The sequence below is a fragment of the Thalassomonas sp. RHCl1 genome (assembly GCF_947387555.1).
Taxonomy (GTDB): domain Bacteria; phylum Pseudomonadota; class Gammaproteobacteria; order Enterobacterales; family Alteromonadaceae; genus Thalassomonas.
In genome coordinates this window covers 57,672-173,014 of the sequence record NZ_CANDNZ010000006.1, presented here as the reverse complement: position 1 = coordinate 173,014, position 115,343 = coordinate 57,672, and the positions used below count along the sequence as shown (strand labels likewise).

105 protein-coding genes (2 of these 105 cut by a window edge) are annotated in these 115,343 nt (G+C 46.6%); 22 read left to right on the top strand and 83 right to left on the bottom strand.

Annotation, left to right across the window (positions count from 1 at the left end; genetic code table 11):
• From hemC to QL234_RS17815, 6 genes are all read left to right on the top strand, one after another.
• Nucleotides 1–110: the 3' end of a hydroxymethylbilane synthase gene (hemC, locus tag QL234_RS17840; protein WP_281559161.1), read on the top strand. 823 nt of this gene lie to the left of the window's left edge; the window shows 110 of its 933 coding nt (coding positions 824–933); its start codon lies off the left edge, out of view; its stop codon occupies nucleotides 108–110.
• Entirely contained in the window at nucleotides 97–837 is a 741-nt protein-coding gene (locus QL234_RS17835; protein WP_281559160.1) for a uroporphyrinogen-III synthase, read from the top strand. The genes hemC and QL234_RS17835 overlap by 14 nt, the downstream gene beginning before the upstream one ends.
• 21 nt (nucleotides 838–858) lie before the next feature.
• Nucleotides 859–2,145 (top strand): uroporphyrinogen-III C-methyltransferase, encoded by a 1,287-nt coding sequence (locus QL234_RS17830; RefSeq protein ID WP_281559159.1) that lies wholly within the window; start codon nucleotides 859–861, stop codon nucleotides 2,143–2,145.
• Complete coding sequence (locus QL234_RS17825) at nucleotides 2,142–3,359, top strand: heme biosynthesis HemY N-terminal domain-containing protein (RefSeq protein ID WP_281559158.1); 1,218 nt, start codon at nucleotides 2,142–2,144, stop codon at nucleotides 3,357–3,359. Before QL234_RS17830 ends, QL234_RS17825 begins: the two co-directional genes overlap by 4 nt.
• A 183-nt stretch (nucleotides 3,360–3,542) precedes the next feature.
• On the top strand, nucleotides 3,543–4,292 hold the full coding sequence (locus QL234_RS17820; protein WP_281559157.1) for an AraC family transcriptional regulator: 750 nt from the start codon (nucleotides 3,543–3,545) through the stop codon (nucleotides 4,290–4,292).
• A gap of 70 nt (nucleotides 4,293–4,362) precedes the next feature.
• Entirely contained in the window at nucleotides 4,363–5,097 is a 735-nt protein-coding gene (locus tag QL234_RS17815; RefSeq protein ID WP_281559156.1) for a transglutaminase family protein, read from the top strand.
• A gap of 191 nt (nucleotides 5,098–5,288) precedes the next feature.
• On the opposite strand, the gene fre is transcribed toward QL234_RS17815, so the two are convergent.
• The 5 genes from fre to trxA all read right to left on the bottom strand — a co-directional run bounded on the left by fre (nucleotide 5,289) and on the right by trxA (nucleotide 10,269).
• The gene (fre, locus tag QL234_RS17810) at nucleotides 5,289–5,984 is read right to left on the bottom strand and encodes an NAD(P)H-flavin reductase (RefSeq protein WP_281559155.1); all 696 of its coding nucleotides are present in this window, start codon (nucleotides 5,982–5,984) and stop codon (nucleotides 5,289–5,291) included.
• Nucleotides 5,985–6,211: 227 nt separating this feature from the next.
• Nucleotides 6,212–7,678 carry a 4-hydroxy-3-polyprenylbenzoate decarboxylase gene (ubiD, locus tag QL234_RS17805; RefSeq protein ID WP_281559154.1) on the bottom strand — a complete coding sequence of 489 codons (1,467 nt, stop codon included), beginning with the start codon at nucleotides 7,676–7,678 and terminating at the stop codon, nucleotides 6,212–6,214.
• A 204-nt stretch (nucleotides 7,679–7,882) separates the two neighbouring features.
• A complete protein-coding gene (locus QL234_RS17800) occupies nucleotides 7,883–8,110 on the bottom strand; it encodes a hypothetical protein (RefSeq protein WP_281559153.1) in 228 nt (75 codons plus the stop codon).
• A gap of 306 nt (nucleotides 8,111–8,416) precedes the next feature.
• Nucleotides 8,417–9,676, bottom strand: a complete 1,260-nt coding sequence (gene rho / locus QL234_RS17795) for a transcription termination factor Rho (RefSeq protein ID WP_044834386.1) — start codon at nucleotides 9,674–9,676, stop codon at nucleotides 8,417–8,419.
• Nucleotides 9,677–9,942: 266 nt separating this feature from the next.
• Nucleotides 9,943–10,269, bottom strand: a complete 327-nt coding sequence (gene trxA / locus QL234_RS17790) for a thioredoxin TrxA (RefSeq protein ID WP_281559152.1) — start codon at nucleotides 10,267–10,269, stop codon at nucleotides 9,943–9,945.
• Between the two features lie 145 nt (nucleotides 10,270–10,414).
• Here trxA and rhlB point away from each other — a divergent pair, with 145 nt between their 5' ends.
• Nucleotides 10,415–11,671: an ATP-dependent RNA helicase RhlB gene (gene rhlB, locus QL234_RS17785; RefSeq protein ID WP_281559151.1), complete on the top strand. Its 1,257-nt coding sequence runs from the start codon at nucleotides 10,415–10,417 to the stop codon at nucleotides 11,669–11,671.
• Between the two features lie 5 nt (nucleotides 11,672–11,676).
• Nucleotides 11,677–13,182: a guanosine-5'-triphosphate,3'-diphosphate pyrophosphatase gene (locus tag QL234_RS17780; protein ID WP_281559150.1), complete on the top strand. Its 1,506-nt coding sequence runs from the start codon at nucleotides 11,677–11,679 to the stop codon at nucleotides 13,180–13,182.
• A gap of 44 nt (nucleotides 13,183–13,226) precedes the next feature.
• Here the strand turns inward: QL234_RS17780 and hemB are convergent, their stop codons facing one another.
• Genes hemB through tatA form a run of 7 tightly spaced genes read right to left on the bottom strand, consistent with a single transcriptional unit; the run spans nucleotide 13,227 to nucleotide 18,893 of the window.
• Nucleotides 13,227–14,243, bottom strand: a complete 1,017-nt coding sequence (gene hemB, locus QL234_RS17775; protein ID WP_281559149.1) for a porphobilinogen synthase — start codon at nucleotides 14,241–14,243, stop codon at nucleotides 13,227–13,229.
• Complete coding sequence (locus tag QL234_RS17770; RefSeq protein WP_281559148.1) at nucleotides 14,236–16,110, bottom strand: diguanylate cyclase; 1,875 nt, start codon at nucleotides 16,108–16,110, stop codon at nucleotides 14,236–14,238. Before QL234_RS17770 ends, hemB begins: the two co-directional genes overlap by 8 nt.
• Before the next feature lie 4 nt (nucleotides 16,111–16,114).
• The gene (locus QL234_RS17765) at nucleotides 16,115–16,906 is read right to left on the bottom strand and encodes a TatD family hydrolase (protein WP_281559147.1); all 792 of its coding nucleotides are present in this window, start codon (nucleotides 16,904–16,906) and stop codon (nucleotides 16,115–16,117) included.
• Nucleotides 16,907–16,915: 9 nt separating this feature from the next.
• Nucleotides 16,916–17,425: a hypothetical protein gene (locus tag QL234_RS17760; protein WP_281559146.1), complete on the bottom strand. Its 510-nt coding sequence runs from the start codon at nucleotides 17,423–17,425 to the stop codon at nucleotides 16,916–16,918.
• Nucleotides 17,422–18,171 carry a twin-arginine translocase subunit TatC gene (tatC, locus tag QL234_RS17755; RefSeq protein ID WP_281559145.1) on the bottom strand — a complete coding sequence of 250 codons (750 nt, stop codon included), beginning with the start codon at nucleotides 18,169–18,171 and terminating at the stop codon, nucleotides 17,422–17,424. Before tatC ends, QL234_RS17760 begins: the two co-directional genes overlap by 4 nt.
• Before the next feature lie 2 nt (nucleotides 18,172–18,173).
• Nucleotides 18,174–18,659: a Sec-independent protein translocase protein TatB gene (gene tatB / locus QL234_RS17750; protein ID WP_281559144.1), complete on the bottom strand. Its 486-nt coding sequence runs from the start codon at nucleotides 18,657–18,659 to the stop codon at nucleotides 18,174–18,176.
• 3 nt (nucleotides 18,660–18,662) lie between these two features.
• The gene (tatA, locus tag QL234_RS17745; RefSeq protein ID WP_281559143.1) at nucleotides 18,663–18,893 is read right to left on the bottom strand and encodes a Sec-independent protein translocase subunit TatA; all 231 of its coding nucleotides are present in this window, start codon (nucleotides 18,891–18,893) and stop codon (nucleotides 18,663–18,665) included.
• A 92-nt stretch (nucleotides 18,894–18,985) separates the two neighbouring features.
• Here tatA and QL234_RS17740 point away from each other — a divergent pair, with 92 nt between their 5' ends.
• Nucleotides 18,986–20,017, top strand: coding sequence for a hypothetical protein (locus tag QL234_RS17740; RefSeq protein WP_281559142.1), 1,032 nt, complete (start codon nucleotides 18,986–18,988; stop codon nucleotides 20,015–20,017).
• 80 nt (nucleotides 20,018–20,097) lie between these two features.
• Here QL234_RS17740 and QL234_RS17735 read toward each other — a convergent pair whose 3' ends face one another.
• The 5 genes from QL234_RS17735 to ftsY all read right to left on the bottom strand — a co-directional run bounded on the left by QL234_RS17735 (nucleotide 20,098) and on the right by ftsY (nucleotide 27,396).
• On the bottom strand, nucleotides 20,098–22,707 hold the full coding sequence (locus QL234_RS17735) for an EAL domain-containing protein (protein WP_281559141.1): 2,610 nt from the start codon (nucleotides 22,705–22,707) through the stop codon (nucleotides 20,098–20,100).
• 368 nt (nucleotides 22,708–23,075) lie between these two features.
• On the bottom strand, nucleotides 23,076–23,939 hold the full coding sequence (rpoH, locus tag QL234_RS17730; protein ID WP_281559140.1) for an RNA polymerase sigma factor RpoH: 864 nt from the start codon (nucleotides 23,937–23,939) through the stop codon (nucleotides 23,076–23,078).
• A gap of 211 nt (nucleotides 23,940–24,150) precedes the next feature.
• Nucleotides 24,151–25,125 carry a permease-like cell division protein FtsX gene (ftsX, locus tag QL234_RS17725; RefSeq protein WP_281559139.1) on the bottom strand — a complete coding sequence of 325 codons (975 nt, stop codon included), beginning with the start codon at nucleotides 25,123–25,125 and terminating at the stop codon, nucleotides 24,151–24,153.
• The gene (gene ftsE, locus QL234_RS17720) at nucleotides 25,118–25,822 is read right to left on the bottom strand and encodes a cell division ATP-binding protein FtsE (RefSeq protein WP_281559138.1); all 705 of its coding nucleotides are present in this window, start codon (nucleotides 25,820–25,822) and stop codon (nucleotides 25,118–25,120) included. The genes ftsX and ftsE overlap by 8 nt, the downstream gene beginning before the upstream one ends.
• A gap of 89 nt (nucleotides 25,823–25,911) precedes the next feature.
• Nucleotides 25,912–27,396 carry a signal recognition particle-docking protein FtsY gene (ftsY, locus tag QL234_RS17715; RefSeq protein ID WP_281559137.1) on the bottom strand — a complete coding sequence of 495 codons (1,485 nt, stop codon included), beginning with the start codon at nucleotides 27,394–27,396 and terminating at the stop codon, nucleotides 25,912–25,914.
• A gap of 118 nt (nucleotides 27,397–27,514) precedes the next feature.
• On the opposite strand from ftsY, the gene rsmD reads away from it, so the two are divergent.
• A complete protein-coding gene (gene rsmD / locus QL234_RS17710) occupies nucleotides 27,515–28,126 on the top strand; it encodes a 16S rRNA (guanine(966)-N(2))-methyltransferase RsmD (protein ID WP_281559136.1) in 612 nt (203 codons plus the stop codon).
• A 54-nt stretch (nucleotides 28,127–28,180) separates the two neighbouring features.
• Here the strand turns inward: rsmD and QL234_RS17705 are convergent, their stop codons facing one another.
• The 4 genes from QL234_RS17705 to QL234_RS17690 all read right to left on the bottom strand — a co-directional run bounded on the left by QL234_RS17705 (nucleotide 28,181) and on the right by QL234_RS17690 (nucleotide 31,837).
• Nucleotides 28,181–28,795, bottom strand: coding sequence for a YjaG family protein (locus QL234_RS17705; protein WP_281559135.1), 615 nt, complete (start codon nucleotides 28,793–28,795; stop codon nucleotides 28,181–28,183).
• 67 nt (nucleotides 28,796–28,862) lie between these two features.
• Complete coding sequence (locus QL234_RS17700) at nucleotides 28,863–30,248, bottom strand: hypothetical protein (RefSeq protein ID WP_281559134.1); 1,386 nt, start codon at nucleotides 30,246–30,248, stop codon at nucleotides 28,863–28,865.
• A gap of 73 nt (nucleotides 30,249–30,321) precedes the next feature.
• On the bottom strand, nucleotides 30,322–30,957 hold the full coding sequence (locus QL234_RS17695) for a metalloregulator ArsR/SmtB family transcription factor (RefSeq protein WP_281559133.1): 636 nt from the start codon (nucleotides 30,955–30,957) through the stop codon (nucleotides 30,322–30,324).
• Nucleotides 30,958–31,078: 121 nt separating this feature from the next.
• Entirely contained in the window at nucleotides 31,079–31,837 is a 759-nt protein-coding gene (locus tag QL234_RS17690) for a SapC family protein (protein WP_281559132.1), read from the bottom strand.
• 240 nt (nucleotides 31,838–32,077) lie between these two features.
• Here QL234_RS17690 and QL234_RS17685 point away from each other — a divergent pair, with 240 nt between their 5' ends.
• Both QL234_RS17685 and QL234_RS17680 read left to right on the top strand, forming a co-directional pair.
• Complete coding sequence (locus QL234_RS17685) at nucleotides 32,078–32,938, top strand: EamA family transporter (RefSeq protein ID WP_281559131.1); 861 nt, start codon at nucleotides 32,078–32,080, stop codon at nucleotides 32,936–32,938.
• A 28-nt stretch (nucleotides 32,939–32,966) separates the two neighbouring features.
• Entirely contained in the window at nucleotides 32,967–33,296 is a 330-nt protein-coding gene (locus QL234_RS17680; protein ID WP_281559130.1) for a hypothetical protein, read from the top strand.
• Between the two features lie 187 nt (nucleotides 33,297–33,483).
• On the opposite strand, the gene QL234_RS17675 is transcribed toward QL234_RS17680, so the two are convergent.
• Together QL234_RS17675 and QL234_RS17670 are read right to left on the bottom strand one after the other, a co-directional pair.
• On the bottom strand, nucleotides 33,484–34,644 hold the full coding sequence (locus tag QL234_RS17675; RefSeq protein ID WP_281559129.1) for a flagellar assembly protein T N-terminal domain-containing protein: 1,161 nt from the start codon (nucleotides 34,642–34,644) through the stop codon (nucleotides 33,484–33,486).
• A gap of 26 nt (nucleotides 34,645–34,670) precedes the next feature.
• Entirely contained in the window at nucleotides 34,671–35,417 is a 747-nt protein-coding gene (locus tag QL234_RS17670; protein WP_281559128.1) for a flagellar basal body L-ring protein FlgH, read from the bottom strand.
• 197 nt (nucleotides 35,418–35,614) lie between these two features.
• Between QL234_RS17670 and QL234_RS17665 the strand changes: the two genes are divergently transcribed.
• Entirely contained in the window at nucleotides 35,615–36,649 is a 1,035-nt protein-coding gene (locus QL234_RS17665) for a hypothetical protein (protein ID WP_281559127.1), read from the top strand.
• A gap of 13 nt (nucleotides 36,650–36,662) precedes the next feature.
• Here QL234_RS17665 and QL234_RS17660 read toward each other — a convergent pair whose 3' ends face one another.
• The 3 genes from QL234_RS17660 to QL234_RS17650 are packed head-to-tail and all read right to left on the bottom strand — an operon-like array spanning nucleotide 36,663 to nucleotide 41,658.
• Nucleotides 36,663–39,761, bottom strand: a complete 3,099-nt coding sequence (locus tag QL234_RS17660; protein WP_281559126.1) for an efflux RND transporter permease subunit — start codon at nucleotides 39,759–39,761, stop codon at nucleotides 36,663–36,665.
• A gap of 17 nt (nucleotides 39,762–39,778) precedes the next feature.
• Nucleotides 39,779–40,888: an efflux RND transporter periplasmic adaptor subunit gene (locus QL234_RS17655; RefSeq protein ID WP_281559125.1), complete on the bottom strand. Its 1,110-nt coding sequence runs from the start codon at nucleotides 40,886–40,888 to the stop codon at nucleotides 39,779–39,781.
• A 47-nt stretch (nucleotides 40,889–40,935) separates the two neighbouring features.
• Nucleotides 40,936–41,658, bottom strand: a complete 723-nt coding sequence (locus QL234_RS17650) for a TetR/AcrR family transcriptional regulator (RefSeq protein ID WP_281559124.1) — start codon at nucleotides 41,656–41,658, stop codon at nucleotides 40,936–40,938.
• 195 nt (nucleotides 41,659–41,853) lie between these two features.
• Here QL234_RS17650 and QL234_RS17645 point away from each other — a divergent pair, with 195 nt between their 5' ends.
• Nucleotides 41,854–42,597: a protein-L-isoaspartate(D-aspartate) O-methyltransferase gene (locus tag QL234_RS17645; protein WP_281559123.1), complete on the top strand. Its 744-nt coding sequence runs from the start codon at nucleotides 41,854–41,856 to the stop codon at nucleotides 42,595–42,597.
• A 117-nt stretch (nucleotides 42,598–42,714) separates the two neighbouring features.
• On the top strand, nucleotides 42,715–43,404 hold the full coding sequence (gene yjjG, locus QL234_RS17640; protein WP_281559122.1) for a pyrimidine 5'-nucleotidase: 690 nt from the start codon (nucleotides 42,715–42,717) through the stop codon (nucleotides 43,402–43,404).
• 36 nt (nucleotides 43,405–43,440) lie between these two features.
• Here yjjG and QL234_RS17635 read toward each other — a convergent pair whose 3' ends face one another.
• Nucleotides 43,441–44,964 carry an oligopeptide:H+ symporter gene (locus QL234_RS17635; protein ID WP_281559121.1) on the bottom strand — a complete coding sequence of 508 codons (1,524 nt, stop codon included), beginning with the start codon at nucleotides 44,962–44,964 and terminating at the stop codon, nucleotides 43,441–43,443.
• 188 nt (nucleotides 44,965–45,152) lie between these two features.
• Here QL234_RS17635 and QL234_RS17630 point away from each other — a divergent pair, with 188 nt between their 5' ends.
• Nucleotides 45,153–46,856: a tetratricopeptide repeat protein gene (locus QL234_RS17630; RefSeq protein ID WP_281559120.1), complete on the top strand. Its 1,704-nt coding sequence runs from the start codon at nucleotides 45,153–45,155 to the stop codon at nucleotides 46,854–46,856.
• 70 nt (nucleotides 46,857–46,926) lie between these two features.
• Here the strand turns inward: QL234_RS17630 and QL234_RS17625 are convergent, their stop codons facing one another.
• Nucleotides 46,927–47,478, bottom strand: a complete 552-nt coding sequence (locus QL234_RS17625) for a zf-TFIIB domain-containing protein (protein WP_281559119.1) — start codon at nucleotides 47,476–47,478, stop codon at nucleotides 46,927–46,929.
• 318 nt (nucleotides 47,479–47,796) lie between these two features.
• On the opposite strand from QL234_RS17625, the gene QL234_RS17620 reads away from it, so the two are divergent.
• The 4 genes from QL234_RS17620 to QL234_RS17605 all read left to right on the top strand — a co-directional run bounded on the left by QL234_RS17620 (nucleotide 47,797) and on the right by QL234_RS17605 (nucleotide 57,268).
• Nucleotides 47,797–48,435, top strand: a complete 639-nt coding sequence (locus QL234_RS17620; RefSeq protein ID WP_281559118.1) for an OB-fold-containig protein — start codon at nucleotides 47,797–47,799, stop codon at nucleotides 48,433–48,435.
• A 105-nt stretch (nucleotides 48,436–48,540) separates the two neighbouring features.
• Complete coding sequence (locus tag QL234_RS17615; protein ID WP_281559117.1) at nucleotides 48,541–50,526, top strand: hypothetical protein; 1,986 nt, start codon at nucleotides 48,541–48,543, stop codon at nucleotides 50,524–50,526.
• A 120-nt stretch (nucleotides 50,527–50,646) separates the two neighbouring features.
• Nucleotides 50,647–55,875: a DNA repair ATPase gene (locus tag QL234_RS17610; RefSeq protein ID WP_281559116.1), complete on the top strand. Its 5,229-nt coding sequence runs from the start codon at nucleotides 50,647–50,649 to the stop codon at nucleotides 55,873–55,875.
• A 181-nt stretch (nucleotides 55,876–56,056) separates the two neighbouring features.
• Nucleotides 56,057–57,268 carry a sodium:proton antiporter gene (locus tag QL234_RS17605; protein ID WP_281559115.1) on the top strand — a complete coding sequence of 404 codons (1,212 nt, stop codon included), beginning with the start codon at nucleotides 56,057–56,059 and terminating at the stop codon, nucleotides 57,266–57,268.
• A 106-nt stretch (nucleotides 57,269–57,374) separates the two neighbouring features.
• On the opposite strand, the gene QL234_RS17600 is transcribed toward QL234_RS17605, so the two are convergent.
• The 30 genes from QL234_RS17600 to QL234_RS17455 all read right to left on the bottom strand — a co-directional run bounded on the left by QL234_RS17600 (nucleotide 57,375) and on the right by QL234_RS17455 (nucleotide 90,692).
• Nucleotides 57,375–57,908 (bottom strand): SRPBCC family protein, encoded by a 534-nt coding sequence (locus QL234_RS17600; RefSeq protein ID WP_281559114.1) that lies wholly within the window; start codon nucleotides 57,906–57,908, stop codon nucleotides 57,375–57,377.
• A 200-nt stretch (nucleotides 57,909–58,108) separates the two neighbouring features.
• Nucleotides 58,109–58,600 (bottom strand): nuclear transport factor 2 family protein, encoded by a 492-nt coding sequence (locus QL234_RS17595; protein WP_281559113.1) that lies wholly within the window; start codon nucleotides 58,598–58,600, stop codon nucleotides 58,109–58,111.
• Between the two features lie 51 nt (nucleotides 58,601–58,651).
• Entirely contained in the window at nucleotides 58,652–59,566 is a 915-nt protein-coding gene (locus QL234_RS17590; protein ID WP_281559112.1) for a CopD family protein, read from the bottom strand.
• A 25-nt stretch (nucleotides 59,567–59,591) separates the two neighbouring features.
• Entirely contained in the window at nucleotides 59,592–59,993 is a 402-nt protein-coding gene (locus QL234_RS17585; RefSeq protein WP_281559111.1) for a copper resistance CopC family protein, read from the bottom strand.
• Between the two features lie 55 nt (nucleotides 59,994–60,048).
• Nucleotides 60,049–60,756: a copper resistance protein B gene (locus QL234_RS17580; protein ID WP_281559110.1), complete on the bottom strand. Its 708-nt coding sequence runs from the start codon at nucleotides 60,754–60,756 to the stop codon at nucleotides 60,049–60,051.
• A 10-nt stretch (nucleotides 60,757–60,766) separates the two neighbouring features.
• Entirely contained in the window at nucleotides 60,767–62,590 is a 1,824-nt protein-coding gene (locus QL234_RS17575; RefSeq protein ID WP_281559109.1) for a copper resistance system multicopper oxidase, read from the bottom strand.
• 151 nt (nucleotides 62,591–62,741) lie between these two features.
• A complete protein-coding gene (locus QL234_RS17570; protein ID WP_281559108.1) occupies nucleotides 62,742–63,131 on the bottom strand; it encodes a hypothetical protein in 390 nt (129 codons plus the stop codon).
• Between the two features lie 452 nt (nucleotides 63,132–63,583).
• The gene (locus QL234_RS17565; RefSeq protein ID WP_281559107.1) at nucleotides 63,584–64,825 is read right to left on the bottom strand and encodes an alpha/beta hydrolase-fold protein; all 1,242 of its coding nucleotides are present in this window, start codon (nucleotides 64,823–64,825) and stop codon (nucleotides 63,584–63,586) included.
• 314 nt (nucleotides 64,826–65,139) lie between these two features.
• Nucleotides 65,140–66,039, bottom strand: coding sequence for a hypothetical protein (locus QL234_RS17560; protein ID WP_281559106.1), 900 nt, complete (start codon nucleotides 66,037–66,039; stop codon nucleotides 65,140–65,142).
• A gap of 124 nt (nucleotides 66,040–66,163) precedes the next feature.
• Nucleotides 66,164–66,346: a hypothetical protein gene (locus tag QL234_RS17555; RefSeq protein ID WP_281559105.1), complete on the bottom strand. Its 183-nt coding sequence runs from the start codon at nucleotides 66,344–66,346 to the stop codon at nucleotides 66,164–66,166.
• Nucleotides 66,347–66,542: 196 nt separating this feature from the next.
• A complete protein-coding gene (locus QL234_RS17550) occupies nucleotides 66,543–66,827 on the bottom strand; it encodes a SymE family type I addiction module toxin (RefSeq protein ID WP_281559104.1) in 285 nt (94 codons plus the stop codon).
• A gap of 396 nt (nucleotides 66,828–67,223) precedes the next feature.
• Nucleotides 67,224–67,577 carry a hypothetical protein gene (locus QL234_RS17545; protein WP_281559103.1) on the bottom strand — a complete coding sequence of 118 codons (354 nt, stop codon included), beginning with the start codon at nucleotides 67,575–67,577 and terminating at the stop codon, nucleotides 67,224–67,226.
• Between the two features lie 357 nt (nucleotides 67,578–67,934).
• Entirely contained in the window at nucleotides 67,935–68,150 is a 216-nt protein-coding gene (locus tag QL234_RS17540) for a hypothetical protein (RefSeq protein ID WP_281559102.1), read from the bottom strand.
• 213 nt (nucleotides 68,151–68,363) lie between these two features.
• Nucleotides 68,364–68,714: a hypothetical protein gene (locus tag QL234_RS17535; RefSeq protein ID WP_044842614.1), complete on the bottom strand. Its 351-nt coding sequence runs from the start codon at nucleotides 68,712–68,714 to the stop codon at nucleotides 68,364–68,366.
• A 14-nt stretch (nucleotides 68,715–68,728) separates the two neighbouring features.
• The gene (locus tag QL234_RS17530) at nucleotides 68,729–69,859 is read right to left on the bottom strand and encodes a hypothetical protein (protein WP_281559101.1); all 1,131 of its coding nucleotides are present in this window, start codon (nucleotides 69,857–69,859) and stop codon (nucleotides 68,729–68,731) included.
• A gap of 363 nt (nucleotides 69,860–70,222) precedes the next feature.
• Nucleotides 70,223–70,846, bottom strand: coding sequence for a hypothetical protein (locus QL234_RS17525; protein WP_281559100.1), 624 nt, complete (start codon nucleotides 70,844–70,846; stop codon nucleotides 70,223–70,225).
• Nucleotides 70,847–70,849: 3 nt separating this feature from the next.
• Nucleotides 70,850–72,145: a hypothetical protein gene (locus QL234_RS17520; RefSeq protein ID WP_281559099.1), complete on the bottom strand. Its 1,296-nt coding sequence runs from the start codon at nucleotides 72,143–72,145 to the stop codon at nucleotides 70,850–70,852.
• Nucleotides 72,146–73,253: 1,108 nt separating this feature from the next.
• Nucleotides 73,254–73,997 (bottom strand): hypothetical protein, encoded by a 744-nt coding sequence (locus QL234_RS17515; protein WP_281559098.1) that lies wholly within the window; start codon nucleotides 73,995–73,997, stop codon nucleotides 73,254–73,256.
• Nucleotides 73,998–74,005: 8 nt separating this feature from the next.
• Nucleotides 74,006–75,058 (bottom strand): response regulator, encoded by a 1,053-nt coding sequence (locus QL234_RS17510; protein ID WP_281559097.1) that lies wholly within the window; start codon nucleotides 75,056–75,058, stop codon nucleotides 74,006–74,008.
• A gap of 12 nt (nucleotides 75,059–75,070) precedes the next feature.
• On the bottom strand, nucleotides 75,071–77,452 hold the full coding sequence (locus QL234_RS17505; RefSeq protein WP_281559096.1) for an ATP-binding protein: 2,382 nt from the start codon (nucleotides 77,450–77,452) through the stop codon (nucleotides 75,071–75,073).
• Between the two features lie 34 nt (nucleotides 77,453–77,486).
• Entirely contained in the window at nucleotides 77,487–79,124 is a 1,638-nt protein-coding gene (locus QL234_RS17500; RefSeq protein WP_281559095.1) for an N-6 DNA methylase, read from the bottom strand.
• Nucleotides 79,125–79,255: 131 nt separating this feature from the next.
• A complete protein-coding gene (locus tag QL234_RS17495) occupies nucleotides 79,256–79,690 on the bottom strand; it encodes a hypothetical protein (RefSeq protein WP_281559094.1) in 435 nt (144 codons plus the stop codon).
• On the bottom strand, nucleotides 79,683–80,081 hold the full coding sequence (locus tag QL234_RS17490) for a hypothetical protein (protein ID WP_281559093.1): 399 nt from the start codon (nucleotides 80,079–80,081) through the stop codon (nucleotides 79,683–79,685). Before QL234_RS17490 ends, QL234_RS17495 begins: the two co-directional genes overlap by 8 nt.
• A 161-nt stretch (nucleotides 80,082–80,242) precedes the next feature.
• The gene (locus tag QL234_RS17485; RefSeq protein WP_281559092.1) at nucleotides 80,243–81,856 is read right to left on the bottom strand and encodes a Tn7-like element transposition protein TnsE; all 1,614 of its coding nucleotides are present in this window, start codon (nucleotides 81,854–81,856) and stop codon (nucleotides 80,243–80,245) included.
• A 1-nt stretch (nucleotide 81,857) separates the two neighbouring features.
• Nucleotides 81,858–83,372, bottom strand: coding sequence for a TnsD family Tn7-like transposition protein (locus QL234_RS17480; protein WP_281559091.1), 1,515 nt, complete (start codon nucleotides 83,370–83,372; stop codon nucleotides 81,858–81,860).
• Between the two features lie 2 nt (nucleotides 83,373–83,374).
• Nucleotides 83,375–85,045, bottom strand: coding sequence for an AAA family ATPase (locus QL234_RS17475; RefSeq protein ID WP_281559090.1), 1,671 nt, complete (start codon nucleotides 85,043–85,045; stop codon nucleotides 83,375–83,377).
• The gene (locus QL234_RS17470) at nucleotides 85,046–87,127 is read right to left on the bottom strand and encodes a Mu transposase C-terminal domain-containing protein (RefSeq protein WP_281559089.1); all 2,082 of its coding nucleotides are present in this window, start codon (nucleotides 87,125–87,127) and stop codon (nucleotides 85,046–85,048) included.
• Complete coding sequence (locus QL234_RS17465; RefSeq protein ID WP_281559088.1) at nucleotides 87,111–87,938, bottom strand: TnsA endonuclease C-terminal domain-containing protein; 828 nt, start codon at nucleotides 87,936–87,938, stop codon at nucleotides 87,111–87,113. Before QL234_RS17465 ends, QL234_RS17470 begins: the two co-directional genes overlap by 17 nt.
• Nucleotides 87,939–88,081: 143 nt before the next feature.
• On the bottom strand, nucleotides 88,082–89,914 hold the full coding sequence (gene glmS, locus QL234_RS17460) for a glutamine--fructose-6-phosphate transaminase (isomerizing) (protein ID WP_281559087.1): 1,833 nt from the start codon (nucleotides 89,912–89,914) through the stop codon (nucleotides 88,082–88,084).
• A gap of 4 nt (nucleotides 89,915–89,918) precedes the next feature.
• Complete coding sequence (locus QL234_RS17455; RefSeq protein WP_281559086.1) at nucleotides 89,919–90,692, bottom strand: DeoR family transcriptional regulator; 774 nt, start codon at nucleotides 90,690–90,692, stop codon at nucleotides 89,919–89,921.
• 213 nt (nucleotides 90,693–90,905) lie between these two features.
• Here QL234_RS17455 and QL234_RS17450 point away from each other — a divergent pair, with 213 nt between their 5' ends.
• The gene (locus QL234_RS17450; protein WP_281559085.1) at nucleotides 90,906–91,472 is read left to right on the top strand and encodes an acyloxyacyl hydrolase; all 567 of its coding nucleotides are present in this window, start codon (nucleotides 90,906–90,908) and stop codon (nucleotides 91,470–91,472) included.
• 103 nt (nucleotides 91,473–91,575) lie between these two features.
• Here the strand turns inward: QL234_RS17450 and QL234_RS17445 are convergent, their stop codons facing one another.
• The 21 genes from QL234_RS17445 to QL234_RS17345 form a co-directional block, all read right to left on the bottom strand.
• Nucleotides 91,576–92,058 (bottom strand): hypothetical protein, encoded by a 483-nt coding sequence (locus QL234_RS17445; RefSeq protein WP_281559084.1) that lies wholly within the window; start codon nucleotides 92,056–92,058, stop codon nucleotides 91,576–91,578.
• A 151-nt stretch (nucleotides 92,059–92,209) separates the two neighbouring features.
• Entirely contained in the window at nucleotides 92,210–92,680 is a 471-nt protein-coding gene (locus QL234_RS17440; protein WP_281559083.1) for a hypothetical protein, read from the bottom strand.
• Between the two features lie 262 nt (nucleotides 92,681–92,942).
• Nucleotides 92,943–93,488 carry a hypothetical protein gene (locus tag QL234_RS17435; protein ID WP_281559082.1) on the bottom strand — a complete coding sequence of 182 codons (546 nt, stop codon included), beginning with the start codon at nucleotides 93,486–93,488 and terminating at the stop codon, nucleotides 92,943–92,945.
• 56 nt (nucleotides 93,489–93,544) lie between these two features.
• Entirely contained in the window at nucleotides 93,545–94,102 is a 558-nt protein-coding gene (locus QL234_RS17430) for a hypothetical protein (RefSeq protein WP_281559081.1), read from the bottom strand.
• Nucleotides 94,103–94,164: 62 nt separating this feature from the next.
• Nucleotides 94,165–94,710 carry a hypothetical protein gene (locus tag QL234_RS17425; RefSeq protein WP_281559080.1) on the bottom strand — a complete coding sequence of 182 codons (546 nt, stop codon included), beginning with the start codon at nucleotides 94,708–94,710 and terminating at the stop codon, nucleotides 94,165–94,167.
• A 76-nt stretch (nucleotides 94,711–94,786) separates the two neighbouring features.
• Nucleotides 94,787–95,518: a hypothetical protein gene (locus tag QL234_RS17420; protein WP_281559079.1), complete on the bottom strand. Its 732-nt coding sequence runs from the start codon at nucleotides 95,516–95,518 to the stop codon at nucleotides 94,787–94,789.
• Nucleotides 95,519–95,653: 135 nt separating this feature from the next.
• On the bottom strand, nucleotides 95,654–96,166 hold the full coding sequence (locus QL234_RS17415) for a hypothetical protein (protein ID WP_281559078.1): 513 nt from the start codon (nucleotides 96,164–96,166) through the stop codon (nucleotides 95,654–95,656).
• Nucleotides 96,167–96,245: 79 nt separating this feature from the next.
• The gene (locus tag QL234_RS17410; RefSeq protein ID WP_281559077.1) at nucleotides 96,246–96,830 is read right to left on the bottom strand and encodes a hypothetical protein; all 585 of its coding nucleotides are present in this window, start codon (nucleotides 96,828–96,830) and stop codon (nucleotides 96,246–96,248) included.
• Nucleotides 96,831–96,845: 15 nt separating this feature from the next.
• Nucleotides 96,846–97,427, bottom strand: a complete 582-nt coding sequence (locus QL234_RS17405; protein WP_281559076.1) for a hypothetical protein — start codon at nucleotides 97,425–97,427, stop codon at nucleotides 96,846–96,848.
• A 73-nt stretch (nucleotides 97,428–97,500) separates the two neighbouring features.
• Nucleotides 97,501–98,028: a hypothetical protein gene (locus QL234_RS17400; protein ID WP_281559075.1), complete on the bottom strand. Its 528-nt coding sequence runs from the start codon at nucleotides 98,026–98,028 to the stop codon at nucleotides 97,501–97,503.
• Between the two features lie 16 nt (nucleotides 98,029–98,044).
• Nucleotides 98,045–98,578 (bottom strand): hypothetical protein, encoded by a 534-nt coding sequence (locus tag QL234_RS17395; RefSeq protein WP_281559074.1) that lies wholly within the window; start codon nucleotides 98,576–98,578, stop codon nucleotides 98,045–98,047.
• Nucleotides 98,579–98,645: 67 nt separating this feature from the next.
• Entirely contained in the window at nucleotides 98,646–99,287 is a 642-nt protein-coding gene (locus QL234_RS17390; protein WP_281559073.1) for a hypothetical protein, read from the bottom strand.
• 36 nt (nucleotides 99,288–99,323) lie between these two features.
• Entirely contained in the window at nucleotides 99,324–99,836 is a 513-nt protein-coding gene (locus QL234_RS17385) for a hypothetical protein (protein ID WP_281559072.1), read from the bottom strand.
• A 78-nt stretch (nucleotides 99,837–99,914) separates the two neighbouring features.
• Nucleotides 99,915–100,472 carry a hypothetical protein gene (locus tag QL234_RS17380; RefSeq protein ID WP_281559071.1) on the bottom strand — a complete coding sequence of 186 codons (558 nt, stop codon included), beginning with the start codon at nucleotides 100,470–100,472 and terminating at the stop codon, nucleotides 99,915–99,917.
• Between the two features lie 68 nt (nucleotides 100,473–100,540).
• Nucleotides 100,541–101,011 carry a hypothetical protein gene (locus tag QL234_RS17375; protein ID WP_281559070.1) on the bottom strand — a complete coding sequence of 157 codons (471 nt, stop codon included), beginning with the start codon at nucleotides 101,009–101,011 and terminating at the stop codon, nucleotides 100,541–100,543.
• A 104-nt stretch (nucleotides 101,012–101,115) separates the two neighbouring features.
• Entirely contained in the window at nucleotides 101,116–101,574 is a 459-nt protein-coding gene (locus QL234_RS17370; RefSeq protein WP_281559069.1) for a hypothetical protein, read from the bottom strand.
• 64 nt (nucleotides 101,575–101,638) lie between these two features.
• Nucleotides 101,639–104,062, bottom strand: a complete 2,424-nt coding sequence (locus QL234_RS17365) for a hypothetical protein (protein WP_281559068.1) — start codon at nucleotides 104,060–104,062, stop codon at nucleotides 101,639–101,641.
• A 127-nt stretch (nucleotides 104,063–104,189) separates the two neighbouring features.
• Complete coding sequence (locus QL234_RS17360) at nucleotides 104,190–104,747, bottom strand: hypothetical protein (RefSeq protein ID WP_281559067.1); 558 nt, start codon at nucleotides 104,745–104,747, stop codon at nucleotides 104,190–104,192.
• 78 nt (nucleotides 104,748–104,825) lie between these two features.
• The gene (locus QL234_RS17355) at nucleotides 104,826–106,850 is read right to left on the bottom strand and encodes a hypothetical protein (RefSeq protein WP_281559066.1); all 2,025 of its coding nucleotides are present in this window, start codon (nucleotides 106,848–106,850) and stop codon (nucleotides 104,826–104,828) included.
• Between the two features lie 140 nt (nucleotides 106,851–106,990).
• Nucleotides 106,991–107,917, bottom strand: coding sequence for a hypothetical protein (locus QL234_RS17350; RefSeq protein WP_281559065.1), 927 nt, complete (start codon nucleotides 107,915–107,917; stop codon nucleotides 106,991–106,993).
• Nucleotides 107,918–107,969: 52 nt separating this feature from the next.
• Nucleotides 107,970–109,784 (bottom strand): hypothetical protein, encoded by a 1,815-nt coding sequence (locus QL234_RS17345; RefSeq protein ID WP_281559064.1) that lies wholly within the window; start codon nucleotides 109,782–109,784, stop codon nucleotides 107,970–107,972.
• Between the two features lie 801 nt (nucleotides 109,785–110,585).
• Here QL234_RS17345 and QL234_RS17340 point away from each other — a divergent pair.
• On the top strand, nucleotides 110,586–111,212 hold the full coding sequence (locus QL234_RS17340; protein WP_281559063.1) for a hypothetical protein: 627 nt from the start codon (nucleotides 110,586–110,588) through the stop codon (nucleotides 111,210–111,212).
• Nucleotides 111,213–111,280: 68 nt separating this feature from the next.
• Here the strand turns inward: QL234_RS17340 and QL234_RS17335 are convergent, their stop codons facing one another.
• The 4 genes from QL234_RS17335 to QL234_RS17320 all read right to left on the bottom strand — a co-directional run.
• Nucleotides 111,281–111,823 (bottom strand): hypothetical protein, encoded by a 543-nt coding sequence (locus QL234_RS17335; protein WP_281559062.1) that lies wholly within the window; start codon nucleotides 111,821–111,823, stop codon nucleotides 111,281–111,283.
• A 260-nt stretch (nucleotides 111,824–112,083) separates the two neighbouring features.
• Entirely contained in the window at nucleotides 112,084–113,445 is a 1,362-nt protein-coding gene (glmU, locus tag QL234_RS17330; RefSeq protein ID WP_281559061.1) for a bifunctional UDP-N-acetylglucosamine diphosphorylase/glucosamine-1-phosphate N-acetyltransferase GlmU, read from the bottom strand.
• 67 nt (nucleotides 113,446–113,512) lie between these two features.
• Complete coding sequence (locus QL234_RS17325; protein ID WP_281559060.1) at nucleotides 113,513–114,289, bottom strand: hypothetical protein; 777 nt, start codon at nucleotides 114,287–114,289, stop codon at nucleotides 113,513–113,515.
• Nucleotides 114,290–114,294: 5 nt separating this feature from the next.
• Nucleotides 114,295–115,343, bottom strand: partial view of a hypothetical protein gene (locus tag QL234_RS17320; protein WP_281559371.1) — the 3' portion only. It continues 652 nt past the right edge of the window; only the last 1,049 of its 1,701 coding nucleotides appear in the window; the start codon falls outside the window, past its right edge; the stop codon is at nucleotides 114,295–114,297.

The window sequence follows — 115,343 nt, the reverse complement described above, 5'->3', positions numbered from 1 at the left end:
AGATCACCGGCTCGCTTGAGCAGGGAGAAGACTTGGGTGAACAACTTGCCCAGACCCTGTTATCGCAAGGAGCAGCAGAAATTTTAAAGCAGGTTTATGACAACCACTAAGCTTAGGGTACTGATCACGCGGCCACAGGAAAAAGGCCGCGTATTGGCGCAAAAGTTAACACAACTCGGCATATCCGCCCGTCACCAACCACTCTTTTCTTACCAGGCACTGGCCGACCAGTATGAAATAAAACAAAGCTTAGCCTTATCAGCCGATCCTATCCTGATTTTTGTCAGTGTCGCCGCCGTAAACTATGCCCATTTAAGCTACCCGCTGCAGCATTGGCAGCATGCCGGGGTGATCGCCGTCGGCGCCGCCACCGAAAAAGCCTTGCAGCAATATGGCCTGGATCAGGTAATTTGTCCGCAAGAACATAACAGCGAAGGCATGCTGGCCCTGCCGGAACTGGCAGACGTAAGCGGGCGGCAGATCATTATCGTCCGCGGCAACGGCGGGCGGGAACTGATGGCCCAAACCTTAAGGCAGCGGGGGGCTAAGGTGAATTATCTTGAATCTTATCAAAGGATTTGGCTATCATTGCCCAGGGATATCCCGCAGCAATGGCAGGCAGAGCAGGTTAACTGCATAGTGATCACCAGCAATGCCCTGCTCGAGCGTATTATCGAGCTGCTGGCACCGCTGGATGAATTCTGGCAAAAGACCTGTTTATATGTGGTGGCCAGCGAACGCATCGCCGCCAAGGCAAAAGCACTTGGTTTACAACGGGTCATTAATGCCTGCGGGGCAGATGACCAGGCCATTACCGGCACTTTATTAACCTTATGACCCAAATAACGGAAGCAAAAGATGACTGAACAAAAACAACCGGAAGACACTGTTCAGGAAAACGCGAGCGCCGCGGACAAGGCGGGCGTTTCACCGGCAACTGACAAAAAACAGCCTGGCAGCGCCAATAAAAACCATCAATCCCCCGTCAAAGCCAAAATGAAAAAAGATACCAATAATAAAACAGCTCAGGTATCAAAAACCGGCGTGCTGGCCCTGATGCTGGCACTGCTCGCCTGCGCCGGCAGTGCGGGTTTATATTACTGGCAAAGCCAGCAACAGCCGCTGCAACAGGCACAGACCCAGAAAACGCTGAGCCAGCAACTGGAAGCCAAATTAAAAAACGCGGAACAACAACTGAGCCGATCACTCCAGGCTCAGGAACAACAATTGACCGAGCACTTTAACCGGCAAATAAACGTGCTGAAAAGCCAAAGCGAGCAAAGCCTGGCACAAGTAAACCAGACCCTGAAAGGACTGCAACAAGAGCAGCCGGGGGACCGGCTCTTCAACGAAGCAGAATATTTGATCCGTATGGCCTCGCGCACCTTGTGGCTGGAGCAGGACACGGATACCGCCATCAGCCTGTTAACCGATGCCGATAGACGCTTAAGCCAAATGCATAACCCGGAATTATTGCCGGTACGCCAGCTTATCTTCCAGGATATTGAAACCCTGAAACTGCTACCGCGCCAGCAAAGTGCACAGGTGATTTTAACCCTGATGGGACTGGACAAACAGCTTGGCAGCCTGGTGCTGGCACGTCCTTACCGGCAACAAAACCAGGAACAAACACAAGATTTAACCTTAACCTCGGATCCCGCAGACTGGCGGGAAAACCTGGCCAAGGTCTGGCAGAAATTCCGGGCGAACTATATCATCACCAGCCGTCCGCGCACTCAAGGTGACGATCCCTTGCTGTCGCCGCAACAGCAACAGAACTTGCAGGAAAATCTGGCACTCAAACTCCAGCTTACCATCTGGTCAGCCAGTAAAGGGGAAAGTGCCATCTACCAACAAACCCTGGACGATATCCTGCAATGGCTCAAACAGTATTACGAAGACGAAAATAAAACCAACCAGGGCTTTATCGCGGCAATAGAAAAACTCAAACCGGCGACCCTGACGGTAAATTATCCGGATAAGCTGGTATCGCTGGCGGCAATACGTAAAGTGATCGCCCAGAACAACAGCAAGCAAGCCATCTCGGGGCATACAAACGGGCAGACAAACGATCAGTTACCGTCAGAGAAAAACAACAATAACCAATCCGGTGTTACGGCAGATAACGGCGGTGCCAGCTTATGAAACGCTTGATCCTGATGTTATGCCTGATACTGCTGGCGATCCTTACCGCCATCGCTATCGGCCCCATGCTGATTGACGGCAAAGGTTATATCACGGTTGTCAGCGGCGATACCGCCTACCAAACCACTATTTTATCGGCGGTTTACCTGCTGACGGCACTGTTTCTGGTGTTATTGGCGCTGCTTTTTGTCCTGCGCGGCGGCTTGAGATTCAGCCTGGGCGGCTGGCATAAACTGACCCGGGCCAGCCAGCGCCGGGCATTAAGAAATTTCAACAAGGGCATTACCGCCTACGTGATAGATGACTATGCCCAGGCAGAGCAGCTGCTGGCCAAGAGCGCCCAGCTGCCGCAGTTTGAACAAACCGCCTATTTGCTGGCGGCCTCTGCGGCAAACAAACAAGACTCAGGTAGCAGCCATTATCTCGAACGGGTCGGTACAGACAAACATTTTATTAAAAATGCCGGACTCGAAGGGGTACTGGTCAAGGTGAAAATATTTATCGGCCAGGGAGAATATAGTAAAGCCCGGGAGCTGATCGATAGTTATCATAAATATATCGGCCATGATGCCAGACTACTGGCGCTGGAACTCGACCTGTGCCTGATTGAGCAAAGGTTCGAAACCGCTATCGAACATTTAAAAGCTGCACGCAAACAAAAAACCCTCGCCAGGGAAAAGATCGCCGTCTGGGAGCGGGAGGCTTTTACCGGTATGTTTAACGACACCATCAGCCGGTCAGATCAAAATGCCCTGTTTGCTTACTGGAAAAAGCTGCCCCGCAAAATCCAGCAAAGCGAACCGGTATTGCTGGCTTATTGCCGGGTATTGGCAGAAAACAAACTTAATGATACCTTAACGGATATCTTGTTGCCTGTGCTGAAAAAAGATCCCGGCCAGCAGCTGTTACGCGCTTTCCAGGTATTGCCGGTACATCAGGGAGACGCCTTGATCGCCCAGGCACAAAAGCAGCTGGGCAAACATCAGCAAGAAGCCAAATGGTTAAGCTACCTGGGACACCTGGCATTCAACAGCGAGCAATGGCAGATGTCGGAAAGAGCCTTTAACAGCCTGCTGGCATTGGAGACTCCAAGCTACGATGCTTCAGACTTAGAAGCCCTGGCCAGCGTCTTAAGCCAACAGGGAAAGTTTGAACAGGCGAATAAGATATTGACCCGGCGGATTAAGATGCAGGCCTCCCCGGCTAAAGCATAACAATGCCTCTGACGGTACATTAGCCGTTAAATTCAACACTGGGCCCTGTATGACTACAGGGCTTTTTTATGTCTTGTTATTGTAAAGGCATTTTCATTAACATCAGCGCAAAAGGGTTAAGTTTTGCCAATACCTATTTGCTGTGACAACATATAGCTTATCTTCATTTAAAGGGCATATTGTGTGATTAAACCCGGTGTTTGGATTGAGGCTGGCATCGTCATTATCTATGGCGCCAGTCTGGACGCTGCTGCTCACAGTCACCATGCCATGCAAATCGTCTGGCCCAAGACTGATTCGCTTTGTAAATTAAACCACATGAGTATCACAGAGTTAGTGGTCATAGACTCCCAAGTAGAGCATCAACTGCAGATGCCTGAAGGCTGGATACTGCTGGTTGAGCCAAAAAGCACTTTAGGCCAGGCCTTGTCCGATCAACTGGCGGGGGAACCATACCAAACCTTTCACTCATCCTTTTCGGCAACAATGAACGCGCCGGCACAGAGCAAAGATCTGATTGAGTTTTTAACCCCTTTGTTTCAGGCATTAGCACTCAGCCAGCAAGTTTTCCCCATCAATAAAAGTACGGTGACAGATAAGCGCATTCAACGGTTAGTCGCCGAATTAGATCTATGTTTACACGGTGACTGCATCAAACCTGCGCATTGGCGGGCCGCCGAGGTCGCCAGTCAACTGGCCTTGTCGGAAAGCCGTTTCCTGCATCTATTTCGCCAGGAATTAGGGATTGCCTGGCGCCCCTATCTGTTATGGCGGCGCATGATGTGTGCGATCCGGGCAATACTCAATAATGCCTCGGCAACGGAGGCGGCTCACCTGGCCGGCTTTTCTGACAGTGCACATCTCAGCCGGACCTTTCGAAATAACTTTGGTATGACCATCAGGCAGGCTTATGCCCTTTTGCTAAAAACCTAGCCGGTTTATTCAAGTTTCCTGTTAGCGGATTGGCTAAGCTGGGCACAGACCCCTTAAGCAAGAGCAAACCATGCCGATATTATCCGAAGATTTTCTTTTAGAAACCCCTATGCTGGACTTTAATCATCCACAGATACAAGCTTTGATTAAACAAAGAAAATGGCGGGATTTATCCCCCTATGATGCCATAGGTGCAAGCTATACTTTTGTCCGCGATGAAATCCGCTTCGGCTATAATGCAGACGACCGCTTACCGGCAAGCCGGGTGCTTAATGATGGTTACGGGCAATGCAACACCAAAGGCACCTTATTAATGGCGCTATTGCGCGCCCTTGGCATATCGACACGACTCCACGGCTTTACTATTGACAACGAATTGCAACGGGGTGCCATTCCCGGCTATTTGTTTGCCCTTGCCCCCAAGCGCATTATCCATAGCTGGATTGAGGTGTATCAGGGCGAACGCTGGATTAATCTGGAAGGCTATATCCTGGATAACACTTACCTGAAGCAAGTGCAAAACAGCTTCGCCGATCAATGCCAGTCCTTCTCAGGTTTTGCCATTGCCACTCAATGTCTCGCTGCACCTGACATTGACTGGCAAGGGCAGGACACTTATATCCAAAGTGACGGTATTGCGGATGATTTCGGCGTATATAACCAGCCGGATGACTTTTATACCAAGCACGGCAGCAACCTTTCCGGCATTAAAAAGCTGCTTTTCCGCTATCTGTTGCGCCATTTAATCAACGTAAACGTGAAACAAATCCGTGCCAAGGGGGTCAGCCGAAAAGGCCGCATATAGAACCCAGCCCAGAGCCTGCCGTTAATATAAGGGTCACAAACCAGGATTGACTTTTTCGCAAGATTTCTTTGATAAAAAAACACCATAACTGAAACCATCCAATTATAGTGTTTTTTCGGGGGCTAGCGTTTAAAGCCGGATTCGTCGGCCGGCTCCGCCGATAGCAAATTTATTGCTAGCGGATTTTACCGTTAGATAAAAGCAAAAGCATCGGCATACATATGCTCTAATAACGCTCCCTGTTCGACAAAATCCTGGCGAATGCGTCCCACCATATCAAAACGGCCTGCCAGGTAAATATCATAAGGCTCAAAGCTGACGATATCCTGCATCACCACTTGATGTACCAGGCCGGTTTTCCCCTGCCACTCGGGAGTCGGATTTTCTACCACGGGAATAAAACTGGCATTGCTCAACTTGGCTATGGTCTCCCTGGTTTTTTCCAGCTCATAACAGGCCTCAGGCTCCCTCAGGCCCCAATAAACGATAACCGGCCGGTTTGATCCCTGGGCCGCCAAATATTCAAACATAGACTTGATATAGGAAAAACCGGTGCCGCCGGCGAGTAATAGCAAGGGGCGCTCGCTGTCGGTGCGCAACTGGGCATTACCCAGGGGCATTTCCACGGTAACCCTGTCGCTGGCATTTAAACGCTCTATCACCTGCATCGGATAGCTGTCCGCGCCAAAAGCCCCTATCTGCAGTTCAATAAATTCATCTCCCGGGGCACTGGCAATGGAGAAGGGACGCTTGTCCTCATCACTCATAACAAAATTCAAATACTGGCCGGGTAAAAAATCAATTGATTTTTCTGGCTTTAACAACACCTTATGTACATTGGGAGTTAAGGGTTCCAACAAATGTACCTGACACTCTATCGCATTCATGCTTGCTTACTTACCTTTAATTAGTTGCTGGCAACATCCTTGTTTAAGCAATAAAAAAGTACATCCTGTACATCCAATGACCTTAGTTTATGGCTAATACTATTGATAATACCATCTATAAGACATACTAGTTGAAATTCAGATTAATCCGGCACAGCTTATCGCAGATATGCCGGTTATTTATAGCTGATCGCTCACTTTGCTGGTGCGCTTTACCAGAAAATCCGCTAGAGAATATCCAGCTGATCCCAGAGTTCGTCCACCTCTTTTATTACCGCTTCGTCCATGACAATAGGCGTGCCCCATTCACGGTCGGTTTCCCCCGGCCATTTATTGGTGGCATCCATCCCCATTTTTGAGCCCAGCCCGGATACCGGCGAAGCAAAATCGAGGTAATCGATCGGGGTATTCTCTATCATGGTGGTATCGCGGCTGGGATCCATACGTGTGGTCATCGCCCAGATCACATCCTGCCAGTCTCTGGCGTTAACATCATCGTCGCAGACAATCACAAATTTGGTGTACATAAATTGTCGCAGGAAAGACCAGACCCCCATCATAACCCGCTTGGCATGCCCGGGATATTGCTTTTTAATGGTCACTACCGCCAGGCGATAGGAACAGCCTTCCGGCGGCAGGTAAAAATCGACAATTTCCGGAAACTGCTTCTGTAAAATCGGCACAAAGACCTCATTTAAGGCCACACCTAAAATCGCCGGCTCATCCGGCGGCCGCCCGGTATAAGTACTGTGGTATATAGGCTCTTTACGCATGGTGATATCGGTAACGGTAAAGACAGGGAAGTCATCCACTTCGTTGTAATAACCGGTGTGATCGCCATAAGGCCCTTCCGGTGCCATTTCTTCCGGGTCAATATAGCCTTCCAGCACGATTTCCGCCGAGGCCGGCACTTCGAGTTCATTGCTGACACATTTAACCACTTCGGTTTTACTGCCCCGTAATAAACCGGCAAAGGCATATTCAGACAAGGTATCCGGCACCGGGGTCACGGCCCCTAAAATCGTCGCCGGATCTGCGCCCAGCGCCACCGAGACCGGGAATTTTTCCCCCGGATGCTGTTTTTTCCACTCCAAGAAATCCAGAGCACCGCCGCGGTGGGACAACCAGCGCATGATCACCTTGTTCGGTCCCAGTAATTGCTGACGATAAATGCCCAGGTTCTGGCGCTCTTTATGGGGCCCTTTGGTAACCGTTAATCCCCAGGTGATCAGCGGGGCAACATCACCCGGCCAACAGGTTTGGATCGGCAGTTTAGTTAAATCCACCTCATCACCGGACAATACCACTTGCTGACACGGCGCCTTTTTCAGCACCTTGGCCGGCATATTCAGCACCTGCTTATACACAGGTAGTTTATCCAGGGCATCACGGAAGCCCTTCGGCGGCTCAGGCTCTTTCAGCATCGCCAGCAACTTGCCCACATCCCTTAAAGCGGTAACATCGGTTTGCCCCATTGCCAGCGCAACCCGCTCCGGGGTGCCGAATAAATTGGTTAATACCGGGATATCAAACCCCACCGGATTTTCAAACAGTAGTGCCGGGCCGCCTGCTCGTAAGGTGCGGTCGCTGATTTCTGTCATGGTCAGGTTTGTCGAAACCGGTTGGCTAATACGCTTTAACTGGCCCAGCTTTTCCAGCTGGTGGATAAAGTCTCTTAAATCGCTGTATTTCATGATGGATTTGCTTCTGGTATTTGCCGGCCATTATACCTTGGTTAAAGAAAAAACATCTAGTTATTAGCGGGAATAAGAATTATTAACCCCAATGCCTGATTCGGGGAAAAGCAGGTAAAATGCGACCGGTAATCGAGTCGCATTTATCCAAAGAGATAGCGCGATAAGCAGCCCAGTTAGGGTGCCAATCGCTTGTTAGAACTGTTACAGATTAAAATTAAGTTCTACCGTACCGCCTTGCTGGGTACAGCTATGGGACAGGGAACGTGCTTCCGACCAGCTATACGCTGTCTTCATCCAGTAACCGCCACCTGGCATATTATAACATTCCACGATGTAAGACTCGCCAGAAGCTTGCGCGGAAAGACCTGTAAGGGCACTGCTAATAGCCAACCCGGAAACGAGCAGGCTTGTCATTACTTTTTTCTTCATTTTTATTATTCCTTATATCTTTATTAGCAATAATAAAGAGAACCAGATAGACAAGTTCTCCCTATTAGCCGACAAATTAACCAGAACCACACCAACTGTCAACACCAAATTAACATTTAAGCAACAAGATTTAAGCAGAGATATTCGTTACTCAATGCCGGTTGCTGATAATAATAAGATTTCCACGAAGGAATAAATATTCAACACAGTACTTATATTCGACGATAAAATTTCAGAACAATATTATTTCACAAACAAAAAAGCCAGCGGTTAAGCTGGCTTTATCAATTCAGATATCAACAAAAACTATTTACGTTTCATTGAATCAAAGAATTCATTATTGGTTTTGGTCATGGCTAATTTATCTATCATAAATTCCATGGCGTCGATCTCACCCATTTCATGAACGATTTTCCGCAGGATCCACATCTTCTGCAGCTCATCCGGCTTGGTCAGCAACTCTTCACGACGGGTACCGCTGCGGTTGAAGTGGATGGCCGGGAACACGCGTTTTTCGGCGATCTTACGGGACAGGTGTAATTCCATGTTACCCGTACCTTTAAATTCTTCGTAGATGACTTCATCCATCTTAGAGCCGGTTTCGATCAGGGCAGTGGCGATAATGGTCAAGCTGCCGCCTTCTTCGATATTACGGGCCGCACCGAAGAAACGCTTCGGACGGTGCAGGGCGTTGGCGTCAACACCACCGGTCAGGATCTTACCTGATGAAGGGATAACCGTGTTATAGGCACGGGCTAAACGTGTGATGGAGTCGAGCAAGATAACAACATCTTTTTTATGCTCTACCAGGCGTTTTGCTTTTTCGATGACCATTTCAGCAACCTGAACGTGACGGCTGGCAGGCTCATCAAAGGTAGAGGCAACCACTTCACCCTGTACCAGGCGCTGCATCTCGGTGACTTCTTCCGGACGTTCGTCAATCAATAACACCATCAATTCACAGTCCGGGTTATTGTAAGCGATGCTCTGGGCAATATTTTGCAGTAATAAGGTTTTACCGGCTTTTGGCGGCGCAACAATCAAACCACGCTGACCTTTACCGATAGGTGAAGCTAAATCCAGTACCCGGGCGGTAATATCTTCGGTTGAACCGTTACCGCGTTCCATGGTGACACGCTCATTGGCATGAATAGGGGTTAAGTTTTCAAATAAAATCTTATTGCGGGCATTTTCCGGCTTATCAAAGTTAACTTCATTGACTTTTAACAGGGCAAAGTAACGCTCGCCGTCTTTTGGCGGACGGATTTTACCCTGGATGGTATCACCGGTACGCATACTGAAACGTCTGATCTGGCTTGGCGATACATAAATATCGTCCGGACCTGCCAGGTACGAAGAGTCTGCCGAACGCAAGAATCCGAAGCCATCCTGCAGGATTTCTAATACACCGCCGCCGAATATGTCTTCACCACTTTTGGCGTGCGCCTTCAAAATGGCAAATATGATGTCTTGTTTACGGGTTCTAGCAAGGTGTTCAAGCTTCATGGATTCAGCGAGATTAACCAATTCGCTAATCGATTTTTCTTTAAGTTCGGTAAGATTCATAGTGGAAGTTCTTAACTATTAAATGTTGTTATGCTTTTGCTCAACGGCAAAGTATTAACGAGGAATAGGATTTAGATGTGTTATAAAATTAATTGAACGCTAAACTTAGCATTAAAATGGCATTGCGTAAAGTAAGTAACTCATTTTATATTCATTAATAATATGGCTTTGCCACATTATGGCATCCCTGTCGCCGCTGCATGCTGTTTTTATATTTTTGTTTTTAAGGAATAGAAAAAAGGCCCGAGATAAACCGAGCCTTTCTTTTATAAATTATTTTCTAAAAACTCTTTTAATTGAGTCTTAGAAAGTGCGCCAACTTTAGTGTCGGCAACCGCACCGTCTTTAAATAAAAGCAAAGTCGGGATGCCGCGAATACCATATTTAGGCGGGGTATCGGCATTTTGGTCGATATTTAATTTACCGACAACAAGCTTGCCGTCATATTCATCGGCAATTTCGTTTAATATAGGTGCGATCATTTTACATGGTCCACACCACTCAGCCCAAAAATCGACTAATACTGGACTAGATGCGTTCAGCACATCTGCTTCAAAACTGTCATCTGACAACTGAACAATTTTATCGCTCATTTCACTCTCCGTTTATGGTGGCACAATTGCCTGATGACGAGAGTATACCGTCATCTTTATTTTTTGCTATTTATTCAATACAGTTTTTTCTTACATCTTATGCGATACCGTTTTTATTAGGCGCGTAAGGTGTTAAGCTAGCCGTATGAAAAAAACACATTTAACCGAAATCAAATTCGCCGATCTGCCACTGAATAAAAAAGTAGTGACCGGCCTGGAAGCCATGGGCTTTCAAAATTGCACCTCGATCCAGGCAAAATCTTTACCTATTTTACTTAAAGGCAAAGATCTCGCTGGCCAGGCCCAAACAGGGGAAGGTAAGACTATCGCGTTTTTAGCTGCGACCTTTCACCACCTGTTACAAAAGCCTGCCCCGGACCATAACCAGCCAAGGGCGCTCATTATGGCGCCAACCCGGGAATTAGCCATACAAATTCACCGGGATGCTATCGAGATGGCCAAAGCCACCGGATTGCGCCTTGGCATTGTATATGGGGGCGAGGGTTACGAAAGTCAACGGGAAGAATTAACCAAAGGGGTAGATATTTTAATCGGCACCTGTGGCCGCCTGATCGACTACCTCAAGCAAGGTATTTATAACCTCAATAATATCGAAGCCGTAGTGCTTGATGAAGCAGATCGCATGTTTGATCTCGGCTTTATTAAAGATATCCGCTATATGTTCCGCAGAATGCCGGCGGCAAACGAACGCCTGAGCATGTTATTTTCTGCCACCTTGTCCTTCAGGGTAAAAGAGCTTGCATTCGAGCATATGAATTCACCCGAGAGCGTTGAAGTCGAACCCGAGCAGAAAACCAATATTCGCATCACAGAAGAGCTGTTTTATCCCTCCAACGAAGATAAGATGGCGTTATTACAAACCCTGATTGAAGAAGAGTGGCCGGATAAAGCCATTATTTTTGCCAATACCAAGCATAGCTGTGAAAAGATCCATGCCCACTTGGCCGCAGATAAAATCCGTGTCGGCTTATTAACCGGCGACGTAATACAGAAAAAACGCCTGAAAATTCTTGAAGGCTTTACCGCCGGGCATCTTGATGTGCTGGTGGCCACAGATGTTGCCGCCCGCGGACTGCATATCCCGAATGTTACCCATGTTTTTAACTATGACTTGCCCGACGACTTCGAAGATTATGTCCACCGCATAGGCCGTACCGGCCGTGCCGGCGCCACCGGACATGCCATCAGTTTTGCCTGTGAAGACTATGTTTTCAATTTGCCGGCGATTGAGCAATATATCGATCATGCCCTGCCGGTCAGCAAGTACGATCACGAAGCGTTGTTAACGGATTTACCCAAACCTAAACCCAGACAACGTCGCCACAAGCCACACAGCGGCGGACAAAACCGCGGTCGCAAACCCAGAGGTCACAGGTCCTGATAAGTATGATGATCAGCAAACAGCACGCGGAAAGCCCCTTGTATGCCATTATCGATCTGGGATCGAATAGCTTTCATATGCTTATTACCCGCCTGCTTGCTGACAGCGTACAAACCGTGGACAAGGTCAAGCGTAAGGTGCGTTTGGCCGGGGGCCTGGATGAGGACAATAACCTTGATGATGCCGCCATTTCCCGGGGACTGGAATGCCTGAGTTTCTTTGCTGAACGCCTGCAGGATATTCCCCCGGAAAATATCCGGGTAGTGGCAACCGCCACCTTGAGAATCGCCAAAAATGCCGAGCTTTTTTTAGCCCGGGCACAAAAGATCCTCGGCACGAAAATCAGCCTGCTCACCGGGTTGCAAGAGGCGGAAACCATCTATTTAGGGGTTGCCCATACCAGTTGCAGCGCCGACCAGCGCCTGGTACTGGATATCGGCGGCGCCAGCACCGAAATCATTATCGGTGAAGCCTTTGCGGTCAAAAAAATCACCAGTTTGGATATCGGCTGTGTCACCTTTAACCGCCGTTATTTTCATGATGGTTTATTATCAAAAAGCAATTTTGCAGCGGCGATAACCCAGGCGAAAAACGAGCTGAAACCTTTGGTCAAAAGCTATACCGATATCGGCTGGCAGGACGTACTGGGCGGCTCGGGTACCATGCAGGCATTAGCCGAAGTCCTGATGTACCAAAAACGCCCCGCCATAATCACCCTGGATTTTCTTCATGATCTCCGGCAGCAGTTACTGGCGTGCAAACGGGTAGCGGATATCGCCATCCCCGGCCTGGCCAGCGACCGCAAGCCGGTTTTTGCCAGCGGACTGGCAATCTTAACCGCTTTATTTGAAGCCTTAAACATCCGGCAATTGCAACTGTCCAGCGGCGCCCTGCGCGAAGGGCTGCTTTATGAAATGTTGCCGGATATGCGTAAAATCAGCATCCGCCAGCGCACCATCAATTCCCTGACCCAAAGGTTTCACATCGACCAGCCCCATGCCAGCCGGGTAAATGAACAGGCCTGCCGCCTGGTGCAGTTATGGCAACTCCCGCAAGCCAAGGCGCACAGTAATCAGCGGCAACTGCTGACCACCGCCTGTGCCTTGCATGAGGTGGGTTTGCTGATGGAATATAAGCATCATCAACAGCATGGCGCCTATATTATCCAACATGCGGATTTACCCGGTTTTGATCAGTCGGAGCGCCAGTTGCTGGTGGCCCTGGTACGCCTGTATAAGGCAGATATCAACCATGAACAGTTGAATGAGCAATCGGCACTGGATTACCAGGATGCCTGCTTATTATTGGCGGCGTTACGGTTAGCGGTGATCTTGTGCCGCAGACGCAGGGATGATGTGTTACCGGATTACGAGTCGAGAATTGAGGATAACAGCATCTATTTGTGTTTGCCGCAAGACTGGCTGGCGCAGCACCCGTTAATCGTCGATGAATTACGCCAGGAACACCTTTACCTCAAGAGCCTGGGGTTGAGCTTAAAGATCCACTGTTAGCCAACAGTAAGTCTGTTGGCTAACTTATCCAAAACTTCAAGTCATTAACTGGCATTATCTTCTTTGATCCAGCGGGCTACCTGCTTGGCAAAGTAAGTTAAAATGCCGTCGGCACCGGCACGTTTAAAGGCCAGCAAACCTTCCATTACACAAGGTTTTTCTGCCAGCCAGCCATTTTGGATCGCCGCCATATGCATGGCATATTCGCCGCTGACCTGGTAGGCATAGGTCGGTACCTTAAAGTTATCTTTTACCCGGCGCACGATATCGAGATAAGGCATACCGGGTTTTACCATCACCATATCCGCCCCTTCATGGATATCCTGGGCAATTTCATGTAAGGCTTCATCACTGTTGGCGGGATCCATCTGGTAAGAATGCTTGTTGCCGCCCTTGATATTACCGGCAGAGCCGACCGCATCCCGGAACGGGCCATAATAGTTAGAAGCATACTTGGCGGAATAGGCGAGAATACGGGTATTCACAAAACCCTTTTCTTCCAAGGTTTCCCGGATAGCACCGATACGCCCGTCCATCATATCCGACGGCGCCACCACATCGGCGCCCGCCTCGGCATGGGAAAGCGCCTGCTTGACTAAAATATCTTTGGTCACTTCATTCAGCACATAACCGTCATCATCGATAATACCGTCCTGGCCGTGGGTAGTGAAAGGATCAAGGGCAACATCAGTGATCACGCCAAGCTGAGGAAATTTTGCCTTTAACGCCCTGACGGTGCGTTGCGCCAGGCCGTCGGGATTATAGGCTTCTTCCGCCATCAATGACTTTTTATCGCCCGGGGTTACCGGGAAAATAGCAATCGCCGGGATGCCTAAATCAACCAACTCCCGGGCTTCTTCCAATAATAAATCGATACTTTTGCGTTCCACCCCCGGCATAGAATCTATCAGCTGGCGCTGGTTTTCCCCCTCCAACACAAACACAGGGTAGATAAGATCATTCACGGTTAACTGGTGTTCTGCCATTAAACGGCGGGAAAAGTCATCCGCCCTCATGCGGCGCATGCGGCGAGCGGGATATTGACCAAAAGCATTATTCATGAGACGACTCCGGAGAAATTAAAGGATCGATATAAACTTGTTGTTGTACCTGGTTGCGGCCGCTGTCCTTGGCGTTATATAAGGCCTTATCGGCGGCGGCAAAAATTTGTTCGGGTAAGACATCCGCCTGCTGCTGGTAGGTGCTGATGCCGCAGCTCACCGTCAGGGGGATTTCTTTATTTTCAAACACCATAGGGCGTTCCGCTATCGCCAGGCGTAAGGTTTCCGCCAGCGCATAGGCTCCCAGGGGTTCGGTATCGGGTAAGATCAGGCAAAACTCTTCACCGCCGTAACGGCAGCCGATATCCGAGCTTCTTTTTAAACTTTGCTTGATATGATTGGCGACCCAGACAATACATTGATCCCCCGCCAGGTGGCCGAAGTTATCATTGACCTTTTTAAAATGATCGATATCGATAACCACTATGCTTAGTGGTGTCAGATTACGTTTGCTGCGCCGGTATTCCGCCAGGATTTTCTGATCATAATGACGCCGGTTAAATAGGCCGGACAACTCATCTATAGTATTCTTTTTCGCCAGCTCACGGTTGGCACTTTCCAGTTCCTGCAAGGCAATATTAAGCTCTAAGGTGCGCTCCTGCACCCGCACTTCCAGTTGCTCCTGATTTTCTTCCTGCAGTGCCAGCAATTCATCCTGCGCCTGCTGCGATCTACGGGCATTATCCAGTGCCTCTTGCTGTAATGTCCGGGTATCTTCCAGCTTGTTATACAGCTGGCGACTCAGCAGTAAAACAATCAGCACAGCATGTAACCAGGCAGCACTCCGGTATAAAGCACCATTGCCGGCAAGTATCCCCTGGCTGTAATCTGCCAAGCCAACAAGACTGAGCAGGCTGAAAACAAAGGGAACAGCAACAACTAAAGCAAACAGGGTGGCAAGCCGCTGCTTTTTCTGTCTCAGATACAAGGCAATAACCAATAGCAGCAGGGAAACCAGGGCATAAAGCACCAAAGTAATGCCCAGGTTAACCGGGCCGGGTAATAACAGTGCCGGCAATAAACATACTGACAGGCATAACATCAGTATGTTAAGTGCTTTTGCTAAAACCGGTTCACTCTCTTTAAGCTCAAACAGGCGTTGGCAAAAAGCAATAAGTAAGATCGCCGAGAGCAGGGTTAATACCGGTAATTCAGTCCCGGTTAATATCGCCATATCGGGAAAGTAATAAGCTAAACTTCTGCCCTGTAATACCGATAACAACAACAGCTGACACAAGAAGTAGCCGCACAAGAGCAAGGCATTGTTTTTACCGCAGGTGATAAAGATCAACAGCAAGACGCAGATCAGACTGGCTATAGTGCCAAGTGCCAGCCCCTGAGTAAAAACCATGGATTGATGGACCTGCTGATATTGCTGTTCGGCAATTAATTCAAGGGGTAAGCTCACATCCCGGTCACTGGTAATAACAAGATAAAGTGACATTTTACTTTGCGGTGCCAGCAGAATTTTACCGCTGCGCTGATGATCCGCGCTTAAGGCAAACGGAGCAGGGGCCGGGGCCGAATTTTGAGGCTGAACATATAAATCAGCACCGCTGAGGGCAAAACTGTTGCCCAGGATAAGATAATAGCTCTTGGCTACAGGGGTATCGTTTACCAGTGAAAAAACCAGCCAGTTGACGCCCGAAGTTAATGGCAGCAGTTTGTTGTCCAGGGCCGCTTTTTGCCAGGAAAGTTCCGCCAGAGCGCCCGGGCTGAGCTTAGTCGGAGCATCGGAAAGGCTGCCCTGCCAGAAGCGGTACTCCCTGAGTTCAGGCTTAGCTTGCACCTGAGCACTATCGCTTGCAGTGACCGCAAAAGCGGGGAGCAATAAACAGCCCAGACAAAGCAACCACCTTAAGATCATATAATCAATCAGCTCCCTTTAAATTAAAAACCTTAACGGTATTCTCCCGGGTTTGGCTGATAATCTCTTCATGACTATAACCGGTTAATTGTGCCAGCATATCGACGATAACCGGCAAATAAGCAGGTTCATTGCGGCTGCTTTTCGGTTTTGGCCGGATATTTCTCGGCAACAAATAAGGAGCATCGGTTTCTATCATCAACTGCTGAAGCGGGATCAACTCAACGATATCCCTGAGCTCTTGTCCGCGCCTTTCGTCGCATAACCAGCCGGTGATACCGACATACATACCGGCATCGAGACATGTCAATAATTCCGCTTTAGTGCCGGTAAAACAGTGGGCGACCACAGCAGGAATAGTGCCCAAATAAGGCGATAACAATTGAAACCAGGTATCAAAAGCATCTCTTTGGTGGAGGAATAAAGGTTTATTCAGCCGCGCCGCCAGGGCAATTTGCTCTGCAAATACCCGCTTTTGTTGCTCGGGTGCGGAAAAATTACGGTTAAAGTCCAGGCCGCATTCACCGATTGCCCGTACGCAAGGCTGCTGTGACAGTTCGGTTAAAATATCCAGGTAATCCTGACTGACACCGTCGGCATCATGGGGATGCACGCCGGCGGTACTATAAAGAAATTCAGGTGCTTGCCGGCAAAGGGCCACCGCTTCCCGGCTTTCCGCTATGTTGGTGCCGGTCACCAGCATAGCCTCAATACCGGCATCTTTTGCCCGGGTTAACACCTCGGTCCGGTCTTTATCAAACCTGCTGTTGGTAAGGTTTACGCCAATATCGATCAAGGGAAACTGCTATTTTATTCGTTTAACACGAATTTTCTTATTAAAGCCTTCTTTTTTCAGGTAGATAGCACTGAGCATGCCTTCAATTAACTCAACTTTATCCCCCGCCGCCAGCGACATCCTATTGCTGTCAGTTTGGCGCCACACCTGGCCATTGGTTAAGGTTAAGACAAGTTTGCCGAAATGTAATTCCTTAACTTTATCAATTTCGGCAAACATGTTGCCATCATCTTCTTCGGAAGCAATACCTGTTAAATGCGATTTACCAAAGTTATCTATTTTAGTTTTGCCACGCGCTTCGGCTGATACATCACCTGCAGGTTTTGACTGAGGTTTTAGCGATATATCTTCAACACTGTCACTTAACTCACCCGCTTGCGCCAGCTTATCATAACAGGCCAAACGGCTCAGGCTGTCCTTGGTGGCGGCACAAGTTGAAAACTCACTTTTAAAATCAAATGCCTGCGTTGCCGAGGTAAAACCCAGGCCCAAGATTACTGCAACAATATAACGACTCATCCTATGTCCTCAGAATCCGCTTCCGGATCTTTTTTATGATAGAGAGCTGCGACCATGATGCCTAATTCAAACAACAGCAGCATAGGCACCGCCAACAAGGTTTGGGAAATGACATCCGGAGGCGTCAGCAGCATACTAATAACAAAGGCACCCACGATAACATAAGGACGTTTGGCTCGTAAACTGGCAGGCTCAGTGACCCCGGTCCAACACAATAAGACGATCGCGACCGGGATCTCAAAGGTGGCCCCGAAAGCAAAAAACAGCTTTAAGACAAAATCCAGATAACTACTGATATCCGTGGCTATGGTGACCCCTTCCGGCGCCACCGAAGTGAAAAATGCAAACGCCAGCGGGAAAACAACAAAGTACGCAAAAGAAATACCGGCATAAAATAAAAAAGTACTGCCGAACATCAGGGGAGCAATCAGTTTTTTCTCATTTTGATACAGGCCAGGCGCGATAAACGACCAGATCTGGAACAGGATATAAGGCATTGCCAGGAAAAAAGACAATACCATAGTCAATTTAAAAGGGGCGAAAAAGGGGGAGGCAACATCGGTTGCGATCATTTGCGCGCCATCCGGCATAGTGGCCAACAAGGGCTGCGCCAGGTATTGATAAATATCCTGGGCAAAATATACCAGGCAACAAAAAACCACTAACACCCCGAGTACTGAGTGTAATAATCGGTTGCGTAATTCCAGTAGGTGGTCAAACAGGCTTGATTGGGGTTGTGAACTCATACTTATGGTTTTTGCTTCTCTTTGTCTAATGAAGAGTCTAATGAAGAGCCAGAGGCTGAATCTGATACAGAGTCAGAAGAAGCAGCTGACAGAGAAGGTGATGATACTTCATCTGATGCAGCAGCCAACTTTTCCTGCGCTACCGGCGCCTTTTCGGGTACTGAAGCCGCCTGTCCGTTTTCATCGCCTGCCGACTTTTCATAGGGACGGGTCACCATTTTTGCCGCATCCTGCAATGATTTTAACGACTCGGCCACTTCAGGACTTAAATCCTTTAAGTTAGACTGTTCGGCTTTTTTCAAATTCTCATGCAACTCTTGAATACGTAGCTCTTCCGTTAATTCAGATTTGACGTTGTCACTGAACTTACGTACCCCGGCAATCCAGGAACGCACGGTGCGGATAGCCACAGGCAAACGCTCCGGCCCCAACACCACCAAACCGATAATCGCAATCAGTATTAATTCCCAAAAGCCAACATCAAACATTGATTAAGCCTGATCTTTTTCTTTTTCGGCCGAGGTTTTCACCTGATCTTCAGATGCCGCCGACTTATCTGCCAGTGCGTCAGTGGATTTTTCACCTTCTTCAGACACCGCCTTTTTAAACCCCTTCACGGCAGAGCCCAGGTCTGTTCCCATGTTACGTAACTTTTTAGTACCAAATAATAAAATTACAATTACCGCTATGATTAATAATTGCCAAATACTGATGCCAGCCATAAAAAACTCCTATAATCTATATGGGATCATTATAAGGTTTCAGCCGTAAAAAGCACCCTTTGAATAAGCTTATTTATGAGGTAAAACAAACTTTGAGTAAAAGATTAATCAAAAAGCCGTTTCCGATTTTTTATGCCGTTATTTTCATTTTTACTGTCACCTCTTTTAAGACAATAGCAAATAATAATTCATCCGAAATAAACAAAAAGCTTCCCGACAGGGATTACCAGGCTCCGGCAGAAGAAAGCGATCAAGATTTACCGCCGGCCGACGACTGGATGCACAGTTTTCACGATACTATCTCCAACTCGGTATACCAGAGTGCGGTATGGTTTGACGGCTTTTTCAGCCATGATGACAGCCAGGAGCAAACACCCCAGACAACCGCCAGGATCCGCCTGGCCTGGGAACCGAGAAGCAGAGACCTGGCAGAATTTGACACCCGTTTCAGGGTGAAAGTGAAATTGCCCCATTTTAAAAACAAACTTGACCTTATCCTCTCCGATGACAGTGACGATGAATTAAGTCAGTTGCCGCTGGAAACCAGCATCAAGGCCAAATCTGAAATAAATGATGAACCTTTTGCCGCCGCGGTGCGCTTAATACACACCAATACGACTGAGAAATTTACCGATACCCGGCTGGGTTTGTCCGGTGGCGATATCTTTTTAAAGTCCCGCCACAGAAGCCGTTATAGCTGGCAAGATGTTCATGGTTTTAAGATAGAGCCCTCGGTATTTTATTTCCTTGATGACGGTCTCGGCGCCCGTTTATTGCTGGAATACGATTACCAGCTTAATGAAAAAGAACAATTCAGGATCAATTACAGCATCAGGGGCTCGGAATCCTATAGCGGCATCCGCTGGAAACACGGCTTTTATCATTTACAGCAAATAGCCAATGACCGCGCCGCCGTACTCGGCCTGCTGGTGGAAGGGGAAAGAAACGGCGAAAACGGCTTTTTAATCGATAATTATACCCTGAGTTACCGCTATCGTTTCAATGCCCTGAGAGAGTGGCTGTTTTTCGACATCGAACCTTTTATCGAATGGCCTGAAGAGGTGGATCATAAAACCACCCCGGGCATCGCCTTAAGGGTGGAAGGCTATTTCTCCAAAAAATAAGTTTTAAAAAATAGATTCTAAAAAATAAACAGGGGAGCCGCTAACAAGCTCCCTGGCCATTAACTGCCCAGTGGTTATGTTTAGGCGTAATGTTTGTTATCGTCTTCAGACGAGTCATCCCTGACGATCTTGACCGGGCGATTGAGATAATATCCCTGGCCGAATTCACAGCCGGCGGCATGCAATTTCTGCAGGGTATCTTCATTTTCTATGCCTTCCGCCACCAGGCGATAACCAAAGTCTTGTCCTAACTCATGCAAAGCCCGTATCACCGACAAATTCTTTTCATTGTTTTTCAATGAACGGACAAAACTGCGATCGAGTTTAATGATCTCAAACGGGTAGCTATATAAAAAGTTCAGGGAAGACAAACCGGCGCCATAATCATCCAAAGCCAATTTCACCCCAAGGGCCTTTAATTTTCTTAAGCCCTTAAGCGCCTGTTCATTATGCTGCTCAAAAGCAGATTCGTTAAACTCCAAGATCAAGCGCTGCGGCAGTACTATATTTTTTCTTATGTTATCAATAAGTTTAGACAGCTGACTCACCTGGGTTAAGTGCCTGCCGGAAAGGTTGACGGCAATAAAAGCATTATCGAATTCACTGCCATATTGCCAGCTTAGCAACTGACGGGACACTTCCTCAATCACCCAGTTTTCAATTTCCAGTATCATGCCGGTTTCTTCCGCCATAAACAGGAATTCACTCGGCGTCAGCAGGCCTTTTTTCGGATGCTGCCAACGCAACAGGGCTTCAAAACCTATGATCTGACTGCATTCAAGGTTAGAAATCTTCTGGTAATGCAGTTCAAACTGCTGCTGGTTTATGGCGACCCTCAGCTCCTGCTCCAGGGTCATACTGGCCAGTAACTGCTCGCGCATACTTTCGTCAAAAAAGACATAGCGACCGCGGCCCAGGCTCTTGGCCTGATACATGGCGGCATCGGCATCACGCAGGATTTCATTGGCGTCCTGGTAGTGATGATGGCAAAGGGAAATACCGATACTGGCACTGGAATGTAGAATTTGCCCGTCAAGCTCAAAGGGCTGGGCAATACGTTCAATAATACGGGTTGCGATATCTTCAACATCGTCCTGGGACTGGATCGCATCCAGCAACACCACAAATTCATCCCCCCCCAGCCGGGCCAGGACATCATTTTCCCGGACACACTCTTTTAGCCGGGCGGCTATCTCAACCAGGAATAAATCACCGGTATGATGGCCCAAGGTATCATTAATTAACTTGAAGCGATCAAGATCGATAAATAATACCGAAAACTTATAGGCGGGATGGCGTTTCAAATGCCGTATGGCATAGGTAAGCCGATCGGAAAACATCGCCCGGTTGGCCAGCTTGGTCAAGGCATCATGATGGGCATCGTAATATAACTGGCTTTCCGCTTTACGCCTTTCTTCGATTTGCATGCGCAAATTAAGATTGCTCGCCTGCAGCTCCTGCGTCCTGTCATTCACCAGGCGCTCCAGTTCGGCTTTATGCTCGAGGTTTTTGGTCAAATCCCGTTTGCGTAATATGGCCGTAGCGATATGCTGTCCGACAAAGCGGATCAGCTCCATATCCGATTCTTGATAGGCATTTTCGTTATGATAATCCTGGATCGCCAACACGCCAAAAATTTTATCCTGCTCCATCAGCGGTGCCGCCAGCCAGGATTTAGGCAGGCGTCCATGGGTCCCCGAATAAGCAAAAGGCTCTGATTGCTGTTTATTTTGCTCCGATAAGGCATGGAGCTGCCCCGATGATATCAGGACAGGACAGGCTTTATTCAACACCATTTCTGTTAAGCCGCCGGCCAGCTTTCTCGATTTAGGCGCCGCCTTAAACTCATCGATATAATAGGGAAAGTTCAAGCGAACCTTATCTTCACAAAGCAAGGCAATATAAAAGTTGTCGGCATTAATCAGCCCTTTCACTTCACTATGGAGCAGCTGGTAAAAAATATCTATCTCATGGGTGCCGGCGGTGATTTCCGACATCGCCAGCAAGGCCTGGTGCATTTTTACCGCTTTTTGCCGCTCGGCAATTTCCCGCTGCAGTTCTAAATTGGTCTGGATTAGCTTGCCGGTCCTGCGCTTGATACTCAGTTCCAACAGTTCCCGGCGATTTATCCGGTCGATGGCCGTCACCAGATGCTCGGAAATAAACTGCAGCAGCTGATTATCCCGCTCGGCGAAAAAGCTGCCGGGCTGATAACTTTGCAATGCGATCACCCCGATCACTTCCCGGCCGCGCATTAACGGCACACCAAGCCAATCGATACAGGCCGACTCAAACGCCTGGATTTTTCCGGATGTTTTGAGCTGCTCCATTTGCCCGACATTCACATGTAAAGGGCCCTCCTGGTTGAACACCCGCTGGCTTAAACAATCGGGTGAAAGCCCGGCAGGTTTGGCCGAAGAGGTTTCGGGACTATGGGCATACGCCAGGGTCAGACGGTTATCGGCATCCGACAAACAGATATGGAAATATTCGCTGGCCAATAAAGAGCGGATAAGGGAAACCAGAGACGGGTAAAAACTTTCCATCTCGGTAACGGTACTGGCCAGTTCCGACAGCTGCAATAGCCCGGACTGGATGTTTTTAACATGCCGGTACTTCTTTAGTAATGACTTAAGTTTTGGAAGTTGGCGCAGGGCGCGCAAGTCATCTTTTTCCTCGGATTCTCTCAAGGACTGCTCATTTTTGTTATTAGTATTATTTTTAAGCGATTAGTCTATCAAATTATGCTGCTATTGCCAGCGCAAAGTGAAATTAATCATCCTGTTATTGCAAGAAAAAGTAATACCCGGACGATATTACTTTTTAGCCGGTGTTAATCACGGTTAATGACTTACAGGAGGTAAGTACTTAGCCTGCGCCGAAATCATATACACTGAAAAACTTCCATACTCCGCCGCTCCTATTCATCCCTGAGTTCGTGTCACACAGCCCGTCCAGGGCATAAACCCTGCTCCTGTAAATCCATTTACTCGCAGGATAAATACTTCCATGTATAAAAAAACCGGCTAATGCCGGTTTTCTCAAACAAGGTAACAAATTACCCCATGGTACTTTTCAGTTTACCCAAGGCATTCTTTTCCAGCTGTCTGACACGCTCTGCCGAGATCTGGTATTTATCTGCCAGCTCCTGCAAGGTGGATTTGTCTTCATTTAACCAGCGGGTACGGATAATATCCTGGCTACGCTCGTCTAAAGCAACCAGTGCCGTGGATAAACGCTGATTGGCATGATCTTCCCAGTTGGCATCTTCGACGCTGGTGGCCAGATCAGATTGCTTGTCTTCCAGATATTGCGCCGGAGCAAAATTACCGAGGCCGGCGCCGCTGTCGTCGTCATCGGAAGACAATTCAAACGCCTGGTCCTGGTTGCTCATACGAGACTCCATTTCCATGACATCTTTCTCTGTAACCCCGAGAGTATCGGCTACTGTGCTGATTTCTTCATTGCTGAACCAGCCAAGGCGCTTTTTATTTTTACGTAAGTTAAAAAACAATTTCCGCTGGGCTTTGGTGGTAGCGACTTTAACGATACGCCAGTTGCGCAGCACAAACTCATGAATTTCAGCTTTGATCCAGTGAACGGCAAAAGATACCAGGCGAACACCCACTTCCGGGTTAAAGCGCTTAACCGCTTTCATCAAACCGACATTGCCTTCCTGCACCAGATCCGCCTGCGGCAAGCCATAACCGGCATAACCTTTGGCGATATGAATAACGAAGCGTAAATGCGACATGATCAGCTCCTGGGCTGCATGCAGGTCATTACTTTCATAAAGACGAGTTGCCAGCTCATGCTCACGTTCAGCGCTGAGCATAGGTATGCTATACGCCGACTGCATGTATGCTTCAATGCTGCCGCTTTGAGGGACGGTCAGTGCCATTGATTGCGTTATGTTACTCATCAAAAAACTCCATTACTATTATTCACTCGCGATTTTAACACGCTTTATATTACCTGGCGAGTATTGTAGGACAACATTACCCCAGCCAACAGGACAAAACAATGCCAAATGACATAATAATGAGAAACAGAGAGTAAAAAAATGTTTGATTTTGTAACAGGGCGGTCGCGAAAGGATCCCTTAACGGATCCTTTTGCATCTTTGAAAAGGATCAGTCGGCGGTGGGCTCGATCTCTTTAATATGCTGACGCACCGAGATATAACTGCCGATCAGCCCCAATAACACCGCATAAAGGATCAACACAGATCCTTCACTGAAAGATAAGCCCGTTAACACAAAGCTGCTGTGGTAAAGCTGGGTCAGTTTAAAGATCGCCCCCGAGAGGTATTCTGCCAAAGCGGCCACGGCAATACAGGCAAAGAGGCCACCGAAAATACCATACCAGATACCGCAATATAAAAACGGCCGTTGAATAAAACTGTCGGTAGCCCCTACCAGCTTCATCACCGCGATCGCATCTTTTTGCTGCATAATTGCCAACCGTATGGTGTTGCCGATGATCAGCACCACAGACAGGCACAGCAGTACCGCGACCCCGATCACTATATCTTCCACCAGCTGCGCCATGGCTTCAAGCCGTGACAACCATTCTAAATCCAGCTTGCCCAGCTCTACTTCCCGCTCCTGCTCCAGCTTCGCCAACAGCTCTCTGGCCGCCTGGGTCTGTGCCGCCCGTTTTGTCGGCGTCACCAGCACGGTTGCCGGCAGGGGATTCGTATCCAGATAATCCAGCGCCTGGCCAAACCCGGACAGGGATTTAAACTCGGTTAAGGCATCCGTGGCGGAAATATACTGCACCTGGGCAATCTCGGGATACAGCTTAAGCCGTTGCACCAGGTTTTTCGCCGCCTTATCGTCTACCGAAAGCTTTAAGAACAAACTTATTTCGGAGGCCGAATCCCATTGCTCGGTAACCACTTTCGAGTTTTTAACAAATAAATGTAAGGTCGCCGGCAGGGTCAAACTGATCCCGAGCACCAACACCGTCATCACCGATGACAGCGGGGTCCGCCATAAGTCTCCCAAACTGCCTATGGCTTGCTGCAAATGCCGCAGCGGCAACACATATAAAAGCCGCAGCAAAGGTGATTGTCGGCTATTGGCCATCTCTGTGCGCTCAGACATCGGCAGCTCCCGTCTCGGCGGTGGTTAAGCCATCAACAATACCGTCGGTGATCATAGTGCCGCTTTTCAGGGTCAAGGTACGATACTTCATCCGGGCGATTAGGCCCAAATCATGGGTGGCGATTAATACCGAAATACCCAAGGCATTAAACTCCTCAAATAACCTTATAATATCTAAAGATAATTTAGGATCCAGGTTGCCGGTAGGTTCATCCGCCAGCAATATCGGCGGTTTGTTGACTATGGCACGGGCAATCCCCACCCTTTGCTGTTCGCCGCCGGACAACATATAAGGGAAACAGCGCAGTTTAGCGCTCAGGTGCACCTTATCCAGGGCAGCTTCCACCCTATGGCTGATTTCTTTCTGGCTGTATCCCTCGATAACCAAAGGTAAGGCAACATTATCAAAAACGGTGCGATCCATGAGCAGGTTATGGTTCTGGAAGATCATGCCGATACCCCGGCGCACAAAAGGTATTTGCCGGTATTTGATGCTGGACAGCTCAGTACCGTTAATCTCTATGCTGCCGGAAGTCGGGGTTTCCATCAGGCTGATCAGCTTCAACAAAGTACTTTTCCCGGCCCCGGAATGACCGGTTAAAAAAGCCATTTCACCGGCCTCAAGGGAAAAGCTCACCCTTTTGAGGGCGATATACCCCCCGGGATAGGTTTTATTAACATTGTTAAAGCGGATCATAACGTTTAATACTTAATTCTTTTTGTTATTTAAAATTATGACGATTCGGCTATTACTGCACTGTTCTTTTTGCGTAACTAAGCCAGGCTTTATTTTTCAAAAAGCGCATCGATAAAATCATCACCGTTAAAAGGCCTTAAATCATCTATACCTTCCCCTACGCCAAGATAACGAATGGGCATGGCAAACTTATCGGCGATGGCAAAGACAACCCCGCCTTTGGCTGTACCGTCAAGCTTGGTCAAGGTTAAACCGGTTAAACCAACCGCCTGATCAAACAAGGAAGCCTGGCTCAGGGCATTTTGTCCGGTACCGGCATCCAGGGTCAGCATCACTTCATGGGGCGCGGCAACATCTTGTTTTTTCATGACTCGCACCACCTTTTTCAATTCTTCCATCAGGTGATTTTTATTCTGCAAACGACCTGCGGTATCGGCGATCAAGATATCCGCCCCGCGGGCTTTGGCGGCACTGATGGCATCAAAAATCACCGAGGCGCTGTCTGCACCTGTATGCTGGGCAATCACAGGGATATCGTTACGCTCACCCCAAACCTGCAACTGCTCCACTGCGGCGGCGCGGAAAGTATCGCCGGCAGCCAGCATCACCGACTTGCCCTGGGCCTGGAACTGTTTCGCCAGCTTACCTATGGTGGTGGTTTTACCGACACCATTAACCCCCACCATTAAGATCACATAAGGACCTTGGGTATCCGGAATTTCCAGCGGCTGACTCACCGGTTCGATCACTTTTTTCAGCTCCTGCTTAAGCAAATCGTAAAGCGCTTCCGCATCTTTTAGCTGGCTGCGGCTGGCAGACTCGGTCAGGGAATCGATAATTTTAGTGGTGGTGTCCACCCCGACATCCGCCAGTAACAAGTGAGTTTCTAATTCTTCGAATAATTCATCATCGATCTTTTTGCCACGGAACAAATCAAAGATCCCGCCACCCAGGTTCTGCCGGGTCTTGGTCAGGCTTTGTTTTAATCGGGTGAAAAAGCCGGCTTTTTTAGGTTTGGCCTTTTCGGCTTCCGCTTGTTCTGCTTCGGCTTGTTCCGCCGCCAACCTGTCCGCTTCTGCCTGCTCGGCGGCAATGCGCTCTGCTTCGGCTTGTTCCGCCGCTAACCTGTCCGCTTCCGCCTGCTCGGCAGCAATGCGCTCAGCTTCGGCTTGTTCCGCCGCTAACCTGTCCGCTTCTGCCTGCTCGGCGGCAAGGCGCTCTGCTTCGGCTTTTTCCGCCGCCAACTTATCCGCTTCCGCCTGCTCGGCGGCAAGGCGCTCTGCTTCGGCTTTTTCCGCCGCCAACTTATCCGCTTCTGCCTGCTCAGCGGCAAGGCGTTCTGTTTCGGCTTTTTCCGCCGCCAACTTATCCGCTTCTGCCTGCTCGGCGGCAATTCGCTCAGCTTCGGCTTTTTCCGCCGCTAACCTGTCCGCTTCTGCCTGCTCGGCGGCAAGGCGCTCTGCTTCGGCTTTTTCCGCCGCTAATTTTTCTGCTTCAAGCTCGGCTTCATTTTGCTTTTCTTTCTTCTGGCCACCTAAACCTAACCAGGAAAATAAACCTTTTTTCTTAGACATATAGAATAAATTCAATCATGGCGTATCAATACTATTAGTATTCACGCATCAAACAAGGATAAAATTGCCGGTATAATAGCATCATAAATCAATACGAAAAACAAAAGCTGTCATCAAGATGAATAAACGACCGCAAAAAAGCAAACAAACAGCAGCCAAAGGCAATATTCGCATCATCGCCGGCAAGCACAGGGGCAGAAAATTACCCGTGATCCTGGCGGAAGGCCTGAGACCAACCACAGACAGGGTAAAAGAAACGGTATTTAACTGGCTGATGCCTTATATACAGCAAAGCGTTTGCCTTGACTGCTTTGCCGGTTCCGGCAGTTTAGGCTTTGAAGCCTTGTCCCGAGGGGCTGAGCAGGTCACCTTGCTGGAGCTTAATAAAGCAGCGGCAAACCAGCTAAGGCAAAATCAACAGCTGTTAAAAGCGGAAAATATGCAGATAGTGCATACCGACAGCCTGAGTTATTTACGCGACTTACCGGCTGCCCGCAAAAAAGGAAATGAAACACTATTTGACTTGGTTTTTCTCGACCCGCCTTTTAATAAACAATTGGCCGAGCAAGCGGCAGCTTTATTAAATGCCGGATGCCTGGCAGACAATTGCATTATTTATGTGGAAACCGAGCAAAACAGCAGCCAACAGCTGCCGGCAAACTGGCAGCTGTTAAAAGAAAAAACCGCAGGGCAGGTAAGTTACCGGCTATACCGTTATTGCCCGGAATAAAATAAGACTGTGACACCTAACAGATATCCGGCTATTAATAGCCGGATATCGGCCTTACACTTCAATACCTAAATTGGACAAGCCTTCTTCCATCACCATCTGTTTGGCTTGTTCACAGGTTTTTTTATTTTCCGGGGCCTCTTTGAGGAAATCGAATAACTCATTTTGTGTGGCCACTTCCCATTGCACCAGCGGATGTTGCTCCAGGGCCTCCGGTGCAACAGTGAGCCCTTCATCGCTTTCTTCACCGCTTTCTTCAACTAATTCCTCAACCAACAGCAATTCAACATAGCCATAAACACTGTTGGCGGACAGGCGAGCGACACTGGCAAAGTCGGCACTGTTCTTATCCTGGATCCCCTGGAATACCGACATCAGGGCCATACAAACATCTAAAGCGGGAAATACGCCATAGGTATCAAAATGCTCGGGATTCGGGGTAGCGGCTTCGAGTTTATTCAGCTGCGCCTCAAAATTAATTTTAGTGCGGCTATTTTTATCCAGCCATTGCCACAACAGATCCAGCTGATTGCGCAATAACTTGCCATCGCCAAAATCAACGGCCTGAGAAAACATCTGGTAATTAGGTAACATACGCTCTAATAACGCGGCGCAAAAGGTAACTTGCTGCCACTGGCTTAAGCGGGATAAGGGTAGGTGAATGGCCACAGGAATAAGACTTTTTTATTGATATTTAGGCTATTATATCAAAAATTCCGGCTAAGTGCGCAGCGCGCTAATTTTTCTCCAGCTGCTTTTGCGCATATTCGAAACGTAAGCGATATTCCGTCAATTTACTTTCTAATTCCCCCAGCTCGGTTTCCAGGCGGGAATTTAATTCAAAGTTTTCATCCCTCAGATATTTAATGGTTTCCCTGGCTTTATCGCCATCAGCCTGGAATTTTTCCCGATTTTTCTCCAGCCTTTGCTCAGCTTTTTTCAGGGTATTGTTCAACCCGGAAACTTTTTGTTCAAGCTCATCACATTGCTGTTGATATTGGCTAACTTGCTCATCGCTTTGCTTAAGTTTTGCTATCAACTCCTCTTGCTTGCTTTGCCCGTCACTTAGCTGCAATGCCCATTTATCCTGCTCACTTTGCAACTTCTTCCTTAACCCTGCTAATTCTTCCTGCTGAGATCCCAGCCGGGCATCGGCTTTACCCAGGTTTTCCTTCAAAACCTGTTCGCGCTGCCCGGCATCTTTTAACATCTGTTCAATCTCCCCCGCCTGTTGTTGGAGCTGCTCTTCCCGTTCGGCAATCAGTTGGCTTTGTTGTCTTTTTTCCGCTTGCAAGGCTTCGGCTTCAACGGTGAACTGCTTAATCACGCTATCTTTATTGGTTAAGACACTCTGCAGCTTTTTCAGCTCGGCTGCTTTTAACTGTAAATCTCCGGTGATCTTGTTGTTACTTTTGCTTAACTCAAACAATTCTTGCTGCAGTGCCTGTTGTTGCTCTTTAGCCGACAGCTTATCTTGCCCCGCCGTTGAAACAGCCAAATCCAGTTCACTTTGTGTTTGTGCCAATTGTTTATTCAGCATGTGATTAATTTGGCTTAATTCGGCGACTTGTTGCTGCTGAGCCTCTTGCTGTTCACGGGCAGATTCACTCTCTTGTCTGGCATCTGATTTCACCCGCTCCAGTTCACTGGCGGTTTCATTTAATTCCTGCTGCAGGGAAGAGATTTGCTTATTCTGAATATCTAAAGTAGCCGCTTTGGCTGCATTATCTTTACTGAGTTTACCTTCACTGATTTCAAGGCTGGCTATGGTTTGCTTTTGCTGTTCCAATACTGCCTGAAGCTGCTCTTGATCTTTCTCTTGCTCCAGCTTTTGATCCTGCTTTTGATCTAGTAATGCTTTCTTGCTGCTATCAGCCAAGTCATCATATGTTGCCTCCAGTGATGCAACTTGCTCCTTGAGAGATGATATTTGTGTTTCCAGCACCTGATAATCCGGATGCTGGGCCAACTGCTCACGGCTGATATCTGCTATTTTGATTTCGGGAGGGACTTGTCCGGCAAGTAAAGTGGTGAGCTCTTCTTCCACCTGTACATAAACACTGCCGGCTATCGTTTGTATTTGTTCTGCTAATTCCTTGGGCAGCTTGCGCGAATCCGCCATACCATCCTCATTTCCGGGCTGATTTAACAAGTAATAACTTTAAATTAGCACAGGATTGACCGACTGTTGGTTTTTAGCGGGTAATACTTGTGATCTTGTAGCTACAACGGCGGTCGCCGTTTAGCAGGTAGTCCTGGCGTTCCACCAGATAATTATCGCCAAAACTGTGTTGAAAAATATCCAGCTCAGAACGGCAAAAATTCTGGCAGGCTTTGGCGGCACTACAGATAGGGCAGTGGTTTTCTATCAACAGAAACTCATGGTCATTCACCGACTCCACCGTGGCCATATAACCTTCTTCACAGCGCTGATGAGCTAATGCCGCGACTTTTCCGGCTAAGTCTTCGCATTTATCCAGCAAGGCTTTATATAACACGATGATTTTCTCTTCCCGGGCGCTGATCAGCTTATCCAAACCGCTGTCGCCATAAATGACTTTCACGGAATCAATCAGGTGCAGGGTTAAATCCGCATGACGGTCGGGGAATTTTGCATGGGCCTTGGCGGTGAGTTGCCATAATTTTTTCGGTCTGCCGACCACGGCTCTCTGGGAGAAGGAGGAAACCAGTTCTTGCTTTTCCAGGCGTAACAGATGCTGACGCGCCCCCATACTGGTCATATCCAGGATGTCGGCTAAGCTACCCGAGGTCATGGGCCCCCGGTTTTTTAATTGTGCCAAAATGGCATCAACATTTTTGATCTGTTCCATCAGACTATTATGCCGTGAATATCTGCTTATGTATATTTTTTAGTATATATAAGATGTCAATTAAGAGGCGACATTCGCCTGAATAACGCCTCTTAACCATTACTGACGATAAACGTCAGCTTTATTTTTCTTCAGCGGCGATCGGGCTGATCTGAATGCCGTTGATTTTGTTGTCTGAGCTTTCGTTACGTAATTGCACCAAACGGTTAACCTGGGCAATAGAACCTAACATGGCATGTAAAGGTACGAATAAGCCACGCTTGTGGAAGTCGATAACTTTTTCATCGCTCAGTTCCTGTAATTTCTTCTCGTGAACCGTGTAGATACCTACCAGCTTTTTCTTCTCGCCGCTAACCAGTGACATGTTCAGCTCAAGCTCTTGCAGCAGATCATTATCTACTAATTCCTTGATGAATTTTTCAGAAGCCACTTCATTGTCATATAAACGACCCAGTGATTCCTGAATTTTTTTCAAGAATTCGGTTTCTTCACCTTTGTCATCAAACAAGGCATTTTCTTTGTCTTCACCAACAAAGGCACTGTCCATATCGATACAGGCGGTCAGGGTTTTTTCTTTTTCCGGATCCAGACCTAAGGCAAAAGGCACCATGCCGATGCTTTGCGGAACAAAGATCGCATTCCATTTTTCCTTGCTGTAATACAGGTTTTCGCCGGTTTCTAAGCCTAGCATAGCTACAGAGCGGAAACGGTTAGAGTCGGGATCTTTTACGATAACAACAGGGAAGCTGGTCGCCGCCTGGGCAAACTCAACTGCATTTACCGGTACGATATGCTGGTTAGCAACATGAGATAAATCACGCTTTGCCGCCACTTTTAAATTTTGATGTTGTTCTTTTCTTACTGGAACCATTTTAGCCATGAATAAATCTCTTTCTCTGATCGCTGCAACTGCAGCATATTTTTATAATGTTGCCGATTATAATGGCGACATAGGCCGGCGCTTTCAATGGTCTTTTTCAAATTAACCGGAAAAAATCCGCATTTCTTTGATTAACCCCATTTGTTTTTAAAGAAATTCAGTACAATAACCGGCAAAATTAATTTATATCCCCGCGCCAAATGCTTTAGCGGGCAGGGAAAGATAAAAAGGTAATATACTTTGCTGGCATTATTCGCAGTATCGCTGCTTTGGGCATTTTCTTTCGGTTTAATTAAAGGGGAGCTCACCGGCATCCCCCCGGCACTGGTGGCGTTTATTCGCCTGGGCTTTTGTTTTCTCCTGTTTATGCCGCTGGCATTGATGGCAAAAAAGTATCGGCCTAACCTGCGCCTGGTGCTGCTGGGCAGCATACAGTTTGGCATGATGTATCTCGCCTATATCGCCTCTTATCAGTATTTACCCGGTTACCTGGTGGCGGTTTTTACCATCTTCACCCCCTTATATGTAATGCTTTTCGATGCCCTGCTGACAAAGCGTTTCAACGCCGTGCTGCTGCTACCGGTATTATTATCGATTTTAGCCACCGCCATCATAGTCTTTAAAATGCCGGACTCCGGGCAAGTCGTCACCGGATTTGCGATTTTACAGCTGGCCAATCTGGCGTTTGCTTTTGGCCAGGTGGCTTATAAACATTATTCTGTGACTTTAGACAGCCCGCATAAGGTCAACATGGCGTCCATGTACCTGGGAGCTATGCTGTTAACGGCACTGGCGGCGCTGCCCCAGGCCATAGGCAGCGATATAGTGATCAGCCAGCGCCAATGGGCGGTACTGGTTTATCTCGGGCTGATCGCTTCAGGCCTGGGATTTTTCCTGTGGAACCTGGGGGCCAGACAGGTTTCCGCCCCCTTGCTGGCCATCATGAACAACGCTTATGTCCCGCTGGCGGTCTTGCTGGCCTTGACGCTATTTAATGAAAGCGCCGATATCACCCGGCTGGCCGTAGGCGGGGGCTTGATCATTATCAGCCTGTACTGGGCGCAACAAATCACCCAAAGGCTGGAAAATAAGGTAGACTGAGGACAGGGGATAACAAAGGAGGCAAGAGATGTTGACAACGACTTCACGGGCACTGGCTGTCATTTGCTGGCTATGCGTAATATGCTTGCTTCCCTTTGAACTTAATGCCATGCCGAAAATAAAAATCGTCCATGACCGCAATACCCAGGATTATGCCCGGGTACGCATCACCAATGAAACCCGGGAAGAACTGCTGTGTTATGTCGCTATCAACGGCTATAAGATAAAATTCCGCCTGCCGCCGTTAAACAGTTCGAAATGGTACAAGGCCACAGATACCCGCTTTAATGCCAGTCATTTCAGTACCTGGTGCGACTATATGGAACTCTACCCCCAATACCAGAAAAAACGCTTCTGACCCTTTCATGCCAGGCTGAAATATCAGCACCTGGTGCGACTATATGGAACTCTACCCCCAATACCAAAAAAAACGCTTCTGACCCTTTCATGCCAGGCTCAAATATCAGCACCTGGTGTGACTATATGGGCCTCTTCCCCCAGTACCCAAAAAATCGCTTTTAAGCTTTCATCGCCAAAGTTAGGTTTTATTGGGTTTTGGGGCTGACAAAGTCAAATAGGTGGCTGTTTTCGAGCAGGCTGGCACTGGCGCTGGTTAATACCGCACTCTGGCTGTCTACCCGGGAAACAGTGAAAAACCTCTGTTCATTGGCCGACAATAACGGCAGGCTTTGCCCGTTGGCACCGACCAGCAGCCGATATTTCATCAACCTGAACTCATCCCTGGCCTTTAAACCATGCTTGTTGCCCATATTGATCACCAGCTCGTGCTCTCCCTTGCTGATCACCTGTGCCAGGCTTTGCTGACACCTTAGGGCATCATCGATATCAGTCACCGCACCGTTAATGGTATTGAGCATCATGCGTCCGTAATCGCTGCGCCAAAACAGGCTGTTATAGGTATCTACAGTTTCATGGGCGGCAAATAACCAATCGCTTTCGCCGTGATATTCTTTTTGCATCAGGATACTGCCGCGGATACCGTCGAACAGATAGATCTGCATGGTAAAATTGCGCCTGAGTTTAACGTCATCAAAGAGCAACTGATCTTTGACCTGCTCAAATAAACTGATATCCCGGATAAAACCGAACAAAATAAACTGGCTGGCATATTCCCCCGCCAGATAACGCGCGGTTTCCGCTGCTTCCCGGTAGTCAATTTGCTGCATGCTGTTATGGGGCAGAAAAGCCTGGTTCAGCAACTGGCCGATAGCAACATTTTCCTGCGCCAGCAGCTGCTGCTCAAACCTTTTACTGACATGGCTGCCGATATTAAACATGCCGCCGTTAGCCCCTTGCGCGGCATTAAGCAAAGGCATCTGGGCGATCACCAGGCTTTTACGATATTCATCGCCGGCGCAGCCCATTTGGGGTTCAAAGTCCACCCGAACTTCCACCGTGAGCATATCATCCAGCACAGTTTCACTGAGGATTTCCACCCGCCTGAGCCGCCCTTCGCTGCGGATCGCGGATTTACTGCTTTGCAATAAACCGTCAAGCACAATTTCCTCGGCATTGATATAACTGCTGGCCTGAAACGAAGCATTGGTGATGGCCCTTTTGATTGCCCTGGTGCGCACTTCATCAAAATCAAAACCGGTAACGGCCACTTGCGCGCTACCCTGATACCACTGTCCGCTTGCCGCAAGCGGGAAAATAAAGGGGATAAAAAGAAATAACAATCGCATACACACCGGCCACATAAGTCAGGTTCCTATTCCAGGATGCCGAATAATTTACCCAGCAGGGATTTTTCCTGGTTCGCCTGCTGCTCTCCCTTACCGCTGTATTCGATGCGGGCATTGCCGACCTTAACCGAGCTGATGGAATTATCGCTGTCGATATCACTGGCCCGGATTTGCCCGGAAAAGCGGATATATTCATCGCCGGTATTTAAGGTAAGCCATTTTTCCCCGCTGACAATCAGGTTACCGTTGGGTAAGAGTTCACGCACAGAGACGGTGATATCGCCGGTCAGGGAGTTGTTTTGCTTGGTTTGCGCCGAGCTGTCAAAGGTATTTTCCTGCTCGAATGCGGCGCTTAAATCATTATCCCCCACCTGGATATTACCGGCATTAAAGGTCACCGGCTGCAATTCAAAATGACCGTTTTTATCGGTTTTATAATCCAGCGATTTTTTCGCCGTGGTTTTCTCCTCCAGCCGGATCAGGATCATATCGCCCACCTGATAATGGCTGCTGGGCTGGTACAGGCCTATCGCCCGACGGGGATTAAACAAAGAACCGGTCGGCAGCTGCACCACTTCTATCCGGCTGCCCCTTATCGGCCGGTAGGCGGGCGCATCCGGCATCACTTCTTCGCTTTGTTTTTGCGCCGGTCGCTGACTGACCTTAGGGTTGGTGGGGCTGTCACTGATGATCTCTTTATCCAGTTCGCCGGTAGTGCTACAGGCAAATAACAAACTGTTTAACAGGGCAAGTATAAAAATCCGGTTTTTCATAAGTTTCAGCTCAGGCAGAGTTTGATCTTATTATTGCAGCGCTTTGGACTTGGTTCTGTAGCCTTTTGTTATAACCGGGTAAACAAGTGTCAAAGCTGTAACTGAGTGTAATCTTCATTGACATGCCACTGATATAATTAACAATATTGCTATACCCTTATACAAGCAAGGCACATTTTTGGTGCCCGGGAGGTACAGTGAAAATACCCAACCAACAAGCTTCAGCCCCCGTTAGTCAATCCATGTTTGATAGCGGCTTAAACCAGTTAGAGCAAGTGGCGGATCGGGCACTGGGAGGCCTCAATGATCTGGGGCAGGGCTTTAGCAAACTGTACTCACAGCTGACAGACCCGCAAACACCAGCTTCATCGCCAATCACCCATTTAACGCCCGCCGACCCGAATGATCCCGCCATGGCCAATAATACCGAACATGCTGCAAAAATAGCAGCCGGTGTTGCTGCCAGAACGGCCGCGGCAGCTGCTAAGGATGAGACCAACACGGCTCCCCAAAAAGCAGCTAAAGAGCCTGAAGTGAAAGCGACATCACCGGATGCCGCAACCAATATCCAGCAGCAGATATTGTCGACCCTGGGACTGAACTTCACCGACGCCGAAGGCCTGGATAGCAAAGATATCACTTCTGCCAGTTCGTTAGACGCCTTGCAGGGGGCTTTCCTGTCTTCATTACAGGCCAACCTGTTCAGCGGCAAAGCCCGACAGGCTGAGAACAGTGAAACCGGCACGGACCAGGAACAAACAGCTGGCGGTGAACAGACAGCCCAGGTCGATGGCGACTCCTCACTGATAGACACGCTCAGCGAATTTTCCTTTGGCGATAACGGCCTGGAATTAACCGATGCCTTTGATTCGGTGAATATACTGCAACATATTCCCGTCGTTTCCGGTATTTACCAACAGGTCACCGAACAGGATATGAGCGCCGTAGCCAAATTAACCGGCGGCTTTTTATATGGCGGACCTGTGGGACTCGCCGTATCCGCGGCGGACCTGACCCTGGAAGGCATCACGGGAAATTCCATTAACAATACCGTGATTAATTTTGATTATCGGGGGCTGTTTGACGGCATCACCGACACTGTCCTGGGAGCCGAGACCAGCCAAATAGCCGCAGGCAATAACAAGGAGGTGGCGACAACAGCCCTGTCCGCTGCCGGGCTGTCGTCTTCCGTTTTAGAACGCTTGCCTCAGCTTAACACTGACGCCGGGTAATACTGATACAGAGCTAAGCTGCCATGTCCGGCGTTAAAGCCACGGCTTCCACTGTGGTGTTATCACGCTTTTTTGCCAGCCATAAATAAAATGCCGGCAGCACGAATAAGGTAAATATCGTGCCTATCAGCATACCCGCCACCAAGATAATGCCGATACTGTTACGGGCTTCGGCGCCGGCACCGCTAACCAATACCAGCGGGAAATGCCCCAGCACCGTGGCTGCCGTGGTCATCAGGATAGGGCGCAAACGTGTGGTGGCCGCTTCGGTCACCGCCGCCAGTTTATCCATGCCTTGCTCCTGCATATGGTTGGCAAATTCAACGATCAGGATACCGTTTTTCGCAATCAGGCCGATCAAAGTGATCAAACCTATCTGGGAATAGATATTGATGGTGGTCAGCTCGAGATAAGGCAACAACAAGGCACCGGATAAGGCCAGCGGCACACAGCCGAGCAACACCACCAGGGGGTCGCGGAAACTGTTAAACTGCACCGCCAACACCAGGTAAACAATCAGCAAAGATACCGCCAGCACCGCCAGCAAGGTATTGCCTTCTTTTCTTAGCTGACGCGATTCGCCGGCATAATCCAGGCTGTAGGAAGGCGGTAAGATTTCTGCCGCCGCCGCTTCCAGGGTCGAGAGGGCCTCTTCCTTGGTGGTGCCCGGCAGGACACCGCCATAAATCCGGAACGCCTTTTGTTGCCCGAAAGTGCCTAATTTTCTCGGCCCGGTCAGCCATTTCAGTTCAGCAATGGCAGATACCGGGATCAACTCACCGCCGGGTAATTTCAAGGTCAGGTTTAAGATACTCTCCGGTTTACTGCGCACCTCGTCGCCGACAATAGGGATCACCCGGTACGCCTTGCCGTTGGCATCAAAGCGGTTGACATAATTACTGGAAAGCAAAATACCCAGCTGATCACTTACGGTCGAAATATTCATGCCGAGATCGGCTATTTTTTCCCGGTTCAGTTTTAATTCGATTTGCGGCAAATCTATTTTCAGATCGGTATCGGCAAAAAGAAATTTACCGCTCTGGAAGGCGGCGCCCACCAGCTGGTCGGCATAAAGCTTCATTTTTTCATAGGGGTCGCTGGATTTAACCACCAGTTCAATTTCAAACTGGCCGGCAGTCGGCAAAGAGCCCGGCAATATCGGCAGTAAATCCAGACCGGCAATGCCGGATAAACGGCCGTAAACTTCCGGCAGTTTTTCCTGCGGGCTGAAATCCCGCTCATCGCTGGGCACCAGTTCCAGTCCGCCGAAACCTCCGGAATTCTGTACGATTTGCCACATATGGGTACCGCCTTCCACCTCAAGCAGGTCTGAGACCACCTGCTGCATTTCGCCGACATTGTAGCTCAGGGAAGACTCGGGCGGCGCCTGTACCACGACATTAATACTGCTTTGATCTTCAATCGGCGCCAATTCTTTTGCCGAAAACAGATAAAACGGGATCACCATCAGGGAGACCACCAGGGCCACCAGGAAAATCTGTCCCTGCCAGTGGAATGCCCGGGCCAGTATGGCAGCATATTTCACCTGCACCCGTTCGAAAATGCCGTTAACCTTGGCGGTTAACCAGCCTTCTTCCCCACCTTTGGGAGAGACATAAGCACTCATGATCGGCGACAACGTCACCGCTACCACCCCGGAAATGATCACGGCGATTGCCAGGGTAAAGGCAAATTCCTTAAACAAGACCCCGGTTAAGCCGGATAAAAAGCCTATCGGGGCGTAAACGGCGGCCAAGGTCAGGGTCATGGCAATAATAGGCACCAACAGCTGGCGTGAGCTGAGCAACGCCGCCCGGGTCCGTGACATGCCCTGGCGCATAAAGCGGGCAACATTTTCCACCACGACGATAGCATCGTCCACCACTAAACCGACAGACAATACGATGGCCAGCACGGTTAACAGGTTTAATGAAAAACCCATCGCCGACATCGCGGCTACCGCCCCTAAAATAGAAATAGGAATAGTGACCAAAGGCACCAGGGCGCTTCTGAACGAGCCCATCAGCATAAGTACTACCAGGCCCACCAGCACCACGGTTTCAGTCAGGGTGGAAAAGATTTCTTTTAAGGCATCGCGCATATACAGGGTGCCGTCATAGGCAAAGTCAATCATCATACCCGACGGCAAAGAGGCATTAACTTCATCCAGCACCTGGTACAAACGGTCGCCGATGGCAATTTCATTGGCGCCGGGCAGGGGCCATACGGAAATATATACGGTATCTTCTTTATCCAGACGTGCGGTTACGCTGGCTTCTTCCGCCCCCAACTCCACTTTGGCCACGTCTTTAAGATAAATCACCGCATTATCGATTTTTTTCACCACCAGGCGTTCAAATTCACTGACTTTCGATAACTGGCTGTTGGCAATAATATCAATGCGCTGGCGGTTGTTTTCACTGTAACCTAAGGTGGCAATGGTATTATTGGCCGCCAGGGCGTTATAAACTTCTTCGGCACTGAGGTTAAACACCGACAGGCGCTCGGCATCAAGCCACACCCGCATCGCCGGGGTCCTGCCCCCTTCAATGCCCACTCTTTGCACCCCTTCGATACCATTGATAATAGGATTCACCTGACGGGTAAGATAATCCGTCAGCTCGGAGCGGCTGATATCTTTGGCATGGACATTAAGGTAGAAAACCGCAAACGGCCGGTCGGTACGGCTCACCGACACCACGGGATCTTCCGCCCCCGGCGGTAACTCGAAACGTATCTGACTTAATCTCGCATTGAGCTCAGCCAAGGCATGAGTGCTGTTTTCATTGAGTTTCAACCAGGCGGTCACGGTACTATGTCCTGAGTTGGTAACGGAGTCGACATATTCCACCCCGGGCACGCTGGCGGCAACCCTTTCTATCGGCTCACTGACAAAGCCCTGTACCACACTGGCTGAAGCGCCGGTATAGTTAGTGCTGATCACCAGGGAAGAGCTTTCAATTTTTGGAAACTGCAGCACCGGGATCTTGGTCACCGCCCACAGGCCCGCCAGACAGATGATAATCGACAATACCAGAGCGACCACGGGACGGTGGACAAAAATATCCATAACCGAGTTTTTTTCCTGCCCCGGCTGATTAACTTGCAACATAAAGTATCTCCCGGGGCTTATGAGGCGGTATCGGCGGCGTTTGTTTCAGCATTTTCATCTGTGATAAAAACCTTAAGGCCGGGCCTGAGTTTAAATGCTCCCTTAGTCGCAATAAGGGTATCCGGTGCCAGACCGTCTGTTACCATGACCTGATCGCCGCGGCGATCCCCCAGCATCACTTTCTGGCGCTTGGCCCGGTAGCTGTTATTGCCTTCATCTTCTAACACAAAAACATATTCTCCCAGGTGATCCCGGGTAATGGCAAGGTCAGAAATCGCCACCAGGTCACGGGCCTTTGCCACCGGTGCTGCAACAGTCACTAAAGTATTAGGCTTTAAAAAACCCGTAGCTTTGGCAAATTGTGCCCGGTACTTCAGTTGCCTTGAACTGCTGGACAGTTGGGGATCGACAGCAATAATTTCCGCCTGAAAAACCTGGCTGTTATCGGCTATGGTGCTGATTTCAACTTGGGTGCCCAAGGCTAATTCGCCATAAGTCTGAGGCAAGCTAAAGTCGACCCAGGTATAGTCATAAACCCCAATCAATTTAGTGATAGTAGTATTGCTGTCAAGATATTGCCCCACTTCCAGGTTATGAATACCGACATGGGCGGTAAAAGGGGCACTAATTTGTTTCTTACGAATATTGGCCTGTAATACCGCCAATTCAGATTGAGCGATCTCAACGTCAGCCCTGGCCTGATCCACCAGTTCATCACTGATTTCATTATTTTTTTGCAGTCTCAGGTAACGTTTGTAGGTGTGGCGGTTTAATTCCAGGCGTGCTTTTACCCCGATCACCCGGGCGCTTTCTTCACTGTGATCCAGCTCCAACAACAAATCACCGGCCTCTACCCGGCTGCCGGAGACCAGGTTAAGCTTGCTGATTTTACCCGCCAGTTCATTATTTAGCTCCAGCTGCTTATAAGCCTGTACTTCCCCGCTGACCTTAGTGCTTGCCTGATAACTTACTGTTTGAACAAGCTCGGCAAGCACAGTTGCCGACGGTTCCGGCATGCCTTGTCCCTGTTGTGCCCGGGCCGTGTTCAGCGACTCTTTATAACCAAATATACCTGCCACGCCGAGCAGCAAGATAACCAGGGTAATAACCCAGCGACTAATATTCATATTTCTTCTACCTCGGATAAAACTTAAAATTGCTTAGCTAAAACTTGTTACCTGAAGCCAATGTCTTCAAGCAAACGGCAGGCCTTTTCTATTCCCTGCTGCGTCAAGGGTTGCTGCCACTCATAGGCATTTAATATTCTTTTCAGACCGCGAACATGGGGGGCATCCGGCGCTATCGCCACAATCGCCCCGCCGGCAGCGGCATTATCCCCCTGCAATAAACTCTGGTGCTGGCGTACCAGCTGGAAATAGCCCGCGGTTAACGACCACAGCAGCAAACCGATTTCCTCTACCGCTTCCATGCCGCTGATAAACTCACCGCTTTGGGCAGCATTCGAAAAAAGCAGATCAAACTCCTGTTCGATTTTTTTGCTGTTGTTTCTCATGCGATCAAGCCACATGGGGGAGCCGCGCTTTAATAACGCCGCACTGCTCACCAGGTTATCCAGCTGGCCTTCAAAACTGTAGGTTTGTACCTTGCTGCGGTCGATAAGATTAGTAGCAATAATCTTTTCCGGTATTGTCAGCGGCAAGGTCAACACTGTGTGGTACATGGCCGCTTCATTGGCATACATATTGGCTGCCAGGGCAACCAGCACATCTTCTTTACTTTGTACATGTTTATAGATCGAGCCCATGGACAGTCCGGCACCTTTGGCAATGGCAGACATAGTAAAATCAAGTAGCGAGCTGTTTTCAATGCTTTTTTCTGCTGCATCCAGGATCATTTGCTCTTGTTCCTGCATGCTGAATTTAGGGGCGGGCGCCATATTTACACCTATAGTGAACTACATTCGAACATTATTCGAATGAGATTATAAATGCAGTTAGCACTTAGGGTCAAGCGTATACCGGTACAAAAAACAAACAGCATTGCGGCAGGGCATTTTTTCACCTAAACCGCTAACAGCGAGCTTTTTAAAACCTATAATAAAGACACAGCTTGCGTTAAAGCCGTCTTTCATATGCCTAGCTTTACCATGAAAGTGAATATTTTACTTATCGGAGTACTGATCATCGCAACCCCGGCTGACACCAGCGATCTCTATCGAGTAGACAGGCAACAAATGGTAGACACTATCACTTATGAAGTTGCCGAAACCGCTAGCTATACCGGCAGGGAAGTTTTAGCTGCCAACGTGATACGGGCTTTACTTACCGTACCCAGACACGAATTCGTACCTTTTCTGATGCGCCAACAGGCTTATATCAACAGTCCGTTGCCGATAGGCCATAACCAGACCATTTCCCAACCTTATATCGTTGCCATCATGACAGAGCTGATCGACCCGCAGCCGGATCACAAGGTATTGGAAATAGGCACCGGCTCGGGCTACCAGGCGGCAATATTATCCCGCCTGGTTAACCAGGTTTATACCATAGAGATCATTGCCGAACTGGCAATAGCGGCGAAAAAGACCCTGGCACGGCTGGAATATAATAACGTTTATGTACGTGCAGGAGACGGTTATCTCGGCTGGCCGGAGCAGGCGCCGTTCGACAGCATAATCGTCACCGCCGGCGGCGAAATTCCTGAGCAGTTACTGATGCAGTTAAAACCCGGCGGCACTATGATCATTCCCGTAGGCGGTTTCTATGAAACCCAGTATCTGACCCTGATCACTAAAGATGATGAAGGGAAAATATTCAAACGCAAAATCCTGCCAGTGCGCTTTGTACCTTTAATCAACAGCCGGCAACGGGATTAATTGCCCCCGCCTTCCTGGAAGTATTTGCTTTTTTTGCTATCCGCAGCAGGCAGATCCCTGCTAATATGCCCTCCCGCCAGGTTTCCCCGTTATCCAGATAAAGCGAGCCGTAACTAAATGAAATACCAATGGATACTTTTTGACGCCGATGAAACCCTGTTTCATTTCGATGCCTACCAGGGCTTAAAACTGATGTTTTCCCGTTTTGATATTGATTTTTCCCGGGATGACTTTCACCATTACCAAACCGTCAACAAGCCGCTGTGGGATGATTATCAGGACGGAAAAAAAACCGCCCACCAGGTGCAAAACATCCGCTTCCAAGGCTGGGCAGAAAAACTCGAAGTCAGCACGCAAACCCTCAACAGCGAATTTCTCAATGCCATGGCGGATATCTGCTCGCTACTACCCGGTGCCCGGGAATTAATCCAGGCGCTGGAAGGTAAAGTCAATATGGGCATCATCACCAATGGTTTTACCGAACTGCAAAGCATACGCCTGGAGCGCACCGGGCTAAAAGATACTTTTTATCCGTTGATCATCTCCGAGCAGGTGGGCACGGCCAAACCGGATGTCGCCATTTTTGAACATGCCTTCGAGCTGATGGATAATCCGGCAAAAGAGCAGGTGCTTATGGTAGGGGATAACCCCCATTCCGATATTCTCGGCGGCCTTAATGCCGGAATCGACACCTGCTGGCTTAACCGCCATAACCAAGACAAACCCGACGGCATAGATCCCCATTATCAGGTAACTTCACTGACAGAGCTGCAGCAACTGTTAACGCAGGATTTAACCCGAGGTTAAACTCAGGCTGCTGCTTACCTTTACTTGCCGGCGTTATTATTTTATCCCGTGCATGAGCTTGTTAATGAGCGGGGCAAGGATAAAGAGCAATAACCCGCCGCCGGTCAGCAGCCAGAAGCTGAAATCAAAGCCACTGATGGCTGAAGCCACCGTCATACCGGTTTCACCGCTGATACTGCCGGCTAGAATGCCGGAGAAATTATTGCCGATGGCGGTGCTTAAAAACCAGCCGCCAAAAGCCAGGCCCGCCATGGAAGCCGGCACCAGCTTACTGACCATAGACAAACCTATCGGCGATAAACATAATTCTCCCACCGTATGCAGCACATAACAGGCCGCCAGCGGCCATAACGGAATAAGCTGATTGGCATCCAGCAGGTTTTCCAGGGCAAACACCAGCACCAAAAAACCGGCCCCGGTACCCAGCAGCCCCAAAGCAAACTTCTGCGGAATATTAGGCTCGATGTTACGCCTGGACATTTTCAGCCAGATCAGTGAAAGCGCGGGTGCCAGCAGCAAAATAGCCACGGCATTCACCGACTGGAACCAGGCAAGTTTAAACTCAAAACCACCGCCCAGGCTCCTGTCCACCAGGTTTTGCGCCAAAAAGGTAAAGGAACTGCCCGCCTGCTCGAAAAACATAAAAAAGATGACATTAAAGCCACACATGATCAGGCACGCCAACACCCGATCCATCGCGATTTTACCTTCCCGCTTCGCCCCTTTAATCAGCACCGCAGCCAGGCCGACAAATAAAATAAATAAGATCCAGGCCAACACCTGGGCACCGGCATAAGCCATCAGCAGATAAACCGGCACTATCGAAGCGGCGGATCCAATGATCACATAGGCCAAATTTTTACTGCGCCGCGGACTTTTTACTATCGCTCCCGTGCCTTTTAGCTGACGTCGCCCCAGGTAAAACCAGCAATAGCTGATCACCATGCCGATACCGGCGGCGGCAAACACCACTTTATAGTTATCCATCATAGGAGTATCGGTTAAAGTGCTGGCCAGATACTGGGTCACAATCGGCGACACCATGGCCCCGGCATTGATGCCCATATAAAAAATACTGAAGCCCCGGTCACGGCGCGGATCTCCCTGCTGATAAATCTTGCCTACCAGGTTGGAGATATTCGGCTTAAACAGGCCGTTACCGATAATAACCGTGGCCAGCCCGAGCATAAAAAAGGTCTGATCCGGCAGCATCAGCAGAAATAAACCGGCCGCCATGATCAAGGCCCCGGTTAAAATGGCATGTTGCGAGCCAATGATTTTATCAGCAACATAACCGCCAAAAATAGCACTGCCATACACCAGGGCCAGGTAGGCACCATAGGTATTGGCAGCGAAAGTTTGTCCGCTGGCATCACCGTTAAAAAATTGTGCAACGATATAAAGAGTCAGGGCCCAGCGGATACCATAAAAGGCAAAACGCTCCCAAAACTCCGCCATAAATAACATCCACAAAGGTTTGGGATGTCCCCATAAATCATCATATTGGCAGTTTTGCTTAGTAAGCCCTGCCTCTTGCCCGGTTGCATCTAATGTTGTCATCGTTTTTCCTTGATAGGCTTGTTCTTTTGCTGCTATTAAGCATAAATCTTTAGGAAACACTGACTTGAAGAGAAGGTGAAGGAGGATAAAAACTTGGGTGAAGCTTTGGTGAAGGCCGGATGCAAGGCTTGAAGTTTGGTGAAAAAGCAGTAATGATGAGCTTTCCGAGGCTAAAGGATTAAGAAACTATGGGGGAGAAGAAAACAAGGGTTACCCGCTACCTGTTCGATGACCTGATCCTGGATATCCAGCAAGGCAGGTTATTGAGGAATGACGAAGAAATCCACCTGCCCAAACTCAGTTACGATCTATTAGTCTCCCTGGTTGAATCGTCTCCGGCATTATTAAGCCAACAGTTATTGATGGAAAAAGTGTGGCCCGACCGGGTAATTGGTGATGAAACCTTAAAACAAAGGGTAAAACTGTTACGCAAATCCCTGGGAGATGACGCCGGTAATCCCAGATATATCGAAGCCATCCGCGGACGGGGATATCGCCTGCGTCCCAAGGTAAAATGCGAATGCGTGATAAACCAGGCACCGGCAGCCATTGTTGATTTGGCCGCCAATGATCACTTTCCCAATATAACCTACCAGCAATTGACCGGCATCTGGCGCAGAATATCCCGGTTAGGGCTGACCCTTATTATTAGCCTGAGCCTGCTAACGGCATTATATTCACAGCTATATTCGACAACACCGGCAGCTCCCGTTCAGCTTGCTGCCAAGCAAACCAACAATGCCCCTCAGGTATTAACGACAAAAGAAATTGCCAACGACTATTACCTCAAAGGAAAAGAGTACTATCAACGCTACCGTAAAATCGATAACAGCATCGCCATAGAGTTTTTCCACAAAGCCCTGGCCAAAGATCCCAAATTTTCCCTGGCCTATGCCGGATTAAGCCAGGCGTACAGCCAGCAACTGTTCCAGTTTAACGGCGAAGAAAGCGATAAAATAAAAGCCATAGACAATGCCTACCAGGCCATCACTTTCGACAATGACTCGGCAGATGCCTACAAGGCGCTCGGTATTGCTTATTATGTTTCCGGCTGGCTCTCTAAAAGCATTAATGCCCATTTAAAAGCTTTGTCGCTGGCCCCTGATAATTTGGAAACCATCTCGAATTTGGGATTTATTTACAGCGAACAGGGTAAACTGGCACAAGCCGTCGACTGGCATAAAAAAGCGCTGGCTATCGATCCCGGCCATGTAGTGACTATGGTGCATGCCGGCCAAACCTTAAGCCTGTTAGGTCACGAACAACTGGCAAAAACCTGGTTTAATAAAGCGATAGACCTGCAGCCGGATTACCTGCTGGCCAGCTACCACCTGGGACAGGTACAACTGAGAACAAAACAATACCAACAGGCAATCACAACCTACCGGGATGCATTGGCGCGCTATCAGGATCATGCCTTATTGTCCGAAGGGCTGGCAGACAGCTATTTTTATAACGGCCAGACAGATTTGGCCCATAAAACCTACCAGGACATCATGATTAAACAGGAAAACAAGGTGCTGCCCCGGGTGCGTTTAATGTTTTTACTGACAGCACCAACATTGCCGGCAAAGGAAATCTCCGCCTTAACAACCTCCTTGAAAAACAGCCTTTATGAAGGTTCGGATAAGGCCAGCCTCAGTTATCAACTGGCCTTGATATACGCCCGGCAAGAACAGGAACAACAAGCCATCCGCTACCTGGTGCAAGCGCTGGAACAGGGCCTAACCCAGATAAACAAAGTTGAACAGCAGCCCCTGTTTCAGCCGCTGAAAACCTCTGACAGCTTTAATCGTGTGCTTACCCGCATGAAACAAAAGCAAAACAAGGAAAATCAACTCAGTAGTGAACTGGCATTTTTTAAAGCTGGGGAAGCGGCTCCGCTCAGTTAAGCGGCTCTGAAATTCACCTGGATTAGCCCATATCATTTAAATTGACTAACCCAGACACCAGAGCAAAGGTTTATTTTTCTGCTGAATACGGGTCTTCCGCTAACAGGTAGGCACGTAAATCAGCTTTGTTGGGTTGCTTTTCCAGCCAATTTCTTAGTTCTTTAACTTTTTCATAAGTTTCCTGGCCGAATTTATCCAGATAAATTTCATAAAAATTATCTTTGGTGCTAACAGTACGTATATTTTTTTGCCAGTGACTGGTTAATACTGCATTTAACGAGCCCGCCAAACCTTCTTCTTTCAACAACTCCCACTCACCGCTGTCTAACCAAACACCACCAACCCCGGCACTGTAATCGATACGATAAGTATTACTGGCAGTAAGACGGAATTTTCTCATAATTGTGCCGGTGACCGGACATAAAATGGCTTTTTTAGTATCTTCCACTTCATAATTAACATTATCATCAAAGGTGAATTCCGGATTACGTTCTTTCCAGGCCACATAATCTTCGATGAGGATCCAATTACCCTGGCAATTAGAGCAGGTATGCGCCCTGAACAGCCCGTCAATAAAACTGGGCACTAATTCACCCGCATTACAACTTGTGCATTTCATCATTTGAGTATCCTTTGGGTATTTTTACGACCTGAGCGCCATAATCTATTTTATACGGTTAATAGTATGTTAAAGTAGCAAGCAACAGCTATAAAAACATGCCTAATTTCCTGATATCTTACCCTAAACAGAGAAAAATTCGCATCTTATTTTAGCTAAGCATTCCGAAATGAAGCGGCGGTAATCCGCCGTAATGTTCAAACACGAACATGGCTGACATAATATCAGCCACAGTCATTGATGACGGTTCATTCGAAACCCGTATAAGCAACAAACACAAGCATTATCAAGCAATAACAATAATTTATTTAAGGATAAAATATGCAGCAAGTCTTTACCGTTGCCAGCCAGTTTCCTACCGTTATCTACACCGTATTATTAGCCGTAGTTGTCATTTACTGGCTGGTGGGCATGCTCGGACTTATCGACTTAGATTTCTCCGGCGATATTGATGTTGATGTCGACGCAGATGTCGATGCTGATGCCAGTGTCGGCGGCTTAACCGGTTTATTACTGACCTTTGGCTTGACCGGAGTACCTTTTACCCTGGTTATCAGCATTATTATCCTGGTGTGCTGGCTGATTAGTTTTTACCTACAATTTTATCTGCTGACCTGGCTGCCGGACGGCTGGCTTTACTACCTGGCCGCCACAGCGGCAAGTTTCGTGGTATTTTTAATCTCCTTACCTGTTACCGCGATTTTGATCCGGCCGTTAAAAGGCATGTTCAACAGTGTCGAAACCGCCAGCAGCAACAACCTGGTAGGCAAAGACGCCACTATCGCCACAGGGTCGGTCAGTGAAACCTTTGGCCAGGCAAAAGTTTTTAATGACGGCGCAGAAATCTTACTTGATGTCCGTTGTGATCCCCAACATCAGCTGAGCATGGGAGATAAGGTCTTGCTGATCGAATACCAGCAGGACAGCCATACCTATATAGTTGCGCCGTTTCCAGGCTAACCATTTGTAGTCAATAATTATTTTTATATCAATTTAAACACAAGATTAAAAACTTACGCTGCCGGTCTGCACGCCGGCAGCCAATATTAATAAGAGGAAAAACCTATGGTTTTGGAACCACTTTTTTTAGCAATTGGCATAGGCGTATTGTTCGTCTTTTCACTCCTGATCATGGTCGCCAAGTTTTATAACAAGGTTGAACAGGGTCAGGCGCTGATCATTAATAAATTACGCGCCGAGCCGGAAGTTAGCACCACCGGCGGCATGGTGATTCCGGTGATCCATAAAAAAGAAATCATGGACATCTCCACCAAACGTATGGTGCTCGAGCGTAAAGGGCGTTCGGGTTTGATCTGCCAGGATAATATCCGCGCCGATATCATCATCACCTTTTATATCCGGGTCAATGAAACCAAGGAAGACATCTTACGGGTGGCGAAACAAGTGGGTTGCGATCGTTCTTCCTACCCGGAAACCTTGCAGGAACTGTTCGAAGCCAAGTTCTCGGAAGCCCTGAAAACCGTAGGTAAGCAACTGAACTTTACCGAGTTATTTACCCAGCGCAACAGCTTCCGCGATAAAATCAAAGAAGTGATCGGCCAGGACTTATCCGGTTATGTATTAGAAGATGTTGCCATCGATTTCCTTGAGCAAACCTCTATCCGGGATCTTGATCCCAACAACATCATGGACGCCGAAGGTATCCGCCGCATCACTGAGCTGACCGCCCAGCAAAGCGTAGAAACCAACGACCTTAAGCGCCAGGAAGAAATCCGCATCAAACGCCAGGACATCGACGCCAAAGAAAAAGCCCTGGAACTGGAACGCCAGCTGGCAGACGCCGAAGCCAAACAACAAAGGGAAGTAGCGACGGTAAAAGCCCGCGAAGAAGCGGAAACCGCGAAAATCATGGAAGAAGAGCGCAGCAAGGCCGAACAGGCGAGAATCGACACCGAGCAGGTGATTGCCGTAGCCGAAGAAAACAAGCTGCGTGAAGCAGAGATCGCCGAGCAGAACAAGCTCAGGGCGGTTGCCATCGAGGAAGAAAAAGTCAAACGCGCCCGCCAGATCGAAGCCATCGACCGGGAAAAAGAGGTAGAAACCCTGCGCATAGACAAAGAAAAAGCGCTTGAAATCGAACGTAAAAATATCGCCGAAGTACAAAAAGAACGTATTGCGGTGGAGAAGAGCGTCGCGGAAGAAGAAGAGAACATCAAAGATCTGCGTGTGGTTTCTGAAGCCAACCGTTTAAAAGAAGAGCAGGTAATCAAGGCCAAGGCAGAAGCCGAAGAAGCCCTGGTAAAAGATATCGAAGCCGCCAAGGCGGAAGAGCAGGCGGCAGAGCACAAAGCCCGCAAGCTGCAAACCATAGCCGAAGCAGAATTAAAAGCCGCCAGCAAACAGGCGGAAGCGAAGAAAATCCTCGCCGAAGGGGAGCAGGCGGAAGCGGCTTCACTCGGCCTGGCAGAAGCACAAGTGACCCTGGCCCAGGCGGATGCCCAGGAAAGACACGGCGAAGCAGAAGCGAAATCGCTGGAGCTGAAACTAACCGCAGAAGCCAAAGGCATTGAAGAAAAAGCCCTGGCAGAAGCCACAGGCCTGCGCGAGAAGCAGGAAGTGCTCGATGCCATGACCGACTCTGCGCGTGACTTTGAAACCTTCGGCCTGCGCCTGAACCAGGAGAGAGAGCTGACCCTGGCGAAGCTGGACAACAGCGTTGATTTGGCCGAGAAACAGGCGGAAGTCCTGGCCAAAGCCCTGGGCGAAGCCAACATCAACATCATGGGCGGCGACGGCGACTTCTTACGCCAGTTCATGAAGTCCATTACCGTAGGTAAATCCCTGGATGGTTTAGTCAGCGAAAGCGAGACGGTACAAACCCTGTTTAAAGATCAGTTAAACGGCGACCGTAACATCATGGACGACTTGAAAGGTGTATTGGCGGGGGCTTCCGATTCCAGCGAAACCCTGAAAAACATCAATATGGCCAAGTTATTGTCCAGCCTGAACAATGCCGATGACAGCCAGAAAGGGGCAATAGCCAGCCTGCTCAGCGGCTTAGGTGGTAAAAATACCTCAGACGTTAAATAGCCGGTTTATCCCGAAAAACATCGCCTGCTGCCAAAGAGCGGGCGAGCACAAATTTATGCCATCAGCTTAAGCCCTTCCCCTGTCCGGGCAAGGGCTAAAATATATCCCGTGGAGAGTTAAATGTCCGAGATGGAAAATGTCGATAATGAAGCCGTAGCCCAGGGCGGCTCCTATGAATTGATCCAGCGCCGGTTGCAGGGCTTAGGTGAAGACCTCACCGGCCAGCTTAAACAGCTTAATGATGATCGTATATCCCTGTTCGGTTCAACCGACATGAAGGTTGAAGCCAGGGTCAGGGTGCGCACCGAACATAACTGTGTCGCCCGGGATATCGCCGCCATCGGCGAGTTATTGCTGTTTGGTTATAACGTTTTCCTCGGCCTGAAACGCAATATCACGGTAGCGGATGTTTTCAGCCTGCATAAGCTGGTTGACAATGACGGCGAGCTGGAAATGGTGGACGTGCCTTTTGCCGGCAGCTTTTTAGACCACGCCGACTTTATCCGCGACTTTGACGAACTCTACACCTATTATAAAAAAACCTTTCTTGCCCATGTTTACCGCCAGGGCAGCAAGGTCTTTGCCGTATTCCAGATCGGCGAGCGCCTCGACGATATCCGGGTATTCCAGTGGGGCATAGCCGCCGACGGCGAAGTCCGTTATATCGACAACCGCGGCGAGCGCAATATCAAACAGCCGGAAAATTTCGACTTTGAATGGCAAAAAGTCAGCCGCGAGCAGCAGGAAACCGGCAAACACCCCCATTACAATTTATTCGATACCTTGTTTGTTGAAGCCATCAACGGCAGCCTAACCCTCAAGGTTGAAAACAATACCGAAGACGGCCAGGGCATCTATAGCGAAGAAGTCGACGACGCCCATCAATCGCTGGACGATGCCGAAATCCATTATGCCAAGGTTGGCGAGCTGATCCTGTTAAAAATCAAACCCTACCGGGAGCAGCAAACCCGCCACCTGATTTTTAACTGCAAAACCCAAGAAGTATTGCGCCAGGACGCCATAGAGCATGCCTGTGTCCAGCTACCGGAAGATCACGGCATTATTTTCCCCGGCGGTTATTACCTGCAAAGCGGTGAAAACAAAAGCTTTGACGACAACGCCGAAGACCTTCAGCTGCACCGGGTAGTAAAATCCCCCAACGGCGAAGACTTTCTTTATATCTTTTACGAGCCAAATGAAGGCCAGTATGCGCTGTTCGGTTATAACCTGATCACCCGTACCCTGCAAAACCCCATATACGGCCACGGCCAGAGTCTGGCCAATAACGGTCGCGCCGTGGTGTTTAACGCCGAGTCGGAGCCGTCACGCATCCACGCCATGCAAATCTGGCAAACACCGTTCTGCAGTGACGAATATGCCAGCGAACAACCAAAAGAAAGCGGATTGTTCGGCAAAATCGGCAACCCGGAGCTGGTACGGGGCATTTCTGACTTATACGGCGTAGTTAAGCTGATCAATGTCAAAACCCCGAGCGTGCATCACTTCAACGACCTGGTAAAAGAGTCGGCGCAGCTGCTGGATAAATATCACTGGTTAACCGACCCCCAGTTATCAGCCCTCAATGAGCTGATCAAACAAGTGATCAACACCTCAGAGCTGGTGCTGGATGAATTTGAAAAAGTCGCCAGTATCAAGGCGGCTTCCGATCAGGTCATGCTCGAGGCCAGACAAAAACAAGCAGAGATAATCAAACGTTGTGAAAAAGCCAGTTTCGACAGCGCCGAAGGATATGTCCAGGGGCTGACGGATCTTGCCGCCTTTAAAGGAGAGCTGATCTCCCATAAAGATCTGAAATATATAGATCTCGCACAAATCGACACCATGGAGGACGAGTTAGAAGCATTAACACTCACCTTAAGCCAGGCCACGGCAGATTTTCTCCAGCAAGACCAGGCACTGAAGCCTTATCAGGAAAAAATCGAGCAACTGGAAAAAGAAATAGCAGCAAGCGAATCGATCACCGCATTAAAACCGATACGTGCCGCCATAGACGAGCAGGTACAGGGGCTGGAACTGCTCAACCATACCATGCTGTCGCTGAATATCGAAGACAGCCGGCAACGCACCCGGATACTGGAAGATATCTCCACCGTTTTCAGCCAAATCAATCGGGTTAAGGCAAGCGCCGAGCTGGCGGCGAAAAATGTCGGTTCAGAAGAAGCCCGTGCAGAATTTGGCGCCCGCTTTAAGCTGCTGGGACAAAGTGTCACCAGTGCCTTAAATGCCAGCGATACGCCGCAGGCCTGTGATCAGCAGTTATCGACCTTGCTGATCCAGCTGGAAGAACTGGAAAGCCAGTTCAGCGACTATGATGAGTTCTACCAGGAAATCCTCGCCAAACGGGACGAAATTTACGACAACTTCGAGCAGCATAAACAGCAGTTAATGGATGCCCAGCAAAGACGCTGTTTAAACCTGAAAACCGCCGCCGACCGTATCCTCGAAGGCATCAACCGCCGCAGCCAGGACTTTAACGACGTTAATAAGCTCAACAGCTATTTTGCCGCCGACCCTATGGTGGCGAAATTAAGACAGCTGACGGAGCAGTTGCGGGATCTGGACGATAACGTGCGTGCCGACGATGTCGACGCCCAACTGAAAAACGCCAAAGAGCAGGGCATACGTGCCTTGCGCGACAAAACCGATATTTATTCCGCCGACGGCAGCCTGGTAAAAATCGGCGAACACCAGTTCTCCGTCAACCGGCAAAAGCTGGAACTGACCTTACTGCCCAGGGAACAATCTATGGTGCTGCATATCAGCGGCACCGACTATTTTGAACCGTTAGCGCCTGAGCTTTTTGCCGGCACCGAGCATTTATGGCAGCAGGAGCTGATCTCAGAAAGCCCCGAGGTTTACCGCGGCGAATACCTGGCAGCAAGTATCTTATTCGAGGCCGAAGCCAAAGGCAGCACCGGCATAGATACTCTGCTTGGTGCGGCAAAAGAAAACACTTTAACCGAGCTGGTGCGAAAAGCCGCTGAGCCCAGATACCAGGAAGGTTATGACAAAGGGGTGCACGACGCCGATGCCAGCCTGATCCTGAGCGAATTACTGGCCTTACGCCAATCGGTAGGCCTGCTAGCCTATGCCGCGGCCGAGCGCCGCCTGGCATGGGTTTATATGGCAACCGGGCTCAATGATGAGGCACGCCAGCAATTAGTTAACCGCTGTCACAACCTCTATTTGATGGAGCAAACTTTCGGTAGCAGTGAGCTGCGCGCCCAGCTGAGCGATGAACTGGCTCAAGCCTTAACCGAGCTGATCACAGAGCAAAATTGGCTGGCCTGCGACAGCCGTTTAGCCGCAGATTATCTGATCAATGAATTTGCCGACGGCAAACAGCAATACGTGATCCGTGAAGCCGCAAAAAGCCTGGTAAATCAGTTACAAAACCAGCTCAAACATAAAAGCCTGGAGCAGCAACTGCAATCGGCCCTGGCCGGATGCAGCAGCCTGGAGCAGAAAATGAAACTGCACCTTGCCTGGTTAACCTCGTTTGCCGGGCATCAGGATATTGATGCCGATCAGGAATTAATCCTTGAAGGTGCCAGCCTGATGACGCTGAAAGAGCCGTTGAAATTTTATGACTCCAGCGCCAATACCTCGGGTATGGTCAAAGGTTTATTGGGGCAACATGGCCGCATCAAGGAGCAGGTACTGGCATTTAGCTACCAGGAATTTATTGCCCGGCTGAGAAACTTTACCAACGAGCAAGTACCGGCTTTTACCCGATTCCACCAGCTGAAACAGCAGATATTAGCCGAGCAACGCCAGCGCTTGCGCCTGCAGGAGTTCAAACCGGGGGCACTGTCGTCTTTTGTCCGCAACAAACTGATCAACGACGTCTATTTCCCTATTATCGGCACTAACCTGGCCAAACAGATCGGCGCCGCCGGCAATAATAAACGCTCGGATCTCATGGGTTTGTTATTAATGATCTCGCCGCCGGGATACGGTAAAACCACCTTGATAGAATATGTCGCCAGCAAGCTCGGTATGACCTTCGTCAAGGTCAACTGTCCGTCTATCGGCCATGAGCAGTTGTCCCTGGATCCCGCCCAGGCCAATAACTCCACCGCCCGCAGCGAAGTAGAAAAAATCAACCTGGCGTTTGAGATGGGCAATAATGTTATGCTCTACCTGGATGATATCCAACATACCAACCCGGAGTTTTTGCAGAAATTTATTTCCCTGTGTGACGGCTCAAGGCGAGTAGACGGCGTCTGGAACGGCGAAAGCAAAACCTATGACATGCGCGGCAAAAAGTTTGCCGTAGTCATGGCGGGTAACCCTTATACCGAATCCGGCGAAGCCTTTACCATCCCGGATATGCTCGCCAACCGCGCCGACATCTATAACCTGGGTGACACCTTAAGCGGCCGTGAACATGAGTTCTCGTTGAGCTTTATCGAAAACAGCTTAACCAGCAACAGCTATATCGCGCCGCTGGCCACCCGGGATATGGACGACCTCTACCAACTGGTAAAAATGGCCGACGGCGAACCGCTGCCGATCACCGAACTCAAACACGGTTATTCCCAGGCGGAAGTGAACGAGATCATCGCGGTGATCCAGCGCATCCGTAAAATCCAGCAAACCGTACTTAAGGCCAACGAACAATATATTGCCTCCGCCGCCCAGGATGATAAATACCGAGTGGAACCGCCGTTTAAATTACAGGGCAGCTACCGCAATATGAACAAGATGGCGGAAAAAGTGGTGCCGGTGATGACGGATGAAGAGCTGGAACTGCTGATTGCAGATCATTACCGCGGCGAAGCACAAACCCTGACGGTAGGCGCGGAAGAAAACCTGTTAAAACTGGCGGAACTAAGAGAAACGTTAACGGATGAACAAGAGCAGCGCTGGCAGCAAATCAAAAACGATTATGTCCGCCACCAGAACCTGGGCAGCGGCGATGATCCGCTGGCTTCGATTGCCAGCCAGATTTCGTTATTGCAGCAGGGCCTGGGCCAGATAGGCAGCGCCCTGGAGCAGCCAAAATCAGACGGTTTGGAGCAGATAAGTCAGTCATTGTCGGCACTGGCCAGCCAATTAAACGGCCAAAAAGCAGAAGCCGGCAACAATGCCGAGCTGGAAAAAACTCTGGCGATATTCAGCGAAAAAATGGAGGCTTTCCTGACTCCCCTGGTCACGACCTTGCAAAACAACCAGGCTCTGGACAGCGCCCTGGTGGAAACCCTGAAAACACTGGAGGTTAAACCGGGACAGCCAGTGCGCAGCGCCACCAGTGAAATTCAGAAAATCAGCCGGGAACTGGTGCAGGACAGAGAAAACAGTTCGGATGAATTAATACAGGACTGATAGTTAAAGGAAAAGCACTCCTCCTCCCCGCCGGGTCTAAACGCCTGGCGGGAACCTGCCTGCCAAGCTTTCCTCCACAAGCGGATATAAACTCACACTTTTATCAGCAAGAGCTACACTAATACACATTCAATATTTCGCTGAAAGAAGGTCTTCTTTACCATGTGCTTGGATGGAAGATATGACAGCTATTGAAATCATAGGTGTTGTGCTGATTTTCGCCGTGACCGGCATAACCGGTCTGATGGTGATACGTGTAATAAAAATCCCTTATTCCCTGGCCCTGGTGCTGCTGGGGTTTATCCTGTCTTTCTCCATAGAAATCTTTGACTGGGACAGCGGCATCCGGGCCAGCAACTTCCAGGATCTGATGCTGTTTGTACTGCTGCCGGTATTGATTTTTGAAGCAGCCTTTGTGTTGGACAGCAAGCTATTATTTAAATTCCTGCCGAACGTACTGACCCTGGCCACTATAGGTTTGCTGTTATCAACTGTGCTGACTGCCGTATTACTTTTTTACGGCATAGGACACCCGGGATTTCCCTTTATCGCCGCCCTGATCACCGGTGCCGTGGTTTCCGCCACAGATCCAGTGGCAGTGGTGGCGCAATTAAAAGCCCTGAAAGCGCCGGCTGAGCTGAATGTGCTAATTGAAGGAGAAAGCTTATTTAACGATGCCACGGCCATCGCCCTGTTTACTATCCTGGTCAGTATCGGCATAGGCGCCGCTGAACCGGACGTGATCTCGGGTTTAGTCCAGTTCTTGAAAATATTCTTCGGCGGCATTTTAGTCGGCATGCTGATGGGCTGCATGTTTGCTTTTTCCCTCAGGTTATTGGCGGTTAACGTGCCGGCCCTGGTGCTGGTTTCCCTGGTATTGGCCTACGGCAGTTTTTATATCGGCGAGCACTTTTTCCATGTTTCCGGCATAGTCGCGGTATTATTTGCCGCCATCGCCTTTAAAAGGCTCGGCCAACAAGCCCTCACCCCGGTGGAAGATGAACTTCACAGTATCTGGGAGTCTATCGGTTTTATCGCCAACGTCTTCGTCTTTGTCTTATTGGGACTGGTGGTTTCTGTCGACATGTTCACCGAGCGCTGGCTGGCGATAGGGCTTGCGGTGATCGCCGCTACGGTGGCACGCTTTATTGCCGTTTATAGCTCCACCAGCTTGAACAGATTTACCCTGGGACAAACCATAGATCCCAGGTACCCGCCGATCATGATCTGGGGTGGCCTGCGCGGTGCCGTCACCATAGCCCTGGTGCTGTCGCTGCCTACCGAGCTGCCCTACTGGTGGACCATTCAATCCATAGGTTTTGGCGTAGTCTTATTTACCCTGATTGTGCAAGCCACCACCAACCCTTTATTAGTGAAAAGGTTGAAAATATAACTTAGATCGCTTTATCAGAAGAGCATTAAGGCATATCCGCGGTGAGTTCGCAGCAGGCACAAGCGGCTGTTTTGATTGTCTTATGATCATCTTTTCTGCTCAGGCTTCAAACGGTGGCGATTTTAAGAGGACCAATTTTTTTATCAAATTTTTTCTTTTTCGCGCTCACCTGACCGGTTTCCACATAAACTTTCAGATCATTTAATATGCCGTCAAAACCTTTGTTTAAACCGAGTTTTAACAACGGATATAAGATTTTACCCAGTAACTTAAGCTCGACATTACAATCCCAAAATACCTGAGTGCCGCCATCCGGGGTCGACTTAAACTGCATCACCACATGGTTTTTTATAATCGGAATATCGCCGCCGGACGTTTTCACCGGAAAAATTTCAAATTCGAGCCTGTGGTTATCAGCATCAAAGCTAAGGATATTTTCTACCGCATGAAACGGGTTCTCTTTATTTTCCAGGTAACAGATGCGGCCCGGCAAAGCATCGCCAGCTTGCTTAGCAGCCGGAGTCTCGTATGAGTGCACCACGCCGGTCATCCATTTATAAGCATTGGCAAAATCTTCTGCCGCCACCTGCCAGACCTTGTTAACCGGTTTGTTGATAATTACTGTTCTGTTTAATTTCATAACTTGCTCCTCACGAATGTCGGTACCCGGATGGTAAAACATCGATATGGGGCCAGTATATTCGGTCTATAAATACACAGATACAGCAAAAAACAGGTCACAGTGGTGCATATATGAACCAGAAAAATAAAAAGCCCCTTTAATGGCAATTAAAGGGGCTTTTTAAGCTAAAGTAGCTTCAACAATCGCAAAAGCCGATATCAGCCAGACCAGTGAATTTTAGTGATCTTCCAGCTGCCGCCCTTGTGTTTCTTTAATACCAGGGTTTCCATGCTTTGCCGATCAACCGCTTTACTGTTATAGCTACCGGTGATCTGGCCGCGGTACATGGAAACAGCGGTATCGCCGGATACCTGCACCTGGTGTTCCAGCGGTTTTATCTGCAACGACTTCAGATACTGGATATCCGCTTTCATATGATGGCTGGCATATTGCTGCGCCGAGCGCTCTACCCGGCCTCCTTCAAAAATCAGTACATCATCTGCCAATAAATCCCGGGCCGTTTGCTCATCACCGGTTTGCAATGCCCGGTGAAAGGTTTTGACCACCTTGGCTGCTTCACTACCCAAGCCGCTGAACAATGCAGGTTTATTGTTATGATGCTCTTTGCCATGGGCAAAAACACTGGTTTGCATCAATAAAGTGCTCACGAACAGCAGCAATAGGCTAAATTTCTTAGTTAGTTTATTCATTATTTTTCCTGTTTATTTTCTCTGTTTTTATATAAGTAACGGTAAATGAAGTCAGGCCAGATTGGCCGGTCCCATTACCGTAGATAACACTGAGGTAACCGCCAAAATCACCGCCGCCACCCAGATCTCAACCGAGATCGATTTTTGCAGATGTTGACAGTCCTGCTTTTTGCCGTGATGAACCGCAGGTACTAAATGAAATTTATGCCAGGCGGCCATCAATAAAATTGCCGAGACCAGCAAAAGTTTTAACAGCATCAGCTGGCCATAAGGGGTGGTGATTAATTCCGCCGGACTGTCCATAAACATTACCAGCAAGCTAACCCCGGAAATCAATAAAATCCCGACAATCACCATGGCAAGCCGGCCAAATAGGTGCATCAGGGCGTACAGGGCTTTTTGCTCTAATATCCGACAGCTGAGCCACAAGGGATATAAAGCCCCTATCCACCAGGCAAGGGCCAGGACATGAAAGGCTATCAACCACTTGGCAATCCCGCCGATATCGGCATTATGACCGATAAAGGTAAAGGAATAAGCCAGGACCGGCAGGGCGAAAATATAAAAGGCCGCCATAAGTTGGCCCTGCATTTTCTGCAATCCGGCCCGGGACTTCTCCGTAAACCTGCCTGTTATCCATACACCGAACACTAACAGCGTAAAGCCGCTCAGGCGCCAGAACACCGAATCTCCCACCGGGCTTTGCCACAACAAGTCGATCAATTCACCATCAAACATGCCGCCAAATCCTGCTTCGGCAAATGCGCCTACCTGGATAAAGAAGTTGGCGATCACCGCGACAATACCGAGCATAATACCCAGCACCACATACTCGATCACCGCCTTGACCTGGCTGGCAGGTTTAATTAAAGCCGCAATAAAGGGGCCGCCGACCGCTGCGGCCACCCCGATATAAATCAGCCATTTGGAAACCAGGTTGCTATAGTCCCAAACAGTGAGTTCCATAATACTTCCTCACATCAAACGGCCATTACTCGTGATTGTGGTTACTGTGACCGTCGTCTGTGGTACGTTTTTTCGAGCTGCTATGCACCATAAAGCTGAATTCACCGGTCATTTTATGGGCATCTTTACCCATGGCCAGCCAGTTCACCTGGTAACTGCCCACGGCCAAATCAGGCACAGGCAATTGAAACTTACTGCCAAAGCCCTTATCCGGTTTGCTGCCGAGTTTAATGGTTTTGCCGGCTTCATCCGTCAGCTTTAATTTCACCAGGCGGACATCGGAGACAAATTCCAGCGATACTACTTGCGGCGGGTGATTCAGCATGGCGCCGTTGGCGGGCATAGAAGCCTTCAGTTTGGAGTGGGCCGCAGCCAGAGTGCTTAGGGTTACTAAAATCATTACTGTTAATACTTTGAATACTTTCATAAAATTCTTCTCTAATTTAATTGTTAGATTGTTGTGTTGTTAACGATATCTGTTGCTAAAACCAGGCCCTGAACCCCAGCACCAGCTGGGTTTCACTGGTGCTTTCCCCTTCGGCGCGGGCAAAGTCTGCGGTATTGCCGAAACTTTTCGACCAGTTCACCCCGATATAGGGAGCAAATTCCCGCACCACTTCATACCTTAGGCGCAGACCCGCTTCGATGTCGGATAAGCCTGAGCCTATGCCGGTTGTCCGGTCATTTTTACCGTAGAAGTTAACTTCGATTTCCGGGCTTAATACCCATTGCTGGGTCAGCATGATTTCGTATTCCGCCTCTACCCTGAGTGCGGTTTTCCCCTCTTTGCCGATAAAGAGCGCGCTATCCATTTCAAAAAAGTACGGCGCCAGTCCCTGGAAACCAATCACCGCCCACTCAGCAGAAGGGGAAGGTTTAAAATCTTGCCGGAAACCAAACTGCAGATCCCAGTAAGGGGCAACCGCCTTGCTGTATAAGGCCTGTAGCTCTGCCGACTCTGTGCTACCGTTTGCCCGCTCGCCGTCGGTTTTGATCCAGAGCTTTTCCAGATCATAACCGGCCCAGGCCTGCGCCGCCCAGCTGGTGGCGTTGTCGTTATTCACATCGCCTTCAAACTGATCCAGCATCACCTTAGTCAGTAAGGGATCATCCGAGCCTGCCGCATAAACCGGGCTGTTGGCCAGCACAGCGGCTAAAGCCAAAGACACTAGTGTTAATTGCTTTTTCATCACAAACTCCTTAACTGACCACGACTTTTCTGAACATACCCAACATGTGATAGAGCAGGTGACAGTGATAGGCCCAACCGCCCATGGCATCTGCACTCACCAGGTAACTGATTTTCGATCCCGGCTGTACCAGTACCGTATGTTTTTTCGGGATATAACCGGGTTCGCCGGTTTCCAGTTCACTCCACATGCCGTGTAAGTGCATGGGGTGGGCCATCATGGTATCGTTGACCAGGGTGATACGCAGCCGTTCGCCGTATTTAAGCTGCAACGGCTCGGCATCGGCGAATTTAATGCCGTTCATCGACCACATATAACGGCTCATATTGCCGGTCAGGTGCAGCTGAATTTCACGGCCGGGTTCGCGCGGATCCGACGTCGGCTGCAGGCCGACAATATCGCCGTAATTGAGCACCTTGCGGCCCAGCTCTTTTTGGTGTTGCCTCAATCCGATACCGGGATCATAAAGACCACTTTTCGGGGTGGAGGCGCGCATATCCACATGCGGGCCAAACTCACTCTTCACATGCTTGATTTCGCTGTTACTGCCAAAGCCCGCCAAGCCTAAAGCACCGGCTGCCATATCCTTCATCTGGTGTCCGCTATGATCCATGCCCGATTTTTTCATGCCGGACATCTCCGGCTGTTTCATACCAGGCATAGCCGAATGATCCATACCCGCCATCGCCGACATATCCATGCCCATATCCGCATGGCCAAGCACGGCAGCGGTATCCATTTTCGGCACTTCGGCAATCACATTAGCATCCGGGGTCAGGTTACCCACGGCATAACCGGTTCTATCTATGCTCTGGGCAAAGATGCAGTAGGCCTGCTCGCTATCCGGTTCGACGATAACATCATAGGTTTCCGCCACTCCCATGCGGAACTCATCCACGGTAACCGGCTGGATATTTTGTCCGTCGCTGGCCACCACCGTCATTTTCAGTCCCGGGATCCGGACATCAAAAATAGTCATGGCGGCACCGTTAATGAAACGCAGCCGTATCTTTTCACCTTTATTAAACAGTGCCTGCCAGCCCAGCTCAGGAGTATTGCCGTTCATTAAATAGGTGTAGGTATGGCTGGTCACATCCGAGAGATCCCGGTCGCTCATGCGCGCTTTATTCCACATGGCCCTGGCATTGAAGGTATTAACCACGCCGTTTTTCTTGATTTCATCCAGCAAATCGCCAGCGGTGCGCTCGCTGAAATTGTAATAACCGGACATTTTTTTCAGCTTGGCGTAAACATCCGTGGGATCTTCATCGGTCCAGTCGGTGAGCATCACCACATACTCATTGTCATACGCCACCGGGTCCGGCTCCTGTGGGTCAATGACGATAGCGCCGTACATGCCGGTTTGCTCCTGGAAGCCCGAGTGGCTGTGATACCAGTAAGTACCGCTTTGCTGCACCTTGAACTTATATTCAAAGGTTTCCCCCGGCTTGATGCCGTCAAAGCTGATGCCGGGTACACCGTCCATCGCACTCTCCAGGATCAGGCCGTGCCAGTGCAGTGAGCTGGTTTCCGCCAGGTTATTTTTTACCCTTAAGGTGACGGTTTCCCCCTCCTTCCAGCGCAGCACAGGGCCAGGCAAGGTCTGGTTGATCACCGTGGCCAGGCGTTCGCTGCCGGTAAAGTTGACGGTTTTATAATCCAGGCTTAAGTCAAAAACTTTGCCGGACAAGGTGGTGAGCCCGCGGCTAACGGCCCCGGCCAAGGTTTTTTTCGAAAAGGGGATAGCGGTTAGCAGCAGGGCGCTGCCGGCCCCGAGCACAAACCTTCTGCGCGACAACCCCAAAGGGCTGATCGCTTTATTTTTGGCAAACATACTGCCTCCAAATAGCTACGGCCTGCTGAAAAATTCAGACAAGATGCCGTGCTTGAGTTAAGACTTTAGTAAAAGTTATCTCAACGATAATTACTGCTTTAATTAAAGTTCAAAATCGGGCAGCCGCCGAAAAACGGACGGATCTGCCCCGTTAACTCAGTATCGGAGGGCGGTAAAGGGAAGCTGGGTAACGACTTAACAGCAAATTATTCCCCAGGCTGATTTTAGCTGAGTTGATAAACAACTCACCAATAGTTGATGTTTCAGAGGTAAGCGCTGCACTAACGCAACTGCCCATGGGGCAACAGCAGGTATTCTGACAATCATCTGGTGCCATAGTTTCATGGCTGTGGGACGCTAAATGCTGCTCATGCCCGCTTTGCATACTCATGGCTTGTCCATCAGGCATGCTCAGCTCGGCAGATCTTTGCGGGGCAGGTTCATGCATAGTACAAGGCTCGGCATTATACGCCAGCGCCTGACCGGTAAAGGCCAGCAGCATAAAGAGCGTGATAATTATCTTACCTTGCTTAAAAAACATTTAATCCCCTAATAAGGTGTAAGCTTGTTACCGTACCGGTTTAAAAGAAAACTTCAAGGCTCTTTTTCACCGGCCGCACATACAAGTAGCTAGCGAGTTTGCTGATAATAGCCGACTTGTTTATTTTCAGGGAACTAGTATATACGCCATAACGTATTTAGCTGTTATATTATTTTCGCCATATGTTGCACAATTTAAACTTTTTGGCCCTGGCTCATCGGTCCTAATCCGGCTATCAGATGTGGCTATCGACGATGAAAAAAAGAGAGCCGGGGGGAAAAGCTGCTGCCCATTACATACTGCGAGTCTCATATTGAAAAAGCAACAGCCCCGCGGATTAGACGGACGCATCTGAAGAAGATTTAAATGCACCCGATTGAACTCAGTAGCATGACAAGCGGCTTTATTATTCAGATAAGTAGCACTAAATTGCCGGGCTCCTAAATAAAACGCTATTTCAGCTCCCAGACTTCCCAGCTTTCCAGCTGATATTGCTGTGCCAGCTTCAAGGCTTGTTGTTGGTGCTGCCTGGCCAGTTCGGGTTTATTCATGGCCTGATAATAAACGCTCATTTGCTTATGCCAGCCGGGCAAGGTTTCGCCGTCGGCTTTCACTCTTGCCAAAAGCTGTGCGACACGCTCAAAATCTTTTCTTTTATTAAAGCCATTGGCCAGCTGAATCGTTACCCCGGTGAGGGATTCTGGAAACTGCTTGCCTATTGCCTGTAAGGCACCGTCAACCTGATCCAACTGTTTTGACCAGAACATGTATTTGGCAAATTGATAGGCATGCAGCCATTCAAACCTGAATCCGGCCCAGTTTTTCTGCTGCTCCTTAAAATGCGCCAAGACCTGATGATAATCGCCTATGGCCAGCATGTCGGTACCGTCAATAGCATAATCAGGGGCAAGAAATTGCAGGCCGTCATAAAGGGCGGGTAAGGCGGTGGTGAAATGATTTTCTTCCGGGTAGTGCTTATATTGCCATTTCAGGGCAGCAGGTGCCGACTGTTCAAAAACCTCGACCACTTTATCAACCCCCATGCCCTCTTCCCTGGCCAGGGAAATAAACACAGGTGCAGTCAGCTTACCTTGTTTAAGCAAAGGCTCTAGCTTGCCCGGTAAACTGTTGCCGTCAAACCAGGCGCTGGGGCTCATCGCCAAAAAGGCATTAAAAGGCGTATCCGGCTGCATCATGCTGTACAGGGTAAACAAGCCCCCCAGTGAATAACCCGACAAGGCTTTTTGACCCTTAGTGCGGAATTGGCTGTCGATTAACGGCACCAACTCCTGTTTAAGGTACGCATGAAACTGCTCGGCACCGCCAAATGCTTCATCTTTGGGGTCGGGCCAGGTCGTGGTTTTAAGATAGTCATCACTGCCCTGATTGGCGATACCGATCACTATCAAGGGCGGTAACTTGCCCATACGGGCCAGGTTTTTCACCACGGCGGAGACATGCTGAAACTGAAAGTCGGCATCTATCACATACAAACTGGCGTAGTGGCGGTTACTCATATGGTAGCGTTCCGGCAGGGACACCATATAGCGCCGGTCTTGAGCAAGCAGCTTGGAAGAGTGCTGGTATTGATAGCCGCTGATTATCGGCTGTGTCTGTAAAGCTTGTTCACTTGCCGCCAGCTTTGAGAACAAGACGCTCAAAAAGGCGAATATTAAGGTTATTATTTTTATCATAAAATGCCCGGGTTTTAGGTGATGTTAACTTGTGGTTATACGTTATCAGAACCGATATTTAATGCAGTATCTGGCGGCTTAAACTCGGTGAAATCTTGATGAATTAAAGTGAAGAAACGGTGAAGACATATAAAATTCAGGCACTTAAGCCAATTCCTCCAGGGTTTTCCCTAATACCTTAAGAACTGGAGGGACTATCGCCAGAGGCAAAGACTACAGGGTAAGCCGGAATAAACCCGGTTTCTCAACCGGGCTTATCAACATAAGCTTTAAAGTGATACCTTATCGCCAGATATTTCCGCCAAAACTAGTAGTTAGCTAAGGGCAACATTTTCTTTTAACAGCGATTCGATCGAAATGTGATAGGGGAGTTCAGTGTTTAAATGATGCCATGCACTCGGCACTTTTGTATGCTCCAGCCCCAGGCGGGAATTTAGTCCGCCAAACCAGTCAATACCGCCGAGGAACTGGTAGACATTGGTAAATTGCGGAGGAAAATTGGTCACGGCTCCTAATGACACGATACGCAATGCGTCGTAATACCTGTGACCAGTGTCGGCAAATTTTTTGGCTAATTTCTCTAAAGCATAATCTATCAACAGGTTGCCTTTGCTGTGTCCGACAATAAGCGATAGATCGATGGATTTGGCTGCCAATATTTCATTTAATGCCCCAATATCGGTATTTTTTCCATCATGCTCTGTAGCCTGCGGTACAGCTTGCAGCATTGACTGGAAAAATGGATTCGCAGTAAACATTGAACTGAAGTCTCCCATCGACTCTCTCATTTTAAGCCGGTGTTTATCAGCCGCACCATAGAAAAACCAGCCACCCAAGGCTTCTGAAATCAGATCGGCGGCGCCGTATCCGGAAACAATACCCGCCACTGCAATGTTGTAGGTATTTGCGACATTACGTGCCAGAGATGCGGTGCCAATAACCGAGCTGCCAACACCGGCAACCACCAAGGCTTTTACCTCACGGGGAGCAGCCTTGATAAAGTCGGCAGCTGTGGCAAACTCCAGTATTTCTTTGTTTGCTGCTTTAGGCGATACCACAATAATTGAGCCTTCGTGATTTTCCATGGGTGACAGGTTCTTTTTCTCTTCTGCTGAGAGTGAACCTATGTCATAAAATAAAAAATCAAAAATTTCATTCCTTTTTTTGATACCGGGTAGTGCAGGCGCGGTAAGCGTTGTGTTTATATCATTCATTGTATTCTCCTCCATTGAGATGTTCATTTAGTGAGTAAATAAAGTATGAGCTCTTGCTTAACCGGCACTGAATGGCAGCTGCTGACATAGATACAAACAAGAGCTTCACAGGTCTTTAAAATAACTATGTACTGTGATGGCTGATGTCCCGGCTAACCCCGGCGCGATAACGGGCAAAGTCCGGAGTGATATCCACGGTTTTAGGATCTTTATTGCCGTAAGCAAAAAGCCTTAAAAAAGAGTGAGCTGTGGCGTAAAGATCAGCAATAAAGCAAGCGATAAAAATAACAAAAAGGGAATGGGCCACAGTAATACAGTCCTTGTATATAAAATGAGCACAAGTTTTATACTAAATTTTGCACCGCTTTTAAAGTGAAGAGTGTGAAAATAACAATAAAGTAACAATGGCAGCTATATTTTCCATCCCGCCAATAAAGTTAACGGCAAAAACATGCCAAAAAAAGTGCTGCACCAACTTCAGGTGCAGCAGCCTGGTTGATGCCTTATCGCTTATCTGCCGAGTCAGGTAAAACCTGGGCGGGTTGGATCACTAATTGCCTCCCAAGAGCAGTTACCGTGATCTTTTCACCGATAGTAAAACCGGCCTGCTTCAACCATTTCCCCCTCAGGACAATACAAGGCTCCAGCTTGACCGGCACATAATTAACACCTATGCCCCTGGGCTTAAGACTTGTTTGGCAAGCGGTTTCCAGCACCGTGAGCTGGCGGCTGGTGGGATATTTTGCTTTTGCCGGGCGTGGCTCTGACGTATGATGATATTCAGCCATGACGGACTCCTAGTGTAGTTCGTTTTGGTTAGCACCTCCTGAGTGGTTGATGCACTCAGGGGGTGCGGCTTATGTTACAGGGGTTGCTGTAAGCACTCATAAGCAAAGACTAGAAAGATGGATAAATCAACAGTAGCCTGGTGTTTTATTTTGTTGGTAATTTGGAAAGTGGCCCTTAAGGTTTACAACTAGCGAACACCATCTAATAGGTTGAAAAGTAAAGCTTTACAACGGGTCATTTAATTGGTCAAGGCTCAATAAAAACCTGATTGCTAATTAAAGGGGATTAGATTGCTCTGGCCTTAATTCTTGCCAAGATCGGCAGTTACCATCAATATTTTTACGCAAAAGATAAGGCATATCTTGTAGATATAAATAAAGACATAAACCTTTTTCCTACTCTAAATCAAAGAACAAGTAAGCAGTAAAAATAATCAGCAAAAATATAGCCGACGTAATGACAAAGAAATAAGCAAGGTAACGATCTTTTTTTCGAGTAAAACGCAACACTGCATCATCATCAACAAATGACATGGGTGCTATTGAGTTACGTACAATAGTTATTGCATAAAATCCGTACCTAAGCCCCATAGTTGAATCCCACCCAGGGGGTAGCTTCCCCTCTTTCTTCATTTCCCTTTCAATGTGTTTTCCTGATATTCTGATAAAACAAAAAGTAGCAATAGCCATTGCAAACAGTGATAAAGCAAAAGAAATGGCAAACCCTAGCTCAGTTGTGATTTCAATCATTCATAAAACCTCAAATTAGAACAAACGATTCCAATTAATATTTGCACTAGCATCATAAAATATTCCGGCAAAAAATTGTCCCGCCGAATCACCGGCTTTAGCTGAAAAATATCCCAGGGCTACTGCCGAACCTATGACAATACACCAACCCACCAGATTCCTTATTTAGTGTTTTTAATATCCTATTCTCGCTGTACTCTTTTGCCTTTAACACCAAAGGAGCTATTTCAACACGATGAAATTCCGACAAGGCAACAAGCAGCTCGCTGCCAAAGGCCTGATTCATATTTGCAATATTGCGCCTGGTTTCCGCAGGTAGGTTATTCAACTGTGTAAAGGTACTGGATAGATCAGGCCTCAGCTCTTGCCAGGGACGAGGGTTCTCGCCAGCCTCGTTCGGAAAATATAAGGCGTCCCCGGTGGAATAACGGTATTTTTGATATGCGGATTATCTCGGTGAAAACAGGCAATCTCATCGGGGTTATTGTGATCACACGGTAATGCAAAGGCATTGGCATTATTGTCCGGAAAGCAGATATCTATCGCTTTTTCTTGAACTGAGGGGCTGGTCATTTTAAATCCTTTTAAAATTAACGTGAGCGTTTAACTGTAGCCAAAAACAGGCGGAGAAGCATCTATAATCACGCAATAGTGAACTGACTTTTTTAATATGATACTTTATTACTCACAAGGCCCATTCTTCTGTTGAGTTTTTCCAGGCTTTAAAAATAAAGTTTCATACTGAAAATGGCATGTATGTCTTCGTATTCGAATAAAAATTCCAAACTAGGACGCATATAAAAAATAAACCAGGCAACCTACAACCATCAACACAATCGTAGAAATCACCAAAAACAACGCTAAAAATCTGTCTTTTTTACGGGCATGGCGCAACACAGCTTCATCATCAACAAATGACATGGGCCCTATGGAGTTACGAACAATAGTTATGGCATAAAGCCCATATCTGAATCCCATAGTTGAATCCCACCCCGGCGGTACCTTTCCTTCCTTCTTCATTTCCCGTTCGATATGCTTACCGGAAATCCGGATAAAACAAAAAGTAGCAATCCCCGCCACAAAAATTGATAGTGCAAAAATGATGGCAAACAATAGCTCTGTAGTAATCTCAATCATGCTAAAGCCTCAAATTAAAACAAGCGGTTCCATTTGATACTTGCACTGGCATCATAAAACAACCCGGCGAGCCACTGGCCAGCCGTATCACCTCCTTTAGCAGCCAAATACCCCAAAGCCAGGCCCGAACCGATAACTACACACCATCCCACAGGTGTTGCCAATAAAGCAACATTAAGAGCACTAATCGCTGCGGTACCTGCAGCACCACCGGCATATGCACCTGCAGTTCCCAAAAAGCCGGCAGTTCCTAATCCCGTAGTCTCAACAACAGCCCGTCTTTGCCAATCTAGTCCCGACATCTGATCTACATGCACATTGCCAACTCTAACTCCAATATCAAGTATCAACAGCCCTGGACCGGCCAACTTCCCCACCATGCCAAATTCCTTAACCCTTTGCATTTCTTTAGCGTTTGATAATTGAATAGGAGTAGCTGTTCGACCGCTCTTGGCAATAGCTATGGCACGATCCGGATTGCTCCATACAGTACCTCTGGCACTTGCCCTGGCATTGCCCATATATTTAGTCAGCTCAGCCTGAAAGTTATATTTCATTTCACGCAACAACTCTCTAGCGGTCTGCTCTAATTTATATAGCTCCAGCTTGGGGATTTTAGCCTGATAGCCTTTACGTACTTCTTCCAGTGCACGCTGACTCTCCAGAACCGCCTTATTAAAGTTGGTTAAACGATTATCCAATGCCCCTACACCGGCTCCAACCAAACCGCCAGACTCCTTATTCACTGTTTTCCATACCTTATCCTTTGCGTATTCTTTAGTTCTTAACACCAAAGGAGCAATTTCAACACGATGGAATTCAGACAAGGCAACCAATAATTCACTGCCAAAGGACTTGTTCATATTGGCAATATTACGTCTGGTTTCGGCATCCAGATTATTCAGCCGGGTAAAGGTATCAGAGAGATCAGGCCTCAACTCCTGCCAGGGCTGGGGATTTTCACCGAACTCCCTTCGAAGAATATACGGTGTACCTGGAGGAATAACAGTGCTTTTAATATGTGGATTATCTTTTCGAAAGCAGGCAATTTCGTCAGGGTTATTAGGATCGCACGGCAATGCAAAGGCATTGTTTTCCGGAAAGCAAATCTCTATAGCTTTTTCTTGAACAGAAGGGCTGGTCATTTTAAATCCTTTTAAAACTAACGTTGAGCGTTTAACTATAGCCAAAGACAGACGGAGAAACATCTATAATCACACAATAGTAAACTGACTTTTTTCGATGCCATAAAAAACGCCCTGCTTTACTCATATTTTGAGTAAAGCAGGGCGTTTTCAGTATGATACTTTATTACTCACCCACAAGTAATGTAGGAGAACAATAAAGTCCTTTACTCAATTCCTCTATAACACCTATTAAGTGACTATAAAATTCAGAGCTTTAAAAAATAAAGAGCTTTACTATAAAGCCAAGATACAATTCCAACCTAAAAATTTAAACAATAAAGTTCTTTACACAACTCACAATATCAATGAAACACTAAATAACTAGATCTTCAATACTTGAGAGTCCCACTTATTTACCCGGGCCATCAATTGGTTACCTCGAGATATTAGATCAGAAATATCTTCTAATGGAAGTGAAAAGCGCAAAGCAAGTTTTAATTCCTTTATTAATTCACTCGTTTCAAAGACTAAAGTCGATAGCGTAGTATATGCGACATTAATATTACCTAATTTTGGAGAAGTTATTCTTGATGTATGTTTCGCAAGCAGGCTTCCGCAGCTTGCGATTAATGTTATAGCAGCAGCCAAAATGTGTGGTGTTTCATTTGCAAGGTTAATAGTTCCCAGAACTGAAGAACTTCCCACAAGCACTAATATTTCGCTCCCAGTACGAATACGATTAACCCAAGTTATCCTTTGTGCAGCCTTGCGAGAACCTATCTTCACTGCATTGATAGCTCTCTCCAGGGTATGTAGCATAATATTTGCCTTAGCCTTAATAAACTCAGAAGAATAATCCTCTGAACCGGCAATTATTCCAGGCTTCAACTCCTCAGATAGTTCCGGGTAGCTTTCTCGGAACTTGCTAAGATGTTCTGGTTGTATGAGTTCTAAAAAATTAACAGCTTCATTTATAGGGGTCAGTATACTAGGAGAATTTTTCATTAATTACCTTGTCTCACCAGTAAGTTTTTCCAATATTATTTTGAGACGTTCACTTTCGGTTAGCTCTTGTCCTGCTACCATTTTAGTCGGCTTCGAGAAATTTATTTTGCTCCCCCTCCCAAGAAGATAAGCAGCCCCCACTTGTATTCTTTTACTTACAGAACCTTTAATTCTAGAAAAAATGGAAACTTTGGCAATAGCTTCTGGAGACTTTGATAAAAACGTTTCACCAGCAACAAACATTAGATCAGGACTAGTAAGGTTTTCGAAAAACTCTGCATAGTTTTTCGAAGATGAAAAAGCTGCCTCTAAATTAGATACAGCATCTACAGTGTTAAATTTTTTCACTACACCACTACCAGTTGTAGCCAAATCAACATTTTTTGCTGTTTCACATCCAAGCGCGATCAGTTGCACGTTGTTCTTTTTTGCTAAAGTATGTAAGTCAGCAACATCATAATCAAAGACCATGTTCCCTGCTTCATCCCTAGTGACAAACTTTTTGCCTTCAACATGCCCAACTACAATAAGCGTTTTTCCACGGCTATCCTTGATTTGATTTCTCAGAGCGACTTTAGTTTCTAATCCGTCAGGTTGCTTAACATTTTTAGACAGAAATTTACTCTCTTTAAATGCCCTAGCAGTAGCAGAATCTTTTACCAAACTTACGATATTAACATTTTTAGAATTAAATAATTTAGACCTTAATTGAGCAACTAATGTCTTTAAAAAATGAGGAGGAAAAACAAAAAAACAACACCCAAGTGCTCGACCGGTTAGCAATGTTTTCCTGCCTAGAGTGCGATCAATCTTTACTATTTCACTCAACTGCTTTCCAGTTTTACCATCAACCGCGATTAGATTCTTGGCTCTTCCAAAATCAATCTTAGAAGTACCATCTGAATTTAATACGCTTTGGTCAACATAAATGGTAGAGTTTTCTTCATAGGCTTTTTCCAAACGGCCTATTATACTTGAATCTTTATCAAGTATTTCCTGTGTTATGGCAATGTTATTGTACGCACGTTGTGCATCATAAATATCTTCTCTACCAATCTTAGTAGGGTGTTCAAATCCTGGTGTAATGTAATTTGAGTGGTACCATGGCCCATTTTCAGTCAACTCAATGTATAGACTTACGTCTTTTAAATTTGATGTCGTAGACCTAATAAATTTTTCACCGCGAATTTGTGATTCATTAAAACCATTTAAGCCAGGCAAACGGCACACGGTTGCATGTGCTATTCCGCAGAAAATAAAAAACAATAAAACTCTAATAAACAGTTTTGATATAGCCATGGTGAGGAACCTCTCTAGTTTTTAGGCTATTTTTCAAATTGGTTTAAGTAATGATAGAAGACTATGCTCCCTCAATCTCAATATTAATTTAGGTTTTATTTATTATTTGATTAAACTTAAACGATACCACCATATTCATTCAACAAAGCTAAGTAGACTATAGATTAATAATTTGCAATTATTTGAGTTGTTTTACCTAATCCCAAATATCAAAAAATTTATAGCTCGATAGACACTATGAAAGAAAACGTGAACGCTCTCGACCGGCGTTGTCGCTGGTGCCATGTAGGTCCAATTCCGAAGGACGCGGTTATATGCCTCCATTGTGGCCACCACCAATCATGGTTTGGCGTTATAACAGCAACGGGTATGCCAGCGATTTTAGGGCTGATAGTTGCAATCGCTGCTGCTCTTATCGCACTGTATCAAGCCTCAGAATCGACTGTGGAACGAAGAAAAGCCGAAACAGCGGTAACTAGAGCTAACGCAGCGGTCTTCGCGGCGCAAACGGCTGTAGACCTCGCGAACAAAAATCTAGGTCGCATCTCACTGAACCAGATAGCGATGGGCACGCGGAGCGTAAGAGAATCATCTGCTTATCTGATTAACTTAGGGTGCGGAGCTGAAAACACGAGTGTTGGATGCACTCCCTACTTAAACGACCTCTACTCATTCTACCTTCGTGCCTTGTACACATATCTTGAGAGCAGAGAGCTTATGACAAAGGAAGATAAGCATGAGGCAGATAGACAACTCTGTTGGATGCAACCTGCAATCTCACCATATAGGGATCGCTTCGAGCCGACAGATTTAAAAACAGCGCAACCAAACTGGGAAGAGCTGTGTAAGCGGTTTCAATAGCTCCAAGGACTCAAAACGGTTATTATCTAACAAAGCCATAGACTTCCATTAAAAAACAACCATATTTTGTATAATTCTTAAAATCTAGTGATCAAAATCAGTTGACCGCTTCAAACCCTATTAATTAAATAAATTACAACTTTTGTTTTTGTTCGTTTAGTTACTGTAATATCCACAAAAAAGTAAAACTTTACTATGTAAATAATCCTCAAATTAATCATCTAAATTAAAACAATAAAGTTCTTTATTAAAAGCTAATCGGATCACAGGCCCATTCATACATTGTCTTACGCTTACTTGTTTTTGAAATCATTTTTTCAAAAAAATATTTCTTCCAAATTGCATCATTATCCACAACTATTCCCCTCCAGCTAGGTAATTTGAATTGTTGTTTCAAAGTTGTATCGAATTGATCCATTAAAAAGTTGATAACCTGTACTACATCTAGTGGGAATGAGGGAATTCGAGGCAGATCAATAGAATTGATTAATTGGTATTCCGAGCTTCCTTTTTGTTCATCTTGAATATTTCCACCATATTGAACATGTGATATTGGCCGATCCTTACTAGTTTGACTTGAATCTATATCAAAATGAAAACGCCTTATTATATACTTATTTCCAGCTTTCATTACGCCTGTAGCATTCTTTTCACAAACTTTTGTATCCTCATGGGGCCTTATAATAAGGCAAGCAGATATACTTTGATTTACAATACCTTGCTCATTAAATTCGATTTTACCGCCTATAGATAAAAAAGAATCTGTATCTACTCCACATTTTACCGAGTTTAATAACGGTATTTCAAAGCTTGGTAAGTCCACCTTCACTTTTTTGCTTTTAGTTGCGGCCTGGAGAACTTGCTGATTAGTTTTTATTTCACTAAGAGTTTTTACAAGAGCTTGACTAACACGTGTATCCGCTGATAAAAATTTAAAAAAGTTACATAAATTTTTTTTATAGGCTTCGTAAAAAAAATCCTTCTTTGCCAAAATAACTCCTAATCATCCAAATATAAAACAGGATTAAACCCAGCTAGATCGACCTGATCTTCTGCAGCAACGGTGCAGCTCCAATGAGCTGCATATTTCGTATTTCCTTCGGTTTCATCTCTATCAAATGCCGTACACTCAGGGGTGTTTTCTTGACATAAAGCACATTTTGATAAAAATTTTTCTTCAACATTTAGCTTTTTAGGAACAACTTTCCAAGGATATGAAATATAATCCTCATCAGCTAAAGAAACCGCAAAATCGAAAACAGCTTGGCTCCACCATTTTTTTTCATTCGTTTTCGCAAAAATCCCCTTATATTCACATGCCATTAAATCGCTTTCATATTCTTTACGAAAGTTTGTTTTAAAATATTCATAATCAAGGCCAAATAAAACAGCAACCTCCAACTCATCAATTAAAGGTCCGCTTTTAAGTAAGAATATTTGATTTATCCATTTAGCAAACCTTATAAAACTGCGTTCCTTATCTAAGACTTGTGAAGAATTATTATCTAAGTTGTTTGATAGACCTTTTCTAAACTCAATTGGTAAAGCCACTTTAAAGGCATCTTTACATTCATTAGGTACCATCAAAAATTCACATATTTTTTCAAAAGAATTTAAATTTCGAGCTTCTTTTAAAAGTTGTTGATGATCTTCACAGTCATAGGCCAATAAATCTCTTCCTTTTTCTGAAGTAAGGAAACTATGAGAAAACATTTTATCGTAATGTTCACCCATGGAGATATCATCTGTTAGAATTTGACTGATTAAATACACAGGGGTATTGGGAAGTTTTTCTTTAAACAAGCTAGTTAATGAATATCCATTTGAGTGACATGATACATTGTTTCTATTTGGTTCATGGCTCAACTTATAGTCAACAATAATTAATGCATACTTATCTTCAATAAGTCCTTTATCAAGATCTTCAATTGCGTCTACAGGATGATATTCTGTAACATTAAAACGCTCATCATAATTAATGTTAGCGATTAAACCTTTTCTATTTCCGTTGACTTCATCGTCAACAAACAAAATATTAAATTTCTTATTCATATTATTTCCACGCTAGGGGAGTATAACTTCCACACAAGTTTTCCACCCATCAGAAGGCTTTATAAACTTCACCCTTCCTCCATTATCTTGTACCATTCCTTTAACAATGTTCAATCCTAAACCTGTACCTCGTCCAAGAACTGATAATTCATCCGTGCCTACTTTATCAAATAGCTCATTATACATTTCACCTGTTGGATCAGTTACTAGTGGTAAAAACACATCATCCCATTTATCTTCAGGTAGCCCTATCCCCTTGTCCTCAACCCTCATAACAAGATTATTTTTTCGAAAAGCTGTAATTCTAATCTCTCGTGTCCCTTTCGCTAAAACAACTTTTATCGCATTTGATACAAGATTAACCACTATTGAATAAAACGCAGCATCTGAAATTTCTTGAGTTTTTAATAATGCATCGATACCTTTAGTATCAATTTTAATATTACTGCTGCTTGTAACAAATTCAAATCCAGCACACACCTTTTCAATCGCTTGCGCAACTTTGATTCTCTTAGTTTTGATTTTATGCGTTGATGCAAACACACCAATTAAATTTTCTAGTGACAAGAACCGTTGACGAGTAAGTCTCATTGATTTGGCTATTTCTGAAAGCCAACGAGTATCGTTTTTACTATTTTTAGAGATCCATTGCTCTATATTCCCTGCATCTGTATCCAGATTTGAAACTAAACTTTTAAATTCATGTGCAAAAACAAAAAATAAAGGCCCTGATGACGCAATGGCGCGTAACAAGGTTAACTCATTTTTATTTGCATTAAATTCTGTTGTTATTATTTTACTTGCGACTTCAAGTAATTCTGAATCTTTATTTGTTGCAACTGACTGATCACTAGCTCTTTCAGGTGCAATATCTTCTAAATAAGACTTATTACTAGTTTCTCTATTGAATTTTGCTTCATTCAATAAGAGCGTCATCGCTTTATCAAATTGCTCTTTTTTATTATCAATAGAAAGCGGAGGTTTTGGTATTACACCTCCTGGTTCTTCATCATAAATGATTTTATTTTCAGCAACCTCCGAATTGTTACTACCCAATTTGTCATCAAAATCTTTTCTTAGCTGCTCTAATTCATGCTCACTAAAAAGCACTTTAAAATATGAATATTGGACCGTCATCCATTCAACAATATAACGCAAAAGTTTAGACAGCATCAAAGAAGCTTCATTTTCAACGAAACCTTCCCTATTGAGTTTAATTTCAAAGGCAGGGTTGATGTTAGTATCTATGTATACAGCTCCAACAATGTTAGCATTCCTAAATAAATCAAGAATAACCCTACTTTTATCTAACCCATAACTTGATGCTATTTTCCCTAATTCATTATTGTCTATTTTGGCTTTACGACGACCTACATCGCGGTCTAACCCTAACCAATCATCCCCTTCCTGCCCATACGGGTAAACTCTAAAACCTTCACTATATACTTTTATACCGGGGTGTGTGTCCTCAATTATTTTCATTTGCTTAGAATTCATTAATTGAGGGTTTCTCTGATATGCTTTCACATGCGGTAGGCAACTTACATCAAATTCAGCATGTTTTAAAATAGGAAATTGTTCATGTAAAGTATGTTCTTTCTTTCCTATTAGCTTTCCATCAAAAAATAATTTTACAGTACCATCTTCAGCGACACTACCTTTGACGCGCCCCCAACTAGCATCTAGAACTTTTTCCGACAGTTTATAGTTACCACTTTCAAATTCATCTGCACTTACTAAAATTTCAAAACCAGGATCTTCTTCAAAGTCTTCTCGTCGAACAGGCGATGAGATTGAAAGAGATGCCAATTGTCTTTGCAAACTGTTGTAACTAATTTGGTTCCATTTTTGCTTTAAATTGATAAGAGTTATCGTTGTGCCTATTGTTACATTTGACTTCTCGGTAAAGTAGTATTCCGATTTACATTTAATCTCAATTAAATCTTTACCTAATTTAAAATCCTCCCACTCAATATCAAGAGTAGTGACTTGCGCAATATTCGGATCATCTGTAATAGCAACGGTTTTAAGATTCACCGCCGCGGCTAATTTTTGACAAGCGAACCGACCAATACCTTTGCTGCCGCTTTTTTTTCTACCATATATCAAAGATACGGGACTTGTTTCTTTATTAGATGTTGATACCCTCATCCAACAATCTCGGACTTCTTCCCACAACATCCCCGTACCAAGATCTTTTACAACAATTGTACCGTTCCCTTCTCGAACATTGTTAAATTTAATTTCTACATTTTCCGAGTCTGCGTCATATGAATTTTTAATTAATTCACCTAAAGCCAGGTAATTTTTTGTAACTAACTTTTCACCTAATTCTGAGATCAAACGCCCATCGACTGAAAAATTAAGTTTTTCCTTTATTATCTTATCCAGCATATATCTTCCTGATGATCTACATTAATTTTAAAGCTTAACTTTCATATCTATCTTTTCTTAAAACAATAACTGCATCACTAAACTTTTTAAAATCAATAGCAAAGTGCTCTGTTAATAATTCATCAACGATAGTCGTTGCATTTGTAATCAGGCCCCGAGAAAGTAAATCATTAACTTCTTTTGAAATAGATAACAAAGGCTCTAATAGCTCATTGTTGTATATTATGCTTAACTGTTTTGCTGCTGAAGGCTCTAACTTTAAAACCCCCGAACCATATGAACGGCCGACTATTTCAGCAGAAAAACGTGTGTAACTTGATAACATTGAAATAGCTAATGCTTTCTTTTTTCTAAAGCTAATACCACCATTAAAAAACACACGATGTATTGTATTAGTGCAGTTTATTTTCGCTGAATTAATAACTAAACGAGGACCTGAATCAATCATATAGGAAAGAAACGCATCTGGTATCTGCTCATCATCAGGGTAAAACCAAAATTTTCGTTTAGGGAATGTTCTGTTAGTTTTTCTATTTACCCGGTCAATTGTAGCTAGATAATTTCGAACAGATGTATGTTTTTCTTGTATATCAGAAGGACACACCAAAAGACATCTTTCATCCTCAGAGATGAGTTTTTCATGACTCCTTTTATCATGAATAATCCCTGAAAGATGTTTAAATTTAGAAATAACGGGCCTTATATCTTGAGCAGATAAACCAAGATTGCTTGATGTTGAAGGTTTAATAACAAACTTGTCATTCGCACCAGTCACCATACCAATAACAATTTTACTAATATCACCTAAATTAACAGAATTTTGTTTTAATAACTCAGACGTCGCTAAAACATCTTCATTAACTAAATTTAATTTATGATTAGCTATCTGGTCTTTTTCTAAAATTTCTTTATTGTTAAGAATAACACTCAATTCATTAACACTTTTAGCGACGTAAAGGCCTGTTAAGTTATGATCAATTATTTCTTGAGAAAAGCCTTCCGCGGCTAGTATTACAGAAACTTCTTCGGTACCTTCAGTTTTGAAAAAACGTTGATTTAGCTTAATTAGCTTAATATTAGAAAAATGCTTCTTATATATTTCAATTAAAGCTTTAGCATAATGTGTATGTAAGAGACTACTTGGTAAAACCCATATCATCCGTCCATTATCTCGAATAAAGCTCAAGCTATGAAGCAAGAAAAACCCCCAAAGACTTGCATTACGCCCAATAGTTTTATCAGCGAAAGGTGAAGAATGAAGTACTTTAAAACACCTTTCTCGCTGTTCAGGAGTCATATTATGAAGTGATACATATGGAGGATTCCCTAAAAGTACATCAAATTTTTTGACTGAAAATTCTTTACCATTAACACCAATAAAATCTTTTTTTATAAATCGTTTAGTTACAACGATAGGTCCAAATATATCATGTAAATAATCGAAAGCTTTATCATCGATATCTACTCCAAATAATTTAGTGAAAGGCCTTTTGGTCCCTAATTTCTCCAACCTGCTTTTACAACTTTCTAAAAAACCGCAACCACCGAAGCTAGGTTCGAGAACAGTTTCTCTTGATGAGCGTATAGCCCAATCAACAAGAACCTTTGTTAACTCAGGAGGAGTATAATATGCACCAAGCTCCCGTTTTTTTATTGCGCAATGAGGACTCATAAAATCATTTTAAATTAAATATATACAACAAACTTATATCGATGAATAGTAGTAAACTCAAGTTCTTTCTGTTATCGATAAACAATAAGCCTAAAAATACTTGTATCGATAACATTAACTTATAAATAAGATTAATTTTCTACAGATAAAAAATGGTTTGAAACTAATTTCAATATAAGACCCGTGATTGTCTGATCTTTAAATAGTGAGTTAGTAAATAAAAAACCTTTGTTCATTTTACCAAATAACAATTTACTACTTTCTTTTGATTGAGAAATTATCTTCATATCAAGATCTATACGACCATTTTTCACAATTTTTTCACGATCTCTGGCCCATAAAGTCTTAGTTTCAGAGACTTCATTATCATCCACAACAAAATATATTCTTTGAGAAGTAAAAATTAACCAACACTGTTGCGATTGACTTTTAAATACAAGCAAAGAACTGGCCAAAGCCAAATTTTCATTTCTCTCATTGAATTGAGGAAATGTACTCACAGATTCAATAATGTCTGACGCAGCTTTAAAATCGGAGCGACCAAGTAAAAAGTTTAAATTACCCATTTGTATTTACTCCTAAATCTATTTTTTCAGTGGATAACTCACTATTTGCTGTTGATAATAAGCGCGGAAGCACCAATGGCCATGATGTTCCAACCACAACACAAGCTATTCTATTAATCTCGAAAATACCAATAGCTGCGCCTAAAAATCCCCCAATACCAGCACCAACCCCCCATAAAAGAAAAACTAAAAGCCCCTTCCAGCCAGGATAGGATAATTTCAAGAAACTATTTTTATTTAAAGTTTTAACGACCAAAGCGTCCAGGATGACAACTAGCGTACCGAAAAATGAGGATGTTATTGAAAAAACTAGAATTGCGTACTCAGGTTTACCCTTATATTCCCCTTCAGTGCCAAAAGCTAGCACAAAAATCGCGTCTAAAAATTCCATAAACAACCATATTCCATAAATTAACGCACCGAGTTTAGCGGGTAATTCTACATGCAAACACGCTCAGTTAACATCCTTCTGTGCTATTTAACCCTATCTTATAAGAAATACTCTATTTTTACTGTTCTGAAGCTAATTTAATAGCAATATATTACTATTATTTACTGTGCTCCCAACATCCAACTTTTAACCCTTTGCGCCCACTTATTGACAGAGTCAGGATCCAGTAATCCTTTGTTTTCAGATGGAGTTTGGGGGTGTGAAATGCTCTTATGTCCCTTATCACCACAAATGAGATTTAAAAATTCAGTAGGCCAGCTGAGAGAGCTTTTCATCAATTTTTGCTCTAATTCAATTAGCTGTTCACTCCATTTAGCCGGCTTATTTACAACTAACAATTTAGTAGACAATGATTTGCTGTCATCAGAGGTATCAACTTCAAGCATATGATACTGTCTATCGTTACAAATAACTGTTACAACAGACAAACAGCGGGGAGAACCGTCTGTTTTTAGGATATGTCTGCCAGATCGTCCTACTTTTGGTAACTTTTTAATTTGATTGGAGGTAATTTTACAACCACACTCCGATTCAAGTAATTCTAACATGCGTTGAAAGCAGCTAAATTTATTTGCATACAGGTGCGCGTCATCCGAGTTATCTTCGGCAATATCCCAATCAGCTTGCGGACGATTACCGCCAGTATCTCCCTCTTCTGTACTTACGTCCTTGCCTGCTTCATTTGCTTCATCATCTTTACGGCCACTTGAGCCTTTTTGTTTCTTCTTGTAGATCTTGGTTGTAGCAAAGGGATTATCAAACTCAACACCCACCACTGGCGCATACAATTGTGTGTGGTCAGTATTTGAGTTGGCATCTTCACCATCCTGGACATTATGTTCTTCGGGCCGCTCATTTATAGGGCCACTACCGCCAGAACCTTCCCCACGAACATATTCCCTAAATTTAGGGCTATAAAACTCAACTTTTCTGGGTACCTTATGGGTGATATTAGAAATGGTAGTAATCTCATAGACGAACACACTATTACTTTCCCTATCAAATTTTCCCCTGAGCACAAATTTAGCATTAGACAATTGGGGCGGTTCAAATTGAAAGTCCCAATGCCGGTAACCGTTCATTTCTTTTCCATACAGCTTTTGATAACGACCTATGGATTCATAAGATCTACGTGCATCAGGATCAATCAATATCCAGCTTAACACCCTCCTGGCAGCATAATTATCAAACGATTTTTGGGTGTAACCTGACGATTGCAATACATTTACTGTCGTTGTATCAGATATATCATCAGAAACAATATCAAACTCAATACCCAGCGCATCGGGTTCCAAAGCAGTTCGAGCCAAGTAAGCATCATGAAAGAACAAGGCTCTGCCCAACTCTAATTGCGGCAAATAAACACTTATACCTTTCTTTGATTTAAAAGAAAAACAGAGCTGGCTAGATTCACGGTAGCTTAGCTTAATATCTTTTAAAGCAGGACAGTCACCATTACTACAAACTTCCCAAGAGTCAGTATTTTCAATATCTATATGCAATTCATAACCGGCACTTTTTGTCGCTACCGTCGGATTAAGCACCCGCTTTCTTGCCAAAACTGGCAACTGAGAAACGGATAAAGATTTTTTATTTTGATAAGGCCAAAGCTCCAGATTAACTCCCCATAGGGGGCCATCAACGCGGCGGAAAAAAGAGCCTATGGATAAAATAGTTGTATTGTCTTTAAGGGTGTCAAATCGAATGCCTTGCAAATTATATCTCCATTATCTTAGTAAGAAAATCCTTGGTACCACGTCTTAATCGCTCTTCACTCAATCCAGATAATCTTAATATTTTCCAACGTTTTAAGTCAATCAGTGAGATTTTCAATTGCGCAACTGTTTTTGTTAGTCTCCTGATCTGATATTCAGTTGTACTTTCACAATAACGCATAAAGAACTGATTACATAACGGTAACTTATAAAGGTTTTTTTCAATTGTTGCCGGTGATTTCACCTGCTTAAGATACCAATTCCGTGTCATTTTTGGGGTATTTAAAAACATCTCATAGCAATTACGCAGCGTAACTAACTCACGAACAGTTAAAATATCTTTTTGCTGCCAGTTAATCCGCTTATTTATGGGTTTAGGATAAATACGATACCGTCTATTAAATTTCAGCAACCAAGCTTTATCATGCCGGTATAGCCAGGCATAGGTAGCTCCACCTTGCTTATTCTGCCTTGCCGGCTTAACACCAAATTGCTTAACCAACAGCTCCCAACGTTGCTGATATTCTTGCCTTAACTCAATACTCACATCATTAGTTACTGGCGCCACATGATGCTCACGTTCACTTTTTTGATTACAAACATCACCCAGCACATCATTAATATCCCAGGGGGAAGATAATAATGACTGAAGTACAACAATATGCTCAAGATAACTAAATGATTTTCTGTGCTTTCTAAATATTCCCTTTAACCAACAGCTTTCAGATTTTTCGACGCTAAGCCCATGTTCAACTAACCATTTTTTAGACCAACAAAACAAAACTCTTTCAACAATATTTTCATATTTAATGAATTGCCCTCGGCAACAATCATTTTGCTCTGCTAGATAGCGATAATATGCTGACCATTGCTCTAAATCCGCAGACTTAACCGGCGGCCTGTCTAATAACCTTTCAACTTGGTTTGTAACTATTTGGGATTCAGCTGATGATTCACCTTGTTTACTATCTGGACAATTTTCAGGGTAAGGGGCAACAAACTGATGCCGGTGATGGCCATGCCGTTCAACAGCCGCCTCTTTCAATTGACCATGCAAAAGACAACAATCAGCACCACTTATTTGCCAGAGCCTTCTCCAGAAATATTCACCATATTGTTCTTGTTGCAATCGCACACATTGAGGACAATATCTCAATGATAATGTTTGCTTTATTCTTGAAGCAGCAACGCCTAATGCTAAGTGAATTGCACCTTGTGATGTATCGGCCATCAAGCGCAAACATTCAAGTCTTCGTTTTTCCGACACAAAAGGGGCGTACAAGGGGAAAAGTGTATGTTTATAAGCTAGGTACTCAACATCACAGTAATAGCAATCAGTGTAATGCTTGGCAATCATAGATAAGTGATTTGGCAGATCAGTCGTAGCAATTACTTTTCGATTATTAAATACATCATCGAGTAGCTGCTTAGGACTTGTAATGCCGAAGTGCACACCATATCGGGCAACAACGCTATAAAGCAATTCATCCCGATATGGCATGGGAAAATTTAGCAAGGCTAGCCAATATCCTTAAGCCAATTTTCCACATCAAAAATTCCTTTTGACTGCTTCAATAAATCATAAACACTCGCATCCTGGGCAGCTTGCGAGTGTAGGAACCGAAGATCTTCCGTGTCCAAAGTACACCAATCTTTTTGTCTAATTAACTTAGACTTTTCTTTCATCGGTTTTTTTTCTTTTCCCAGTGAATCATACCAGTCTAAAACAATCGGCATTAACTTTCGTGTTGTAAGATCAGGGTAGAGTTTGAATGCCTTTTCTACCAAAGGCTGAATCAAATCGGATTTACATTCCATCTCGATGAGAAGATTATGTAACCGTTGCGCATGTTGGTTTCCGGCATAAGGCAATTCATGCTGTTTCTTCTCGTCAAAGGCATCATCAATCCGGGCACTTAAATCAAGTATTTTCTGATCAATATCAGGCATGCACAAATCAGAATACTGTGTTATCAGATCAGGATCGCCAGACCTTAAAGCGGCCAGCATAGGGTGTACCGGCTTTAACTCATCTTCATAAACTTGTTTAAGCAGCTTGACGGTTATACGTTCTGTCCTGGTAAAAATGGCTCTTATCTGAGCAAGTACAAATAATTTAATGACAATATCTAAAACTCCCTGAGATAAGTCATACCAACAATTACGCACTTCATCTGACAAGACTTCATCTCTTTGCTTCAGCCATTGATACCTCCAAAGCTTATCGGTAAAAGCAATCCATTCAGTCTTCATAAGTTTACCGGATTTGGGATCTTTACGGGGTGACTCCGCTTTCATCGGCTCCCAGAACAAGGCACCAAAGCCAGCACCACGCCTTGCTGAACGTAGATCTAATTCAAATATAGGCCGCGCTTTAGGCGTTCCCACCATGATCACCGGTAATCCAATCACATTGACCAAAGTAACGAAAAAATTCAGCATTTTTTCTGTGCCACCAGAGCTACTTTTGCTCAGGTGCTGTATTTCATCAATAATTAAAACACCAATCGCATGGACATTAGCTATTTGGCTCATCAACGGCAATAAAGTTTCAATACTGTGCCTTTTTTGCGCATACTTTTTTTCATAATTAGTCTGTAATAAACAGTCTATCGCTCGAAAAAAATGATGGCACATGCTCTTTAACGAACCATCGTGCGGACAATCCAGCTTTAAATAAACAATTTGGGTAAAATTCAATTTCTCGTGATATAGCACTTGAGGATATGTTGCCAGCAAGCGTGTCAGCGTTGAGCTTTTACCACATCCTGAACAACCAATAATGGATAAACTACGAGCCGTTGATTTTGCATGTTCAAATCTAAAAACCTCAAGATCGCCGGTTTGAACCCGCTCATATCCGTTTTGCATATGCTCATTTAATGAACCATCTTCAGGGTTTCTGCCAACATATCCCTGGCGGATCATGATTGATAACTTTGATTCCAACTGTAAGTGATTGGCCAGGGGCTGGAAAAAGTCATCTAATAATTGAGCAATTAAATGCATTCTTTTGTTAGCGTCCCAATGCGCTTCTTCAGGATTAAAATCAACTTTACCGGTTAGTCCTTCACGTATCTTCGACGTAGACATAATAGGAGTCAGGGCTTCAATAAAAGGGTTGCCCCTGTATTTAGGAATCCCCGGGGCACGGTAGATTGCTTTTCTGATATTCCTTGGCAAACTCACCTACTCATCCTCATCAAATAATTCATCGATATGATCCGGAAAGGAATAATCTTCTTCCTGATCTGCCAAAGAAATAACATCCGCTAATTCATCCTGCTTAGTTTTAACCGGGTAAAAAGCTGTTTGCTGTCGCTCTTCCTTCTTGGCTTTTGTTCTGTGGTCAATTATCCCTTGTGTACGTTGTGCGTTTGATAGCTCACCAGTATCTGGCATTTCTTTTTTAGCCTGCTTAATTTTCTCGTCAATCAAGCGCTCAAGCTCTCTTTTTCGAGTATCTGCTTCTAGTTTGCTGGCAGCAACAACTTTATTTTGCTCATCTTTTATTTGCCAAACATCCCAGAATGAACACCCATCAAACTCCCGACACCTTTGAGTTAAATCACACACCCAGTATTCCACACTGTTCTTTTTGGGGAATAAATAAATGTGATTTGCTGTTCTGGGGTCGTATGCGGCTTCTAATGATTTAGGCCTTGAAACATCTTTGGAACGGTGCATCCACCCTTGTTTAACTATTTCAGCACAAGTGTAATAAACACCAAAAATACAAATACCCAAATCTGAAACTGTTGCTTTAGTTCTAGGCAATAAAGCAATAGTTGCAGCTTCTTCAGATACGGCTCTAAGCTTTCCAGTTCTGTGTTGTAACCCCCAGTTCCATAAAGAAAGTGGCGTCATCAGCAATTCCGTAGGCATATCAATATCACGATCATATTTAGTCATGACATGAAAGCGATTATGGTACAAAACAGAAGCCAGAATAATTTCGGTAAATTCATGAATAGTCAGCGTAGCTTCCAAGCGGTAGTCTTTATCCCCTTGCTTTTTCACTTTGGTGCCTGTAACAATACCAGGTGCGTAAGCTTTAAATATTGCCTGGTGGGTTTTAAAGCTGCGTTCAACTATCCCCTTGGCCTCACCACGATAGGGCGGAGTATTTTCAATACGAACAGAAAAGCTACGTTCTAAAGATTCTATTTGATGCCCTAATAACTCACCTCTATCAGCCAAAATAGCATCAGGCAGGCCAACAACAGGCCAATCTTCAAACTCAATATCAAAGCCATATTTTTTACAGTAAGCGACTTTATCAGTTAAAGCATGGGTTAAGGCCTGCATTGCCGTTACATAGGAAGGGCTTTCAACACCAACATAAAACCCCGCCACCATTCGACTGAAAACATCTATCACCATATATATTACCGGGCGGCCGACAATATTCCGTCTTTCACTATTAGAAACTACGTATATATCTACGATAGTGGCATCAATTTCAAAACGAGAACCTGGTCCTAAAACATTTGTATTGGCGGTGCCGGCTAACGGGCGAATATCTTTAGCAAACTCAATACTCGATGCGCGCTTTTGAATAACTTCTACTTGCTTATATTCTCGTTGATAAAAATGCTGCATTTGCCTTTGTGTTGGGACTTCTTCCTTAGCTGTATCAGGATAATAAGTTTCATAAATATCTCTAAACCTTCGGTAAGCAAACGGCAGATTATTTTTTTTATCTGTCAGCAGATACTTCTCAATAACACGGCGAAATAAGCGCTCCGTATGTTCATTTATAATAGCGCCAACCCCTGCCAAGTTTGTTCTAGGGCGCCCTAGCTTGTTTTCTTTAGCCTGACGTTTCCTTCCTTTTGCTCCTGAGTTTTTATAATCGGGCAACAGTGCATTGGCCGTCTGGCCCCTTTGCCAATAACGTCGTAATAATTTATATAATGTAGGCTTACTGGATTTTTTCTCGGAAAGAATCTGATTAACTCGTTCGGCACGAACTTCCGGATAAATAGCTTGCTGATCACAAATCAGGGATTGAATTAAAGCCAGATTCTTTTCTCTCTTTTGCCAAGCGATACTTTCTTCGTCAGGATTTTCAAAAGCAAGATATGCGTAAGGGTCTACTTTTCGTTGTAACGTTTCATCTTCTATTGCACCATATAATTCAGCTTGGTTAACAAATGAAGGGAATGCTCGCTCATCCTCTAAAGGTATCCAGACTACCTCTTCAGCAAAAACCGCTAATACTCGGTAAAGCACCTTATTAAGCTCTAAAACTTCATTGATTAGAAACACTGATAACCTCCTGTATTAACTTTACATTCCCAATAGTAAGGTCAGAAGCTTTTAACTTTTTAAAGGGAGTAAATATATCGAACTTAAAATAGCGTTTAGCCATTAGTTGTCGCAGTTCTAACAGAGATTCCCCCATTTCCATGCTATAGGCCATATCCAGTTTACGAGCCACATCAATGATTTTTTGATTACTATTTTCCTTCATCATATGCTGATAGAAATCAATGCGCTCAACTAAAATGTTATCGTCAATTTCATCGCCTTGTGCCGGATATAACCAGTTTATATTTTGAAAAACTATTGGAGGTATCTCTTTTTCGGTCACGATTTTCCAAGGTACTGATTTACTTTGCCAATAACGCCGCTCAAGTTCTAACTTTTCAACAGTTCTAGCATCTTGTAAGTCTTTGGCATATTTAGCTTGTAATGAAAACTTGGGGCAGGAAGGGTCACTTGTATCAACCAAAAAATCTGATGACATAATCTGATCTATGTCCTGAACTTGAGGGTGTTTAAGGCCAGCTTCCTTTGCCAGAGTTCGGGTATCCTCAAGTCGCAGAGGGAATTGCTCTCGAATATCTAACGTTTCAGTACGCCATTCAAGAATCAGAAATACCGCCAACTCTAAATCTGACAGTAAATGATGCGTTCTTAAACTTTTGTGGCCAAAAATTCGTTGCGAACGCCCACGGGATGCCAAATCACGAACGGTTAACCAGGGTAGGTAATTTTCTCCATGACCGGCCCCCCGACCTTCCTTTATCCATTTGGCATTTTTTACTTCAGTATTGAAGTATTTTTTTGCAGCCATAAAAAAACCACCCAAACATTGCTCATTAATTAAGCATAGTTTAAGTGGTTTCAGTAAACAACTTTATTGTCTAGTTAAGAACTTTATTGCTCAGTAAATAACTTTATTGTTCTCTTACAAGTAACAAACTGATACCTAATAACTTATTCCACTGTTACAGATTTAGCCAAGTTACGAGGCTGGTCAACATCCGTACCTTTAATTATCGCCACATAATAAGACAATAACTGCAGTGGTAAGGTATAAACAATAGGTGCTATCAGGTCATCACAGTGAGGAACGTTAATCACCTTCATAGTATCATCGCTGGCAAAGTTGGCATCAACATCGGCAAAGACATACATCAAACCGCCACGGGCGCGAACTTCTTCAACGTTTGATTTGAGTTTCTCTATCAGGTCATTTTGCGGTGCTACTACGATTACCGGCATTTCCGCATCGATTAAGGCCAGCGGGCCGTGTTTTAATTCACCGGCGGCATAGGCTTCAGCGTGAATATAAGAAATTTCTTTTAACTTCAACGCACCTTCCATTGCGATAGGGTACTGATCACCGCGCCCTAAGAACAAGGCGTGATGTTTATCGGCAAAATCTTCCGCCAAACCTTCGATTGAACCAGCCAGTGCCAGCACTTCTTCCAGTTTGTTCGGCAGGGTCATTAACGACTGGCTGATTTGCGTTTGGGTTTGCTCATCCATGCCGTGATGCTGGCCGATGGCCAGGGTCATCATCAATAAACCGACCAGCTGGGTGGTGAACGCCTTGGTGGAAGCAACGCCGATTTCGGCACCGGCCTTAGTCATAAAGGCCAGATCAGATTCACGTACCAGAGAAGAACCGGGTACGTTACAGATAGTTAAACTGGCGCGGTAGCCTAATTCTTTCGCTAAACGTAACGCCGCTAAGGTATCGGCGGTTTCACCGGATTGAGAGATAGTCACTAACAGGGCATTGTCCGGCACATGACTGCGGCGGTACCTGAATTCACTGGCGATTTCGATATTACAGGAAACACCGGCCAGGGCTTCTAACCAGTAACGGGCAACCATACCTGAATGATAGCTGGTACCACAGGCGATAATTTGTACATGTTTGATATCTTTGAAGATATCATCGGCGCCGTTACCGAAAGTATTGATATCAAGCTTGCCGCCAACAATGCGGTGCTCCAGGGTATTGCGGATAGCGGTTGGCTGTTCATAAGTCTCTTTTAACATGTAGTGACGGTATTCACCTTTGTCGCCGGCGTCATGGCTGACTTCAGACTCCTGTGCAACACGCTCTACCGGGTCGCCGTTTTTATCGAAAATATTCACTTCGAAACGGGTTACTTCGGCAACATCGCCTTCTTCCAGGTAGCTGAACTGACGGGTAACCGGCAATAAGGCCATAATATCGGAGGCGATAAAGTTTTCGCCTAAACCATAACCAATCACCAGCGGGCTGCCGGAGCGGGCAACAACCACACGCTCGGGATCACGCTTGTCCATGATCACTGTGCCGTAGGCGCCTTCCAGTTGCTTTGCGGTTTTTTGTACTGCTTCAAGCAGACTGCTGCTGGTTTTTAATTCGTGGTGTACCAGATGGGTCATAACTTCGGTATCGGTTTCCGAAACAAACACATAACCTAAATCCTGCAGCTTAGTGCGTAATTCGTCATGGTTTTCGATAATGCCGTTATGTACCAAAGCTATGGTGTTGTCTGAAACATGCGGGTGGGCATTGGTTTCACTGGGAATACCATGGGTGGCCCAGCGGGTATGGGCAATACCTGTACCACCGCTTAACGGTTCGGCACTCAGGGCATCAGCTAGTTCCTGTACTTTCCCTAAGCGACGTACCCGGCTTAATTGTTTGTCTTGATCTACTATGGCAACACCGGCTGAATCATAACCCCGGTATTCCAGGCGTTTTAATCCTTCCACCAATATATCTGCGACATCACGTTGTGCTACCGCTCCGACGATTCCACACATAAAGTTATCCTTTTGTTTGTTGGGCGCAAATTAAGTTCACGCCTTGTTGTAAGAGTTGCTCTTTCACCGAAGGTAAAATTTCATCATCGGTGATCAGCGTGTGTATTTGTTGCCAGGACAATTCAAGATTGGGGATTTTTCGGTTAATTTTTTCCGACTCCACCATCACGATAATTTCCCGGGAAGCCTCAGCCATTACCCGGCTCAGGCCAATCAATTCATTAAAAGTTGTTGTTCCCCGCTGAATATCGATGCCGTCGGCACCGATAAAGAGCTGGTCAAAGTCATAAGAGCGTAAAACATTTTCCGCCACCTGGCCCTGAAAGGCTTCCGATTGCGGATCCCAGGTACCCCCGGTCATCAAAATTGTCGGCTCATTTTCCAGCGCGCGCAAGTCACAGGCAATATCGAGGGAGTTAGTCATCACCACCAGGCCTTTTTTGGCGGCCAGTTCAGGCACTAACGCCGAAGTCGTGCGGCCGCTGTCAATAATGATACGGTGGTGATCTTTGATCAGTTTGGCCGCTTCTTTGGCAATGGCTAACTTTCGGTTTGAAACATGTTCAGGTTTCTGTTCGGTGATTTCGCTGGGTAAAGAGATAGCCCCGCCATAGCGGCGTAATAACAGACCGCTGGCTTCCAGTGCCGATAAGTCCTTGCGTATGGTGACTTCCGAAGTGGAAAATTGCCGGGCAAGACTTTCAACACTGACCTGGCCGCTGTGGTTGAGCTCAGTAATAATAGTGTGACGGCGTTGCTGGGTGTTTCTTTTTGACATTTTTATTTCGTTTGAAACAACTTAACTTTCGATTTGAAAGAAATTCTACCTAAGTTTTTCACAAATGCAACCTTAGCTTGAATAAAAGTGTTGATAATACCAGCAAGATCCCAGGTAACGGCTCCGGCTGTGGAGAAATCACTTAGCTGATCTATTATCAATAAAATAACCTCAAACCTGCCCCGCCGGGCAATCTCCATAAGGGTAAAGCGTATGATCTTCAATAAATCCTTAATCCTATGCCTGGTTGTCTGTGTCACTTACTGCCTTCACTGTGTTTCTGCCTATGCCGACAATCACGGCGGCACCTTCGGCCTGCGCTTTGCCGACGGCAGGGAAACCGGCAATGATGATGTGATGCAGCGTTATTCCCTGAGCTGGAGTTTTGACAAAAAATGGCTGGAAAGTGACTTGGGTTATCTGAGCGGACGCTGGGAATTATCTCATACCCGGTGGCAGCTCTGGCTTCAGGACAAAAATACCGGCTGGACCGTTAACCCGGTGTTTCGTTACGTGCTCCCCGCCAGAAGCTTTATTCCCGCTAAAAACTTTTATTATTTCTTTGATGCCGGTATCGGGGTGATCAAATTGGATCATCGCGGTTTTGAAAAAAGGGATCTGGGCTCCAAATGGCTATTTGAAGATAAGTTAGCCATGGGATTCGGCATAGGAAAACACTACGAGATTGCCATCAGCTGGGTACATTATTCCAATGCTAACCTGGCGAGTAACAATGACGGCGCCAGCATGCTTGCTATCAACTACGCCCTGAGCTTTTGATCTTTTCCCCATAGATCCAACCCCTGCGGTTACCCGTCATCAATGCAGTAAACCCGGCGCTCAGTGGGCGCCAGGTAAATAGCGGACAAAGCCGGCTTATGCTTTAAAGAAAGTCACACATGGGATCTAGGGCCAGCTCATCTCGAGTAAAATGAGGGTAGTCCAGAATCCTGTTATTAACTGAAGTTATCGGGGCATAGGGGCGCATATTATAGAAAGTCACCTCCTTAGCATTACCATAAGCATCAAAGGTAGAGCCGTCGCTGTTATGCAGTTTGCTGGTATCAACAGCAAGCAAGGGAGATATGTAGCCACCGGGATTGTTTTCACTTAACAGCAAAAACAGATAAACATAATCTCTCGACAGATACCACTGCTGGCTGTTCGCTTTAAAGGTATGTTTTACATACATCATATCTTTATCAATACAACCTAAGGTGGTTTCAGCCACTATGGCATTCTTTAAGGCAGAGCCGTTCAGCGGCGCAGGATACCAGGTACGACTCACCTCATTAATGGCAAAACTTGGCGCGCTGGCTGCTGCCAGCAAGAATGAACAAACTAAGATAACCGGGGTAAACTTCATAATCACTTCCTTACAACATTATATCTTTATAGCCATCCGGGCTAAAAAAATGCCGGCAGTAGATACCGCCGGCAATCAAGATTTTCTACGAAAACAAACAAAGCCAGTCTGGTTAGCGGGTTTGTTTAAGCATTAAAATCATGTTCAAGACTTATTCAAAATCACACGAAGCATCAAGGCCCATATAACCAATCGTGTTATATGGGGTACTGCTTCTTTCTCTTTTAGAAGTCATAGGTTCATAAGGGCGTATGGTATAAAAGGTTACCGAAATATCATTACCCTGGGCATCCACGGTAGAGCCGGAAGCATCATGTAAGCGGCTGGTGTCCAACACAAATTCCGGCCCGGTCAGGTAAGCACCTGAGCGGTTGCTATTATAAATGGCAAAGGTCCATTCATAATCCCGTGACTGGCCCCAGACATCATTCCAGGCATTGGCCTTCACCACGTGTTTTTCCCACATCATATCGCGGTCGACACAGCCTACCGTGGTTTCAATAACAGCGGAATTGCCCAAGGTAGAAGCGTACCAGGTGCGGCTCTGCTCGAGCGCACTACTGGAGGCACTGGCCAGAACGAGTAATGAACATGCCAGGGTAGTGGATTTAAACTTCATCATAATTTCCTTATAACTTCTTCTTTTTTATTGTTGGTATAGCCTGTCAGGCTACAAGGTGCGCCCTTAAATATCTGTCAGGGCGCCATGAATTTACCAGCAAACTTGCTGATAAATAAAACCTATAAATCAATCTATTAAATAACATCCAAGTTACCTTTATGACTTAAGTTATCATGTCAGGAAAAATTGTTCAGCGAATAATCTTGCCGGCATGACCTGGATCAGGTTTCACTTAAGCCAAAGGTCAACAAGTCTTTACCGGCTAGAACTGTTCGTACACCAGTACTTCCAAATCAACATCTTCAATCACATCCAGGTTGCCCTGGATATCGATATTTAAGTTGTCGCACTTGCCGCCCGTCACCAGGGTATTGTCTATGGTCAGGGTCACTTCCTGACGAAAATCCGAGATAGGTTGACTGGTATAAAGATTTTCATTATCGCGGTCGACGCCGATCGCTACTGTGCTGCCATCATCAGCGATACAGGTCGCGGTGATCCTGACGTCATAGACAAAATCGTTGATGTCGGGATCATCACCGGTGTAACAAATCACCGAGCCGGCAGAGTAATCGCAAATAATATCCGGCTTGATCCTGCCCAAACCGGAAACTATCGCGGTAATATCAAAGGTTAATTCCTGCCCGGCATCACCGATAAGCTCAATATCGGCAATACGCCGGGTATCCGAGCTATAGCTGTAATCGGTGACAATATGCTTAACACCGCCGATATACACCACATCGGCAAACGAAGGGCTGGCCGTTAACAAAGCCAGCGCCGGTAACACACACTTCAAATACTTCATTTTTTCATCCTTAAACATGCATTTAAAAGAAACAGACAAGCTGTCGGTGACTCACTTTAAAATTCTTCAACAATAAACATATTCAGATCGATATTATCGACAGACTTAACGTCGACCCCGTTCACTTCGACCGTTAATTGCTGGCAGCTACCGCCTGTGGTGAGCCTTTTATTCACCAGTAACTTCACCTCACGGTCTTTATCGGAGACAAAGCCGTTGACCAGCTCATTTTTATTATCCAGATCTGAGCCTATGGCAATGCCGTTACAGGTGATTTTCATTTCCGCCTGGTAACGAAAGTCCTGATCGTAAGTGATCAGCCAGTCGGGCTCGGCGCAGAACTCCCAGGGCTGGGCATTACGGGGCATCAGGCAGCGCCATTCCCGGCTCACATCCTGTATCCCTTTACCGGCAACGATAGCATCGACATTAAAAATCAGCTCCTGGCCGTAATCACCGATAACATCGATGTTAGCGGTATAATTATTGCCGGACTGATTAAAGTCGGCCTTGCTCAGGGTATGCATAGTACCGCCGACATACACGGTATCCGCCAGGGCCGATGATGAAAAAACCGGTAATAATAACGCCAATAAATAAGGTACTTTTTTCATTTTTTCTTCCTTGTGCCGGCTCTCATCATAAAGAGCCTTGTAAACAGTCTTTTGTGAACGGGTTAAAAGGTTTCAGCAATCAACACATCCAGTGAAATATTGCTGATGCTGCTCAATTCCAGGCCGTTCACCGCCACTTTCAGCTGCTGACAATTGCCGCCGGTTACCAGGGTATTTTGAGTCAGTAATTTCACTTCCCGGTATTTATTGGCTACCCGGCCATCGACCTGCTCGTTTTTATTGTCAAGATCAGAGCCTATGGCGATACCGCTACAGCTCACATCCAGCTCGACCACATAGCGAAAATCTTCAGAAATAATCTCGCGAATATCCGGCTCGACGCAGCCCCAGCGCCCCATCTGCAGGCATATTTTCTGGTAGGTAATTTGCTGATAACCGTTGCCGCCGACCACAGCGTCGATATCAAAAATCAATTGCTGGCCGTTATCGCCAACCACATCAATATAAGCGGTGTAATTATTCCCGGACTGCACAAAATCGCTTTTGCTCAGGGTATGTAAGGTACCGTTCACATAAACAGTATCGGCATGGGCAGCGCCACTTAAAGCAGACATCAGCAACAGGGATGTCAGGGCTATTTTTTTCATTGATTATCCTTAATATTATTTTTCTTAGATTGGCAGCACCGCTTGTGGCGCTGCACTTAAAACCGTTTTAGTTACCCTAGAAGCTCTCGGCAATGATGACATTTAATTCGATCAAAGCCGGTCCCGCGCTGCTAAGCTTGTTATCCGCCGAGACGGGTTGCGGCAAACCACTATCACCGTCAAAGGTAAAAGTCAGTTTCATGCTCTGACAGCTTTGGTTGGTGCTCATGGTTTTAGAGATAAAATATTTACTGCCGGAGTCCGAGGCAGAGAAGTCGCCGCAACTCGCCTGTAATGCCATCTCAGTGCCGTCGCTGCGGCCGCTGATTTCAAAATGAAGCTCCTGGCCGTAATCGCCATCCACAGGGATAGTAGTTTTATACCCTGTCAGCACCCACACTGGCTGAGGAATAGAGCAGGGACGGTAGATGTAGTCCACCCGGTATACCGGGATAAAATCCGCTTTGGTTAATTTATACATCACGCCGCCGATATAAATGGGCTCGGCATTGACATCAATCGCCGCCAAAACCGGCTCAGGCGCAACAACCGGGTAGGGCAAGCAGGGATCTATCGGCTCAATCGGGATAATCTGCTCCCTGGGGTCGATAATGTCTATCGGCCCCCCGGGATAGTCCGGACCAACCGGGGTCAGCCCGACAGAAGCAAGCCGGGCTTCTGCTCCGGCATTTTTGCTCAGATAGCAGGGACAGCCGGTCTGTGGCTGCAATAATTCACTGTTTGCTCCGTTGGCAAAAGCAAACAAGGGTAAAAACAACCAGGAAATGGCAATATTTATTATTTTCATTTTTTGCTTCTTATTTTTATGCTCGGGCCTAGGCCCGTAATTAACGCTTCATGACCAGGTTTTTCAGCTCTCGTCGCCGGGAGTCGCCTGAAAAACCCGGGCTGGTTTATCAGTCCGGTGATTGACCGGAGCAGATTAAAACGATTCAGCGATCAAAACATTAAGGTCAATTGTCGACGACTGCTGATAGTCATCAACGCTAAATTCCAACACCATGTTTTCGCAGGTTTGGTTGGTACTCATGCTTTTGGAGATAACATATTTACTGCCGGTATCTGTGCCGCTGAAATTGCCGCAACTGGCGGTCAGTTTCATACTTTTAGCGGAACGTCCGCTCAGTTCAAAAACTAAGTTCTGTCCGTAATCGCCAATAACAGGAATAGATGTTTTATAACCGACAAAGCGTCGGATCGCCCCCAGGCAAGGGTTGTCGTAATAAATGGTTTTATAGACAGGAACAAAGTCTGCCTTGGTTAATTTATGAATCACGCCATTAATATAAATGGGGTCCAGGGCAAGCTGGCTGATGCTTGCTTCAATATTTTCCAGCTCCTCCAGGTTTTGGCTTAAAGGGTCCAAATCCTGTGCCTGGGTGAATAAAGACACCAGGCTCAACATGCCGATAGAAAGTGCTTTTAGTTTGTTCATAATCCATCCTTAGCTAAAGTTTAATCTATTGTTTTATATGTATAATTAAACTAGTTTTCAGTTATGTCCGCAGAAAAGGTTAAAAGACTTCCGCAATCAGGACATCCAGAGAAATATTGTCTATGGTATCCAGCGCAACTCCCTTAACCTCCACTTTCAGTTGCTGACAATTACCGCCTGTCGTTAACTGTTTGCCGACCAGGAGTTTTACTTCCCGATAACGCTCATTGACTTTCCCGTTAACCAGGTCATTTTTGTCATCCATATCCGACCCTATGGCCATACCATTACAACTGACCTGTAACTCGACAACATAACGAAACTCGTTGCCGTAAGTCGTTAAATCTATGGTGCGGTATTCCAGGCATATGGAATGCTCATTTTCCGGTGAACGGGTATTGCCTTGCCAGCGAATACAGTAGGTACGGCTGTTTTCATTGACTTGCTGGTAACCTTGTCCGCCAATAATGCCGTCAATATCAAAAACCAATTCCTGTCCGTAATCGCCGATCACATCTATATAAGCGGTGTAATCATTACCGGATTGCACAAAGTCAGATTTCGATAAGGTATGCAAAGTACCGCCGATATAAACGGTACCCGCAATAGCACCGGCACTGGATAAAGAGGCTGTTAATGCCACTAACAGTAACAAGAGCTTCATGGTTATCCTTATTGCTTAAAAGGCTTCGGCGATTAAGACATCGAGGGAAATATTATTGATCGCGGCAAGTTCCAGGCCCTTGATCTCAACTTTTAACTGCTGGCAACTGCCGCCGGTATTTTTCTGGTTTGTGACCAGCAACTTGGTTTCCCGATAAGTATCCGTGACCTGGCCATTAACCAGGGCATTTTTGTTGTCCATATCCGAACCGATGGCAATACCGCTGCAGGTCACCTGCAACTCAGTCATATATCTGAAGTCATTGGAATATACCGGCACTTCAATCAGGTTATACTGGATACAGGTGGAATGATCCGGGGTTTTCTTGCCGTTCCAGCGAATACACCTGTCGCCGACCTCAGTGACATAGGTCACTTCCTGAAAGCCGTCACCGCCGACAATGGCATCGATATCAAAAATCAGCTGCTGGCCGTAATCACCGATCACATCGATATATGCGGTGTAATTATCGCCGGACTGGGCAAAGTCACTTTTGGACAGGGTATGCAGGGTGCCGTTAACATATACGGTATCTGCCAGGGAGCGGCCGCTAAAAACAGCCAGAGAAATCAGTAACAGGGTATTTAGTAGTTTCATTATGCTTCCATCTAATATCTGGTTTCGAGTCTGCGCCGTCTGACGCAAACCCGGTGAATGTCCCCGAAGGGGCTTAAAAAGCTTCGGCTATCAATATGCTTAAATCGATAAACGGCGGAGGGGAGCCGCTGACAGCAAAAGAAAGTTTCATGCTGGTACAACTTTGTGCTGTGGTCATACGGCTGGAGATCACATATTTATCACCGCTGTCACTGGCATTAAAGGTGCCGCAACTGGCGGTTAGATTCATATTATGTCCGTCGGATCGGCCATTAATATCAAAAATCAGCTCCTGACCTATATCTCCGTATACGGGGATCGTTAAGGTATAGGCAACCAGTCTTTCCACCCTGATCCTTTCACGTCCGGCCTGGATATAATGGGAAATATAGATCGGGGTAAAGTCCGATTCGGTTACCTGATAAAGTACACCATCGATATAGATGGGCTCGGCAGCCGTCTCAATCCCGGCAAAAAGTGCCTCCTGCATAAGCCCCGGGGTTTGTGCAGAGCAACAGCTCCCGGCCCTGGCCGACACGGATAACACCAGAGCCAGGCCACAGACCAGCAAAGGTAACAGCCGGTTATAATTTTTCATCATCTCGTCCGTTTATCCTTTAAAAAGCTTCGGCAATAAGCACAGTTAATTCAATCATCTGAGCTTCAGCGCCGCTGGCGGCAAAGGTCAGCTCCATGGCGGTACAGCTCTGATTGGTGGCCATTTGTTTGAACATCACATACTTATCACCGCTATCCGTGGCGCTAAAGCTGCCGCAACTGGCGGTTAAGGTCATCACTTTACCGTCACTGCGGCCGTTAATATCAAAGATAAGTTGCTGGCCGTTATCCCCGTATACCGGCACAGTGGCGGTATAGGCCACCAGCTTCCTGATACGGATCACTTCACAGGGGGTGTGATATTCGACATATTCATAAACCGGGGTGAAGTTCTCTTTACTAAAACGGTAAAGGGTACCGCCGATATAGATGGGATCAGCGACAACGGCTTGTGTAGCATATTCCTGCTCAACTTGGGCTTGCGCCGGAACCGGGCCTGCTGACATGCAACGATACTCGGCGCTGGCCGGTGCCGTAAAAAGTACAGGCAAAGCCAGGACGAACAAAAGCTTGAACCAAAAATTATTCTTCATAAATTATCCATTTCACAAAAAACATCTTTATCCGTAAGCCGTAAAAAACAGCTTACGGAACCAGGCATTAGAAAATTTCAGCAATCAATACGCTGAGCTCTATCAGGGCAGGCGGTGTCGAGCTGGTGAAGCTGAATTTCAACTCCATATTGCTGCAGCTGCCGTTGGTGTTCATTTGCTTGGAGATAATATATTTATCGCCGGAGTCTGTGGCGCTAAAATTGCCGCAGCTGGCGGCCAAGGTCATAACTTTGCCGTCAGAGCGGCCGTTGATATCAAAGATAAGATCCTGGCCGTAATCGCCGTCAACCGGGATATTGATGGTGTAACCCGCCAGGGTTTTGATCAAAATAGGGTCTTCGCCACAAGGCGGGAAAAGCCAGCGTTCGTTATAAAACGGGGTAAAGTCGGCTTTGTCCAGCTGGTATAACACCCCGCCGATATAAATAGGCTCAACATAAGCATCAATTTCCCCAAGGCCCAGCTTTATCTCAGGCTCTTTCATGATGGGGTATAAGTCGTCACAGATAGGACGCATGATTTGCGCGGAGCCGTCATCGCCCTCTTTTTGCAGGTACAGACATTCACAATAAATCTGCGCGCTGTAACCGTCTTCAATAACAGGTAACTGCTCATTTGCCTGAGCAGCAGTAAAAGGCAACAAGATAAGCGTTAACATTCCCATGAGTATTCTGTTTATTATTTTCATTTTTAATCCTTATTAAAATATTCAACTTCCTATGCCTTAGAAGATTTCGCCAATCAACACATCAAGCTCTATGGCCTCAATGGTATCGACATCCACTCCCTTAACATCCACTTGTAACTGCTGACAATTGCCCCCTGTGCTCAGGCTATTATCAACCAGCAATTTTACTTCCCGGGATCTGTCGTCCACCCAGGTATCATTAAGTTCATTACGGTTATCCATTTCAGAACCAATGGCGATACCGCTGCAACTGACCTGCATTTCCACCACATAACGGAAATCCACCGGCCCTTTATAATGGCAGCTGGTATTACAGTCTTTCTCCGGGGACTCTTTGCCCAAACCGGCAACTCTGGCATCAACATCAAATATCAGCTGCTGCCCGGTATCGCCGTCAACCTCCAGGTAAGCGGTATAATTATTTCCCGATTGCAGGAAGTCCGCCTTATTCAGGGTATATTTGCTGCCGCTGACATAAACCACGCCGGCGAATAACCCGGTACTGATAAACATCATCGAAGCCGCTAAGGTTTTTTTTGCTAGTTCCATCGCTTTGCCCGTACTCACTTTTTTTGACTTATTCACTTATTCGGGGCGAAAAACATTCGCCCTGCAGAAAACCACGCGTTAAAAGGTTTCGGCAATCAGCACATTCAAGTCTATCGAGGCAGGCTGAGAGCTGGTGACATCCAAAGTCAGCTTCATGCTGCTACAGGTTTGATTAGTACTCATACGCTTGGAAATACTGTATTTATCATCGAGATCAGAGGCAGAAAAAGCCCCGCAACTGGCGGTGAGTTTCATCACCTTACCGGCAGTATCGCCATTGATATTAAAGATCAGCTCCTGGCCGACATCGCCGCTGACGGGAATAGTGGCGGTATAAGACACCACAACCGGGATCAGGTACGTTTTACCTGTGCAGGGGTCGCGATAATAGGTATCACGTATCACAGGTGTGAAGTCGCCTTTGTCCAGCTGATATAAAGTCCCGCCGATATAAATAGGCTCAAGAGCAGCACTTGTTTGTCCAAGTTCAGGCAAGGGCTGGGGCTGATCATTGATGATATGACATTCATCGATGGGGGTATCTTCAATAAAGGCATTGTCTTCACTGGCCATCAAGTTAAAAGGCAGCAACAAAACGGCCACCAGGCCGATAACTTTTTTATTGAAATTTTTCATAATATTTCTCATTAATAACGGATATTCAATAACCCCGGCTTTATTAAAAAAACCGCGGCGCTTACTTATTAAAATGCTTCGGTAATGGCGACATTGAGCTCGAGTTCGCTGTTTTCCATCCAGGAAACCGCCAACAGGGTTAGCCTTTCGCACGGCTGGACAAAAGTTGCTCTTTTATTGATGAAAACTTTCATTACTCCGGATTCCTCCATCAGGTAACCTTCGGAGTCGTCGATACCGATATAGGTACCGTTACAACCGGCAAGTAAACTGACCTTGTAGTAATAAAAGCCAAAGTCCGGGTTAAGAACGCCGTCTCCCGACACCCGGACATCAATATCAAAGATCAACTCCCGCCCCTGATCACCTACTACATTCAAACTGGTGAGGTAACGGGTCAAACCGTTGCTGTCCGGGGTGGGGTTGCCAAAGTCTTCGGTCACCAGGGTATGGCGCTCGCCGCCGACATAAACGGTATCGCCGGCCCATAAAAAACCACTGTAAAAAGATAAAACCAATAACCAGTAACTTAATCGCATTGAATCATGTCTCTATTATTTTTATTTATCTGGCTGAATTTATTAAACATTCAACCAAAAGTTATTTACTGCACCAAATTAAAACCCTTGCTTTGACCGTGAAATTAAAATCCTTCCATCAGGGACAATTTCATTTCCATGTCTTTATTCAACATGGAAGAGGTCACGAACAGGGTTAAGCGCTCACAAGTCGTGGCAAAGGTCATCCGGGTGTTGATCAACAGCTGAAGCTCGCCGTGGGAGGCAGGGCTATAAAGATATGAGCTGTCCTGGCCTATGGCACTGCCGCTGCAACTGGCATAAAGTTGCGCATCATACATATATAAAGGAGTAGCGGTCGGCAGCTCCTTGCCGGCATCCCCTTCAACCCGCAGGGCAATATCTATGATCAGCTCCTGGCCGTAATCGCCGAAGACATCCAGCTCCGCCTGAAAACTGTCACCAACGGCAAAAAAGTCTTCCTGGGTCAGGGTATGGCGGACACCGCCGACAAAAATGCTGTCTACGGCCAGGGCCTGGCCGCTAAAGCACAGTAATAAAAATACAAATAATCTGTTGTACATAATGTACTTCCTTGTTGAATAAATTCAGGGGCAATATCCCCAGCGGATATTGCCCCAACTTGTCCTAGGGAGTCGTGACCAGTCTTTGTGAAGCCACTTCGGTGATGGCACCGTCAAGGGCCGCCAAACGATAGGTTTTCACAATAAAATCCGAGAATTTCACCTGCATAAACAAGTCTTTTTCTCCGCGGATAAAGGCGCGTAATAACGGTTCGACACTCACCACGATCGGCTGGCTGCACCCGGTCATGGACAGGGGATCCCGCTCTTCACAGGCAATTGGCTGGTTATTGCCGTCCCTTTGCACCATGATGTGATGCAGGCGCTGGGCATTGCTCAGGTATTCGCTAAAGAGATAGCTGTCGGTCACCGGGAATTCCGCCGCGTTGGTCAGGCTAAATACCGGCTTGTCGCCGCAACTGGCGCTGTCGTTACCTATGACGACACTGCCGTTGGTAAAGTTGCTGTCGGAAGCAAACTTCACGGTAATATCCTGGCAGTTATCCGACCAACCGCTCAATGTGCTGCTTGCAACAACCGCAGGGATCAGCTCGTTGATCAAGGCGGTGACATCTTTTTCCGCCAGCGACCAGTGCAGGGCAAACTCTTTACGGTTATACGGGTCACCGGCGATCAGTTCGGGATATTTATACCAGATCCCTGCCTTGGCATATTCGCCAAAGCCCAGGCCGTCTGTGCCGTAAAGGGATTTCCAGAACTCGTCGGTTTCATTATCGTACATGGTCTGGTTTTGCTTGGTTTCCGGTGACATCCAGTTATGCAAAGCATCGGCGGTGGTTACCTGCAACTCAGTGCTATAGGCTTTCACCGCCTGCGGCACATCACAGCTGCCGACCACAGCAACGGTGTCAGGATCTACAGGCAATACCGGGTTGGCCTGCCAGTCGGCTAACGGCACTTCGATATAGCGGTAGCTGTAACGCTGCGAATTACTGACTTCGACATTTAACTTGCCGGAAGTGCCGGTCAAAATACCGTCCGGAGTATTGGCCAGTTGGGTGGCAAACGCCGCTTTTTGCTGATCAATTGACGATAAACCGGAAATATTGGCGGGATCACTGCCCTGGATCACAGAAACCAGTTCACTACAGTCACTCACCAGGCCTGCGCCGGTTAAGGCATCTTGCTGTAGGTGCAGTATTTTCACCATATCCACCGGATCCGGGTCAGGGTCCGGATCGGGGTCTGGGTCTGGGTCCGGATCTGGGTCCGGGTCCGGGTCTGGATCCGGGTCAGGGTCCGGATTAATGACAGCCCCGAAACGCACGGAATCAACTTCTTCAATGGAGCCGTCCACCGCACTTAACTGGAAGGTTTTAATCACATAATTGGCAAAATTTACCTGCATAAACAGGTCATTGGCACCGGTGATAAAACCGATCAGCGCCGGTTCAAAATCGGCAACAATCGGCTTGCTACAACCCATCATGGTCGAGGTATCAAGGCGGTTGCAATTGACCATTTCCCCGAACTCATCCCGGGGCACTAAAATCCGGTGCAGGCGCTGCGATTGCATCAAATAGGCGGCAAATTCACTGGTATCCACTTCCGGTAAAGGCGTGGCGTTATCCAGGCTAAATACCGGACTGGTATCACATTCCCCCTGGACATTACCGATTATCATGCTGCTGTCGGTAAAGTTAATATCGGTAGCGATGCGTAAACTGATATCCTGACAACTATCGGACCAGCCAGTGGCCATTTGAGTGGCAACGGCAGGCGGGATCAGGGTTTGCGCCAACTGGCTGAAATCTTTTTCCTGCACTGCCCAGTGCAGGGAAAATTCGTTGTTCCTGGCCGACGGCATAGGCAGGGAATAGGGGTAGTTGAACCAGATCCCGGCCTTGGCATAATCACCAAAACCTAAGCCCTGATAACCATAGCTATTTTTAAGAAAATCAACCGGCGCATTATCGTAATTTATCTGGTTTTGCTGCGCCGCCGCCGAAACCCAGTTCTTCAGGGCATCTGCGGTATTGACCACAAGCTCGGTACTTGAAACCGTCACCCCTTTCACTAAAGTACAGCTGCCTTCTGCGGTGATGGTGGCGGGATCTACGGTCAGCACAGGATTTGCCAGCCATTCATCTGTCGGCACATCGACATAACCAAAAGTGATTTTTTTCGCCGCCACCGGGTCGGCATGTAAAGTGCCGCTGCCATTACCCAGCAGGTTATCCTGCGACATCGCCAGTTGTGTAGTAAAAATCAACTGGTTAAAAATTTTGTTGTTCAAGCCAACAATATCTGTCGGCGCCGTGGTAGCAACCGCCTGCAATACAGGGGAGCAGTCCGTTGCCTGGTTATTCTCATTGCTGTTGTCCTGCTGCAATACCAGCACCCGGGTCATAGCAATATTGCTGTTTACCTGCTCAACAGCTGTGACTGGCGCTGCCTGGACCGTAGCGGCACTGCAGGCACCTGTCACTGCCAGGCCGATCAGGGCTTTTTTATAAAACTTGTTCATAGCTAATCCGTTATTTTATTTACATTCATTCGTTTAAGCCGAATTATTCCTTTTCACCCGCGGTTTACCGCCCGGTGTTTAACGCTGCCCGGTATTGGCTTATCCAACAACAGACAGGAAAATACCTTTAATTAACACTGGCGTATTGCGATGCCGCTTCGCGGATGGCTTCATTCACTTTTACCGCTTCCTGCCCCAGTACTTTTGCTGAAGCCAACAGGTTTTCTCTGCGCTCTGCCAGCTTGTCTACCAGTGCACTGGGAACATAACCGCCTTTGATTTGTTCGTTTCTTTGTTTGACCAGGTCCTGATAATCCGCCACTTGCTCTCTTTGCCGGGCGACGTTTTGCTGATAGGTTTCAATTTCTTCTTTTAACTGGGGAAACATGGTTTTAACTTTTTCCAATGCTTCTTTCTGGGCTTTTTGCTGATGGCCCTGCAAAGTATCTTCAATCAGCGCACTGATCACCTCATTACTTTGCTCTTCATCGAGCTCATAGTCGGCGGAAAGCGCCGGTTGTTCAGGGGTTGGCTGGCTGGCTTGTTCCGGCTGCTGTGCCATTTTTTCAGCAGAAGTCTCCTGCACCTGCTCATCCACAGCAGCGGCTTTTTCCGAGAAAAAAAACTGCCTGGCCAGCAATACCACCGAGACTAAAACTACTGCAACAATAACGACTTTTTTCACTGTATACTCCTTATAAAAACCTGACTCAGTGATAACAAAAAACTGAAAGGGCAAAGCCCTTTCAGTTACCTTTACTGTCTAGCTACATTGATTAGGGTCAACGCAAACTTTGACATTTACCAGGCTGCTGCCTTGCTTAACAGTCCAGCTGTTTTTGTCATACACTTTCTTGATAGTGCCGTACTCATGGTTAACCGATGAGGTTGTACCCTGAGCTTTAGAACCACCTAAGCTATCAAGCGTTTTCAAGACAATACCGCCGATTTGACAGTAGATATTCGGACAGATTTTCATCAGGCCGGTGCCAAGGGTGGTACCCACTGTGCTTTGTTCCAGCTCAGGAGTCTCAGGTTCAACCTGTTCCACTGTGTACTCTTCGGCGTACAGGGTGACAAACATTTGCCACATGTCGTTATACATGGCACGTTCGAAGTCTTCCGCCATTTCACGGGCTTCAGCCGGATCCGGACTTTCAGGTACCAGATCTAAGGTACACTCCATACCCATGTCGTTTTTCGCCGAGGTGCGGGTATCGTCCCAGGAAGTGTTCTTCTTACGGAACCAGCTCCAGGAAGATTTCTTACCGGCATTACGCCAGTAACTGCTCATGCGATCCACTTCAATGGTACATTCGCCTTTCAGCTTGCCCGGGTAGGCATAGTAGTTATACGACAGACCAACCGCCTGGGCGAAAACCACCTGATCTGGCGCCGGCTCAACGAAACGGTTAACCACTTTCCAGGACGTTTCTACACCGCCGCTGGTGTTGGCAGTAAAGGTTTCTTCAACCACCTGCTCGTATTCGCCACAACGTGCGCCTTTGGTGACATAGAAGTCAAAACCGCCTGAGGCAAACGAGTTTTTATCCATAGTATCGAAATGGATACGCTCGGCTCTGTCTTCACGTTCGAACGGCATTGACCAGTCGCTCAGGATGTCGTTGCTCATCAGGGTATCAGCCGGGAAGCTCCAGACATTCTTGTTGAAGATGGTTGAACCGTTATCGGTAGAAGTCGTGATGTTGTCGACGGTTACGCCGGCATTCATGCTGACGTTGAAGACATCTAACTGCTTAACCGTATACTGGCTCATACCGGCGGCTGCCAGGGTATTGGCTAGCGCAGTTGTTTCATTGTCAAACAGGTTGTAACCGGCGCTGGCGCGACCGACCACTTTACCGCTTTCTTCGGCTAACACGTCTTTTTCAATTTCCCAGGCGCCGGAAGAAACACTCATTTGAGCATTGATGATCAGCGTATGGAAAGAAACATCATCCATGATCAGATCTAACTCAATCTGGAAGGCTTCATACTGACCTTTAGCCGCATAATAACTTTGCGCAATCGCATCTTTACGGGCCTTAGGGGTAGCCAGTTCAGCCGTTAACTGAGTTTTTTGCGGGTTATACCAGTTTTCAATTTTCGCTTTTTCCGTGTTATACCAGGTAATGTTATCGGTAATACACTGGATCATCGCCGCCTGATTGGTGGAATTGAATAAGATACAGTTGTTGGTATTGGTGGTGTTTTGCGCATTTAAGGCATTCATCTTATCTTGAAACTCGGTATCAAGATCTTCGATGTCTGACTCTAACTGGGCAATCGTTACCGTCAGATCTGTCCACTCATTTTTAAGCGCCAGATAGTTTGCCGTTAACGCCTGGTTTTCTTCACCGGCGCGACGAACTTCTTCCCTGGCATCTTTAATGGCGTTCAAACCATCAAGGTTGGCACGCGGGATAGAGTAGGTTAACTGGTAAAAGTTACTGACATAATCACGGTCAAGATAGGCCTGCTCTTTCTGAGTCGCCGTTACCGGTGATAAATACGCCTGACGCTGAACATTGACGAAATCGATACACATAGGACCGGTATCACCCAACTCCGCATAAGTACCCTGGATTTCTTTTACTTTTGCCGGGCCAACATGCAAAGTGGTAGGTTCTTCATGATCCTGAACAATATCGCCGACGCTGTCTGGCGTCAAAATACCTAATAAATCTAAAGGATTGCCTTTAGTTGCATCCGGTAATGCCATTGCCATGGTACTGGCAAGGCCTACGCCGGCGGCAATAGACAAGCTTAATACTTTCTTTCCGTTCACGGGTTAACTCCTTTTATTACATTTAAAAAATCGGATCAGTCCCTGGTACAACACCCGGGACTTAATCCGGGTACAGCACTTGATTCTTTTCTTTAACACTTTGTTGTCATGAAAGGGGCCAAGCCCCCTTCACTTTTTGCTTAAAGCAGGTTGTAAACGCCCTGAAGCGCTTCCAGATCGCCCCTGAGATCCGCCGACTGACCGGATAACCAGCTCAGCTGGTTGTTAAGGAAGGTTTTCATTTCGCTTAACTGGCTGTTGTTATTGTCAATCAATGCCGACAGGGTGCCCCGGGTATTCGCCAATGCCTGGCTGCAGTAAGTACTGGAGCTGTTGGCCTGACAATTCACCGACAGGGTGTTTTTGGCATTTTGCAGGTCGTCTATCGCCAGCTGGATCAAATCCTTCATCAGGTCGTCAAAGGCCATATCTTTCTGGAACACCAGCATGGTAATGCCGTTTTCAATGGCATTTAATGCCGTGATGTAGTCGGCAGACGGGGAGGCCACCGACAGTAAAAATGCCAATGTCATATCCATTTGCTTGATGCCGTTCACCAGGGCTTTGAAGTAAGCGGGATCCGGATAGGACACCAGGGCATCCACCGACATCTGACAACCGGGTTTGATTGCCTGGAAACCGGTAGCGCCATTAAGCGACTTCAGCTTTAACGCCGACAACAGGTAGGAATGGGTAATACTGGCAACATCAATATTCGACGTCGGGCTGCCGGCAATATCGGCAGTGAGTTTTTCAACACCGTCACCGACCATGGCCAGTGAAATGCTTAACGGTTTCAGCGACTCACAGGTAAAATCGTAGTTCAGTGTGGTTTTAAAGTTGGCATCCGACATAAACGAACCTGAAGACAGGTTGTTATAGCTGTCGGCGGTGATCAGCCGGTTAGTTTCAAAATCACAGGCCGGTACATAACGTATCCCCTGGGTGGTATTGCGTGCCTGGCAATCCAGGGCAGCATCGAACACCACCTCGGAGGCTTGCACACTGCCGCTATAGGCCAGGGCAGACAAGACAACACTGGCGACCGTAGTCATTACTTTTTTCATTTTGGCTTCCTTTCTTGTTATCGCTTTTTAATAAAAGTGTTTAATATCGGGCTTACAGCTGGTTTAACTCAGCCGTCAGCACATGTCGGGTTTTCGTGTCGCTGTCATCGGTAACGGCAACCACCATTTTTATTTCTGAGTTGGCGGCGGAGCAGCTGGTATAAGGTGACTGGCGCAAGGTCAGGTTCAGGCTGCGCATGCCGGAAATACGGCCGTCGCCGGAGGGCAGCAGTGAACCTTTCATGGTGGCCAGACTTTCGATGCTCGGCAGCAACTGTTGCAGCTGAATCGACATCGAAGGCATCCAGAACATGCCGTCGATGGCAACAAATTCCACCGTCAGCTGGTCGTTATCGGTAGAGAAGGCTTGCGGCAATCCGTCCAGACGCCATAAGACATTGATTTGACGGTCATCGCTGAAGCGGTCAACACTGAAGATACGCTGGCTTTGCGCAGTTAGTTCCGTAATGCGGGCAATCAGGGCATTAAGGCGGTCCAGCAGCTCCTGGCTGTGACCCTGCTCTCCCATCAGTTTGATGACATCACGGGCTTCATTGGACTTGTCAAAAATCTCGGTGCGAATCGCCTCTATCTGGGGGTCCAGGTTGACATAGTCATTGCACAACAAGGGGTTTTTATTATCCACCGGCGCCAGGAAAGCATTGCCCTGGATATGGCTGGCGGTACTGGCTTTTAACTCATCAAAAAGCTCCAGCCCGCTGTTACCCAGCTGTAAAAAGGCGACATTGATGGCCGACTCCAGTTTCACCAGGGCTTCCTGCCCGGGATTATCGATGTAGGCGGTTAATTTGTCGTTGATAAAGCCGGAAAAATCAGGCGCAGAGAAACTGCCCGGGGTGCCGGGATTTAACTCGGGGTCAAAGCTCAGCTTCATCGCTTCCACTTCTTTCGCCAGCAGGCTTAAGGTTTCTTCGAAATAGGTCAGGCTCTGATCTGTGCCCTGATAGAAGCTGGCGGGATCGCTGTTGACGATAGGGTCGTAACAGGCAGACTGCCCCTCCGGCTGACACAGGCGCAGGTTAATATCATAGTTGGTGGCCAGCAAGGCAGATTTCGCCATCATAGTGGTAAATTTGTCGCCGCTCAGTTCATTTAATCCACTGACAAACTGGGATATTTTCGTGTTCAAATAACTGATACGGCTGCTGGCCACCGAAGCGGTCGGATATCTGGAAACATAATTCCAGTATAATAATTGACTGTTTTTCAATGAGTTGATTTCACTGGATAAAGTCGCTTTCTCCGTACTGTTGTACAAGGGAAAAAGGGCAACCTTATTGTGAATGTTGGTCAGCTCCTGATTCATATCATCCTGCAGTGCCAGACCTAAAGACAAGCGGCGAAACAGGCCCGCTTCATTAAGCGGCGTAGTCACGGTTTTACTGTCGCCGAGCATATCCAGACGGAAGTTCTCTTTTTTAAGCTGGATGCTGGCTTCACTGAAGACATCATTTACCGGAAAGATCAGGTAATCTTCATACAGGGTTTGATACATGTCCTGCTGTATGATGTGCAGATCGCTTCTTAACGCCGGGAAGCTCAACAGATCTGAGATATGCACCCAGCTGTAACTGTCCCTTTGCTGATAACCGCTGGCGGTACTGTAAAGATCGTTTTTCAGGCTGCACGGCAGGCTGATTTCGGCAAAACAACTTTGCTGAAATTGCGGATCGGCACTGGCACAGGTATCGGTGCAACTGGCCTGATCATAATCAAGATAACAGATGCCCGGGCTGTAATGGGTGAGCTGAACGGTGGCGTTGCAGGCCTGTTCGTTAGCGCTCGCCTGGCTAGACAGAGACAGGCAGATGCCGGCCAGCATCAGCGGTGATAATATTTTTTTCATGTTAAATCCTTTTACGTCACTTGTGTTTCAAGTTTGCTGTTTTTTCAGGCCGCAAGCGGCCAAAGACCCGGCCCGGTTAAGTACGCTTATTCCGGAGAATAAACGCAGCAGTTAACAAGCCTGGCGATATTTTTTTGAGTTTTCTTTAAAGGATGAAAGCTGTGTTTAACGGCCCAGGTGAGTTGGCCACGAACTTTTTATGAGATGAAATATTTAACATACCGATTCCTTGTATTTTCCATTTAAGTGATTGGATATGCAATATACGACTGAAGTTTGTCACCCCTTGACGCACTTCAATATCACTTCAACCAATGCAACACAACTTTTACATTTGAGATACATCTGATTAATTAACGAACAATGTAAACGAGTTGTAACTAAGTGTCAACACCCGTTTAAAATAAATTTTTATTAAAAACAACCCACATTTTCCAGGTGGTTATTCGCCAGTTGCTTTGCCGGAAAAAACCAGTTAGCCAATGGTAAAACCACATAAAACCAGGTCGCAAAAATAATTTTTTACCTTTTATATCAGTAAATTATTTCATCTTCATTTCATATTGATGAAAAAATTAAAAATCATTTCCCCTGACAACTCAGGCAAAAAACCGACAAGATGAAATGGCTAAAATCAGACAGGCGTAAACTTTTACGTGCTAAAAAACTAAAATTATTTCGATGAGAAATTTGATTTAAATCACACAATAAACTTTGCATTAACCACAGAAAAAAACGTAACAATGATTTAACATTTATTGTTAATATGAACAGGAGTTAATTTACAACAAGGAAAATAAAATGAAGATTCATCTAGTTTTAATGGGCTTGTTGCTCAGCAACAGTGCTTTGGCCACGGATACGGTTTATATTTCCGGGGTCAAACACCAAATGTCGCTGGCGGATTTCCAGCAGGGCAGCACCGACAAACCACAATTATTTCAGGCCCATTACACCTCAAACCTCAATGTTGAAGGCGCCTATGATAACCAGGTGGTTAATTTTGCCATTACCGCCAAAGTGACGGGCTTAGGTTACCGTAATTACGATGGCAGGTATTACTGCGGCGATTACAATCAATACCCGGCACGGCCTGAGTGGGCAGAAAAATGTGCCGCCTCCCGGCTGACCGGCGGTGTCAGATCGCCCAATTATTACGGCAAGCTGGATTATATTGCCGAGATCTCGGTGTCATGCAGCGGCACTGAAGTGGGCACCGCACTGGACAGCAAAAATATCCGCTATACCTCCTGGGATCTGCATGATGCCGATGACGGCGTCAGGGATGTCACCCTGTGGATAGACAGGACCATGACCATCTCCAGCCAGTGCCAGCAATTGCAGATAGATATTAAGGGCCCCAGGGACAGTTCCCTTTGGGTGATAGAAGACATAGATCTGAGTGTGATTCTGGCGGAGCCGTTTTAACAGCAATAAAGCGCGCCGTTAAAGCGGCGCGCTACCGCGACTGTCCGTACTTGCTCGCCGGTTTTCCGTTAAAAGGCTTCCGCCACCAGCACATCCAAATCAATACTGTCTATGGCGCTAAGCTCTGTACCATCGACGATCACTTGCAACTGCTGACAGTTACCGCCGGTCACCAGCTCATTGTCCACCAATAAACTGACTTCACGCCCGGTATCCCTTACCCTGACACCTTCATTCACCAGCATATTCTTATTTTCGCTGTCCAGGCCTATGGCAATGCCATTGCAGGAAACTTTAAGGTCAACCGCATAGCGAAAATTCGGCAGCCATTCAGTGTAAGATTCATGACACGGCGGCTCATCCGGGTGATAGGTAAAACAAACTTCTCTGTTGTCCTGGTAGCCCCTGCCGGCAACGATGGCATCAATATCAAAGATCAGGGTTTGGCCATAGTCGCCAATGACCTCGATATTGGCGGTATAAGTATTACCCGAACGCTGAAAGTCGGCTTTTGACAAGTTATGTTTACTGCCGCTGACATAAACCACATCCGCCGCGGCGGCCTGACTCACCATTAACGAACAAAAGACTAATCCAATGAGTTTTTTCATGTTTTTCTTCCTTGTTTATCCGGAGCTGGGGAGCACCCGGAGAAAAATAACAGTAAATGAATCCCGGTACATTTATTCTCACAACGACCGGAAATAAAAATACTATTGATAAAACATGACATTAAAATGAAGGGAAAAAGAAAGGCGGCTATTGCCGTGATAGCAAAGCCGCCATATGTTCAGGATGAACGGTATGCTGCAGTGGCAGGATGCCAAGAAGCAGCGATGTTCAGGGTGCTAAAGCGCAGCGATATTCAGGATTAACTTTTCTTCACCGGTCTTTGCCAGCCGCTGATATTACGCTGTTTGCCGCGGGCAACGGCCAGCTCTTTGGCTTCAACATCCTTGGCGATCACCGAACCGGCACCGACCGTGGCCAGTTCACCGATAGTCACAGGCGCCACCAGTGAAGAGTTGGAGCCGATAAAAGCACCGTCTTCTATGATAGTGGTAGACTTATTCACGCCATCATAATTACAGGTAATGGTACCGGCGCCGACATTCACTTTCTCACCGATAACCGAATCACCTAAATAAGTCAGGTGGTTCGCTTTAGAGCCTGAGCCTAAAATGGTTTTTTTCATTTCGACAAAATTACCGACATGGGAGTCGTTTTTCATCACACTGTTGGGACGGATACGTGCAAACGGCCCCAAAGTACAAGCTTCGCCGATCTGACTGTCTTCAATCATGGTATTGGGCTTGATAATAGTACCCGCGCCGATTGTGCAATTTTTCAGAATACAGTTGGCGCCGATCTGTACGCCGTCGGCAAGCTCAACTTCACCTTCGAAAATACAGTTCACATCGATCACCACTTCCTGGCCAACCTTAACCCGGCCGCGGATATCGATACGGGCGGGATCCCGTAAACTGGCGCCTTCAATCATTAATTCCTCGGCCTGGCGCAGCTGATAAGCCCGCTCCAGTGCCGCCAGCTGTACCCGGTTGTTTGCCCCTTCCACTTCAATTTCTGTTTCCGGATGGGCGGTGGCAATGGCTTTACCTTCGCCGTGGGCGGTGGCGATAATATCGGTAAGATAATATTCACCCTGGGCATTGTCATTGGACAAGCCGTTTAACCAACGTTTGATATCGGCGCCGTTGGCCAGCAGGATACCGGTATTGGCTTCATTGATCAGCAACTGCTCGGGGTTGGCATCTTTTTGCTCGACGATACCCACCACCTTGCCATTGTCCCGGACAATACGGCCGTAGCCGATCGGGTTGGCCAGATGCACAGTTAATAGCGCCATACCGTTATCCGGCTTGGCCGCCAGCAGACTTTGCAGGGTAGAAACCTTGGTCAGGGGCACATCGCCGTACAAAACCAGGGTATCTTCATCGTCTTTAATAAAAGGCACCGCCTGCTGTACCGCATGGCCGGTACCCAGCTGCTCGACCTGTTCGATAAACACCAGATCATCACCGGTGACCTTAGCCTTTAATAACTCGCCACCGAAACCGTAGATCAGGTAAATATTATCGGCATTTAATTGTCTGGCACTATGGATCACATGTTCAACCATAGCCTTGTCAGCCACCGGGTGTAATACCTTAGGCAGGGATGAGCGCATACGAGTGCCTTTACCCGCAGCAAGAATAACAACAGAAAGACTCATAATTAGTCCATTAGTAAAAAAATTATCGTTATTGTAGCTGGCATTAACCCTTTATTGGAATATTTTTTCAGCGGTTAACCGGTATCGTTGACGGCCAGTGGCGATAACGGCTGACATCATGCCTTTTTAACTTGCTCCGCTTTTGTGCTAAGTGCTTAATATGGCCCAGGTAGATAACCACATTCACCATCAGCGCCGCCAACAATAACAGCTGCCACCAGGCCCAGTTCAGGCTCAGGCTATAGCGGCATAAGGCCAGTAAACCAAAATAACCGATCACCGTATATTGCAGTGCGGCGCTCAGCCAGTTGGCGGCCAGACCCGCCTTAGTGCAGGTAAACTGTTTAGCCAGTTGCCGCGCCAGCAACAAACTGGTTATTGCCAGCAGCGCCACCACAACACCGACAATGGCAAACGAGAGCCATACCCAGGTTTCCGGCCAGCCTACCACCTGGGCGGATTTCGCCGGACCGGACCAGAGGGCGTCCCAACTGACCGCCAGGATCACACCGCAGGTCACCAGCAGCTGCTTGTCTTGCGCCGGCCGTGTTGATGCTGCCGGGGAAAAATGCGTTAACTCACTTTTTAAATACAGGGCAATACAGGCAAAGGCGATAATACCGATCACCGGCGTCAACGCGGGCAGGGCATTGACACTAAAATAAGTGAGCAAATATCCCAGCATAGGGAACAGGCTGTGGGTCAGGGACACGCCGATCACCCAGAGCAGCACCAGCGCCAGCGCTTTTAATTGATTTGCCCGGGCAAAGGTGGCCGCCGCGACGTCAACACCGACCCCCAAGCCCATAAAAACACTGGCGCAAATAAAATCAACTAAGGTCATCTTACTTATTTCCCGTGTTGCGCCAGGGTGGTATCACTATCCTTGTGATGCCAGTCCAGGCGCAGATCCCATTGATACCTGTGCTCGGGCGCCAGCGGTGCCTGGCTTTCATCAATTTGCTCCAGCACATTGTCGGCACTGGAAAGCATGGCATCACGGCCAAAAATATAACTTTGCTCTTTCATCAGGGTGTAATAAGCCTTATTCAGATCCAGCGCCCGGCGCGGCGATGGTGTGATCAGCTGATAAAGATTGCTGGCCCCTTTCACTTTTGCTTCATTTACCCGGCCGTTTTTATCAAACCAGCGGTTTAACATTTCCCGGTTCTGACGGAATTCATCGCCGCCGCCGGCCCGCTGCATATAAGTTAAAAATTCCCCCTGCTGTTCACCGACATTGGGTACATCCTGCTGCTCGGCCAGGTTGATATAACCCCAGCCGCGGGCGCCTTCGACTTTGCGCGGGAAACTGAAGGTCTGATCCAGGGTCGCACCTATGGTTTTATGGCAGCCGCTGCAAAACGCCAGCTCCTGATCGTATTGCTGGCGCAATTGCCCGTGTTCGTCTTCGATATAACCATTGATGGTCCAGCCGAAGTTATTGTTGATGCCCTTATCCCCCAGCTGCCTGACCTGGGGCAGGTTTTCAAAATGCTTTTCTTTTTCTTCCTTGTAGTAGGCAGAGGCCAGCAGGTGTTGGGACTTAAAGCTGTGTTTTTTCATATAACGCACTTCTTTCATGCGCGGCGCGTTATAAATGCGGCCGTTATCGTCGACGCCGATATAACGCACGGTATGGAGAAATTCGGTATCTTGGGGATAGAGCATATGGGCCAGCTCAGTATCAGCGGCATCGCCGAGGTAATGGCTCCGGCGCTTAATCAATTCGATCTGCCCGCTGAGCTTGCCGTCCCCGTTCAGATCCCGGCCGATAACCTGTTCGGAAATCGCCGGCAGCGAAACTTGCGCCAGATCTTTCATGGTCAGTTCCACCAGGGCCAGATTGGCAAAATAAACATCCCGGGAAAATTCCCCGTTTAACTGACGAAACGGCG

Bases quoted from the DNA above. Each gene is read 5' to 3' on its own strand.
- QL234_RS17835 (WP_281559160.1), top strand. From the start codon at position 97: ATGACAACCACTAAGCTTAGGGTACTGATCACGCGGCCACAGGAAAAA.
- QL234_RS17830 (WP_281559159.1), top strand. From the start codon at position 859: ATGACTGAACAAAAACAACCGGAAGACACTGTTCAGGAAAACGCGAGC.
- QL234_RS17825 (WP_281559158.1), top strand. From the start codon at position 2,142: ATGAAACGCTTGATCCTGATGTTATGCCTGATACTGCTGGCGATCCTT.
- QL234_RS17815 (WP_281559156.1), top strand. From the start codon at position 4,363: ATGCCGATATTATCCGAAGATTTTCTTTTAGAAACCCCTATGCTGGAC.
- fre (WP_281559155.1), bottom strand. From the start codon at position 5,984: ATGAATGCGATAGAGTGTCAGGTACATTTGTTGGAACCCTTAACTCCC.
- ubiD (WP_281559154.1), bottom strand. From the start codon at position 7,678: ATGAAATACAGCGATTTAAGAGACTTTATCCACCAGCTGGAAAAGCTG.
- QL234_RS17800 (WP_281559153.1), bottom strand. From the start codon at position 8,110: ATGAAGAAAAAAGTAATGACAAGCCTGCTCGTTTCCGGGTTGGCTATT.
- rho (WP_044834386.1), bottom strand. From the start codon at position 9,676: ATGAATCTTACCGAACTTAAAGAAAAATCGATTAGCGAATTGGTTAAT.
- trxA (WP_281559152.1), bottom strand. From the start codon at position 10,269: ATGAGCGATAAAATTGTTCAGTTGTCAGATGACAGTTTTGAAGCAGAT.
- rhlB (WP_281559151.1), top strand. From the start codon at position 10,415: ATGAAAAAAACACATTTAACCGAAATCAAATTCGCCGATCTGCCACTG.
- QL234_RS17780 (WP_281559150.1), top strand. From the start codon at position 11,677: ATGATGATCAGCAAACAGCACGCGGAAAGCCCCTTGTATGCCATTATC.
- hemB (WP_281559149.1), bottom strand. From the start codon at position 14,243: ATGAATAATGCTTTTGGTCAATATCCCGCTCGCCGCATGCGCCGCATG.
- QL234_RS17770 (WP_281559148.1), bottom strand. From the start codon at position 16,110: ATGATCTTAAGGTGGTTGCTTTGTCTGGGCTGTTTATTGCTCCCCGCT.
- QL234_RS17760 (WP_281559146.1), bottom strand. From the start codon at position 17,425: ATGAGTCGTTATATTGTTGCAGTAATCTTGGGCCTGGGTTTTACCTCG.
- tatC (WP_281559145.1), bottom strand. From the start codon at position 18,171: ATGAGTTCACAACCCCAATCAAGCCTGTTTGACCACCTACTGGAATTA.
- tatB (WP_281559144.1), bottom strand. From the start codon at position 18,659: ATGTTTGATGTTGGCTTTTGGGAATTAATACTGATTGCGATTATCGGT.
- tatA (WP_281559143.1), bottom strand. From the start codon at position 18,893: ATGGCTGGCATCAGTATTTGGCAATTATTAATCATAGCGGTAATTGTA.
- rpoH (WP_281559140.1), bottom strand. From the start codon at position 23,939: ATGAGTAACATAACGCAATCAATGGCACTGACCGTCCCTCAAAGCGGC.
- ftsX (WP_281559139.1), bottom strand. From the start codon at position 25,125: ATGTCTGAGCGCACAGAGATGGCCAATAGCCGACAATCACCTTTGCTG.
- ftsE (WP_281559138.1), bottom strand. From the start codon at position 25,822: ATGATCCGCTTTAACAATGTTAATAAAACCTATCCCGGGGGGTATATC.
- ftsY (WP_281559137.1), bottom strand. From the start codon at position 27,396: ATGTCTAAGAAAAAAGGTTTATTTTCCTGGTTAGGTTTAGGTGGCCAG.
- rsmD (WP_281559136.1), top strand. From the start codon at position 27,515: ATGAATAAACGACCGCAAAAAAGCAAACAAACAGCAGCCAAAGGCAAT.
- QL234_RS17700 (WP_281559134.1), bottom strand. From the start codon at position 30,248: ATGGCGGATTCGCGCAAGCTGCCCAAGGAATTAGCAGAACAAATACAA.
- QL234_RS17695 (WP_281559133.1), bottom strand. From the start codon at position 30,957: ATGGAACAGATCAAAAATGTTGATGCCATTTTGGCACAATTAAAAAAC.
- QL234_RS17690 (WP_281559132.1), bottom strand. From the start codon at position 31,837: ATGGCTAAAATGGTTCCAGTAAGAAAAGAACAACATCAAAATTTAAAA.
- QL234_RS17680 (WP_281559130.1), top strand. From the start codon at position 32,967: ATGTTGACAACGACTTCACGGGCACTGGCTGTCATTTGCTGGCTATGC.
- QL234_RS17675 (WP_281559129.1), bottom strand. From the start codon at position 34,644: ATGCGATTGTTATTTCTTTTTATCCCCTTTATTTTCCCGCTTGCGGCA.
- QL234_RS17670 (WP_281559128.1), bottom strand. From the start codon at position 35,417: ATGAAAAACCGGATTTTTATACTTGCCCTGTTAAACAGTTTGTTATTT.
- QL234_RS17660 (WP_281559126.1), bottom strand. From the start codon at position 39,761: ATGTTGCAAGTTAATCAGCCGGGGCAGGAAAAAAACTCGGTTATGGAT.
- QL234_RS17655 (WP_281559125.1), bottom strand. From the start codon at position 40,888: ATGAATATTAGTCGCTGGGTTATTACCCTGGTTATCTTGCTGCTCGGC.
- QL234_RS17650 (WP_281559124.1), bottom strand. From the start codon at position 41,658: ATGGCGCCCGCCCCTAAATTCAGCATGCAGGAACAAGAGCAAATGATC.
- QL234_RS17645 (WP_281559123.1), top strand. From the start codon at position 41,854: ATGCCTAGCTTTACCATGAAAGTGAATATTTTACTTATCGGAGTACTG.
- yjjG (WP_281559122.1), top strand. From the start codon at position 42,715: ATGAAATACCAATGGATACTTTTTGACGCCGATGAAACCCTGTTTCAT.
- QL234_RS17635 (WP_281559121.1), bottom strand. From the start codon at position 44,964: ATGACAACATTAGATGCAACCGGGCAAGAGGCAGGGCTTACTAAGCAA.
- QL234_RS17630 (WP_281559120.1), top strand. From the start codon at position 45,153: ATGGGGGAGAAGAAAACAAGGGTTACCCGCTACCTGTTCGATGACCTG.
- QL234_RS17625 (WP_281559119.1), bottom strand. From the start codon at position 47,478: ATGATGAAATGCACAAGTTGTAATGCGGGTGAATTAGTGCCCAGTTTT.
- QL234_RS17620 (WP_281559118.1), top strand. From the start codon at position 47,797: ATGCAGCAAGTCTTTACCGTTGCCAGCCAGTTTCCTACCGTTATCTAC.
- QL234_RS17615 (WP_281559117.1), top strand. From the start codon at position 48,541: ATGGTTTTGGAACCACTTTTTTTAGCAATTGGCATAGGCGTATTGTTC.
- QL234_RS17610 (WP_281559116.1), top strand. From the start codon at position 50,647: ATGTCCGAGATGGAAAATGTCGATAATGAAGCCGTAGCCCAGGGCGGC.
- QL234_RS17605 (WP_281559115.1), top strand. From the start codon at position 56,057: ATGACAGCTATTGAAATCATAGGTGTTGTGCTGATTTTCGCCGTGACC.
- QL234_RS17600 (WP_281559114.1), bottom strand. From the start codon at position 57,908: ATGAAATTAAACAGAACAGTAATTATCAACAAACCGGTTAACAAGGTC.
- QL234_RS17595 (WP_281559113.1), bottom strand. From the start codon at position 58,600: ATGAATAAACTAACTAAGAAATTTAGCCTATTGCTGCTGTTCGTGAGC.
- QL234_RS17590 (WP_281559112.1), bottom strand. From the start codon at position 59,566: ATGGAACTCACTGTTTGGGACTATAGCAACCTGGTTTCCAAATGGCTG.
- QL234_RS17585 (WP_281559111.1), bottom strand. From the start codon at position 59,993: ATGAAAGTATTCAAAGTATTAACAGTAATGATTTTAGTAACCCTAAGC.
- QL234_RS17580 (WP_281559110.1), bottom strand. From the start codon at position 60,756: ATGAAAAAGCAATTAACACTAGTGTCTTTGGCTTTAGCCGCTGTGCTG.
- QL234_RS17575 (WP_281559109.1), bottom strand. From the start codon at position 62,590: ATGTTTGCCAAAAATAAAGCGATCAGCCCTTTGGGGTTGTCGCGCAGA.
- QL234_RS17570 (WP_281559108.1), bottom strand. From the start codon at position 63,131: ATGTTTTTTAAGCAAGGTAAGATAATTATCACGCTCTTTATGCTGCTG.
- QL234_RS17565 (WP_281559107.1), bottom strand. From the start codon at position 64,825: ATGATAAAAATAATAACCTTAATATTCGCCTTTTTGAGCGTCTTGTTC.
- QL234_RS17560 (WP_281559106.1), bottom strand. From the start codon at position 66,039: ATGAATGATATAAACACAACGCTTACCGCGCCTGCACTACCCGGTATC.
- QL234_RS17550 (WP_281559104.1), bottom strand. From the start codon at position 66,827: ATGGCTGAATATCATCATACGTCAGAGCCACGCCCGGCAAAAGCAAAA.
- QL234_RS17545 (WP_281559103.1), bottom strand. From the start codon at position 67,577: ATGATTGAAATCACAACTGAGCTAGGGTTTGCCATTTCTTTTGCTTTA.
- QL234_RS17540 (WP_281559102.1), bottom strand. From the start codon at position 68,150: ATGACCAGCCCCTCAGTTCAAGAAAAAGCGATAGATATCTGCTTTCCG.
- QL234_RS17535 (WP_044842614.1), bottom strand. From the start codon at position 68,714: ATGATTGAGATTACTACAGAGCTATTGTTTGCCATCATTTTTGCACTA.
- QL234_RS17530 (WP_281559101.1), bottom strand. From the start codon at position 69,859: ATGACCAGCCCTTCTGTTCAAGAAAAAGCTATAGAGATTTGCTTTCCG.
- QL234_RS17525 (WP_281559100.1), bottom strand. From the start codon at position 70,846: ATGAAAAATTCTCCTAGTATACTGACCCCTATAAATGAAGCTGTTAAT.
- QL234_RS17520 (WP_281559099.1), bottom strand. From the start codon at position 72,145: ATGGCTATATCAAAACTGTTTATTAGAGTTTTATTGTTTTTTATTTTC.
- QL234_RS17510 (WP_281559097.1), bottom strand. From the start codon at position 75,058: ATGAATAAGAAATTTAATATTTTGTTTGTTGACGATGAAGTCAACGGA.
- QL234_RS17505 (WP_281559096.1), bottom strand. From the start codon at position 77,452: ATGCTGGATAAGATAATAAAGGAAAAACTTAATTTTTCAGTCGATGGG.
- QL234_RS17500 (WP_281559095.1), bottom strand. From the start codon at position 79,124: ATGAGTCCTCATTGCGCAATAAAAAAACGGGAGCTTGGTGCATATTAT.
- QL234_RS17495 (WP_281559094.1), bottom strand. From the start codon at position 79,690: ATGGGTAATTTAAACTTTTTACTTGGTCGCTCCGATTTTAAAGCTGCG.
- QL234_RS17490 (WP_281559093.1), bottom strand. From the start codon at position 80,081: ATGGAATTTTTAGACGCGATTTTTGTGCTAGCTTTTGGCACTGAAGGG.
- QL234_RS17465 (WP_281559088.1), bottom strand. From the start codon at position 87,938: ATGGCTGCAAAAAAATACTTCAATACTGAAGTAAAAAATGCCAAATGG.
- glmS (WP_281559087.1), bottom strand. From the start codon at position 89,914: ATGTGTGGAATCGTCGGAGCGGTAGCACAACGTGATGTCGCAGATATA.
- QL234_RS17455 (WP_281559086.1), bottom strand. From the start codon at position 90,692: ATGTCAAAAAGAAACACCCAGCAACGCCGTCACACTATTATTACTGAG.
- QL234_RS17450 (WP_281559085.1), top strand. From the start codon at position 90,906: ATGATCTTCAATAAATCCTTAATCCTATGCCTGGTTGTCTGTGTCACT.
- QL234_RS17445 (WP_281559084.1), bottom strand. From the start codon at position 92,058: ATGAAGTTTACCCCGGTTATCTTAGTTTGTTCATTCTTGCTGGCAGCA.
- QL234_RS17440 (WP_281559083.1), bottom strand. From the start codon at position 92,680: ATGATGAAGTTTAAATCCACTACCCTGGCATGTTCATTACTCGTTCTG.
- QL234_RS17435 (WP_281559082.1), bottom strand. From the start codon at position 93,488: ATGAAGTATTTGAAGTGTGTGTTACCGGCGCTGGCTTTGTTAACGGCC.
- QL234_RS17430 (WP_281559081.1), bottom strand. From the start codon at position 94,102: ATGAAAAAAGTACCTTATTTATTGGCGTTATTATTACCGGTTTTTTCA.
- QL234_RS17425 (WP_281559080.1), bottom strand. From the start codon at position 94,710: ATGAAAAAAATAGCCCTGACATCCCTGTTGCTGATGTCTGCTTTAAGT.
- QL234_RS17420 (WP_281559079.1), bottom strand. From the start codon at position 95,518: ATGAAAATAATAAATATTGCCATTTCCTGGTTGTTTTTACCCTTGTTT.
- QL234_RS17415 (WP_281559078.1), bottom strand. From the start codon at position 96,166: ATGAACAAACTAAAAGCACTTTCTATCGGCATGTTGAGCCTGGTGTCT.
- QL234_RS17410 (WP_281559077.1), bottom strand. From the start codon at position 96,830: ATGAAGCTCTTGTTACTGTTAGTGGCATTAACAGCCTCTTTATCCAGT.
- QL234_RS17405 (WP_281559076.1), bottom strand. From the start codon at position 97,427: ATGAAACTACTAAATACCCTGTTACTGATTTCTCTGGCTGTTTTTAGC.
- QL234_RS17400 (WP_281559075.1), bottom strand. From the start codon at position 98,028: ATGATGAAAAATTATAACCGGCTGTTACCTTTGCTGGTCTGTGGCCTG.
- QL234_RS17395 (WP_281559074.1), bottom strand. From the start codon at position 98,578: ATGAAGAATAATTTTTGGTTCAAGCTTTTGTTCGTCCTGGCTTTGCCT.
- QL234_RS17390 (WP_281559073.1), bottom strand. From the start codon at position 99,287: ATGAAAATAATAAACAGAATACTCATGGGAATGTTAACGCTTATCTTG.
- QL234_RS17385 (WP_281559072.1), bottom strand. From the start codon at position 99,836: ATGGAACTAGCAAAAAAAACCTTAGCGGCTTCGATGATGTTTATCAGT.
- QL234_RS17380 (WP_281559071.1), bottom strand. From the start codon at position 100,472: ATGAAAAATTTCAATAAAAAAGTTATCGGCCTGGTGGCCGTTTTGTTG.
- QL234_RS17375 (WP_281559070.1), bottom strand. From the start codon at position 101,011: ATGCGATTAAGTTACTGGTTATTGGTTTTATCTTTTTACAGTGGTTTT.
- QL234_RS17370 (WP_281559069.1), bottom strand. From the start codon at position 101,574: ATGTACAACAGATTATTTGTATTTTTATTACTGTGCTTTAGCGGCCAG.
- QL234_RS17365 (WP_281559068.1), bottom strand. From the start codon at position 104,062: ATGAACAAGTTTTATAAAAAAGCCCTGATCGGCCTGGCAGTGACAGGT.
- QL234_RS17350 (WP_281559065.1), bottom strand. From the start codon at position 107,917: ATGAAAAAAGTAATGACTACGGTCGCCAGTGTTGTCTTGTCTGCCCTG.
- QL234_RS17345 (WP_281559064.1), bottom strand. From the start codon at position 109,784: ATGAAAAAAATATTATCACCGCTGATGCTGGCCGGCATCTGCCTGTCT.
- QL234_RS17340 (WP_281559063.1), top strand. From the start codon at position 110,586: ATGAAGATTCATCTAGTTTTAATGGGCTTGTTGCTCAGCAACAGTGCT.
- QL234_RS17335 (WP_281559062.1), bottom strand. From the start codon at position 111,823: ATGAAAAAACTCATTGGATTAGTCTTTTGTTCGTTAATGGTGAGTCAG.
- glmU (WP_281559061.1), bottom strand. From the start codon at position 113,445: ATGAGTCTTTCTGTTGTTATTCTTGCTGCGGGTAAAGGCACTCGTATG.
- QL234_RS17325 (WP_281559060.1), bottom strand. From the start codon at position 114,289: ATGACCTTAGTTGATTTTATTTGCGCCAGTGTTTTTATGGGCTTGGGG.